The 115,343-nt window shown below is 45.5% G+C and carries 107 protein-coding genes, 2 tRNA genes and 19 pseudogenes (2 of these 128 only partly in view); 66 read left to right on the forward strand and 62 right to left on the reverse strand.

Features of this window, described 5'->3' with window-relative positions; translation table 11 throughout:
- The 4 genes from XZ46_RS05280 to XZ46_RS37480 form a co-directional block, all read left to right on the forward strand.
- Window positions 1–274, forward strand: partial view of a hypothetical protein gene (locus XZ46_RS05280; RefSeq protein WP_006621164.1) — the 3' portion only. Its footprint begins 53 nt before the window's first position; the window shows 274 of its 327 coding nt (coding positions 54–327); its start codon lies off the left edge, out of view; it ends in the stop codon at window positions 272–274.
- Between the two features lie 112 nt (window positions 275–386).
- The gene (locus tag XZ46_RS05285) at window positions 387–602 is read left to right on the forward strand and encodes a hypothetical protein (protein ID WP_006621163.1); all 216 of its coding nucleotides are present in this window, start codon (window positions 387–389) and stop codon (window positions 600–602) included.
- Complete coding sequence (locus tag XZ46_RS05290; protein ID WP_006621162.1) at window positions 590–802, forward strand: DUF2283 domain-containing protein; 213 nt, start codon at window positions 590–592, stop codon at window positions 800–802. The genes XZ46_RS05285 and XZ46_RS05290 overlap by 13 nt, the downstream gene beginning before the upstream one ends.
- A gap of 192 nt (window positions 803–994) precedes the next feature.
- Entirely contained in the window at window positions 995–1,120 is a 126-nt protein-coding gene (locus tag XZ46_RS37480) for a hypothetical protein (RefSeq protein WP_257720189.1), read from the forward strand.
- Between the two features lie 124 nt (window positions 1,121–1,244).
- Here the strand turns inward: XZ46_RS37480 and XZ46_RS05295 are convergent, their stop codons facing one another.
- Together XZ46_RS05295 and XZ46_RS05300 are read right to left on the reverse strand one after the other, a co-directional pair.
- Window positions 1,245–1,448 (reverse strand): AbrB/MazE/SpoVT family DNA-binding domain-containing protein, encoded by a 204-nt coding sequence (locus XZ46_RS05295; protein ID WP_008048960.1) that lies wholly within the window; start codon window positions 1,446–1,448, stop codon window positions 1,245–1,247.
- 59 nt (window positions 1,449–1,507) lie between these two features.
- Entirely contained in the window at window positions 1,508–1,777 is a 270-nt protein-coding gene (locus XZ46_RS05300) for a WD40 repeat domain-containing protein (protein WP_006621159.1), read from the reverse strand.
- Between the two features lie 89 nt (window positions 1,778–1,866).
- Between XZ46_RS05300 and XZ46_RS05305 the strand changes: the two genes are divergently transcribed.
- Window positions 1,867–2,214, forward strand: a complete 348-nt coding sequence (locus tag XZ46_RS05305; protein WP_006621157.1) for a hypothetical protein — start codon at window positions 1,867–1,869, stop codon at window positions 2,212–2,214.
- On the opposite strand, the gene XZ46_RS05310 is transcribed toward XZ46_RS05305, so the two are convergent.
- The 7 genes from XZ46_RS05310 to XZ46_RS05340 form a co-directional block, all read right to left on the reverse strand.
- Complete coding sequence (locus tag XZ46_RS05310; protein ID WP_006621156.1) at window positions 2,184–2,474, reverse strand: type II toxin-antitoxin system RelE/ParE family toxin; 291 nt, start codon at window positions 2,472–2,474, stop codon at window positions 2,184–2,186. The genes XZ46_RS05305 and XZ46_RS05310 overlap by 31 nt on opposite strands.
- The gene (locus XZ46_RS05315; RefSeq protein ID WP_006621155.1) at window positions 2,474–2,725 is read right to left on the reverse strand and encodes a ribbon-helix-helix domain-containing protein; all 252 of its coding nucleotides are present in this window, start codon (window positions 2,723–2,725) and stop codon (window positions 2,474–2,476) included. Before XZ46_RS05315 ends, XZ46_RS05310 begins: the two co-directional genes overlap by 1 nt.
- 254 nt (window positions 2,726–2,979) lie before the next feature.
- Window positions 2,980–3,246, reverse strand: a complete 267-nt coding sequence (locus XZ46_RS05320) for a WD40 repeat domain-containing protein (protein ID WP_006621153.1) — start codon at window positions 3,244–3,246, stop codon at window positions 2,980–2,982.
- Between the two features lie 96 nt (window positions 3,247–3,342).
- Entirely contained in the window at window positions 3,343–3,543 is a 201-nt protein-coding gene (locus XZ46_RS05325; RefSeq protein WP_006621152.1) for a type II toxin-antitoxin system HicB family antitoxin, read from the reverse strand.
- Window positions 3,544–3,633: 90 nt separating this feature from the next.
- A complete protein-coding gene (locus tag XZ46_RS05330) occupies window positions 3,634–3,816 on the reverse strand; it encodes a hypothetical protein (RefSeq protein ID WP_006621151.1) in 183 nt (60 codons plus the stop codon).
- 198 nt (window positions 3,817–4,014) lie between these two features.
- Complete coding sequence (locus XZ46_RS05335) at window positions 4,015–4,269, reverse strand: pepsin/retropepsin-like aspartic protease family protein (protein WP_006621149.1); 255 nt, start codon at window positions 4,267–4,269, stop codon at window positions 4,015–4,017.
- 5 nt (window positions 4,270–4,274) lie between these two features.
- Entirely contained in the window at window positions 4,275–4,487 is a 213-nt protein-coding gene (locus XZ46_RS05340; RefSeq protein WP_006621148.1) for a hypothetical protein, read from the reverse strand.
- Between the two features lie 150 nt (window positions 4,488–4,637).
- Between XZ46_RS05340 and XZ46_RS05345 the strand changes: the two genes are divergently transcribed.
- Both XZ46_RS05345 and XZ46_RS05350 read left to right on the forward strand, forming a co-directional pair.
- Entirely contained in the window at window positions 4,638–4,925 is a 288-nt protein-coding gene (locus XZ46_RS05345; RefSeq protein ID WP_006621147.1) for a type II toxin-antitoxin system Phd/YefM family antitoxin, read from the forward strand.
- Entirely contained in the window at window positions 4,915–5,238 is a 324-nt protein-coding gene (locus XZ46_RS05350) for a Txe/YoeB family addiction module toxin (protein ID WP_006621146.1), read from the forward strand. Before XZ46_RS05345 ends, XZ46_RS05350 begins: the two co-directional genes overlap by 11 nt.
- A 506-nt stretch (window positions 5,239–5,744) precedes the next feature.
- Here the strand turns inward: XZ46_RS05350 and XZ46_RS31705 are convergent.
- The 13 genes and pseudogenes from XZ46_RS31705 to XZ46_RS05415 form a co-directional block, all read right to left on the reverse strand.
- Window positions 5,745–5,966 carry an AbrB/MazE/SpoVT family DNA-binding domain-containing protein gene (locus tag XZ46_RS31705; protein ID WP_338085925.1) on the reverse strand — a complete coding sequence of 74 codons (222 nt, stop codon included), beginning with the start codon at window positions 5,964–5,966 and terminating at the stop codon, window positions 5,745–5,747.
- A 41-nt stretch (window positions 5,967–6,007) separates the two neighbouring features.
- Window positions 6,008–6,652: a WD40 repeat domain-containing protein gene (locus XZ46_RS05355; RefSeq protein WP_008048950.1), complete on the reverse strand. Its 645-nt coding sequence runs from the start codon at window positions 6,650–6,652 to the stop codon at window positions 6,008–6,010.
- A 96-nt stretch (window positions 6,653–6,748) separates the two neighbouring features.
- Window positions 6,749–6,947, reverse strand: a pseudogene (locus XZ46_RS05360) (type II toxin-antitoxin system HicB family antitoxin).
- Window positions 6,948–7,037: 90 nt separating this feature from the next.
- Window positions 7,038–7,220 (reverse strand): hypothetical protein, encoded by a 183-nt coding sequence (locus tag XZ46_RS05365; protein ID WP_006621141.1) that lies wholly within the window; start codon window positions 7,218–7,220, stop codon window positions 7,038–7,040.
- Window positions 7,221–7,408: 188 nt separating this feature from the next.
- Window positions 7,409–7,828, reverse strand: a complete 420-nt coding sequence (locus tag XZ46_RS05370; RefSeq protein WP_006621139.1) for a pepsin/retropepsin-like aspartic protease family protein — start codon at window positions 7,826–7,828, stop codon at window positions 7,409–7,411.
- 193 nt (window positions 7,829–8,021) lie between these two features.
- Entirely contained in the window at window positions 8,022–8,366 is a 345-nt protein-coding gene (locus XZ46_RS05380) for a PIN domain-containing protein (protein ID WP_006621137.1), read from the reverse strand.
- On the reverse strand, window positions 8,354–8,635 hold the full coding sequence (locus XZ46_RS05385) for a hypothetical protein (RefSeq protein WP_006621136.1): 282 nt from the start codon (window positions 8,633–8,635) through the stop codon (window positions 8,354–8,356). The genes XZ46_RS05380 and XZ46_RS05385 overlap by 13 nt, the downstream gene beginning before the upstream one ends.
- A 57-nt stretch (window positions 8,636–8,692) precedes the next feature.
- The gene (locus tag XZ46_RS05390; RefSeq protein ID WP_006621135.1) at window positions 8,693–8,956 is read right to left on the reverse strand and encodes an AbrB/MazE/SpoVT family DNA-binding domain-containing protein; all 264 of its coding nucleotides are present in this window, start codon (window positions 8,954–8,956) and stop codon (window positions 8,693–8,695) included.
- 59 nt (window positions 8,957–9,015) lie between these two features.
- The gene (locus XZ46_RS05395; protein ID WP_008048943.1) at window positions 9,016–9,591 is read right to left on the reverse strand and encodes a WD40 repeat domain-containing protein; all 576 of its coding nucleotides are present in this window, start codon (window positions 9,589–9,591) and stop codon (window positions 9,016–9,018) included.
- A gap of 19 nt (window positions 9,592–9,610) precedes the next feature.
- Window positions 9,611–10,426, reverse strand: coding sequence for a DNA-methyltransferase (locus XZ46_RS05400; RefSeq protein WP_006621133.1), 816 nt, complete (start codon window positions 10,424–10,426; stop codon window positions 9,611–9,613).
- A gap of 12 nt (window positions 10,427–10,438) precedes the next feature.
- Window positions 10,439–11,353, reverse strand: a complete 915-nt coding sequence (locus tag XZ46_RS05405; protein ID WP_006621132.1) for a HindIII family type II restriction endonuclease — start codon at window positions 11,351–11,353, stop codon at window positions 10,439–10,441.
- 55 nt (window positions 11,354–11,408) lie between these two features.
- Window positions 11,409–13,562 carry an NB-ARC domain-containing protein gene (locus XZ46_RS05410; protein ID WP_008048940.1) on the reverse strand — a complete coding sequence of 718 codons (2,154 nt, stop codon included), beginning with the start codon at window positions 13,560–13,562 and terminating at the stop codon, window positions 11,409–11,411.
- Window positions 13,563–13,661: 99 nt separating this feature from the next.
- On the reverse strand, window positions 13,662–14,063 hold the full coding sequence (locus tag XZ46_RS05415) for a fasciclin domain-containing protein (RefSeq protein WP_006621124.1): 402 nt from the start codon (window positions 14,061–14,063) through the stop codon (window positions 13,662–13,664).
- A 198-nt stretch (window positions 14,064–14,261) separates the two neighbouring features.
- Here XZ46_RS05415 and XZ46_RS05420 point away from each other — a divergent pair, with 198 nt between their 5' ends.
- The 7 genes from XZ46_RS05420 to XZ46_RS05445 all read left to right on the forward strand — a co-directional run bounded on the left by XZ46_RS05420 (window position 14,262) and on the right by XZ46_RS05445 (window position 21,362).
- Window positions 14,262–15,047 carry an MlaE family lipid ABC transporter permease subunit gene (locus XZ46_RS05420; protein WP_008048931.1) on the forward strand — a complete coding sequence of 262 codons (786 nt, stop codon included), beginning with the start codon at window positions 14,262–14,264 and terminating at the stop codon, window positions 15,045–15,047.
- Window positions 15,048–15,246: 199 nt separating this feature from the next.
- Entirely contained in the window at window positions 15,247–15,390 is a 144-nt protein-coding gene (locus tag XZ46_RS37945; protein ID WP_081587645.1) for a helix-turn-helix domain-containing protein, read from the forward strand.
- A gap of 2,519 nt (window positions 15,391–17,909) precedes the next feature.
- Window positions 17,910–18,608, forward strand: a complete 699-nt coding sequence (locus XZ46_RS05425) for a V4R domain-containing protein (protein WP_006669884.1) — start codon at window positions 17,910–17,912, stop codon at window positions 18,606–18,608.
- On the forward strand, window positions 18,608–18,889 hold the full coding sequence (locus XZ46_RS05430; protein ID WP_006621120.1) for a hypothetical protein: 282 nt from the start codon (window positions 18,608–18,610) through the stop codon (window positions 18,887–18,889). Before XZ46_RS05425 ends, XZ46_RS05430 begins: the two co-directional genes overlap by 1 nt.
- Window positions 18,890–18,964: 75 nt before the next feature.
- Window positions 18,965–19,432 carry a bilin-binding protein gene (locus tag XZ46_RS05435; protein ID WP_006669883.1) on the forward strand — a complete coding sequence of 156 codons (468 nt, stop codon included), beginning with the start codon at window positions 18,965–18,967 and terminating at the stop codon, window positions 19,430–19,432.
- 48 nt (window positions 19,433–19,480) lie between these two features.
- A complete protein-coding gene (locus XZ46_RS05440) occupies window positions 19,481–20,149 on the forward strand; it encodes a V4R domain-containing protein (protein ID WP_006621118.1) in 669 nt (222 codons plus the stop codon).
- 40 nt (window positions 20,150–20,189) lie between these two features.
- Window positions 20,190–21,362, forward strand: a complete 1,173-nt coding sequence (locus tag XZ46_RS05445) for a pentapeptide repeat-containing protein (RefSeq protein ID WP_006621117.1) — start codon at window positions 20,190–20,192, stop codon at window positions 21,360–21,362.
- 86 nt (window positions 21,363–21,448) lie between these two features.
- Here the strand turns inward: XZ46_RS05445 and XZ46_RS05450 are convergent, their stop codons facing one another.
- Window positions 21,449–21,934: a 2Fe-2S iron-sulfur cluster-binding protein gene (locus tag XZ46_RS05450; RefSeq protein WP_006621116.1), complete on the reverse strand. Its 486-nt coding sequence runs from the start codon at window positions 21,932–21,934 to the stop codon at window positions 21,449–21,451.
- A gap of 148 nt (window positions 21,935–22,082) precedes the next feature.
- Window positions 22,083–22,388, reverse strand: a complete 306-nt coding sequence (locus XZ46_RS05455) for a hypothetical protein (protein WP_006621115.1) — start codon at window positions 22,386–22,388, stop codon at window positions 22,083–22,085.
- A gap of 109 nt (window positions 22,389–22,497) precedes the next feature.
- On the opposite strand from XZ46_RS05455, the gene XZ46_RS05460 reads away from it, so the two are divergent.
- The 12 genes and pseudogenes from XZ46_RS05460 (at window position 22,498) to XZ46_RS05510 (ending at window position 37,069) form a co-directional block, all read left to right on the forward strand.
- Window positions 22,498–24,441, forward strand: a complete 1,944-nt coding sequence (locus tag XZ46_RS05460; RefSeq protein ID WP_008048920.1) for a serine/threonine protein kinase — start codon at window positions 22,498–22,500, stop codon at window positions 24,439–24,441.
- Window positions 24,434–26,206 carry a hypothetical protein gene (locus XZ46_RS05465; protein WP_048894942.1) on the forward strand — a complete coding sequence of 591 codons (1,773 nt, stop codon included), beginning with the start codon at window positions 24,434–24,436 and terminating at the stop codon, window positions 26,204–26,206. Before XZ46_RS05460 ends, XZ46_RS05465 begins: the two co-directional genes overlap by 8 nt.
- A 146-nt stretch (window positions 26,207–26,352) precedes the next feature.
- Window positions 26,353–27,036, forward strand: coding sequence for a GvpL/GvpF family gas vesicle protein (locus tag XZ46_RS05470; RefSeq protein WP_006617801.1), 684 nt, complete (start codon window positions 26,353–26,355; stop codon window positions 27,034–27,036).
- A gap of 676 nt (window positions 27,037–27,712) precedes the next feature.
- Window positions 27,713–28,783 carry an IS4-like element ISAtsp3 family transposase gene (locus XZ46_RS05475; protein ID WP_006670036.1) on the forward strand — a complete coding sequence of 357 codons (1,071 nt, stop codon included), beginning with the start codon at window positions 27,713–27,715 and terminating at the stop codon, window positions 28,781–28,783.
- Window positions 28,784–28,961: 178 nt separating this feature from the next.
- Window positions 28,962–30,611, forward strand: coding sequence for an IS1634-like element ISAtsp2 family transposase (locus XZ46_RS05480; RefSeq protein ID WP_006668501.1), 1,650 nt, complete (start codon window positions 28,962–28,964; stop codon window positions 30,609–30,611).
- Window positions 30,612–30,844: 233 nt separating this feature from the next.
- Window positions 30,845–31,069 carry a reverse transcriptase N-terminal domain-containing protein gene (locus XZ46_RS37950; RefSeq protein ID WP_008056133.1) on the forward strand — a complete coding sequence of 75 codons (225 nt, stop codon included), beginning with the start codon at window positions 30,845–30,847 and terminating at the stop codon, window positions 31,067–31,069.
- A 21-nt stretch (window positions 31,070–31,090) separates the two neighbouring features.
- On the forward strand, window positions 31,091–31,312 hold the full coding sequence (locus tag XZ46_RS37955) for a reverse transcriptase N-terminal domain-containing protein (RefSeq protein WP_008056131.1): 222 nt from the start codon (window positions 31,091–31,093) through the stop codon (window positions 31,310–31,312).
- A complete protein-coding gene (locus tag XZ46_RS35795; RefSeq protein WP_228116492.1) occupies window positions 31,287–31,523 on the forward strand; it encodes a hypothetical protein in 237 nt (78 codons plus the stop codon). Before XZ46_RS37955 ends, XZ46_RS35795 begins: the two co-directional genes overlap by 26 nt.
- Window positions 31,524–33,753: 2,230 nt before the next feature.
- On the forward strand, window positions 33,754–34,629 hold the full coding sequence (locus XZ46_RS05495) for an IS630 family transposase (RefSeq protein ID WP_006669881.1): 876 nt from the start codon (window positions 33,754–33,756) through the stop codon (window positions 34,627–34,629).
- Between the two features lie 17 nt (window positions 34,630–34,646).
- Window positions 34,647–35,705, forward strand: a pseudogene (locus tag XZ46_RS36305) (group II intron reverse transcriptase); the annotation flags it as partial.
- A gap of 102 nt (window positions 35,706–35,807) precedes the next feature.
- A pseudogene (locus XZ46_RS05505) lies at window positions 35,808–36,315 on the forward strand (DNA recombination-mediator protein A).
- A 262-nt stretch (window positions 36,316–36,577) separates the two neighbouring features.
- Complete coding sequence (locus XZ46_RS05510; protein WP_006615946.1) at window positions 36,578–37,069, forward strand: YajQ family cyclic di-GMP-binding protein; 492 nt, start codon at window positions 36,578–36,580, stop codon at window positions 37,067–37,069.
- A 278-nt stretch (window positions 37,070–37,347) separates the two neighbouring features.
- Here XZ46_RS05510 and XZ46_RS31720 read toward each other — a convergent pair.
- The 6 pseudogenes from XZ46_RS31720 to XZ46_RS31735 all read right to left on the reverse strand — a co-directional run bounded on the left by XZ46_RS31720 (window position 37,348) and on the right by XZ46_RS31735 (window position 42,815).
- Window positions 37,348–38,178 (reverse strand): annotated as a pseudogene (locus tag XZ46_RS31720) (IS630 family transposase).
- A gap of 60 nt (window positions 38,179–38,238) precedes the next feature.
- Window positions 38,239–39,426: pseudogene (locus XZ46_RS31725) on the reverse strand (ISNCY-like element ISAtsp9 family transposase).
- Window positions 39,427–39,596: 170 nt separating this feature from the next.
- Window positions 39,597–40,481, reverse strand: a pseudogene (locus tag XZ46_RS05525) (IS630 family transposase).
- 81 nt (window positions 40,482–40,562) lie between these two features.
- A pseudogene (locus tag XZ46_RS31730) lies at window positions 40,563–41,444 on the reverse strand (IS630-like element ISAtsp1 family transposase).
- Window positions 41,445–41,507: 63 nt separating this feature from the next.
- A pseudogene (locus tag XZ46_RS33900) lies at window positions 41,508–41,769 on the reverse strand (hypothetical protein); the annotation flags it as partial.
- A gap of 165 nt (window positions 41,770–41,934) precedes the next feature.
- Window positions 41,935–42,815, reverse strand: a pseudogene (locus XZ46_RS31735) (IS630 family transposase).
- A gap of 572 nt (window positions 42,816–43,387) precedes the next feature.
- On the opposite strand from XZ46_RS31735, the pseudogene XZ46_RS38220 reads away from it, so the two are divergent.
- A pseudogene (locus XZ46_RS38220) lies at window positions 43,388–43,542 on the forward strand (reverse transcriptase N-terminal domain-containing protein); the annotation flags it as partial.
- Window positions 43,543–44,499: 957 nt separating this feature from the next.
- Window positions 44,500–46,033 (forward strand): annotated as a pseudogene (gene ltrA, locus XZ46_RS05560) (group II intron reverse transcriptase/maturase); the annotation flags it as partial.
- 67 nt (window positions 46,034–46,100) lie between these two features.
- Here ltrA and XZ46_RS37960 read toward each other — a convergent pair.
- The 8 genes and pseudogenes from XZ46_RS37960 to XZ46_RS05610 form a co-directional block, all read right to left on the reverse strand.
- Window positions 46,101–46,432 (reverse strand): annotated as a pseudogene (locus XZ46_RS37960) (HNH endonuclease); the annotation flags it as partial.
- 7 nt (window positions 46,433–46,439) lie between these two features.
- Window positions 46,440–47,342 (reverse strand): annotated as a pseudogene (locus XZ46_RS05565) (IS4-like element ISAtsp3 family transposase); the annotation flags it as partial.
- A gap of 18 nt (window positions 47,343–47,360) precedes the next feature.
- Window positions 47,361–48,237 (reverse strand): IS630-like element ISAtsp1 family transposase gene (locus tag XZ46_RS31750; protein WP_157883425.1). Its coding sequence is split into 2 segments (ribosomal slippage): window positions 47,361–47,906 and window positions 47,908–48,237, totalling 876 coding nucleotides; the frame shifts between segments, so codons are not numbered across the junction.
- A gap of 83 nt (window positions 48,238–48,320) precedes the next feature.
- Window positions 48,321–49,220 (reverse strand): IS630 family transposase, encoded by a 900-nt coding sequence (locus XZ46_RS05580; RefSeq protein ID WP_048895373.1) that lies wholly within the window; start codon window positions 49,218–49,220, stop codon window positions 48,321–48,323.
- Between the two features lie 203 nt (window positions 49,221–49,423).
- Window positions 49,424–50,300, reverse strand: a protein-coding gene (locus XZ46_RS31755) for an IS630-like element ISAtsp1 family transposase (protein ID WP_108614679.1) whose coding sequence is annotated in 2 segments (ribosomal slippage) — window positions 49,424–49,969 and window positions 49,971–50,300 — 876 coding nt in all. Because the reading frame shifts where the segments join, the coding sequence is not laid out codon by codon here.
- Between the two features lie 827 nt (window positions 50,301–51,127).
- Complete coding sequence (locus XZ46_RS05595) at window positions 51,128–52,204, reverse strand: site-specific integrase (RefSeq protein WP_006621107.1); 1,077 nt, start codon at window positions 52,202–52,204, stop codon at window positions 51,128–51,130.
- A gap of 570 nt (window positions 52,205–52,774) precedes the next feature.
- Window positions 52,775–52,864: transfer RNA gene (locus XZ46_RS05605), tRNA-Ser, on the reverse strand.
- Between the two features lie 84 nt (window positions 52,865–52,948).
- Window positions 52,949–53,575, reverse strand: coding sequence for a TetR/AcrR family transcriptional regulator (locus XZ46_RS05610; RefSeq protein ID WP_006669869.1), 627 nt, complete (start codon window positions 53,573–53,575; stop codon window positions 52,949–52,951).
- Between the two features lie 1,082 nt (window positions 53,576–54,657).
- Between XZ46_RS05610 and XZ46_RS05620 the strand changes: the two genes are divergently transcribed.
- Complete coding sequence (locus XZ46_RS05620; protein WP_006669868.1) at window positions 54,658–56,241, forward strand: M16 family metallopeptidase; 1,584 nt, start codon at window positions 54,658–54,660, stop codon at window positions 56,239–56,241.
- A gap of 19 nt (window positions 56,242–56,260) precedes the next feature.
- On the forward strand, window positions 56,261–57,745 hold the full coding sequence (locus XZ46_RS05625; RefSeq protein ID WP_006669867.1) for a M16 family metallopeptidase: 1,485 nt from the start codon (window positions 56,261–56,263) through the stop codon (window positions 57,743–57,745).
- Window positions 57,746–57,873: 128 nt separating this feature from the next.
- Here the strand turns inward: XZ46_RS05625 and XZ46_RS05630 are convergent, their stop codons facing one another.
- The 3 genes from XZ46_RS05630 to XZ46_RS05640 form a co-directional block, all read right to left on the reverse strand.
- A complete protein-coding gene (locus XZ46_RS05630) occupies window positions 57,874–58,638 on the reverse strand; it encodes a sulfite exporter TauE/SafE family protein (RefSeq protein ID WP_006621103.1) in 765 nt (254 codons plus the stop codon).
- 567 nt (window positions 58,639–59,205) lie between these two features.
- Window positions 59,206–59,904 carry an MBL fold metallo-hydrolase gene (locus tag XZ46_RS05635; RefSeq protein ID WP_006621102.1) on the reverse strand — a complete coding sequence of 233 codons (699 nt, stop codon included), beginning with the start codon at window positions 59,902–59,904 and terminating at the stop codon, window positions 59,206–59,208.
- An 89-nt stretch (window positions 59,905–59,993) separates the two neighbouring features.
- A complete protein-coding gene (locus XZ46_RS05640) occupies window positions 59,994–60,407 on the reverse strand; it encodes a hypothetical protein (RefSeq protein WP_008048977.1) in 414 nt (137 codons plus the stop codon).
- 1,901 nt (window positions 60,408–62,308) lie between these two features.
- On the opposite strand from XZ46_RS05640, the pseudogene XZ46_RS31780 reads away from it, so the two are divergent.
- From XZ46_RS31780 to XZ46_RS05670, 5 genes and pseudogenes are all read left to right on the forward strand, one after another.
- Window positions 62,309–62,947, forward strand: a pseudogene (locus XZ46_RS31780) (IS607 family transposase).
- The gene (locus tag XZ46_RS31785) at window positions 62,880–63,989 is read left to right on the forward strand and encodes an RNA-guided endonuclease InsQ/TnpB family protein (RefSeq protein WP_230428090.1); all 1,110 of its coding nucleotides are present in this window, start codon (window positions 62,880–62,882) and stop codon (window positions 63,987–63,989) included. Before XZ46_RS31780 ends, XZ46_RS31785 begins: the two are co-directional and overlap by 68 nt.
- Window positions 63,990–64,220 carry a hypothetical protein gene (locus XZ46_RS05660; RefSeq protein ID WP_008048992.1) on the forward strand — a complete coding sequence of 77 codons (231 nt, stop codon included), beginning with the start codon at window positions 63,990–63,992 and terminating at the stop codon, window positions 64,218–64,220.
- Window positions 64,221–64,385: 165 nt separating this feature from the next.
- Entirely contained in the window at window positions 64,386–65,327 is a 942-nt protein-coding gene (gene speE / locus XZ46_RS05665; RefSeq protein WP_006621099.1) for a polyamine aminopropyltransferase, read from the forward strand.
- Between the two features lie 164 nt (window positions 65,328–65,491).
- Window positions 65,492–66,559 (forward strand): branched-chain amino acid aminotransferase, encoded by a 1,068-nt coding sequence (locus XZ46_RS05670; protein WP_006621098.1) that lies wholly within the window; start codon window positions 65,492–65,494, stop codon window positions 66,557–66,559.
- Between the two features lie 88 nt (window positions 66,560–66,647).
- Here the strand turns inward: XZ46_RS05670 and XZ46_RS05675 are convergent, their stop codons facing one another.
- Entirely contained in the window at window positions 66,648–67,793 is a 1,146-nt protein-coding gene (locus tag XZ46_RS05675) for a hypothetical protein (RefSeq protein WP_006621097.1), read from the reverse strand.
- A gap of 23 nt (window positions 67,794–67,816) precedes the next feature.
- Window positions 67,817–68,680 carry a diaminopimelate epimerase gene (dapF, locus tag XZ46_RS05680; RefSeq protein WP_006669864.1) on the reverse strand — a complete coding sequence of 288 codons (864 nt, stop codon included), beginning with the start codon at window positions 68,678–68,680 and terminating at the stop codon, window positions 67,817–67,819.
- Between the two features lie 43 nt (window positions 68,681–68,723).
- Between dapF and XZ46_RS05685 the strand changes: the two genes are divergently transcribed.
- Window positions 68,724–68,936, forward strand: a complete 213-nt coding sequence (locus XZ46_RS05685; RefSeq protein ID WP_006621095.1) for an Hfq-related RNA-binding protein — start codon at window positions 68,724–68,726, stop codon at window positions 68,934–68,936.
- A gap of 412 nt (window positions 68,937–69,348) precedes the next feature.
- Here the strand turns inward: XZ46_RS05685 and XZ46_RS05690 are convergent, their stop codons facing one another.
- A complete protein-coding gene (locus XZ46_RS05690; protein ID WP_006621094.1) occupies window positions 69,349–69,969 on the reverse strand; it encodes a PAS domain-containing protein in 621 nt (206 codons plus the stop codon).
- 62 nt (window positions 69,970–70,031) lie between these two features.
- Window positions 70,032–71,126, reverse strand: a complete 1,095-nt coding sequence (locus XZ46_RS05695) for a cache domain-containing protein (protein WP_006621093.1) — start codon at window positions 71,124–71,126, stop codon at window positions 70,032–70,034.
- A 141-nt stretch (window positions 71,127–71,267) separates the two neighbouring features.
- On the opposite strand from XZ46_RS05695, the gene XZ46_RS05700 reads away from it, so the two are divergent.
- Window positions 71,268–72,144 (forward strand): IS630 family transposase gene (locus tag XZ46_RS05700; RefSeq protein ID WP_249432975.1). Its coding sequence is split into 2 segments (ribosomal slippage): window positions 71,268–72,080 and window positions 72,082–72,144, totalling 876 coding nucleotides; the frame shifts between segments, so codons are not numbered across the junction.
- On the opposite strand, the gene XZ46_RS05705 is transcribed toward XZ46_RS05700, so the two are convergent.
- From XZ46_RS05705 to XZ46_RS05740, 7 genes and pseudogenes are all read right to left on the reverse strand, one after another.
- Window positions 72,141–72,398 carry a hypothetical protein gene (locus XZ46_RS05705; protein ID WP_006670900.1) on the reverse strand — a complete coding sequence of 86 codons (258 nt, stop codon included), beginning with the start codon at window positions 72,396–72,398 and terminating at the stop codon, window positions 72,141–72,143. The genes XZ46_RS05700 and XZ46_RS05705 overlap by 4 nt on opposite strands.
- A gap of 201 nt (window positions 72,399–72,599) precedes the next feature.
- A pseudogene (locus XZ46_RS05710) lies at window positions 72,600–73,475 on the reverse strand (IS630-like element ISAtsp1 family transposase).
- A 152-nt stretch (window positions 73,476–73,627) separates the two neighbouring features.
- A complete protein-coding gene (locus XZ46_RS05715; protein ID WP_228116494.1) occupies window positions 73,628–73,948 on the reverse strand; it encodes a glutaminase in 321 nt (106 codons plus the stop codon).
- Window positions 73,949–73,981: 33 nt separating this feature from the next.
- A pseudogene (locus XZ46_RS37765) lies at window positions 73,982–74,395 on the reverse strand (HNH endonuclease); the annotation flags it as partial.
- Window positions 74,396–74,405: 10 nt separating this feature from the next.
- A pseudogene (locus tag XZ46_RS05725) lies at window positions 74,406–75,005 on the reverse strand (IS4-like element ISAtsp3 family transposase); the annotation flags it as partial.
- Between the two features lie 75 nt (window positions 75,006–75,080).
- A pseudogene (locus XZ46_RS31790) lies at window positions 75,081–76,147 on the reverse strand (IS630-like element ISAtsp4 family transposase).
- Window positions 76,148–76,185: 38 nt separating this feature from the next.
- A complete protein-coding gene (locus tag XZ46_RS05740) occupies window positions 76,186–77,238 on the reverse strand; it encodes an IS630-like element ISAtsp4 family transposase (protein ID WP_048894950.1) in 1,053 nt (350 codons plus the stop codon).
- 211 nt (window positions 77,239–77,449) lie between these two features.
- Here XZ46_RS05740 and XZ46_RS05745 point away from each other — a divergent pair, with 211 nt between their 5' ends.
- The 6 genes from XZ46_RS05745 to XZ46_RS33915 all read left to right on the forward strand — a co-directional run bounded on the left by XZ46_RS05745 (window position 77,450) and on the right by XZ46_RS33915 (window position 80,550).
- Window positions 77,450–78,616 (forward strand): Na/Pi symporter, encoded by a 1,167-nt coding sequence (locus tag XZ46_RS05745; protein WP_006621087.1) that lies wholly within the window; start codon window positions 77,450–77,452, stop codon window positions 78,614–78,616.
- A gap of 95 nt (window positions 78,617–78,711) precedes the next feature.
- Entirely contained in the window at window positions 78,712–79,197 is a 486-nt protein-coding gene (locus tag XZ46_RS05750) for a PDDEXK nuclease domain-containing protein (RefSeq protein ID WP_081587643.1), read from the forward strand.
- Window positions 79,194–79,772, forward strand: a complete 579-nt coding sequence (locus XZ46_RS05755) for a restriction endonuclease subunit S (RefSeq protein ID WP_006621085.1) — start codon at window positions 79,194–79,196, stop codon at window positions 79,770–79,772. Before XZ46_RS05750 ends, XZ46_RS05755 begins: the two co-directional genes overlap by 4 nt.
- Before the next feature lie 128 nt (window positions 79,773–79,900).
- Window positions 79,901–80,014 carry a type II toxin-antitoxin system RelE/ParE family toxin gene (locus XZ46_RS28415; protein ID WP_081587642.1) on the forward strand — a complete coding sequence of 38 codons (114 nt, stop codon included), beginning with the start codon at window positions 79,901–79,903 and terminating at the stop codon, window positions 80,012–80,014.
- Between the two features lie 9 nt (window positions 80,015–80,023).
- Window positions 80,024–80,332 carry a HigA family addiction module antitoxin gene (locus tag XZ46_RS05760; protein ID WP_006621083.1) on the forward strand — a complete coding sequence of 103 codons (309 nt, stop codon included), beginning with the start codon at window positions 80,024–80,026 and terminating at the stop codon, window positions 80,330–80,332.
- 62 nt (window positions 80,333–80,394) lie between these two features.
- Complete coding sequence (locus XZ46_RS33915) at window positions 80,395–80,550, forward strand: hypothetical protein (RefSeq protein ID WP_155839082.1); 156 nt, start codon at window positions 80,395–80,397, stop codon at window positions 80,548–80,550.
- Window positions 80,551–80,868: 318 nt separating this feature from the next.
- Here XZ46_RS33915 and XZ46_RS05765 read toward each other — a convergent pair.
- Window positions 80,869–80,941, reverse strand: a tRNA-Arg gene (locus XZ46_RS05765).
- A gap of 221 nt (window positions 80,942–81,162) precedes the next feature.
- Here XZ46_RS05765 and folB point away from each other — a divergent pair.
- Together folB and XZ46_RS05775 are read left to right on the forward strand one after the other, a co-directional pair.
- Window positions 81,163–81,516, forward strand: a complete 354-nt coding sequence (folB, locus tag XZ46_RS05770) for a dihydroneopterin aldolase (protein WP_008049009.1) — start codon at window positions 81,163–81,165, stop codon at window positions 81,514–81,516.
- Between the two features lie 286 nt (window positions 81,517–81,802).
- Window positions 81,803–82,642, forward strand: a complete 840-nt coding sequence (locus XZ46_RS05775; RefSeq protein WP_008049013.1) for an exosortase-dependent surface protein XDP2 — start codon at window positions 81,803–81,805, stop codon at window positions 82,640–82,642.
- 117 nt (window positions 82,643–82,759) lie between these two features.
- Here the strand turns inward: XZ46_RS05775 and XZ46_RS05780 are convergent, their stop codons facing one another.
- Complete coding sequence (locus tag XZ46_RS05780) at window positions 82,760–84,673, reverse strand: thiamine pyrophosphate-binding protein (RefSeq protein ID WP_008049015.1); 1,914 nt, start codon at window positions 84,671–84,673, stop codon at window positions 82,760–82,762.
- An 18-nt stretch (window positions 84,674–84,691) separates the two neighbouring features.
- On the opposite strand from XZ46_RS05780, the gene XZ46_RS35245 reads away from it, so the two are divergent.
- Window positions 84,692–84,859 (forward strand): hypothetical protein, encoded by a 168-nt coding sequence (locus tag XZ46_RS35245; protein WP_006621079.1) that lies wholly within the window; start codon window positions 84,692–84,694, stop codon window positions 84,857–84,859.
- 96 nt (window positions 84,860–84,955) lie between these two features.
- Window positions 84,956–86,143, forward strand: coding sequence for an RNA-guided endonuclease InsQ/TnpB family protein (locus tag XZ46_RS05785; RefSeq protein WP_008049017.1), 1,188 nt, complete (start codon window positions 84,956–84,958; stop codon window positions 86,141–86,143).
- Between the two features lie 117 nt (window positions 86,144–86,260).
- On the opposite strand, the gene XZ46_RS27670 is transcribed toward XZ46_RS05785, so the two are convergent.
- From XZ46_RS27670 to XZ46_RS05805, 3 genes are all read right to left on the reverse strand, one after another.
- Window positions 86,261–87,625 (reverse strand): SGNH/GDSL hydrolase family protein, encoded by a 1,365-nt coding sequence (locus tag XZ46_RS27670; RefSeq protein ID WP_008049018.1) that lies wholly within the window; start codon window positions 87,623–87,625, stop codon window positions 86,261–86,263.
- Window positions 87,626–87,750: 125 nt separating this feature from the next.
- Entirely contained in the window at window positions 87,751–88,464 is a 714-nt protein-coding gene (locus XZ46_RS05800) for an MAE_28990/MAE_18760 family HEPN-like nuclease (protein ID WP_008049020.1), read from the reverse strand.
- A 3-nt stretch (window positions 88,465–88,467) separates the two neighbouring features.
- Window positions 88,468–89,622, reverse strand: coding sequence for a DUF262 domain-containing protein (locus tag XZ46_RS05805; protein ID WP_082113516.1), 1,155 nt, complete (start codon window positions 89,620–89,622; stop codon window positions 88,468–88,470).
- A 248-nt stretch (window positions 89,623–89,870) separates the two neighbouring features.
- Between XZ46_RS05805 and XZ46_RS05810 the strand changes: the two genes are divergently transcribed.
- From XZ46_RS05810 to coaBC, 4 genes and pseudogenes are all read left to right on the forward strand, one after another.
- On the forward strand, window positions 89,871–90,494 hold the full coding sequence (locus XZ46_RS05810) for an alpha/beta hydrolase (RefSeq protein WP_008053655.1): 624 nt from the start codon (window positions 89,871–89,873) through the stop codon (window positions 90,492–90,494).
- Between the two features lie 186 nt (window positions 90,495–90,680).
- Window positions 90,681–91,077 (forward strand): annotated as a pseudogene (locus XZ46_RS36110) (zinc ribbon domain-containing protein); the annotation flags it as partial.
- 19 nt (window positions 91,078–91,096) lie between these two features.
- Window positions 91,097–91,309 (forward strand): protein IsiD, encoded by a 213-nt coding sequence (gene isiD / locus XZ46_RS05815; RefSeq protein ID WP_006617626.1) that lies wholly within the window; start codon window positions 91,097–91,099, stop codon window positions 91,307–91,309.
- A 136-nt stretch (window positions 91,310–91,445) separates the two neighbouring features.
- On the forward strand, window positions 91,446–92,702 hold the full coding sequence (coaBC, locus tag XZ46_RS05820; RefSeq protein WP_048894952.1) for a bifunctional phosphopantothenoylcysteine decarboxylase/phosphopantothenate--cysteine ligase CoaBC: 1,257 nt from the start codon (window positions 91,446–91,448) through the stop codon (window positions 92,700–92,702).
- 151 nt (window positions 92,703–92,853) lie between these two features.
- Here coaBC and chlP read toward each other — a convergent pair whose 3' ends face one another.
- On the reverse strand, window positions 92,854–94,074 hold the full coding sequence (chlP, locus tag XZ46_RS05825; protein ID WP_006621071.1) for a geranylgeranyl reductase: 1,221 nt from the start codon (window positions 94,072–94,074) through the stop codon (window positions 92,854–92,856).
- A gap of 316 nt (window positions 94,075–94,390) precedes the next feature.
- On the opposite strand from chlP, the gene XZ46_RS05830 reads away from it, so the two are divergent.
- The 4 genes from XZ46_RS05830 to cysE all read left to right on the forward strand — a co-directional run bounded on the left by XZ46_RS05830 (window position 94,391) and on the right by cysE (window position 96,456).
- Window positions 94,391–94,597, forward strand: a complete 207-nt coding sequence (locus tag XZ46_RS05830; protein ID WP_006621070.1) for a hypothetical protein — start codon at window positions 94,391–94,393, stop codon at window positions 94,595–94,597.
- Between the two features lie 14 nt (window positions 94,598–94,611).
- On the forward strand, window positions 94,612–95,247 hold the full coding sequence (locus tag XZ46_RS05835) for a hypothetical protein (RefSeq protein ID WP_008049033.1): 636 nt from the start codon (window positions 94,612–94,614) through the stop codon (window positions 95,245–95,247).
- 19 nt (window positions 95,248–95,266) lie between these two features.
- Complete coding sequence (locus XZ46_RS05840) at window positions 95,267–95,566, forward strand: hypothetical protein (protein WP_006621068.1); 300 nt, start codon at window positions 95,267–95,269, stop codon at window positions 95,564–95,566.
- Between the two features lie 104 nt (window positions 95,567–95,670).
- Window positions 95,671–96,456 carry a serine O-acetyltransferase gene (gene cysE, locus XZ46_RS05845; RefSeq protein WP_006670809.1) on the forward strand — a complete coding sequence of 262 codons (786 nt, stop codon included), beginning with the start codon at window positions 95,671–95,673 and terminating at the stop codon, window positions 96,454–96,456.
- On the opposite strand, the gene XZ46_RS05850 is transcribed toward cysE, so the two are convergent.
- Window positions 96,453–97,031, reverse strand: coding sequence for an Npun_F5749 family FMN-dependent PPOX-type flavoprotein (locus XZ46_RS05850; protein ID WP_008049036.1), 579 nt, complete (start codon window positions 97,029–97,031; stop codon window positions 96,453–96,455). The two genes, cysE and XZ46_RS05850, sit on opposite strands and share 4 nt — an antisense overlap.
- Between XZ46_RS05850 and XZ46_RS05855 the strand changes: the two genes are divergently transcribed.
- Window positions 97,021–98,088: a tocopherol cyclase family protein gene (locus tag XZ46_RS05855; protein WP_006621065.1), complete on the forward strand. Its 1,068-nt coding sequence runs from the start codon at window positions 97,021–97,023 to the stop codon at window positions 98,086–98,088. The genes XZ46_RS05850 and XZ46_RS05855 overlap by 11 nt on opposite strands.
- 481 nt (window positions 98,089–98,569) lie before the next feature.
- Here XZ46_RS05855 and XZ46_RS33920 read toward each other — a convergent pair whose 3' ends face one another.
- On the reverse strand, window positions 98,570–98,815 hold the full coding sequence (locus tag XZ46_RS33920) for a hypothetical protein (RefSeq protein WP_157234368.1): 246 nt from the start codon (window positions 98,813–98,815) through the stop codon (window positions 98,570–98,572).
- Window positions 98,816–98,947: 132 nt separating this feature from the next.
- Here XZ46_RS33920 and XZ46_RS05865 point away from each other — a divergent pair, with 132 nt between their 5' ends.
- Entirely contained in the window at window positions 98,948–100,075 is a 1,128-nt protein-coding gene (locus XZ46_RS05865; protein WP_008049044.1) for an RNA-guided endonuclease InsQ/TnpB family protein, read from the forward strand.
- A 55-nt stretch (window positions 100,076–100,130) separates the two neighbouring features.
- The gene (locus tag XZ46_RS05870; RefSeq protein ID WP_006621063.1) at window positions 100,131–101,483 is read left to right on the forward strand and encodes an ATP-binding protein; all 1,353 of its coding nucleotides are present in this window, start codon (window positions 100,131–100,133) and stop codon (window positions 101,481–101,483) included.
- A 70-nt stretch (window positions 101,484–101,553) separates the two neighbouring features.
- Here the strand turns inward: XZ46_RS05870 and XZ46_RS36315 are convergent, their stop codons facing one another.
- Both XZ46_RS36315 and XZ46_RS05885 read right to left on the reverse strand, forming a co-directional pair.
- Complete coding sequence (locus XZ46_RS36315) at window positions 101,554–108,219, reverse strand: tetratricopeptide repeat protein (protein WP_071829314.1); 6,666 nt, start codon at window positions 108,217–108,219, stop codon at window positions 101,554–101,556.
- A gap of 188 nt (window positions 108,220–108,407) precedes the next feature.
- Window positions 108,408–109,604, reverse strand: coding sequence for a caspase family protein (locus XZ46_RS05885; RefSeq protein ID WP_048894954.1), 1,197 nt, complete (start codon window positions 109,602–109,604; stop codon window positions 108,408–108,410).
- Window positions 109,605–110,170: 566 nt separating this feature from the next.
- On the opposite strand from XZ46_RS05885, the gene XZ46_RS05890 reads away from it, so the two are divergent.
- The 8 genes from XZ46_RS05890 to XZ46_RS05925 form a co-directional block, all read left to right on the forward strand.
- A complete protein-coding gene (locus XZ46_RS05890) occupies window positions 110,171–110,398 on the forward strand; it encodes a DUF3285 domain-containing protein (RefSeq protein ID WP_006621058.1) in 228 nt (75 codons plus the stop codon).
- A gap of 7 nt (window positions 110,399–110,405) precedes the next feature.
- Window positions 110,406–110,987: an rRNA maturation RNase YbeY gene (ybeY, locus tag XZ46_RS05895; protein WP_008054319.1), complete on the forward strand. Its 582-nt coding sequence runs from the start codon at window positions 110,406–110,408 to the stop codon at window positions 110,985–110,987.
- Between the two features lie 82 nt (window positions 110,988–111,069).
- On the forward strand, window positions 111,070–111,582 hold the full coding sequence (locus tag XZ46_RS05900; RefSeq protein WP_008054318.1) for a diacylglycerol kinase family protein: 513 nt from the start codon (window positions 111,070–111,072) through the stop codon (window positions 111,580–111,582).
- A 3-nt stretch (window positions 111,583–111,585) separates the two neighbouring features.
- The gene (locus tag XZ46_RS05905; RefSeq protein WP_006621055.1) at window positions 111,586–112,194 is read left to right on the forward strand and encodes an anthranilate synthase component II; all 609 of its coding nucleotides are present in this window, start codon (window positions 111,586–111,588) and stop codon (window positions 112,192–112,194) included.
- A gap of 46 nt (window positions 112,195–112,240) precedes the next feature.
- On the forward strand, window positions 112,241–113,029 hold the full coding sequence (locus tag XZ46_RS05910) for an MBL fold metallo-hydrolase (protein ID WP_008049065.1): 789 nt from the start codon (window positions 112,241–112,243) through the stop codon (window positions 113,027–113,029).
- 222 nt (window positions 113,030–113,251) lie between these two features.
- Complete coding sequence (locus tag XZ46_RS05915) at window positions 113,252–113,806, forward strand: DUF29 domain-containing protein (RefSeq protein WP_006621053.1); 555 nt, start codon at window positions 113,252–113,254, stop codon at window positions 113,804–113,806.
- A gap of 125 nt (window positions 113,807–113,931) precedes the next feature.
- Complete coding sequence (locus XZ46_RS05920) at window positions 113,932–114,486, forward strand: DUF29 domain-containing protein (protein WP_008049073.1); 555 nt, start codon at window positions 113,932–113,934, stop codon at window positions 114,484–114,486.
- Window positions 114,487–114,936: 450 nt separating this feature from the next.
- Window positions 114,937–115,343: the 5' portion of a fasciclin domain-containing protein gene (locus tag XZ46_RS05925; protein WP_008049083.1), read on the forward strand. The gene runs 199 nt beyond the window's last position; 407 of the gene's 606 nt are visible here — the first part of the coding sequence; it begins with the start codon at window positions 114,937–114,939; its stop codon lies beyond the right edge, outside the window.

Below are 115,343 nucleotides of genomic sequence, written 5' to 3' on the forward strand. Positions count from 1 at the left end.
TTCCGATGCTTTAGCTGGATGTCAGGTTCGGGTTGGGGAAGGGGCTATAATGGGCTGTGCGGTCTCTGGTGTTTTTATGAGTCAGCAACCCACCGACGACCCCCATAACCTGCATCTGCTTTCTACGCCCCGGACGGAGTGGGTGTGGGAGGAGATTGAGGGGATTGATGAGCCGAGGCGGACGAAGGTGGATCTGATTGGTATTGACCCCACCTTTGATGTGGGGGCGAATTTTTCGATGAATGTGGCGATCGCCGAATCGGTTTATGAATGATGATTCCTGATCGAATCCTGAAATCCTCTTTGAAATCGTCCCCCCTCTTGGCTTCTGTGTTCGCACAACTGCCGAGTATTGGCAGTTTATTGTCACCGTTAAGCATCCAATCATGATCAACCGCTTGACCGAGGTACAAAATACATTAAGCGACCCAGACGAAGTTCGTCTTAGTAACACTGATGCTCAGGTTTACCTATTCTACCGTAATGATGGTACAAAACGTTGGGTTTGTGCGGTGACTAGACGCTTAAATGGAGAAGGATTTTTAATTACAGCCTATCGAACCAGTGCTATTAAGGAAGGAGAGCAATTATGGCAGAAGTAAAAGTATTCTATGACCGCACCGGCAATACACTTGTTGTCTGGTTTGGTAATCCTCAAGATGAGGTGGAAGCGGAAGAAACGGGGGATGAGGTGATTTTAATGAAGGACCAACAGGGGCAAGTGATTGGGTTTGAAAAGCTCAACTTTTTACCGCATTCTGATAATCCCCTACGCATTGCCTTTGAAACAGTAGCACTCTAAGTTTGTGGTCATGGCTCGGGCTGGTATCTACTATTTTGCCTTCTGGAAACATCAGGGGACAATTTCCCAACATTAGGTTAAAGCTTTGATAAAATCGTCCCAGCAACCTAGACCCCAGAAATCCGGTGGCTGCCCTAACCTTTGCCTTCTCACCCAAACCTGATTAACAAAGCGATCGCATCTGGGGTTAGAATGGCTGCAGCTATTTTCATCCTTCCTCGCCATCAATCGCTCAACCATTCTTCTCGGTCTTGTCTGCCATGTAAAACTCGCCATATTTCGACAATTTCTCCTCTGACCGGAGCCAAAATCCTGTAGCCATCTCAAGGGAAACCCCGCCAGTCTACCCATACATAATGGTAACTTTTTCCCAGATTGGGTATCAACTGCAATCATGCCATGGCTCCAGAATGCCTGGGCTAATAGCCGCTTCCATATCCTCTCAGTTTTTGGGTGAACCGTTATACTTCCAACACCGGGCTACTTCATTTAAAGTAGTAGGAGGAAAAGGCGGTTTGGGCTGAATTAAAATTCCTTTGCCTGTATCAGTCAAGATGATTTCTGTCCCCACGTCCAATCTATAGATTTTCCGCATTTCTGGTGGAATGATAATCTGTCCTGTTTCCGAGACTTTGGCAATTTCCATGAGTGAATCAGTTGATATATTTCGGTAATTCTAACAAAATTAGATAGTCCACAGTGATATTAACCCCTCAACCCCTCCAACCGCAGCAAATACACCCGCCCCGACCCATCCCCCGCCACCACCGTCACCCCATCCGGTGCGATCGCACAGGACTTCATCGCACCACTTTCCCCGATAAAGGTGGCTAACACTTCCCCCGTCTCCAAATCCAAGAGTTTCAGGGTGTTATCCCAGGATGCCGAGACCGCTAGGAACCCGTCGGGGGCGATCGCTACTGCTTCTACCCCGTTACTATGTCCTCCCATGACTTCCCGTGGTGCGATCGCCATTTCACCCGGTGCGATCGCCCTTGATGCAGAGTTGCTAGAATTGAGTAGCTACCATCAACCATCAAATCTCTCAATTATCGCTAACCCTAATGACCTTCCAACAATTGCCAAAACAAGTCTTAGATTTACCTCCAGGCGATCGCTGGGTATTGCTCAAACTCTTGGTAGAATCTTTACAGCCAACTCCGCCGCCTTTTCCACAAGCAACACCCACAGTAGAAAGCACCTCTGGAAACGAGGATAATTCCCTGGCGCAATACTATGGCTGTATTGACGATGAAACCTTTATCCGCCATCCCCAACCCCAACAGGGCGATCGCCAACCGACCACCACAGCCCAGAACCCGGGTGGCTGGGAGTTGCCGGTTTTTCTCCAAGCTAATCGGAGAAACCCGGTTGTAGATTTTCAGATATTCAATGATTCTAGGTCTCGATAACCATTAATGATGCGAACAATATCGATACCGTCAGGTCGAGGGAAGTAAAATATGATGTGATTTTCCACAATCAAACCTCGGAGATTTGTCTTGATGTGACTGTAGTTTTTGCCCATATTGGGAAATTGAGCAAACTGACGGCATTTATCCCGGACTTTTTCAAAAAATCTAATAGCTAAGTCTGGGTTTATTTCCGATAGGGATACAGAAATGGTCTCCAAGTCAGCTAGAGCAGCATCAGAGAATGAATAAGTCCCCATTAGGAATCCTCTATCTGTTGCTGTAAACCGTTGAGCAGACGACTAAACACCAGTTCTCCATCGGTAACTTTTCCTTGTTGAATTTGGCTTGACCCGATTTCGATTTGCTGGCGGAGTTCGGCTAAATATTGTTCTCGTTTCTCTAGGAGTTCTAAGGCGGCTAATATCACTTCATCAGCGGAACGGTATTGTCCCTGATTGAGGGTATGGGCAATGCGTTGTTCAGTTTCTGGCGTAAGGGATAAACTCATGGTGGCTCACTTCAATACAGATTAATTGAGAAATCAGGTTATGGAATTGATGGGTTTGGGGGCGAAAAATTTTTCGCCCCTACTGGGTGATAATTTTTCTTGTCCTTTGTTTAAGGTGATTGGCATCCTGTTTTCCAGAGGTTTCTTTTTGCCATTATAGCGGTCGGGTTGGTGATTCGGATGCAGGGAAAGAAACCCGGTGGCTGCCCTAACCTTTGCCGCCTCACCCCAATCGGGTTAAGCAACCCCATTTCTCAACCCCTCAACCCCTCCAACCGCAGAAAATACACGCGCCCCCCTTCATCCCCCGCCACCACCGTCACCCCATCCGGTGCAATGGCGCAGGAACTCATCTCCGCTTCTCCAAGAAACATAGCTACTTCTGTACCTGTCTCTAAGTTCCATACTTTTAAAGTGTTATCCCATGAACTGGAAATAGCAAATTTACCGTCCAGGGCGATCGCTACTGCTTCTACCCCGTTATTCTGTCCTCCCATCGCTTCCCGTAGTGCGATCGCCATTTCACCCGGTGCGATCGCCCTTGATGCAGATTTGCTAGAATTGAGGAGCTACCATCAACCCTCAAATCTCTCAATTATCCCTAACCCTAATGGACTTCATAAAGACAATTCAATCAGTTTTTTTTCTGGGGTGATTTCTGGTTCTTCGCTGGCAACTTCGAGCCCACCCTGAACAGCATCTGCGAGCATAACTAACAATTCTTCCTCACTGGATGCCCAGGTGTGGCAACCGGGAAGGGCGGGGACTGAACCGCACCAAACATCTTTTTCGTGCCAAATGATTGCTTTAATTTTCATGGTTTGTCTCTAATGGCTATTTGAAACTCGCTTTCTCAACCTTCAGCGATTAAAATGCTCAGGGCGCGTTCTCTGGCTTCCTCTTCTGTACTACAAATTCCCCCGGCTAGGATGCGATGAGCGTAAATTACGGATATCGGGTCGGGATAAAATCTGATAGGCTTGGCGTTCAGCATGGCGCTGTTCTAATGCCGTTGTTAGGGTCATCACATCTTGATGAACATCATCGGCGGATAGTAACTCGGCATTGGGTTCGGGAACTTGTTTAGTCATAGTTTACCTTCCGGTTTCAGATAGGAATTATGCACGCCCTACCGTTTATAGAAACTTAGGTTTAACCTCAAATTCCATCCGGGAACGGTAAAAACACACCTCAAATTCCATAAAAAAGTTTGTTTGTCCTAAAATCAGAGATGTATCGAGGTTTTTTGTCCAAGCAAACACCAACTGAATCGGTGGAATATCGCCAATTTAAACCATTGCCAACAAAGGTATCGCGGGTTGCTTTCCTAAATTACCAGTCAGTTGAATGATTGCCTTGTTGTCTTCCCAGACAGCCCCTAATTGTTGTCCCATATCTAATTGCATAACGTTTACCGTTGCACCACTATCAACTAATCCAATGGCTTCAACCGTATGACCCTCTCGCCGAATAATCATGGGGATTTGCGGCAGGCTATCAAATTCATTTTGAGATGAATCAGTGGTAGAGTAAAAAAATCGCATTGTCATTAAGCCTCATCACTGGATTCTATGACCTGCATCAGAATCGCCCCCGCACCAAAACTATTGTAAGGAGTTGGTAAATTATAGGCTTTACCGGGTTCTAAAGGGGCAATTTTTTCTCGTGATTCCATTTCTTCAGCCAACAAACGAATCAGTTTAATTTTGTCAAGGGGTGAAAGTTGTTTAATGGCTGGGAGTAGTTCTGTAAGGGTCATCATAAATTGAAAAAGGAGTGATTTTGACAGGGGGTTAGATGGGACAGTTGTGATTTTATGGCCGGGCTGAATCAGTATCGAAGTTTACCAGAATTAGTGGATCAAGAACCCCTTAGTATTGTACAATAATGTTGTAGAAGTTATCTAGCAAAAATGATGTTAAGCAAAGAAACCACTTATTCTCAAGCGAGAATGAATTTAGCCACTATTTTGGATGAAGTGTGTGATCAGCGTCAGATTGTGGTCATTAAGCGCCCCAATGAGAAAAATGTGGCGTTAATTGCCGAAGATGAGCTAGAGAGTTTATTAGAATGTGTCTATTTACTGCGATCGCCCGAAAATGCAAAACGTTTATTTCGTGCTTTAGAATGGTCAGAAAATAGCACCGCAACTCCTCAAACGGTAGATGAATTAAAAGAGGAGTTAGGAATTGAGTCCTAAAAAGAAAAAACAAGCCAATGAAACCCCTAACGATCATATTTCAGGTTATTTTCCTGTATTTAGTCCTGATTTTAAAGCAGATTTAGCTTGGTGGTATCGCACTGAACCCAAAAAAGGAGATAAAATCCTAGATTTAGTCGCAGATATCCTTGATGGTGAACCGTTTACCGGGTTAGGAAAACCTGAACCGCTAAAATATATTGCCGCAGATACTTGGTCAAGACGCATTGATTTAGAGCATCGTTTAGTTTACAAAGTAACAGGAAATAAGGTTTATTTTTTACAAGCACGTTATCATTATCAATCAGATTAAACTGAAAATAATGGCTCTTGAGACAAAATGGGGTAAAATGTAATTGTCATTACATTAGCTAAAAATCACTCTTCGTAGGGTGGGTGCGGGTTTTTGACGAGATGTTAGAGCAAAACTAGAGCGGACGCACCCACCGCTATTGTCAAGGAAAACAGAGGGTGGTGGGTTACGGCGCGATTTGAGATTCACTGTTTTAGCTGAAAATTATCTCGCGCCTAACCCACCCTACCCAATATCTTACGGTTGAGCTAAAAATCACTCTTCGTAGGGTGGGTGCGGGTTTTTGACGAGATGTTAGAGCAAAACTAGAGCGGACGCACCCACCGCTATTTTAGGGGAAAACAGAGGGTGCCGGTGGGTTACGGCGCGATTTGAGATCACTATTTTGGCTGAAAATAGTCTCGCGCCTAACCCACCCCACCCAATATCTTACTACAATATTGGTATCAACTGCAATCATGCCATGGCTCCTGAATGCCTTGGCTAATAGCCGCTTCCATATCCTCTCAGGTTTTGGGTGAACCGTTATACTTCCAACAGCGGGCTACTTCATTTAAAGTAGTAGGAGGAAAAGGCGGTTTGGGCTGAATTAAAATCCCCTTGCCTGTATCAGTCAAGATGATTTCTGTCCCCACCTCCAAGCTAGAGATTTTCGGCATTTCTGGTGGAATGATAATCTGTCCTGTTTCGGAGACTTTGGCAATTTCCCTGAGTGAATCAGTTGAGATATTTCGGTAATTTTCACAAAATTAGAGAGTCCACAGTGATATTAACCCCTCAACCCCTCCAACCGCAGAAAATGCACCCGACCCGACTTATCCCCCGCCACCACCGTCACCCCATCCGGTGCAATGGCACAGGACTCCATCGCACCTTCCCCGGTGAAGGTGGCTAACACTTCCCCCGTCTCCAAATCCCACAGTTTCAGGGTTTTATCATCCGATGCAGAGACGGCTCGTTTCCCGTCGGGGGCGATCGCTACTGCATTTACCGACCAACTATGCCCTCTGAGGGTGGCCAGTTCCGTCGCCCTCTCCAAATCCCACAGTTTCAGGGTTTTATCCATGGATGCCGAGACCGCTCGTTTCCCGTCGGGGGCGATCGCTACTGCATTTACCCCGCGACTATGCCCGGTGAGGGTAGCCAGTTCCGTCCCCGTCGCCAAATACCATAGTTTCAGGGTTTTATCCATGGATGCCGAGACCGCTCGGAACCCGTCGGGGGCGATCGCTACTGCATTTACCGACCAACTATGCCCAGTAAGGGTGGCCAGTTCCGTCCCGGTCTCCAAATCCCACAGTTTCAGGGTTTTATCCGACGATGCCGAGACCGCTCGTTTCCCGTCGGGGGCGATCGCTACTGCTTCTACCCGGTTACTATGTCCTCCCATGGCTTCCCGTGGTGCGATCGCCATTTCACCCGGTGCGATCGCCGTTGATGCAGATTGGCTAGAATTGAGGAGCTACCATCAACCCTCAAATCTCTCAATTATCCCTAACCCTAATGGACTTCATAAAGACAATTCAATCAGTTTTTTCTGGGGTGATTTCTGGTTCTTTGCTGGCAACTTCGAGCCAACCCTGAACAGCATCTGCGAGCATAACTAACAATTCTTCCTCACTGGATGCCCAGGTGTGGCAACCGGGAAGGGCGGGGACTGAACCGCACCAAACATCTTTTTCGTGCCAAATGATTGCTTTAATTTTAATGGTTTGTCTCTAATGGCTATTTGAAACTCGCTTTCTCAACCTTCAGCGATTAAAATGCTCAGGGCGCGTTCTCTGGCTTCCTCTTCTGTACTACAAATTCCCTTGGATAGGATGCGATGAGCGTAAATTACGGATATCGGGTCGGGATAAAATCTGATAGGCTTGGCGTTCAGCATGGCGCTGTTCTAATGCCGTTGTTAGGGTCATCACATCTTGATGAACATCATCGGCGGATAGTAACTCGGCATTGGGTTCGGGAACTTGTTGAGTCATAGTTTACCTTCCGTAAGTTTCTGCAAGGGTCTCAATTAATTGATTGCTGTAACAGGTACTTTGTTGCTGGCATATTTTGAGTTTTTGCCTATCAAGCAATCTATTTTGCCACAAATTTTGCTTGTTGTTTTTCGGAATAGGTTAAGTCGGCAACTACCACAAATCCCTCACGAATAAGTTGATTGATTTCATCTATCCTTCGGGCAAACTTCAAAAGCCGACTCGTGTCGATAAAAACATACGTTGAACTCGGCAAAGAAGTTCATTTGTCCAAGAATAACGGGTATATCTCTCGATTCAGTCCAAGCAAATGCAAGTAGCACGGGAGGAAACTGAGCGATCGCACCAGATACAACCAAACCTCGTGAATCGCTCCGACCCAAATTACCGCTTAAGGGGATTGAAACCGTCTGATTTTCCCAGATTGCTCCTAGTTGTAAACCGATTTCGTAGGGCAAAACATTGACACTTGCGCCTGTATCTAGCAACGCAGTCACGTCCACAGAGCGATCGCCTAACGTGAGCGTCAAGGGTAAATAGGGCATGATGGCAGATCGCCCAAAACTATCAATGCGTTCAGTGAATGAATATCGTTGTCCATCAAGCATTAGATGCTACCTTCCTTTGCAGCCACCAGAAGATCCGACAAAGCCTGAACAGATGCGCTATCTGTTTGCGGCGACCATACCACTGCCTCAGTCGATGCAAGCTGCTGGAGCAACTCATTCGCTGAGTCAACTTCTCCGGTTAGTTCTAGGCTACACCCTTCCTCCTTAGCGACTGCCAAGAGGAGAAAGTGGATCAGTCGAAGTTTATCTTGATGAGATAACTGATTAACGGTAGGTAACAGTTCGCTGAGTAACATAGAGTGGGCTCCGGGAAATGTGCTTCTCCATTATAGGGTTGACTCTCTTTCCCTGAAATGACTTTAAATCGGCTGTTGTCGAGGGAACGCAAAAATTGAACTACGGTAGGAATTCCCGCATCTCGCCCCAATAAATAAGCAATTTCGGTTAGTGCAGGTTGGGGAAGGGCAATGGTTGGGTGCTGTTGATAAATTGTGGCAACAGCAACGTGCTGGCGATCTTTGCGATTGAGCAAGGCAACTACAAATCCAGTATCAGCGATCGCCCCTATTTTTTCCATGATAAACCCGAAGCGGATTGAATTTCTGCGGTGAGGATGGCTTCTGCTTCGGTAGAAAGTTCGGCACTACCGTCATAGAGACCTGTGAGAAAGGGGTCGGGGGGAGTGGGGGATGGGGAAAGGGGGTTAGGGGTTAAATTTGCTTGTAGATACTGAGCGATCGCCTCATCGAGGAGAGTTTCTAAACTTTTCTGTTCTTGGATGGCGACCTGTACCAGTTGGGTCAAGGTTTGGGGGTCTGGTTTCCAGTTTAGGGTTATGTCTAGCATAGTTTGATGTTTTGAATAGCATTTTACAAGGCTAGAAGCCGAACTACAATATTGGTATCAACTGCAATCATGCCATTGCTCCTGAATGCCTTGGCTAATAGCAGATTCCATATCCTCTAAGGTTTTGGGTGAACCTTGATACTTCAAACATCCCGCTACTTCATTTAAAGTAGTAGGAGAAAAAGGCGGTTTGGGCTGAATTAAAATCCCTTTGCCTGTATCCGTCAAGATGATTTCTGTCCCCACGTCCAAGCTATAGATTTTCCGCATTTCTGGTGGAATGATAATCTGTCCGGTTTCGGAGACTTTGGCAATTTCCATGAGTGAATCAGTTGATATATTTCGGTAATTCTAACAAAATTAGAGAGTCCACAGTGATATTAACCCCTCAACCCCTCCAACCGCAGAAAATGCACCCGACCCGACTTATCCCCCGCCACCACCGTCACCCCATCCGGTGCAACGGCACAGGACTCCATCGCACCTTCCCCGGTGAAGGTGGCTAACACTTCCCCCGTCTCCAAATCCCACAGTTTCAGGGTTTTATCATCCGATGCAGAGACGGCTCGTTTCCCGTCGGGGGCGATCGCTACTGCATTTACCGACCAACTATGCCCTCTGAGGGTGGCCAGTTCCGTCGCCCTCTCCAAATCCCACAGTTTCAGGGTTTTATCCATGGATGCCGAGACCGCTCGGAACCCGTCGGGGGCGATCGCTACTGCATTTACCACGCTACTATGCCCTCTGAGGGTAGCCAGTTCCCTCCCCCTCTCCAAATCCCACAGTTTCAGGGTGTTATCCGACGATGCCGAGACCGCTCGGAACCCGTCGGGGGCGATCGCTACTGCATTTACCCCGCGACTATGCCCGGTGAGGGTAGCCAGTTCCGTCCCCGTCGCCAAATACCATAGTTTCAGGGTGGTATTCTTGGATAACGAAAAAACCGAACAATTCAATATATTTTCATGTGCTTTATTATTCTAAATCCAATATGGGTAATCTGGGCTGCGCTTCAATTTTTTGAATCCGTTTTCTTGCCAATTCACAATATTCATGACTAATTTCAATCCCGATATATTGCCTTCCAAGTTGAAATGCAGATCTACAAGTAGTCCCGCTTCCACACATTGGATCAAGCACTATTTCTCCTGGATTTGTCCAGGATTTAATATGGTCACAAGCCAGGGCACAAGGGAAGGGAGCCGGATGATCTTTTGCTTCTTGATCTTCTGATTTTTTGCCAACAACATATTCCCAAATATTACCTTTTATCTTTTGATTTTTGACCGGGTGGGCCATTTTCCCCCGCTTTTGCTTGCCTCTAGAATAATTTTTATAAGTAGTTCCATGGAGTTCAAGTCCTGCGTGTAAGCAATCAATTTTTATGGGATTATGGGTTTTGACATTTCCCTTGCTGAAAACAAACATATACTCAAAAATGTTATTATATCTTTTCCTATAAATCTGTGGTATGGGATTAGATTTTTGAAAAATCATTGTGTCATGAAGATTAAAGCCAATTTCTTCTTTAAAATAAAGAGCTTGCTTAAAACTTGTACCAGTTTCACTTCCTTTGATAGTGGCATCGCCAACTATCCAAACAACAATACCACCTGGCTTGGTCACACGATACAATTGCCGTGCTATTTCTTCAAAAGGAAAAGTATATCCTTTGTATTTTCTTAAATTATCGTAAGGAGGGGAGGTGATAGTTAAGTCAATTGAATTTTCATCAAAGGACTTCATCACTTCGATACAATTTCCTTTAATAATCTGATTAACATCAACCATGATTAATTCACCTTATTTGATTGCAAATAAATTACTATCACTAATAGACTGAATTTTGTTAATTTTACTATCTATTTTGCTAACTTTAATCAGTTCCATCACAGCTTCTTCACGGTTCATTCTCATGATTTTTTCCCGCTCAGAAGCCAAAAATCTGATTCCTTCATTTTTGGCAATCCTTGTCGATTCAGTAGCTGCTTCTTTCTCCAATTTCCAAAGCTCATCAATGATACTTGAAAAACTCAAAATTGTCTTGTTTACAGCCAACCAATAATCAACCGCACTTGTAGAAGGATTTAATGCAGGAATTGTAGTAAAAATTTGGTTGAGTAACTCCTCTGCTTTAGATTTACCTTCTCTTCTTGCATAGTTAACAAATAGGGACAAATGTGAATAAGTTACAATACAAACATTTCTACTTGATGCTTGCTCATAAATTTGACTTTTTCGAGTTGGCAATTGATAAATTGGGGCAACTACCATTGCATAGGGTTTACCTCTTTTCCAATTATCCAGTGCTTGAATTTTGAAGTCCTTTTGATTTTTAGCTGTTCTACTGAGTCTAAAGACTTTAGCGTCCGCAACGAAGCTATAGTTTTTCGCAACTGCTTCAACGTCTGCTGAATTGGACTTTTCCGTTAAAACAATACTGGTCAGCCCCATTTCGTTATATGTAAAAGATAAAAGGCTGTCCGTGTACTTTGAGTATAATTTCTCTTCACTGGAGTCATGCTTATATTCTTCGGGAATATTGCCACAAAGTCGCAAATGATCAATCAATACATCTGAGCCAAATTGTTTTATTTCTCTTTTCAATTCGTTTTCTACGCTTTCCACATTGACCCCAAATCTTCCGCTCAGATTTTTGATTTTTTGAATCCACTGTTCTCGCCTTTTTATAGCATCTTCTGAAATTACTTGAGTCATTTAAAATCACCTTAATTCTGTTGTTTGCATGATTATCTTAACATCAGTGAGAAAATCACAACAACCGCCCCAATAACTGCCCCGCCAACTGACTGCTATCCTTCTCCAACACATGAGCCGATAACCGCAACGCCCCTTCCAGCCGCTTCAGCCCACTGTCCCGACTCTCCCCAACCGTCACCGCCTCAAAATCTGCCAACAACGCCCGACTATCCGTTGCCTCTAACTTCCCTTGTAACCAATCAAAATCCCATAACAACCGCCGAAACGCTGCTATTTCCCCCGCTTCTCGGAAATGATAAAGCCCCTGCCGATACAGATAAACCTCTGCCGCCACCTCCGCCCCCGTCCAGGGAAACTGGCCGCCGCCATAACTCCGCAACCAGTCTCGATGCAACGTCGCCGGATTCTGCACCTGTTCCCGTAAATACTTCTGCGGCACGTCATGCAACGACATCCACCGCGAGGGCGACTCCCCCGACACAATCACTAAGGCCCGTTGCGCCAACTCCGTCAACCACTGCCGCAACCGATAGTCCGGCATATCCCCCCGCCGTCCCCACAACTTGACTAACGCCGCCTCCGACACTTGCACATCCGCTGCCACAATCCCTAAGTCTAAATACGCCTGTCGCAAGGGTGCGGCTAACTGCTCCACACTGGTTTTGAGGACTTTATAAATACTGCCCTCGGAAGGGTCGAGATAGTGCAAATCCGCCGCATCCAACGCCGTCAGCAAATCCGCCCAATTGTTGCCCATGCCAATTTGCGCCCCAGCCAAGGTCAAGGCTAAGGGCAAATTTCCGCAATGTTTCCGCACCGCCTCCGCTTCTGGGGGTAACATTTCGACAGGGACTCTCGCCCAATTGGCTAATAATTGTCGCGATTGGGTCTCATCCAGCATCCCCAACTCATAGCCATTCGCCCCCAACCCGGCAATTAACCGGGCATCCCGCGTCGTCAGCAACAGGCGACAGTCACGCCCCAACACCTCCACAAATCGCTCGGCTTCCCGTTGTGACCACACATCATCGAGAACCAATAAACAGCGTTTCTCCCGCAACAGATTGGAGAGATAGGCATTCCACTGGGGTTCTCCTTCCTGATAGGCACTGGTTTCCCCCAAGGCTTCGGCAATGCGTTGATATAAGGCGATACAGTCCGGGTTAATCCCCACCGTCAGCCAGATAATCCCATCGGGAAACTGTCGCCGCACCTCGTTATCCCGGGCTAAGGCTGCCGCTAACACCGTTTTCCCTAGTCCTCCCATCCCCTGCACCCCCACTTTCTGCGCCTGTCCGGTCATCACTAGGGTTTGATGGTTGGGGGTCAAAAGTCGTTCTTTTAAAGCGGCAATATCTTCTGGACGGGGGAGAAAATGAGGGGGAGGTTGGGGAACCGTATCCACAGCCCCTAAACCGTGCCAAGGGGTCGCGGGTGCGGGTTGGCTGGGGCGTTGTAATTGGGCAATGGCAGCCAATACCCGGCGCATATCCTCACAGGTCGCCAGTTGCGGTAAATAGTCCCGAATCTCCTCAACTTTCGCCAAAGTCGCCCCATGCAGGTCAAATAACATCCCCACAAAGGCTTTCCCGCCGTTGTTGGCATCGTCTTTCAGGACTTGGCGCAAGTGTTTATTGAAGTTAGTGGCTAATTCCGCCGCCAAGTCGGTGATGACATCTTGATAACTCTCCGGGGTATCCCCCAAAACCCCCTTCTCGCATCCCTGTTGGAATAACCAGGTGACGACCTCCCGCCATTCCGGTTCCGGTAGAACCTGATACTCGGTAAACTGCTCCGGTGGTTGGCAGAAAATCTGATATAATTGCTGTTCTTGGAGGGTTTCAAACAGGTTCAGGGTTTGGGCTTGTTCGGCCCATTCCACCCAATAACCCTCGATATTGTCGCCCAATTTATCTAAGGACTTCCGAATATCGGGATACTTGGGGCTGATTTTTTCCGTCAAGGCTTTGGCTACGGTGCGTCCGGCGGCTTTGGCGATATCTTCATTCCGCAGCACATCGCTACTCTGGCTGCGTAATCGGTCTATTAATGTGCCTAGGTTGTTAGCAATTAAGCCATAGGTAACATTAGTCCCCAGGGCTAAAACAGGTCCGCTTAATGCTCCGGTGACAATAGCACCCAACCCCAACAAAGCGGTTCCCCCCAATAGCGGACTATTCAAAAGAATCAACCTATTTAAATCCATGGTTATCCTGCCACGAATGCACTGACTACAACTGCCTTGATTGTCTACTTAAACCTGGGGGGTGGGCGGGGATTTTTCCGGTCTTGGTAACTGGGAATATCACCCCATTAAAATGACTGTATCAATGACATGAATCACGCCATTGTCTGCTTCAATATCCGGGTTGATAACTGTGGCATTTTTCACCTCAAATCCCTCGGTAAAATTCAGAGAAATAGGCGCACCTTCCACCGAAGTTAAATAATCCAGTTTTTCTAGGTCTGCCTTCAGGAACTTGCCAGCAGCGACATGATATGTTAAAATCCGCGCTAACTGGGGTGGGTTCTGCACTAAGGTCTGAACAGTTCCGGGGGGGAGTTTCGCAAAAGCATCATCATGGGGCGCAAAAACGGTAAAAGGACCGGGAGTTTTCAGGGTTTCCACTAATCCCGCTGCCTGTACGGCTGCCACCAAGGTGGTGAAACACCCGGCACTCACTGCTATATCTACAATATCCGCCATTTATCCTAATTTCCCCAACTCGAAAATAACAATTTCCACTTAATCCTAGACTAAATTGGAGCTAAAATTCAGCTTGGCAACCACCAACGGGGGACGGGCGGATGCGGAAATGATAGGAAGTTTGATATAATGATATCATCGGACTACGGCTACTAGCCACCAGGTATACAATTTGCTACTGCAACCATAGTCAGTTCCTTGAATCCTACTAAAACCCGTTCTAGCCTTGGTATTTGGACTCAACGCTTTATCGCCTCGCTGTTTTTGGGGGGACAGGTTCTGCTGCACATCCTACAGGGGAAAATTCACCGCCGCAATACCCTAGAACAAATGGCGATCGTTGGTCCAGAATCGTTATTTATCGCCCTGCTGACGGCTAGTTTCGTGGGTATGGTGTTCACTATTCAAGTGGCACAGGAATTTATTACCCTGGGCGCAGGTCACTTGGTGGGAGGAATTCTGGCTTTGTCTCTCAGCCGTGAACTTACCCCGGTTCTCACTTCTGTGATTATTGCGGGAAGGGTCTGTTCGGCTTTTGCTGCTGAATTGGGAACTATGCGAGTTACAGAACAAATTGATGCGCTTTATATGATGAAAACTGACCCGGTGGACTATCTGGTGATTCCCCGTGTCCTGGCTTGTTCTCTCATGCTTCCCCTACTGACCATCATTTGTCTGATTACGGGGTTAGCAGGTGGGTTACTCATAGCTACCAGTTTTTACAATATACCATCGGTGCTGTTCCTCGATTCGATTCGAGATTTAATGGGATTGTGGGATTTGATTAGCGCGGAAATTAAGTCGGTGGTCTTTGGGTGGGCGATCGCTGTGATTGGAACCAGTTGGGGTCTGACCACGACGGGAGGCGCTAAAGGAGTCGGACAATCAACTACAACTGCTGTAGTCACGTCCCTGCTGGCTATCTTTATTCTGGATTTCTTTTTGTCCTGGTTACTATTCAAAGTCGCATTTTCCCCGGTCTGAATATCGATCGCTTTAGCCAGACTCCATCAACTAGATCAGAAACTTATGGAAAATGTCGGGGAGAATGCGTTATGGTTACGAGAATTAATGCCAGACCAATATATTAACGTCAGTTCGGACGACAAAACTTAACTTAACTTTTTGAATCCAAATAGATAGGCTATGCTATGATGGGTTGGAGGAGGTACAGGTATCAGACATGGGTAATAAGGCATACCGTTTTCGGCTCTATCCGAATCCACCACAAAAAGCATTTTTCGCCCAATGTTTTGGTGATTCTCGGTTGGTCTATAACCATGTTTTGCGCTTAACTACCGATGTCAAAACCAAGGAGGCAATATGAATGGTTCCCAGAAGTTAATTTCCCACCGTTCGCGCCAACTTTAAAAGATGTATAAACGGCTGAGGTTAGATGTTTGGAAAGTATGAGTAAATTTCCCCCATTAAGGCTGACATCAACAGTCTTTTAGGGTTCCTCAAGATTTCTCAATCACTGAAAACGGCGAGCTGAATTGCGGAAAATGACCCGGATTCAAATGGTCACTCATGGAGAAATTGAAGGGTAAATCCAAAGCGTTACAGTCACTCAAACACCATCGGGTCAATAGGCGGTATGGTTACGGAATTATAAATCCCATTACAGCTTGTTCACCAGTCGCTTAATACATTACCCTCACCCTAAATCTGGCTCCCAGAGAGGAAGAGGGACTTTGACAGGTGATCAGATGATTTCTGAACAGGCTGTAGCTCCTTTAAATGGGGGGAAAATCGGCGCGGACTTTGGGTGAAAAATTTTTGCCATTACCTCCAAGCCGGAAACAGTTGATTAAGACGCTTGAGAATTAGACAAAGGAGGCTAAGTCGAAAATTCCCAGGCTGTAATAATCGCCGAAAAGGCAGGATTATGGTAGCTAAAATCAAGGAAAAAGTCGCGAATAAACGATGAGATTCCCAGCCTAAAATTAGTCGATAACTAAGGTGCAAAAACCAAGCTATTAGTGGCGAATACTTGCCAATCAAATTCCTGGTAAACAATCGCCAATTTGCCCAACAGATTAGGGTAGATGGGAACTGTTAACGCTACTGCTGTTAATTGGCTGGAGGGGTGGATGATTTCCGAATTATAAAATATGTTATAATTGTGGATATATCAAAGATGATTTAACTGCCTGAAAGAGAGAATGGACTTTTCCTGAATGCGAGACATTCCATGACGGCACTGTTAATGCTTGTCTAAACCTTTTGCCGTCGGCGGAGTTTCAAATAGGGCGGGAAGTGTCGGAATTTACGCCTAACCAGACAGTTGAAACACGCTGGTATCAAAAGCGTTAGTTCTTGGGGGTTGTTACCCCACGCTACTAGGTTGAGGGTGGGGTACTTGGCAGCCATCATCAGGCGCGTTCAGTTAAATTAGTAAAAAGGGTGTATATACTATCTATTCTGGGTGGGGTTTAGCCTAAAAACTGCCGGGCAGGAATTTCAACCCCTTGGTTGGATACAGCTTGTTCACCAGTCGCTTAATACATTGCCCTCACCCTAAATCCCTCTCCCAGAAAGGGAGAGGGACTTTGAGAGGTGATCAGATGATTTCTGAACAGGCTGTAACAGGATTCCTTCTAAATCTGGCTCCCAGAAAGGGAGAGGGACTTTGAGAGGTGATCAGATGATTTCTGAACAGGCTGTAACAGGATTCCTTCTAAATCTGGCTCCCAGAAAGGGAGAGGGACTTTGAGAGGTGATCAGATGATTTCTGAACAGGCTGTAACAGGATTCCTTCTAAATCTGGCTCCCAGAAAGGGAGAGGGACTTTGAGAGGTGATCAGATGATTTCTGAACAGGCTGTAACAGGATTCCTTCTAAATCTGGTTCCCAGAAAGGGAGAGGGACTTTGAGAGGTGATCAGATGATTTCTGAACAGGCTGTAACAGGATTCCTTCTAAATCTGGCTCCCAGAAAGGGAGAGGGACTTTGAGAGGTGATCAGATGATTTCTGAACAGGCTGTAACAGGATTCCTTCTAAATCTGGCTCCCAGAAAGGGAGAGGGACTTTGAGAGGTGATCAGATGATTTCTGAACAGGCTGTAACAGGATTCCTTCTAAATCTGGCTACCACAGAGGGAGAGGGACTTTGAGAGGTGATCAGATGATTTCTGAACAGGCTGTAACAGGATTCCTTCTAAATCTGGCTACCACAGAGGGAGAGGGACTTTGAGAGGTGATCAGATGATTTCTGAACAGGCTGTAACAGGATTCCTTCTAAATCTGGTTCCTAGAGAGGGAGAGGGACTTTGAGAGGTGATCAAATGATTTCTGAACAGGCTGTAACAGGATTCCTTCTAAATCTGGCTACCACAGAGGGAGAGGGACTTTGAGAGGTGATCAGATGATTTCTGAACAGGCTGTAACAGGATTCCTTCTAAATCTGGCTCCCAGAGAGGGAGAGGGACTTTGAGAGGTGATCAGATGATTTCTGAACAGGCTGTAACAGGATTCCTTCTAAATCTGGCTCCCAGAGAGGGAGAGGGACTTTGAGAGGTGATCAGATGATTTCTGAACAGGCTGTAACAGGATTCCTTGGGGTCAAGGGATGAATTGACCTATTATGGGGGCTCTTTGGGGTGCAAAGCATGACTCTAGGGGTCGCAGCCAGGAATATCAGCCAGAATAGATGGCAGTAACAATAGGCGGGTATCTACTTCCGGTCAGCCTAGGGACTGATAGGGTATCAGCTGATTGATATCTGTTGGCCAGCTATGGGTATTCGGTTCCTTCAACCCTACTGGATCTAAAAATCCCCTAAAATTAAGAAACTTATTTGAGTCTACTTTGGATCCACCCCTGTTAAAAAGGAGTATTATACAAATGACCTCAACTTCCCCGGCTACCAACGAAATTCAGACAGAATCTCTGCTGAAACGCTATAATCCCAAGGCTCATAACCATTATAGATTTCAAGATTTTTTTAGCCTGGAATCGTCCACGGGTTCGATCACGGATTGGAATAACTCCCGCAATATCCTCACCAGCGAAGATTTTATTATTGGTCTGGTAGAAGGATTGGAAGAAGAAGTTGGTCCAGCTTCATCAGTGATTATGTACACGATTGGACATCAGTGGGGACTAGAAGATGCGGAATTTTTCCAAAAATGGTTTGAGGAAGAATTTGGCCGTAGTATCCGCAAGTCTAACCTCATGTTCCTGTTAGAAACCTGGTGGTGGCCCTTTACGGCCCAAGGTTGGGGACGATGGGAGGTAGATATGAGCGATCGCCAACATGGCTGCATTTTTATTAACCTATTCGACTCGGCTGTGGCTCGTAGTCTCGGAGATGTGGGAAAACCTGTCTGTCACATCTACGCTGGGCTATTTTCGGGATTTTTTAGCACGCTGGTTAAAAAACCCCTCAGTTGCATTGAACTGCAATGCTACTCGATGGGGGAAACTTACTGTAAATTTCTACTGGGCAACCCCGATCGCATTGATGCAGCAGCATTCTGGCTTAACGAAGGAGCAACAGCCCGCGACATTCAACGGAAATTACAAGATGGAAAGCGAAGATAATGACTGACCAACCCAAGGACTGGCTATCTATTTCTGTTCAGGAATTCTTCAATAATCTTAACTGGCAAGGAACTAGCCAAAGTTCCAGCAGCCCCAATAATACGGGGGGTGAAGACTTAGAAACGTTGAGCATTTCTGTGGCGGAATTTTTTAATCGGTTTGTCTGGGAAGGCACACCAGAAGTGGGAGTCTTCCCCAGCAAATCATCGGTTTCTTTCGCGGAAAATTCGCCAGAAACAGAAAATGATGTCACCATCGACGATCTGGTAAATTTGTTCTAAAACTATAAGTTAATTATCAGGGAAAATCTGACCACATAATCCAACTTCCACATCCATAATTCCTAGGTAAAACTTATGTCCTCAGATGTTAATAGCTTGTTGACTCAAGCTGAAAATCGCTATCTGAAACCTGAAGAACTTCAGGAATTTAAACGCCATACGTCAACTTTGGCTCAAAGACTCAAGATCTACGAATTTTTGCGCGATCGCGAAGCGACGATTTTTGAACCTATTGCGGAAAAATTACAGACGGCTTTTTCTGATGCACAACAGCCTATTGTAGAAAAATCTCTACAACATTGGATTCTGATTATGCGTCATTGTGCCATGGCTATGTTGCTAGATGATACGGAGTACCTAAAAAATAATGTATTGGACTGGCTGAGAGGTTTTGTGAAGACTCGCCAAAGTCAAGCGATTGAAACCAAAATTTATGAACTTTTACAAGGTAAGCTGGAAGAAATGCTCTCTCCTAAAGCTATGATTTACCTGGAAGATTACCTAAATCTAGCGAAAGAAACATTACTGAATCACTCAGATTAGCCTCTACAGACGGGCGATGGCTTATTACTTAGAATAAGGAGAACTACGATGATCGAAATTGATGAACTGCTTAGACAAACTCAACTCCCCGGTAACTACTTCGCATTCAATAGTTACGTTAGGGGTGATTTAGAACTGGGTTTATTAGAAAATCGGCGCGGCGATCGCATTTTAGCCCTACCGGATACCCTAGTCAGAGCGATTTATAAGGGCTTAGAACAAGAAACAGGTCAAGCCGCCCGTCTGGTACTATTTAACTGTGGTCGCTGGTGGGGGAAACACTTTTACGTTAGATTTTGCGAAGAAATCGCCGAATATTACCATCAGCCCCTGGGCAGTATGGAAATGATACAATTTACTCAATGCTTACAACAATGTTGGAAAACTCACGGTTGGGGAACTTTAGAAATAGATGGATCTTATAATCAACAAGGATTTCTGTTGATTAAGACAACTCACTCCCCCTTTAGCCTGGGGGCTCCTGAATGGAAACGGCCGGTTTGCTACCTAGAGGCGGGGTTATTGAGCATATTTTTTAGCCAGTTAACTGGCCGTGATTTGCATTGTGTGCAAACGACTTGTCAATCCCTAGGGGCAGATTATAACTGCTTTATTGTGGGATTGAGCGATCGTCTCAAGGGTGCAGAAGCAATGGTTGATGAAAATCAAGACCATGACACTATTCTCCGGCAACTCTGCCAACAAAAGTCTGGATAACAGAGGGGAGGTTAAACCAGATTGATTTTTGCCCTAACTTATGGATGCCACAGAACTTATCAGTCGATATGCAGAAGGAGAGAGAAACTTTAAAGGAATTAGCCTGCGTGGCATTATCCTCACCACCAGGAACCATCCCGAAAGTAGTAGTATCTCTACCATCGGCGTAGGAGCCTCACAGATCAATAACAGAGCACAACTGATTGGGGCTGATTTTAGTGAAGCCGATCTCAGCGGCGCTCATCTCAGTTTAGCAAATCTAAGTAAAGTCAACCTCAGTGGAGCTAACTTAACTGGGGCTAACCTCAGCGGGTCTAGTCTCAATGGAGCCAATCTACAAGGTGCAACTTTAAGTGGTGTCAACCTAGAATCGGCTCATCTAAATTGGGCTGATTTAACTGAGGCTATTTTTATCAAAACCAATTTGCACAAAGCTGATCTCAGTTCCGCGAATTTAACCAAAAGCAATTTACAATCAGCTAACTTTGTTCGTGCCTATTTAATTAAAGCTAATTTATCTGAGGCGGACTTATTTCAAGCTGATCTAAGTTCTGCTAACCTCAAGGATGTCAACCTTAGCGCCGCCAATCTGAGTGAGTGCAAAATGACTCGCGCTAATCTCATGGGTGCTAACTTGACGGAAGCTGATTTAACTAAAGCTAATCTTGGTCGTGCTAATTTGCGTGGTGCTAACCTGACAGATGCCTATCTCAACTCAGCATCCCTGGTAGAAGCTGATTTGTATCAAGCTAACCTAACTAGAGCCAACCTCAGTAGAGCTAATCTCAGCAAAACCTATTTGCGAGATATCTGTCTTAATGGCGCTCACCTCACTAAGGTTAACCTCAGTGGTGCTGATTTGGGGGGGGTGGACCTGAGCCAAAAATTATTAACTGGGATTAATCTAGCCGGAGCCTATTTGAGTGAAGCTACTTTAGTGGGTGCATTGTTAATGGAAGCTAATCTTAGTGCTGCTAACCTCAGTGGCGCTAATTTGCAAAGTGCTTGCTTGATTCATGCTGACCTAGGCGGCGCTTATCTCGATCGCGTTGATTTAACTGATGCGAACCTTACCGGAGCTAATTTAACTAAGGCTGACCTCCGAGAAGCTAATCTTCGCGCCGCTATTTTGGCGGGGGTTGAACTCAAAGGCGCTCAACTGGCTGGGGCTACCCTCCCCAATGGCAAAGTTTACAAACCATCGACAAAATGATGTTTTTTTGCGAGTAATATACCCTCTCCCTGGTTTCCAGGTTGGGGGAGAGGGGTGGCAATCCTCAAACCCTGTGAAGTGTAAACTTATTTAGCATCTGTAGTACGAGACATATATTCACCAACCTGGAACTGAGTTTCTTTGAGTTGATTAATAATCGAGCGGGTAATCAGTTTACCAGTTTCCACAACTACATCCCCGGTAATAGGATGCAGGAGTTCCTGTTCGGCGCGTCTTCCGATTAAAGACTCCACATCCTCAATAGCATTAATATACATCCCGGAAGGTAGTTCAATGACAATACCCTCTCCGAGAACGTGGGCTTGACAAGCGAGGCGGGATGTTTTTTGGGCGGTAGTAATTACTTCTAGGGTTCTTTGTTCTCGTCGGTTAACTGGCGACAGACTCTCCATGCCATCTTTAATATAAACATGACAGGTGGCGCACATTCCACGACCGCCACATTCTTTCAAGACATGAAGTTCTTTAGAAAGCAAAGCAGATAAAATGTTAGAATTAGTTTTAACCTCCATCTCCTCAGCGATAGGTTCGAGGCGAATAACTTTAGCCATAATGATGTGGTTCAGTCTTGATTGTAATTTAGTTAAAGTATAGCGTTGGGCGCTAGTGTATTGACACTGGACTAAGGGTTTAATTGACAGGGTATCGGGTGTCAGATTTAATTAAATGACCCCTTCCCTGTTGTCTTTCCCCTGGTGGTTACCTTTGACATAGGGACGCTTGGGGTTCAAGGACCCAAATCACATAGGCTGTGGGTACTCTAGTAATAACTGTATTTTCCCCCATGTTGCTCAATTTGGCTATAATCTCAAAGGTTTTGTCAGCGTTGGGGACGGCCCGAAAAAAACTATAATATTCCTGACCGACAGAAATAGCAGGAACAGGTCGTTCCAGATCAGGGACATTAATATGGCAAGATTGATATTGGCTCCTAGATTGTATGATTCTAGTAGGAGCAGGATAATTTGATTGGGAATTGGGTTGAGACTCAATTTTAGATGACATAGTAATCCTGTGAGCTTCGGTTGTATATGAACAAATTCAAAAAGTGGGAGCAGCTTACTGTAAATTCATTTCTATTTTAATTGGATTTGGGGGGACACTAGCTAAAGCTATGCAGCGTTCTAAATATAGAATTTTGGGATTGGTAGGACAAGGACAGTACGGGAAGGTTTATTGCGCGAGCGATCGCCAAAAAGGTAAATTGGTGGCACTCAAGGAATTGAGCCATGAGCGATCGCCAACCAATCAGTTCCTACAAGAACTTTGGTATATCATTAGTTTACAGCATCCTAACATTGCTGCCTGTCTGGGTTTGGAACATATCCAAAACGGGCGCTATCTAGTGATGGACTACTGTGAGGCTGGAACTTTGCGGGGTTTAATTGAGGGTGATCAAACTCTAGGACTCCTCGAAGGTCTACAGATTATAGTAGAGATACTCGAAGGCTTAGACTATGCTCATCAGCGGGGCATAATTCACTGTGATCTTAAACCAGAGAATATACTCCTGACGATAGTTGCTGGTAAATGGCAGCCGAAACTATCTGATTTTGGCATTGCTCGTCGTCTACCCAGTCACCATGATATAGGTTCTTCCAGTCAATCGCCAGGGGGTTCTCCGGCTTATATGGCCCCGGAAAGGTTTTATGGTATGTACTCGGCTCAATCTGATGTATATGCTATGGGGGTGGTATTGTATGAATTATTAGTAGGCGATCGCCCCTTTCATGGTTTATTTAGTGAACTTATGTGGGCGCACATGAACCATCGAGTTGAACGGCCTACTTTTTTGCCGGAGTGCCTACAAAATATATTACAAAAATCCCTGGAAAAACTGCCAGCCCGCCGTTTTCCGAGCGCCGGCGCTATGGCGGAAAGTTTAAAGGCGGCTATGGCTGATCCATCTGTGCAAGAAATAGGCGATCGCTTAATTCCCTGGTATTTGCCATCACAGATGACCAGAACCGGGGAGGCGGCGGACTCCCTAGACCCGGACAGCAATGCGATCGACTCCCTGGAATTTTATGATCTCCCCCATAAATTCAACAACCCTCCCCCCTCTGACAGCCAACCCCTTCTAGCATCAAATCCGACCCATCTCTACAGTGCCACAGGTAGCAATGTGATCGCCTGGTCCTACACAGAACAACAGTCTCAATCCTTCACCGTATCAGAATCTGTAGTTAGTTTATATCCCATGTCTCATGGGTGTTATATTTTGACCAATAATTATCTCCATTGGTGGCATAACTCCAGTCCTCAGCCAGACTCCCAATCTCTAGGGTTTCTGCCCCAAATCTTTAAAGACACTGGCACAAATATTAAAAAAACTACCCTGAGTATATCCCAGGATGTAGTTCAATCTCATTTGAACTCTTCCCGACAGGCACATCTACTGCCAGAATGGCAACGGGACTATTTAACGATCGCTGTACCTGGTCAACTGCGATTTTACTCTCTCACCAAAGGATTAACTAACCCCCACCATAGCACCGACGATAAGGGTCACTCATCGGTAAAACTCCTAAAAGTGATTTCCGTTTCCACACAAATACTACCTCAATTAACCTTTATTGATGGGCGGCATTTATTGGCTACTTGGTCAAACACTAAACCCTCATCACCGAAAACTATTTTTCAGATGTACAGTCGCCGAGGTGCGCCCATGGGAACCATAAAATTACCCATCAATGTTAACCAAGTATTCGCCACCCCTCATCCTTATACGATCCTGGCTTTATGTCAGCATCAACCCTTAACCCTACTGCAAATCAATCTTAAACCTCTCAGTGTCATTCGTGTGGCTGTAGCATCCCCCCCGACAGCTTTATTTATGGCAGACTGGGGTTATGGTTGGACGATCGAACCTGGAAAAATGCAAATTTTTAATTGGTCAGGTCATCGTTTAGTTGAGTATAACTGTCCTGTCGCTACAGCCTTAGCACCTTGGAAACAAACTGGTTTAGCCTTAGTTCCCTCAACAGGGTACTCTATCAAGGTAGTGGATAGTCTAGGTTTACCTTTACAAGAATTATCGGAGGACATTGATGTCTGATCTAATTATCTATGGCGACGATAGTACCACGGCTAAAAATATGTCGATCGCCCAACAGTTAACTTTAGTGAAAGTTGATGTTTCCCGTCTCAGAGATTTGGGTAAAGGTGTGGGAACAGGCGCTTTAATTAACAGTCTGGAAAAGTTGGTAGAACTGATATTTAGTCTGCGATCGCTAGTTAATGATTCATCATCTGATGCTCTCCTACAGACTAATGCTGAGATTAACTCTGATTCCCTCTCTGTCGCCAGTGAGCCACCTTTGGCCGCCGAAGAACGTCTGATTCCCTACGTTGCCGAGGAACTGGTGGATATTTGGCATCATTTTTTAGAAGGGCAAAAAACCACAGAAAAAAGTTACCCTAAGTCCGGGAATTTATCGGATAAGAGTCCATCGGAAATTGTAACTCTCGGTGATTTGCAAACCCTATTATTGTGGCGCTTAGGCTGTAGTGCTGAAAATATTATGGCGCTGCTAACTGGAATTGAGGTGATGGTAACTTCCCCTCGAGGTACAAGAAAACCAGGGGTTTTGCGACTGGTAGCTAGTTTAATCCTGAAAACTCCCCAGGGTCAATATGATTTAGACCTGGCTACGGGTGAGAGTCCTAAATTTAATTTACATCATAATGCGATCGTGCAGTCTTTTGACTGTGAGTTATGTACTGTTCCTCGTTCAGCCAAGTCTCTGCTTGAGCAGCTTAAAAATATTATTAATCAAGAATTTGAGGCGCTGGATTTATGGAAATCACAATCAATTGCAGTTCTCGAACCTGGATATAATTGGGAACCCGGTCAACTATTATTAGATTTCGGATTTCAATTTTTAGTTAATTATCCTTCGATGCAGTGGAGTAACCATCAGGTTAATGAGGTTAATTATGATCCCATGGAAGGTAGTTACGATTCCGAGGAAATGACCCCATACCTTTTATTGGTAAGTCAACTGAAACTCACTGATATGAGGATTTTTAGTCGTTCTTTTCAAGAAAGAATTATTCAGAAAATAGCGGTTCCCCTGGAAAAATTCTGTTTAAGTTATGAGAATTTTGCGGCGGCGGATGAACCGGCTCAATCATCGGTTTCTCATAGTAAAAATCGCCGGGTTTCCTCCCCAGAACCTAAACTATCCCCAGATATATTTAATCGTTTTCTGATTCGCAAAGCCTGGGATTTGGTGGAAGCGATCGCCTCAGAATCTCAAGATAATCGCCAATCATCTCCTTATGGCTATGTGATGATTCCTCAAGTTAGCCTCAGTCAGTTGATCCAATCTCTGATGTGGCATACTGTTAGAGGTTCGGCGGCGATCGCTAGACTTATTGGTGGCATTACTGTCCGCGTTCTCGAACCGGGTAAACTATGGTATAAAGGAACCCTTAGATTAGTGGCGATTTTAAGTGCTGATTTCCCAGGCTATCATTGGGAAATTGATATCGCTACCCGTGAACCTCCCCGGTTGATAGGTACTATATTAGATGAAAGTGCTGTGATTGATTGGCAGCCTGACCAGACTGGAGTTGATAATGGCGGTCTAGCATCGGCGATCGATACTCCCAGTCCCGTACAATGCTTAGGTGGTCAAAGGTTTCAGCAAGTAGGTATCTGTAGCGACGCAATTATTACTCAACTGCGAGATGTGTCGCCGGAATTGGGGATATGGATCGATGGGGTAGAAATTGATTGGGAAGAACCCATGATAACTGAATCAATTTTGCGATCGGGACTCGCACAATTGGTATTAGTTTGGGAGTGGGTTAAGTAGGCGCGGGTTCACGCCCGGTATATCATAGTTACCCCGCCCACCACCATACACCAAAAAATGCCTCCTAGGGGCTTTCTTAGAGCCTATATCCTAGGATAAATCTGATTTTTGATAAAAAAGCTGTCGATGGGTAGGAGTGTCTCTAAATGTATGTATATGCCTTTATTAAGAGTCAATCAATTAGTTGGAAATCCGTTCAGGGAATCTATGAACCAGTAGTGTTACTGGAGGCTGGGGCTTTAGCCGCCGTGGTGGAACCAAACCTACAGGCGGAAAATCTCTCGGCTGACAATGAGGAAGAGTTAATGCGGGCGGTTTTGACCCATGATCGGATTGTGTGTCAGATATTTGAGGAAACTACCGTTTTACCTGTGCGGTTTGGGACTTGTTTTGATTCCGAGGCGAGATTGTGCGAACATCTGACCACAGAGGGCGATCGCTATTTTCGGCAATTAGAAAAATTAACAGGTCGGGCTGAGTACCTACTGGAGGCTATCCCCCAACCATTCAACCAGGAGAAGCCATCTTCTGATACCACCGCGCCGCCAACTAAGGGACGGGACTATTTTTTGCAGAAAAAACGTCTACACCAGCAGCGCCTCAATTTTGAACAGCAACAGGAACAACAGTGGCAGGATTTTATAAATGCGATCGCCAGCAAATATCCCATAGTTCAGGGTAAAGCTACCGAAGACGCAGAACGCATTTATTTACTCATTCCCCGCAGTCAAGAAGTCGCCCTAGTCGAGTGGGTCGCCCAACAGCAACAAAACATCGACCTATGGGAGTTCAGTCTGGGAAATGCCGTTCCCGCCTACCATTTTCTTTAAAAATGTACCCTCTACCCAGACCTCATTGGAGCGCGATAAATTATGAAAGTGCCGAAAACTGCCCCTGATTTGCTACAATCTTCAAGGTTGGTGCGAGACGTTCAGGCATGAAATAGAGCTGCAATGCTCGAAATAACCGCCTGATGGGGATTTCAACTCCCTGGTTGAATATAAGAGGCTCGTCTCTGAACATCCCCATAACTGTTTATATGTCCCGACGCTTGGAGAAATCTGAGCAAGGCAGGGAACTCAAGGTCATAGACAAACTGAGAAATCAGGAAGTAGAGAGTGACGGCGATAGCCACCCCCAGTTTAGGGAATCACAACCCCAGGACTGAAGCGGGGAACGGAAGGCTCCGAGGTGTAACCCAACACCAGAATCGAGACCACTGCTAACCATCCAAGATTAGGGAAACCGAATGTCTGGCTTGAACCACCGTAAAGATTGGGCAGCGAAACAGGTTGAAACGCTGCGCTCAAAAGAGTAAGGGGAAAAGTAGGAGGCTCGGTCCTCAGTACAGGACAAAAAAGCTGAAAGTCTTAGCCAAAAGGGAATCTAGACGAAAATTCTGAAGGGGGCGCTCCGGGCTGAGGTGAAAGTCGAGGGGTGGGGGGGTAGCGCCAAGTTGGGGTGAGAGGGTTACATCGGAATTACCACAAACCAAACTTCCCTCTCATGAACGAGCTTAACCGATTACGAGACACTTTGCGCCCTCACTTGCCCTGGCACGGGGCGAGATTAAACTTTGTCTGCCTGTTCCTGATGGCGCTATTCCAAACAAAGACGGTTAATCTGATGGAAATAGCGACTGTATTCGCAAATCCTGTGCAAATTTCCTCAAATTACCAGCGATTACAACGTTTTTTTCGGCAATTCAAATTTGACCGGGCAGAGATTGCCCGTTTCGTCGTTAGCCTCATTGACATTCCCCAACCTTGGACTCTTAGTCTCGACCGCACCTGTTGGTCTTTCGGTCAAACCCATTTCAACATCTTGATGTTGGCAGTCGTCCACGAGGGGATTGCCTTTCCCCTGCTGTGGACGATGCTTGACAAAAAGGGCAATAGCAACAGTGGCGAACGCATGGACTTATTCGACCGCTTCGAGGCACTATTTCCTGACGTGGAGGTGGCTTGTCTGACCGCTGACCGGGAATTTGTGGGGCGAGATTGGCTCTCGTATCTTCTCATCGACCCCGAGGTTCCTTTCCGCCTACGCATCCGCCACAGCGAGCTGATTAGTCCTAAGTTAGGAGGAACTCGGCGTAGCGGCGAACGAATGTTTGATTCTCTGCGACCCGGAGAATTTCGCCAGCTTTCGGGTCGCCGTTGGGTTTGGGGACGGCAGGTTTACGTCATTGGCTCTCGTCTGGCTGATTCGGGGGAGTTGTTGATTCTCATCACTAACGCTTGCCCCGAAACGGCCCTCCCCGACTATGCTCGGCGTTGGGGTATTGAAAACCTCTTCGGAGCCTTGAAGACTCGGGGCTTCTGTCTCGAATCGACTCACTTTAAGGACCCTGAGCGCTTGAGCCGTTTATTGGCTTTGCTTAGCCTGGCTTTTACTTGGGCTATGAAGGTGGGTTTGTGGATTCACCAAGGTTCACCCATTCCTTTGAAGGCTCACGGACGACGCTCCCAGAGTCTTTTCCGCACTGGCTTGGATTTTCTACGCCGCACTTTCTCTAATCTGCCTTTGTTTTCAGGGCGGTTTCACCAGGCTCTACAACTTTTGTCCTGTACTTAGGGCTCGGTCTACTACCTACACAGACCTTTAAAAGTACCCCTGTGGAAAGGACAAATCTAAAGATGGAATGCCCATATAAACGGAACGTTTTAACCTACATTCCGCAGGTTGACAGGGAATAAAAGATATGGTGCTAGTCTAGGCTAGAAAGGGTTCCTTCGAGCGGTAGGCTCTGGCGATGCAGATTAAAAATTTAGACCATCTGGGTTTAGTGGCTGGAGTGATTGACGAACTTGGCCTGGTCGAGTTGACGGATAAGCGGATTGAACCTCATAGCTTGGAGCATGTGAGTGCCGGACAAGTGGTTAAAGCCATGATTTTGAACGCCCTAGGCTTTCTCAGTGCACCGTTGTATTTATTCAGCGAGTTTTTTGAGAGTAAAGCGGTGTCTCATCTGCTCGGGGAAGGGGTAGAGGCTCGTCACTTGAATGACGACCGCTTAGGTCGAGTGTTGGATGAACTCTACGCAGAAGGGACGACATCATTTTTTCTCCAGGTGGCGCTCCAGGCTGTGGAACGATTTGGAATTGATATTCAACAGCGTCATCTCGATGCCACCTCGATCTCAGTAGAAGGGAAGTATCAGCGGTGCTCGAAGGGGAAATCCGAGGTAGGACTTGAGTCAGCTCCCCCCGGTGAGACATCAGCAGAACCCAGCCCAATTCGGCTGTGTCGAGGCTATTCCCGAGACCATCGTCCAGATTTGAAACAGTTTTTGATGACTCTAGTCTGTGCCGCCGACGGTGGCGTGCCGCTATGGTTGCAGTTGGCCAGTGGCAATGAACAGGACACTCAGCAGTTTGCAGAGGTGCTCAAGGCGTTTGGTGACCAATGGACTAGCGACGGTATCGTTGTGATGGATGCCGCCTTTTACACAGCAGCCAATCTGCAGCAGATGGAGACCACGGGGTGGCTATCACGGGTGCCGCTGACCCTAAAAGCGGCTCAAGAGCTGGTGCACAGCGATGTCACCCGACTGACTGAAGTCCCCTGCAACTCCAAGGATTACCGGATGTGGGAGATTGAGCAGACCTATGCCGGAGTGCGCCAGCGCTGGCGCCTCGTCGAAAGCCAAACCCGCAAAGCCAATGCCGACCTCTGGCAACCCGAATTAGAGAAGCTCGAACACCGCCTCAACCGCCAATTGAAAAAGCTGACCCAGCGGGTCTTTGCTTGCAAACCCGATGCCCTCGAGGCCTTGATGCAGTTTCAAGATGGACTCGAGGTGCATCAGCTCACTCAGGTCTCCCTGGAGACGGTGCGGGCCAAGCGACCCCCCGGTCGTCCCGCCAAATCCGCCGAACCCACCCCAGTTCAGGGCTATCGGCTCCAGGCCACGTTACAGCAGACCGCCACGGCGGAAGACCGCTTTAGCCGTCAGCGTAGTCGCTTTATTCTAGCCACCAATCAACTGGAGCAATCCCTCTGGCCGGCTCAGACCTGCTTGAGCGAATATAAAGGGCAACAGACCGTCGAGAGAGGCTTTCGCTTCCTCAAAGACCCCCTCTTCTTTGCCAGTAGCGTCTTTGTCAAAAAGCCGCAGCGGGTCGAGGCCTTAGCTCTCATCATGGCCCTAACCCTTATGGTGTATACCCTCGCCGAACGCCAACTGCGACAGGCGCTAGATGCTCAGAAGCAAACGGTGCGCGACCAACGCCAACAACCCACCGCTAAACCGACCTTTCGCTGGATTATGCAGAAGTTTCAAGGAATCCACTGGGTTAATCTCGATGGGCAAAGGCAGATTAGCAATCTCAATGATGAACGGCGATTGATTATTCACCTCTTCGGTCCACCCGTTGAGCGCTATTACTACGCATCCGGTTAATTACCTATCAACCTGCGGAATGTAGGATCTAAAGATGGAATGCCCATATAAACGGAACGTTTTAACCCCTTTTAGGCTCTGATTATCTGGTCGAGAGAATCAGTAGTGAAAGTGTAAGCGTAAGCCTATTAGGGGGTGAGATGTGACCAGAAGCCAAAGCCCAACTGTAATGGTAGGGATATGCTAACGGGTCACGGTTTGATTGTAAGGAATAAAGTCAAGTAGGTGTACAGATGGCGATAGCGAGTTTAAAGAAAGGGCTTGGGAAACCAAAACCAATCAAGACTACGAACAACGCATGGAAGACAATCCCATGGACTAAGGTTCAGCGGAAAGTATTCAAGCTCCAAAAGAGTATATTTCAAGCAGCTAAATCGGGACAGGATGCAAAGGTAAGAAGGTTGCAACGTCTATTGGTGAAATCATATTATGCCCGACTCTTAGCAGTGCGGCTGTAGGGGCGGGTTCCACGGTCAGCCATGCTTCCCAACAGTCAGCTTAATAAACCCGCCCCCCAAGATAATCAAGGCAAGAAAACTGCCGGAGTTGATGGAATGAGAGCAATCTCACCAAGGCAAAGGTTTGAACTTGTCAAGAATATTAAGGGAAACCTCAAAGCAAAACCACTACGACGGGTGTGGATTCCAAAACCCGGCAGGGATGAAAAAAGCGGGAATGGGAATACCCACAATCCAAGATAGAGCAAAGCAAGCCTTGGTTAAATCGGCTCTCGAACCTGAATGGGAATCGAGATTTGAAGGCACAAGCTATGGGTTCCGTCCTGGACGTTCAGCCCAAGATGCAATAGCACGAATTTATCTATGTATCAATCATAGTGATTACTATGTGTTGGACGCTGATATAGCGTGCGAGACGTTTAGGAGTGAAATAGGGCTGCAATGCCTGAAATAACCTCCTAGTGGTACTTCCACCCCTTGGTGGAATATAAGGGATTCGCACCCCTGACCATCCCATAACTATCTATGTGTCTCAACATCTGGCTTCGACAACCAGATAAGGCAGAGAGACTCAAGGTCAAGACTGAGCGAAAAAAAAGAGGGAAGTTGTGAACCCCTTGAGTATAACGTAAGGTTGATAGTAACGGCGGTAGCCACCCCCAATTTGAGGATTCACACTCCTAGGGTTGAAGCGGGGAACGGAAGGCGTAATAGAGGAACCTACCTCTCACTCGACCACTGCCAACCATCCATGATTAGGGAAACCGAATGTCCGGCTTGAACCATTGTAATGCGTCAGTAGCGAAATAGGTTGATACGCTGCGCTCAAAAGGGCGAGGGAAAAAAAGTAGGAGGCTGCTATAACTACCTACACAGACCTTTAAAAGTAAAAGTACCCCGGTGGATAGGACAAATCTAAAGATGGAATGCCCGCATAGATGGAACGTTTAAACCCCTCATTGGCTCTCAAGTGGCGGGATGTACCCGTGGAGTAGTGAAAAGTGTAAGCGTATGGTGCGAGACGTTCGGGTATGAAATAGGGCTGAAATGCCCGAAATAACTACCCGGTGAGGATTCCAGCTCCGAATCTGGATATAAGGAGACCTCTCCTGACCATCCTCATAACTGGTTATATGTCCCGACGCTTAGGGAACTAAGCAAGGCAGGGAACTCAAGGTCATAAACGAACTGAGAAATCAGGGAGTAGAGAGTAACGGCGATAGCCACCCCCAGTTTTGGAAATCATAACTCCAGGATTGAAGCGGGGAACGGAAGGCGTGAGGTAGAACCTACTACCAAGACGCGACCACTGCCAACCATCTATGATTAGGAAGACCGAATGTCCGACTTGAACCATCGTAATACACTAGCAGCGAAATAGGTTGACACGCTGCGCTCAAAAGGGCAAGGGGAAAAGTAGGGGGTTCGTGCGACTACCTACACAGACCTTTAAAAGTACCCCGGCGGAGAGGACAAATCTAACGATGGAATGCCCATATAATCGGAACGTTGTAACCCCTCTAATGCTCTGCCTATAAACCAGTGAGTAATGCTATTCACAAGGCAGTAGTGAAAAATGTAAGCGCATGCTTAGAGGGTGAAGGATGTGACCAGAAGCTAAAGCCCAATTGTCATGGTTGGGATATGCCCACAGGTCACGGTGGGGATATAGATACTGCGGTCAGTAAGAGTATAATGGCGAGGACGAGTTTAAAGACTACGTGGTGCATATAGCTCTGAACATCGAAGTAGAAAGCAGGTCTCTTGATTCTGCTCCTTTGACAAATAGGGTATCCACACCAGGAGCCGTGTGATGGGAAACTATCAAGCACGGTTCTGAATGGGAGAGGGTGAAGGTGACTTCACTCTCGACCCCTAACCTTAGAGGGTGAAGGATGTGACCAGAAGCTAAAGCCCAATTGTCATGGTTGGGATATGCCCACAGGTCACGGTGAGGATATAGATACTGCGGTCAGTAAGAGTATAATGGCGAGGACGAGTTTAAAGACTACGTGGTGCATATAGCTCTGAACATCGAAGTAGAAAGCAGGTCTCTTGATTCTGCTCCTTTGACAAATAGGGTATCCACACCAGGAGCCGTGTGATGGGAAACTATCAAGCACGGTTCTGAATGGGAGAGGGTGAAGGTGACTTCACTCTCGACCCCTAACCCTTTAAGGGGAAAGGATGTGATTGAAAGCTAATGCCTAACTGTAATAGTTAGGATATGCCCACTAATCACGGTGTGGATATAGAGACCGCGATAAGTAAGAGTTTAATGGCGAAAGCGAGTTTAAAGACTAACGCAAGCATATAGCTTTGAAAGTTGAGGTCATAAAGCAGGGGGTTGTAACCCTGTTCCCAGTGACAAAAGGGGTATCTACATCAGGAGCCGTGTGCTGGGAAACTCGCGAGCACGGTTTTGAATGGGAGGGGTAGGCTGTGAAGTTTATCTCGACCCCTAACAAAATGCTCTTACCGTGAACCATGATTACCTACTGTCCAAAACTCAATGTCCAAGCTGCCTGAAAAGAGACCTGAGACAATGGCTCAAAGCGGGTGTATTGGATAACGGTGTATTTGAGGATACAGAAACAGGGACACCCCAGGGAGGGGTAATATAGCACCAGACAGGAAAGTTAGGACGTATAATGGAGAGGACGAGATGACTAAGAAGACCAAAAATGCCAGCCCCCTATAGTTACGACCTCAGACAAAAAGTTATTGATGCCATTGAACTAGACGGTATGCCCAAAACAGAAGCCAGTCAAGTTTTCCATGTCAGCCGGAACACCATTAATCTCTGGCTGCAAAGAAAAGCACAGACCGGAGACTTCCTCCCTAAACCTAATCACCCACCTGGCAATAACCACAAAATTACCGACTGGCAGAAATTCAAGGCTTTTGCCCAAGAGCATGGCCACAAAACCTCCGCTCAAATGGCTGAACTTTGGGATGACGACATCTCTCCTCGCACCATATCCAGAGCCTTGAAGAAAATTGGCTTCACCAGAAAAAAAACTTACGGCTACCAAGAACGTTGGAAGCAACAGCGAGAGGAGTTTATTGCTCAGATTGAACATATGGAGCCACAAGAAGTGGTCTACCTCGATGAAGCCGGCATGAATAGTCAGGACTCGGATTACCCTTATGGTTACTGCGAGGAAGGAAAACGCTTCCATGCCCTCAAATCAGGGAAGAGGCAGGACAGGGTGAGCTATATAGCCGCATGGTGTCATCAACAACTCTTAGCCCCCTTTAGCTTTGAGGGTTGTTGTAATCGGACAGTGTTTGAGTTGTGGTTGGAGTTCATCTTAATTACAACACTGAAGCCAGGTCAGACTCTAGTGCTAGACAATGCAACGTTTCATAAAGGGGGACGGATTCCTGAGCTAGTGGAGGCGGCTCAATGCCGTTTGCTCTATCTACCACCTTATTCGCCAGACCTCAACAAGATAGAGAAATGTTGGTCGTGGTTGAAAGCCCGCATTCGCCATTGTATTGAGCAGTTTGATTCTCTCCATGATGCCATGGATTCCGTTCTCCAAGCTGCGTCCTAACCACCTTGACTAATGCTATAAATCCAATACTCGCCAACATCGCACTGTTGGGAATGGAAAGGTTAGTTAAAGAAATGTATCCCAATAAAGGAACAACCACCCAGGTGAACTTTATAAGATATGCCGATGATTTTGTGGTCATCTCAAAAGACTTAAAAATCATCGAACAGTGCCAAACTGCAATTTCTGAATGGTTAGAACCTGTAGGACTAGAAATTAAACCCGAAAAAACTCGAATTTGTAACACACTCAATCCTATTGAGTATAACGGCAAGATTGAGGAACCGGGGTTTAATTTTCGAGGATTCAATATCAGGCAATATCCGGTAGGAAAATATAAATCTGGGAAAACAGGGGGAAGAGGAAGCAGATTAATCGGTCACAAAACCCATATTAAACCCAGTAACAAAGCAGTTAAAGCCCAAATTGAAGTGATAAAGGGTGTAATAAAACAACATAAAACGGCACCCCAACCAGCTCTGATAAGTAGACTAAACCCAATTATAAGGGGATGGTCAAACTACTATTCAGGAGTAGTCTCAACAGAGACCTTCAACAAACTAGACCATATAGTCTGGAAGATGCTAAGGGCATGGACAGTATCAAGATGCGGAAAGGCGAATCATGAAAAGTGAAGGAACTACTTCCAGCAGGAAACGGTTAAACTTAGCAACGGAAAAGAAAGGCATGAAACTTGGTTGTTTAAAACTAAAGAGGGACTCCAATTGTGGAAACATAATTGGACCCCAATTGCCAGACATACCCTAGTACGCCCAGAAGCGACACCATACGACGGAAATTGGACTTATTGGGCAACCAGAAAAGGACAAGCAATCGATACGCCAACAAGGGTAGCGAAACTACTCAAAAAGCAAAAAGGCAGGTGTTCCTGGTGTGGACAGTATTTTGCACCATCAGATTGAGTTGAAGTAGACCACATTGTACCTCGAAACTTAGGTGGAAAGGATGAATACAAGAATCTTCAATTATTGCACCGTCACTGTCACGATAATAAAACGGCGCTTGACAAAAACAACGCCAAAGCTGTATCCTTAACAATGGAACAATCAGACTAAGAGCCGGATGAGGTGAAAGTCTCACGTCCGGTTCTGAATGGGAGGGGTAGACCGTGAGGTCTATCTCGACCCCTAATTCTTGGTAAATATATAAGAGTATCCTTGAGTCAGTCCATCAATTTGCCCAGAGTAGATGAATTTTTAGAAGAACTTGCAGCCATTCAGCAAACCGGCTCCAAGCGCATTGCCTTACTCGGTTCCCGCCATATTCCCTTAACCCATCAGAATTTGATTGAGATGATGAGTTATGCCCTAGTTTTGGGGGGAAACCATCTGATTACCTCCGGTGCAACCGGGACTAACTCAGCCGCCATTAGAGGGGCAATGCGGGCTGATCCTAATCTTTTAACAGTCATTCTACCTCAAAGTCTCGAACGTCAGCCTCGCGAGTCACGGTCACAGCTAGAACGAACAGGTCATCCATTTGGTCGAAAATCCCTCTGGAGATACCTTATCTTTGGCCGAAGCTAGTTCCTCCTGCAATCAGGAAATTATTTCCCGGTGTCAGCAGTTGATATGTTTTGCTTTTCATGACAGTGATACTTTGCTGAGGACCTGTGAAGAAGCCGAAAATCAGCGGAAGGTGGTAACTTTGTTCTATTTGGATTGAAGCCAGAGGTTGCCAGTGGCACTTAGTTGGTATAGATCTATTGGGGCAAGTTCTCAGAGATATAAGCTATCTCACCCCATAAGGCCTGATTTGCTGTTCAATGCCAAAATCAGACTGCTGTTACCGAAAAATTGGATACAAAGACCCGTCCTTTAGCCTAGCTGGGGACGGCTTTTTATCAAAATTGTTGCATATTTGGATGTTTGGGGTTAGAATCCTTGTCCTAAGAAATCAGTAGAACATTACATAGCAACGAAGGCTTATGGCTTCAACATCTTCTTTCGATATTGTCAGCGATTTCGACCGTCAAGAATTGGTCAATGCACTAGACCAAGCCAAACGAGAAATTATTAGTCGCTACGATTTGAAAGATACTAACACTACCCTAGAACTTGGTGATGAGGTAATTGTTGTCAATACCGACAGCGAGTTTACTCTTGATGCGGTCCATACGATTATGCAAACTAAGGCTGCTAAACGTAATCTATCCCTCAAAATTTTTGATTATGGAAAGGTTGAGTCAGCTAGTGGAAACCGAGTCCGCCAAGAAATTACCCTGAAAAAAGGGATTAGCAAGGATGTGGCTAAACAGATTACCAAGATTATTAAAGATAATTTCAAAAAATCTCAGGCTTCTATCCAAGGTGATGCGGTGCGGGTTTCTAGTAAGTCTAAAGATGATTTACAGGAGATAATTAGATATCTCAAGCAGGAAGATTTCCCCGTAGCACTACAATTTACCAATTACAGATAGTTAATATCCTACCAGGCGATCGGGTGCGATCGCCTGGTAGGGTGCGTCAGAACAGCAATTCTCATTTGGGAAATTCAACTGCTATCGGGTGGGATGTCTAACTCGAGACCCTCAAGCATAAAGGTCAGAAGGTGGTCCCAACTGTCTCAGCGTACAGTCTGGGTAAGCGCGCGCAAATCATTAAAGAAGGTTTGGCGGGTAGGTATAGCATTAGTCAAGGTGGTTAGGACGTAGCTTTGAGAACGGAATCCATGGCATCATGGAGAGAATCAAACTGCTCACGTGCAGTGGCGAATACGGGCTTTCAGCCACGACCAACATTTCTCTATCTTGTTGAGGTCTGGCGAATAAGGCGGAAGATAGAGTAAACGGCATTGAGCTGCCTCCACCAGTTCAGCAATCCGTCCCCCTTTATGAAACGTTGCATTGTCCAATACTAGAGTCTGACCGACCTGGCTTCAATGTTGGAATTAAGATGAACTCCAACCACACCACAACTCAAACACTGTCCGATGACAACAACCCTCAAAGCTAAAGGGAGCTAAGAGTTGTTGATGACACCATGCGGCTATCATACTTACCCTGCCCTGCCTCTTCCCTGATTTGAGTGCATGGAAGCGTTTTCCTTCCTCGCAGTAACCATAAGGGTAATCCGAGTCCTGACTATTCATGCCGGCTTCATCGAGGTAGACCACTTCTTCCGGCTCCATCTGTTCAATCTGAGCCATAAACTCCTCTCGCTGTTGCTCATCACGTTCTTGGTAGCCGTAAGTTTTTTTTCTGGTGAAGCCAATTTTCTTCAAGGCTCTGGATATGGTGCGAGGAGAGATGTCGTCATCCCAAAGTTCAGCCATTTGAGCTGCTGTTTTGTCGCCATGCTCTTGGGCAAAAGCCTTGAATTTTTGCCAGTCGGTAATTTTGTGGTTATTGCCAGGTCGGTGATGAGGTTTAGGGAGGAAGTCTCCGGTCTGTGCTTTTCTTTGCAGCCAGAGATTAATGGTGTTCCTGCTGACATGGAAAACTTGACTGGCTTCTGTTTTGGGCATACCGTCTAGTTCAATGGCATCAATAACTTTTTGTCTGAGGTCGTAACTATAGGGGGCTGGCATTTTTGGTCTTCTTAGTCATCTCGTCCTCTCCATTATACGTCCTAAGTATTCTGTCTTGTGCTATAAGTGCGCTCGTAGCAACTGGTACTTGTTATCGAGCAACTCCAGCAGGGTGTGGAAGAGCAGCGAGAGGATGTTGAGGGTCGCCAGCAAGGAAGAAAGATGCTGCTTGCCATGGCCAAAATTGTGTTCGAGATGGTAGCCCTTGGTCTTGAGAGTGTTGTTGTTCTCATTCTCAACTTTCCAACGAGTCAGCCCGGCCCGAACCACCTCGGCTACATTCTCATCGCTGAGAGGATAATTCGTGGCAAAGGAGTTGTGATAGGTTACCTGGCCATCAGCGGTGGTGACAGTAAGTTCGCACCAGTTAACCAACAGGGCCTCATCGCTATCTTTGAGGGGGACTCCGTTGAGATAGCGGTAGGTATAGGTTTTCTCGACTTGACCAGTCCAGTCCACTTCTTGGTCGTGAGGGTCGGGAGTTCGATGCCCTCTAGGTGTTCATAGAGGGTAGTATGAGACTCGGGGCGACAGACGACGATGAAGTTAAGTTGCTGCTCTAAAAACTGCTGACACAACGGTTGGTGGCAATAGAGGTCATCCCCTAAAACCTTGACATTCAAAGCCCTCAAGCATTGTTCTTGCCTCGATAGCCAGCGTTTGGCGGCGGCATTCTCACAGTCTTGCTTATCATGACCATCTTGGGGCACGATAAATTCGGGGACTAAGGGAATCACATGATTCTGTCCCGGACAGACGATGACTGGAGTGACAACACTATGGAAGTAATGGGTTTTTCCTGACTTCTGGGTGCGCGTTGAACAGTGGGGACAGTGAATTTTGTCGGAACTGAAGTATTCCGTGCCATCCAACGCGACTAATAGACTGTCCCCTAGGCAACGGAAGTCTTCTAACTGCCCCTGGGCTTCCAAGACTTGTAGGATCTCCTCAAACACTGGAAACAGGTGCTCTGGGGACACGGCATCTAATAAGTCCCGAATCTGGTGATCACAGGGAATTCGATGAACTCCAAACAGACTTTGGGCATTGCTCTTGCCTTTACTCCCCTCCATCAGACGTTGATAAGCCAGAAACGACGGAGTTTGAGTAAAAAACACACGCTCACGCACTTAAAGCGGCATCCTCCATTCCATAGCGGCGATTTTTACCCCGGCGCTTGTCCGGTAGCGATGACAAGCACTGGCGGAAAGAACCGACTAGAGTCTCAAAGCAACCTGGCTTTTTCAACGGCTCTGGCCCTCCTGGGTTTCTTAGATGTCATTACGATACAATACAGGGATGCTGGGGACTTGAACAGGTTTTCGCCAAAATGAGAATTGCTGCCCAATTTTGGGAATCATAACCCCAGGATTGAAGCGGGGAACGGAAGGCGTGAAGTATAGCATTAGTCAAGGTGGTTAGGACGCAGCTTTGAGAACGGAATCCATGGCATCATGGAGAGAATCAAACTGCTCAATGCAGTGGCGAATACGGGCTTTCAGCCACGACCAACATTTCTCTATCTTGTTGAGGTCTGGCGAATAAGGTGGTAGATAGAGTAAACGGCATTGAGCTGCCTCCACCAGTTCAGCAATCCGCCCCCCTTTATGAAACGTTGCATTGTCCAATACTAGAGTCTGACCTGGCTTCAATGTTGGAATTAAGATGAACTCCAACCACAACTCAAACACTGTCCGATTACAACAACCCTCAAAGCTAGCTAAAGGGAGCTAAGCTAAGAGTTGTTGATGACACCATGCGGCTATCATACTTACCCTGCCCTGCCTCTTCCCTGATTTGAGTGCATGGAAGCGTTTTCCTTCCTCGCAGTAACCATAAGGGTAATCCGAGTCCTGACTATTCATGGCGGCTTCATCGAGGTAGACCACTTCTTCCGGCTCCATCTGTTCAATCTGAGCCATAAACTCCTCTCGCTGTTGCTTCCAACGTTCTTGGTAGCCGTAAGTTTTTTTTCTGGTGAAGCCAATTTTCTTCAAGGCTCTGGATATGGTGCGAGGAGAGATGTCGTCATCCCAAAGTTCAGCCATTTGAGCGGAGGTTTTGTGGCCATGCTCTTGGGCAAAAGCCTTGAATTTATGCCAGTCGGTAATTTTGTGGTTATTGCCAGGTCGGTGATGAGGTTTAGGGAGGAAGTCTCCGGTCTGTGCTTTTCTTTGCAGCCAGAGATTAATGGTGTTCCTGCTGACATGGAAAACTTGACTGGCTTCTGTTTTGGGCATACCGTCTAGTTCAATGGCATCAATAACTTTTTGTCTGAGGTCGTAACTATAGGGGGCTGGCATTTTTGGTCTTCTTAGTCATCTCGTCCTCTCCATTATACGTCCTAAGTGTTCTGTCTTGTGCTATAGCATTAGTCAAGGTGGTTAGGACGCAGCTTTGAGAACGGAATCCATGGCATCATGGAGAGAATCAAACTGCTCAATGCAGTGGCGAATACGGGCTTTCAGCCACGACCAACATTTCTCTATCTTGTTGAGGTCTGGCGAATAAGGTGGTAGATAGAGTAAACGGCATTGAGCTGCCTCCACCAGTTCAGCAATCCGTCCCCCTTTATGAAACGTTGCATTGTCCAATACTAGAGTCTGACCTGGCTTCAATGTTGGAATTAAGATGAACTCCAACCACAACTCAAACACTGTCCGATTACAACAACCCTCAAAGCTAAAGGGAGCTAAGAGTTGTTGATGACACCATGCGGCTATCATACTTACCCTGCCCTGCCCTGCCTCTTCCCTGATTTGAGTGCATGGAAGCGTTTTCCTTCCTCGCAGTAACCATAAGGGTAATCCGAGTCCTGACTATTCATGCCGGCTTCATCGAGGTAGACCACTTCTTCCGGCTCCATCTGTTCAATCTGAGCCATAAACTCCTCTCGCTGTTGCTCATCACGTTCTTGGTAGCCGTAAGTTTTTTTTTCTGGTGAAGCCAATTTTCTTCAAGGCTCTGGATATGGTGCGAGGAGAGATGTCGTCATCCCAAAGTTCAGCCATTTGAGCTGCTGTTTTGTCGCCATGCTCTTGGGCAAAAGCCTTGAATTTTTGCCAGTCGGTAATTTTGTGGTTATTGCCAGGTCGGTGATGAGGTTTAGGGAGGAAGTCTCCGGTCTGTGCTTTTCTTTGCAGCCAGAGATTAATGGTGTTCCTGCTGACATGGAAAACTTGACTGGCTTCTGTTTTGGGCATACCGTCTAGTTCAATGGCATCAATAACTTTTTGTCTGAGGTCGTAACTATAGGGGGCTGGCATTTTTGGTCTTCTTAGTCATCTCGTCCTCTCCATTATACGTCCTAAGTGTTCTGTCTTGTGCTATAATAAGTCCCGAATCTGGTGATCACAGGGAATTCGATGAACTCCAAACAGACTTTGGGCATTGCTCTTGCCTTTACTCCCCTCCATCAGACGTTGATAAGCCAGAAACGACGGAGTTTGAGTAAAAAACACACGCTCACGCACTTAAAGCGGCATCCTCCATTCCATAGCGGCGATTTTTACCCCGGCGCTTGTCCGGTAGCGATGACAAGCACTGGCGGAAAGAACCGACTAGAGTCTCAAAGCAACCTGGCTTTTTCAACGGCTCTGGCCCTCCTGGGTTTCTTAGATGTCATTACGATACAGGGATGCTGGGGACTTGAACAGGTTTTCGCCAAAATGAGAATTGCTGCCCAATTTTGGGAATCATAACCCCAGGATTGAAGCGGGGAACGGAAGGCGTGAAGTATAGCATTAGTCAAGGTGGTTAGGACGCAGCTTTGAGAACGGAATCCATGGCATCATGGAGAGAATCAAACTGCTCAATACCGTGGCGAATACGGGCTTTCAGCCACGACCAACATTTCTCTATCTTCTTGAGGTCTGGCGAATAAGGTGGTAGATAGAGTAAACGGCATTGAGCTGCCTCCACCAGTTCAGCAATCCGCCCCCCTTTATGAAACGTTGCATTGTCCAATACTAGAGTCTGACCTGGCTTCAATGTTGGAATTAAGATGAACTCCAACCACAACTCAAACACTGTCCGATTACAACAACCCTCAAAGCTAAAGGGAGCTAAGAGTTGTTGATGACACCATGCGGCTATCATACTTACCCTGCCCTGCCTCTTCCCTGATTTGAGTGTATGGAAGCGTTTTCCTTCCTCGCAGTAACCATAAGGGTAATCCGAGTCCTGACTATTCATGCCGGCTTCATCGAGGTAGACCACTTCTTGTGGCTCCATCTGTTCAATCTGAGCCATAAACTCCTCTCGCTGTTGCTTCCAACGTTCTTGGTAGCCGTAAGTTTTTTTTCTGGTGAAGCCAATTTTCTTCAAGGCTCTGGATATGGTGCGAGGAGAGATGTCGTCATCCCAAAGTTCAGCCATTTGAGCGGAGGTTTTGTGGCCATGCTCTTGGGCAAAAGCCTTGAATTTCTGCCAGTCGGTAATTTTGTGGTTATTGCCAGGTCGGTGATGAGGTTTAGGGAGGAAGTCTCCGGTCTGTGCTTTTCTTTGCAGCCAGAGATTAATGGTGTTCCTGCTGACATGGAAAACTTGACTGGCTTCTGTTTTGGGCATACCGTCTCGTCTAGTTCAATGGCATCAATAACTTTTTGTCTGAGGTCGTAACTATAGGGGGCTGGCATTTTTGGTCTTCTTAGTCATCTCGTCCTCTCCATTATACGTCCTAAGTGTTCTGTCTTGTGCTATACCTACACAGACCTTTAAAATTACCCCGGTGGACAGGACAAGTCTAAAGATGGAATGCCCGTATAAACGGAACGTTTAAACCCCTTTTAGGCTAGGCTCTCGGCAGGATGTACCTGTGGAGTAGTGAAAAGTGTAAGCGTATACCTTTAAGGGGAAAGGATGTGGCTGAAAGCTAATGCCTAACTGTAATGGTTAGGATATGCCCACTAGCCACGGTGTGGATATAGAGACCGCGACAATTAAGAGTTTGATGACGAGTGCGAGTTTAAAGACTACGACGTTGTATATAGCTCCTAAAGTTGAGGTTACAAAGCGGGGGGTCGTAGCCCTGTTCCTACTGACAAATAGGGTATCTACATCAGGAGCCGTGTGCTGGGAAACTCGCAAGCACGGTTTGGAATTGGAGTTGGGGAAGGTGACTTCTCTTTCGACCATAACCAGTCAAATTAGGAGCCGTATGAGGTGAAAGTCTCATGTACGGTTCTGAGTTGAGTGGGAGGGATAGACCGTGAGGTCTATCTCGACCCCTAATATCCCTTGGGCGAAAGTCCAGAGGAAAGTTTTCAAGCTCCAAAAGAGGATATTCTATTCCAAGCAGCTAAATCGGGACAGGACGCGAAGGCAAGAAGGTTGCAACGTCTATTGGTAAAGTCATATTATGCGTGCGAGACGTTTAGGAGTGAAATAGGGATGCAATGCCCGAAATAGCCTCCTAGTGGGACTTCCACCCCTTGGTGGAATATAAGGGACTCGTATCCTGACCATCCCATAACTGTTTATATGTCCCGACGCTTGGAGAAATCTGAGCAAGGCAGGGGACTCAAGGTCATAAACAAACTGAGAAATCAGGGAGTAGAGAGTAGAGTAAAGGCGATAGCCACCCCCAATTTCAGGATACACGATTCTGGGATTGAAGCGGGGAACGGAAGGCGTGAGGTAGAACCTACTACCAAATGCGACCACTGCCAACCATCCATGACTAGGGAAACCGAATGTCTGGCTTGAACCATCGTAATGATTTAGCAGCGTAATAGGTTGCCACGCTGCGCTCAAAAGAGCAAGGGGAAAAGTAGGGTTTTGCATAAAACACCTACACAGACCTTTTTAAGTACCCCGGTGGAGAGGACAAGTCTAAAGATGGAATGCCCATATAAACGGAACGTTTAAACTCCTCATTGGTTCTCCTTATCAAAAAAGTGAGCAATATTACTCACAAGGAGTAGTGAAAAGTGTAAGCGTATACCATTGAGGGGAAAGGATGTGACTGAAAGCCAATGCCTAATTGTAATGATTAGGATATGCCCACTAGTCACGGTGTAGATATAGAGACTGCGACAAGTAGGAGTAATATGACGAGAGCGAGTTTAAAGACTACGAGTTGTATGCCAAGCTCCCAAAGTTGGAATCATAAAGCGGGGGTTCGTAACCCTGTTCCTAGTGACAAAAAGGGTATCTACATTAGGAGCCGTATGAGGTGAAAGTCTCAAGTACGGTTTTGAAGTGGAGTTGGGGAAGGTGACTTCCCTTTCGACCATAACCCGACTCTTAGCAGTGCGGCTGTAGGGGCGGGTTCCACGGTCAGCCATGCTTCCCAACAGTCAGCTTAATAAACCCGCCCCCCAAGCGGGTCAAGGCAAGAAAACGGCTGGAGTTGATGGAATGAGAGCAATCTCTCCAAGACAAAGGTTTGAACTTGTGGAGAGCATTAAGGGAAACCTCAAAGCAAAACCACTGCGACGGGTGTGGATTCCAAAACCCGGCAGGGATGAAAAACGCCCTCTAGGAATACCCACAATCCAAGACAGAGCAAGGCAAGCCTTGGTTAAATCGGCTCTCGAACCTGAATGGGAATCGAGATTTGAAGGCACAAGCTATGGGTTCCGTCCCGGACGGTCAGCCCAAGATGCAATTGGTATAATTTACAGTGCCATAAATCAAGGACAATACTATGTTCTCGATGCAGATATAGCAAAATGCTCTTACCGTGAACCATGATTACCTACTGTCCAAAATTCATTGTCCAAGCAGCCTAAAGAGAGACCTAAAACAATGGCTCAAAGCGGGCGTGCTAGATAACGGCGTTTTCGATGATACAGAAACAGGGACACCCCAAGGAGGGGTAATAAGTCCAATACTCGCCAACATCGCACTGTTGGGAATGGTTAGGTTCATAGAGACAATGTATCCTAAGAAAGCAAACAGAGCGCAGGCTACTGTTATAAGATACGCCGATGATTTTGTAGTGATATCCCCATCACTCGAAATCATTGAACAGTGCAAAACTGCTATTTCCGAATGGTTAAAACCTGTGGGACTAGAAATAAAACCTGAAAAGACCCGAATCTGTCACACGCTCAAACCCATTGAGTACAATGGCAAAACAGAGGAGCCAGGATTTGATTTTCTAGGATTCACCATTAGGCAATATCCTGTTGGGAAATATAAATCTGGGAAAATAGGGGGAAGGACAAGCCGATTAATCGGTCACAAAACCTGCATTAAACCCAGCAATAAAGCAGTTAAAGCCCACACAGAAGAGATTAAAGGTGCAATAAAACAACTTAAAACCGCACCCCAGTCAGCCCTGATTAGCAGACTAAACCCGATTATTCGAGGATGGTCAAACTATTATTCAGCGGTAGTCTCAACAGAGACCTTCAATAAACTGGACAACAAAGTTGGGTTAATGTTACGGGCATGGACAGTATCAAGATGCGGAAAGGCAAGCCACGATAAGCTAGGAAACTATTTCAGAAATGGAACGGTTAAACTTAGCAATGGGAAAGAAAGACATGAATCTTGGTTGTTCCAGACTAAGGATGGACTCACATTATGGCAACATAATTGGACTCCGATTGTCAGACATACCCTAGTGCGCCCTGACGCAACACCATACGACGGAAACTGGACTTACTGGGCAACCAGACGAGGACAGGCAATTGAAACGCCTAATAGGGTAGCAAAACTACTCAAAAAGCAAAAAGGTAGGTGTACTTGGTGTGGACAGTATTTCGCGCCATCGGATTTAGTTGAAGTAGACCACATTGTACCTCGAAACCTCGGTAGAAAGGGTGAATACAAAAATCTTCAACTATTACATCGCCACACCCGCGATAATAAGACGGCACTAGACAACGCCAACGCATTAGGGGTCGAGAATGGAGTCGCCTCCATTCCCTCCCATTCAAAACCGTGCTTGAGACTTTCACCTCACACAGCTCCTAGTCTGACTGTTCCATTGTTATGGATACAGCTTTAGCCTTGTCTAGTCTAGGGCTGTCTTGTCATCGCGGGTGTGGTGGTGTAGTAATTGAAGATTATTGTATACATCCTTTCCGCCTAGGCATCGAGGTACAATATGGTGAACCTCAATTACGTCTGATGGTGTAAAGTATTGTCCACACCATTTACACTTACCTTTCTGTTTCTTGAGTAGTTTTGCTATCCTTGTTGGTGTTCCAATTGCTTGTCCTTTTCTGGTTGCCCAGTATGTCCAGTTTCCGTCGTATGGTGTTGCGTTCGGTCTCACTAGGGTATGTCTGACTATTGGTGTCCGTGCGTTAAGTACAGGACAAAAGTTGTAGAGCCTGGTGAAACCGCCCTGAAAACAAAGGCAGATTAGAGAAAGTGCGGCGTAGAAAATCGAAGCCAGTGCGGAAAAGACTCTGGGAGCGTCGTCCGTGAGCCTTCAAAGGAATGGGTGAACCTTGGTGAATCCACAAACCCACCTTCATAGCCCAAGTAAAAGCCAGGCTAAGCAAAGCCAATAAACGGCTCAAGCGCTCAGGGTCCTTAAAGTGAGTCGATTCGAGACAGAAGCCCCGAGTCTTCAAGGCTCCGAAGAGGTTTTCAATACCCCAACGCCGAGCATAGTCGGGGAGGGCCGTTTCGGGGCAAGCGTTAGTGATGAGAATCAACAACTCCCCCGAATCAGCCAGACGAGAGCCAATGACGTAAACCTGCCGTCCCCAAACCCAACGGCGACCCGAAAGCTGGCGAAATTCTCCGGGTCGCAGAGAATCAAACATTCGTTCGCCGCTACGCCGAGTTCCTCCTAACTTAGGACTAATCAGCTCGCTGTGGCGGATGCGTAGGCGGAAAGGAACCTCGGGGTCGATGAGAAGATACGAGAGCCAATCTCGCCCCACAAATTCCCGGTCAGCGGTCAGACAAGCCACCTCCACGTCAGGAAATAGTGCCTCGAAGCGGTCGAATAAGTCCATGCGTTCGCCACTGTTGCTATTGCCCTTTTTGTCAAGCATCGTCCACAGCAGGGGAAAGGCAATCCCCTCGTGGACGACTGCCAACATCAAGATGTTGAAATGGGTTTGACCGAAAAACCAACAGGTGCGGTCGAGACTAAGAGTCCAAGGTTGGGGAATGTCAATGAGGCTAACGACGAAACGGGCAATCTCTGCCCGGTCAAATTTGAATTGCCGAAAAAAACGTTGTAATCGCTTGTATAGCATTAGTCAAGGTGGTTAGGACGCAGCTTTGAGAACGGAATCCATGGCATCATGGAGAGAATCAAACTGCTCAATGCAGTGGCGAATACGGGCTTTCAGCCACGACCAACATTTCTCTATCTTGTTGAGGTCTGGCGAATAAGGTGGTAGATAGAGTAAACGGCATTGAGCTGCCTCCACCAGTTCAGCAATCCGTCCCCCTTTATGAAACGTTGCATTGTCCAATACTAGAGTCTGACCTGGCTTCAATGTTGGAATTAAGATGAACTCCAACCACAACTCAAACACTGTCCGATGACAACAACCCTCAAAGCTAAAGGGAGCTAAGAGTTGTTGATGACACCATGCGGCTATCATACTTACCCTGCCCTGCCTCTTCCCTGATTTGAGTGCATGGAAGCGTTTTCCTTCCTCGCAGTAACCATAAGGGTAATCCGAGTCCTGACTATTCATGCCGGCTTCATCGAGGTAGACCACTTCTTCCGGCTCCATCTGTTCAATCTGAGCCATAAACTCCTCTCGCTGTTGCTCATCACGTTCTTGGTAGCCGTAAGTTTTTTTTTCTGGTGAAGCCAATTTTCTTCAAGGCTCTGGATATGGTGCGAGGAGAGATGTCGTCATCCCAAAGTTCAGCCATTTGAGCTGCTGTTTTGTCGCCATGCTCTTGGGCAAAAGCCTTGAATTTTTCCCAGTCGGTAATTTTGTGGTTATTGCCAGGTCGGTGATGAGGTTTAGGGAGGAAGTCTCCGGTCTGTGCTTTTCTTTGCAGCCAGAGATTAATGGTGTTCCTGCTGACATGGAAAACTTGACTGGCTTCTGTTTTGGGCATACCGTCTAGTTCAATGGCATCAATAACTTTTTGTCTGAGGTCGTAACTATAGGGGGCTGGCATTTTTGGTCTTCTTAGTCATCTCGTCCTCTCCATTATACGTCCTAAGTGTTCTGTCTTGTGCTATATAGCATTAGTCAAGGTGGTTAGGACGCAGCTTTGAGAACGGAATCCATGGCATCATGGAGAGAATCAAACTGCTCAATGCAGTGGCGAATACGGGCTTTCAGCCACGACCAACATTTCTCTATCTTCTTGAGGTCTGGCGAATAAGGTGGTAGATAGAGTAAACGGCATTGAGCTGCCTCCACCAGTTCAGCAATCCGTCCCCCTTTATGAAACGTTGCATTGTCCAATACTAGAGTCTGACCTGGCTTCAATGTTGGAATTAAGATGAACTCCAACCACAACTCAAACACTGTCCGATGACAACAACCCTCAAAGCTAAAGGGAGCTAAGAGTTGTTGATGACACCATGCGGCTATATAGCTTACCCTGCCCTGCCTCTTCCCTGATTTGAGTGCATGGAAGCGTTTTCCTTCCTCGCAGTAACCATAAGGGTAATCCGAGTCCTGACTATTCATGCCGGCTTCATCGAGGTAGACCACTTCTTCCGGCTCCATCTGTTCAATCTGAGCCATAAACTCCTCTCGCTGTTGCTTCCAACGTTCTTGGTAGCCGTAAGTTTTTTTTCTGGTGAAGCCAATTTTCTTCAAGGCTCTGGATATGGTGCGAGGAGAGATGTCGTCATCCCAAAGTTCAGCCATTTGAGCGGAGGTTTTGTGGCCATGCTCTTGGGCAAAAGCCTTGAATTTCTGCCAGTCGGTAATTTTGTGGTTATTGCCAGGTCGGTGATGAGCTTTAGGGAGGAAGTCTCCGGTCTGTGCTTTTCTTTGCAGCCAGAGATTAATGGTGTTCCGGCTGACATGGAAAACTTGACTGGCTTCTGTTTTGGGCATACCGTCTAGTTCAATGGCATCAATAACTTTTTGTCTGAGGTCGTAACTATAGGGGAGGGGGCTGGCATTTTTGGTCTTCTTAGTCATCTCGTCCTCTCCATTATACGTCCTAAGTGTTCTGTCTTGTGCTATATTACCCATAACTACTTGACCCCTAACAGATAGCTTTACCTACAACCTACGACTAAGATTTTGGGGGTGAACTGATTATGTTGGTATCGGTTTCCGCACGGGATGATTACCATCAAAGATTGGAGACTTGCTGAGGATTATAGCATTGGTCAAGGTGGTTAGGACGCAGCTTTGAGAACGGAATCCATGGCATCATGGAGAGAATCAAACTGCTCAATGCAGTGGCGAATACGGGCTTTCAGCCACGACCAACATTTCTCTATCTTGTTGAGGTCTGGCGAATAAGGTGGTAGATAGAGTAAACGGCATTGAGCTGCCTCCACCAGTTCAGCAATCCGTCCCCCTTTATGAAACGTTGCATTGTCCAATACTAGAGTCTGACCTGGCTTCAATGTTGGAATTAAGATGAACTCCAACCACAACTCAAACACTGTCCGATTACAACAACCCTCAAAGCTAAAGGGAGCTAAGAGTTGTTGATGACACCATGCGGCTATCATACTTACCCTGCCCTGCCTCTTCCCTGATTTGAGTGCATGGAAGCGTTTTCCTTCCTCGCAGTAACCATAAGGGTAATCCGAGTCCTGACTATTCATGCCGGCTTCATCGAGGTAGACCACTTCTTCCGGCTCCATCTGTTCAATCTGAGCCATAAACTCCTCTCGCTGTTGCTCATCACGTTCTTGGTAGCCGTAAGTTTTTTTTTCTGGTGAAGCCAATTTTCTTCAAGGCTCTGGATATGGTGCGAGGAGAGATGTCGTCATCCCAAAGTTCAGCCATTTGAGCTGCTGTTTTGTCGCCATGCTCTTGGGCAAAAGCCTTGAATTTTTGCCAGTCGGTAATTTTGTGGTTATTGCCAGGTCGGTGATGAGGTTTAGGGAGGAAGTCTCCGGTCTGTGCTTTTCTTTGCAGCCAGAGATTAATGGTGTTCCTGCTGACATGGAAAACTTGACTGGCTTCTGTTTTGGGCATACCGTCTAGTTCAATGGCATCAATAACTTTTTGTCTGAGGTCGTAACTATAGGGGGCTGGCATTTTTGGTCTTCTTAGTCATCTCGTCCTCTCCATTATACGTCCTAAGTGTGTTCTGTCTTGTGCTATATGTGGGTATCGATTCCCATCTCGGTAATTGTCACCAGTTGAAAAGTTGTTTAGGGGTATCGGGTTGGAGTCGGTAGATGATAGCCCATAGTTTCCCCTCACCGGAGATTATGAATCAGACCCATAGATAACCGGATAGGCGATCGCTCATCTCATAGGTTTACCTATAGGTATAGTCCACGGAAAGGCGGTCTGATATCTTTGTACATTGATTACTTAGAAGGTTCCCCTCTACGGCTACCTACGGCTATCGTGTTGACTTTGAATCATACCCTCCCCCCATAACCGGAACAAGTACTATTGGGGAAGTGACCGATGTGATAGCAGTCAATGGTGACGAACGAACCGATAGGCTTGCCATTGACGGGTATCACAAGGGAGCTACCCTATCACTTGTCGGGTTTAGGGGGTGATATGGGTATTTGACAGATTGATTAAGTTGTGCTTATTGATTAACCCGTCAATAATTAAGATTTGTTGCTAAGGGATATGCACTAATTGTCCCGTGTGCTAAGACTGAATGGAGTGCATTTTGAGTGTGACGGTACGACTATCGGGTTAAGTGAATTCCCGCTATCGCCGTCAGGGTAACGCCATAGAAAAAACGAGCCTGGAGGGATTTGAACCCTTCATAAAGGCTATAACCCCTATTCTACCGTTACTCTAGTGCACTCAAGGGCGATCGCACATTTAGGAGTTAGTGCAAAAAAAACCCCTAGGTATTTAGCCTAGAGGGTATTGTGTTGTGGGTTTATTGGGGATTAATCATCGAGTTGATATATTGCCCTAAGAATTGCCTTAACTTCTGGTAAATCTGGATTGATACCGATATTAATTAAGGCTTGTTTCCCCATATCTAGTGGCAATGGTTGCCTTTGATGTCGTGTCAGGATACCTAACTCTGTAGCCAGGTGGCGGCGTTTTTTGTACTTGCTGTCATTAACTGCAACACTATGACCAAATGAACGCGCTCTGATTTCTTGTGGTATCCCGTTCATTTCTCCTAGTTGGTTACCAAGGTGTTGGAAAGCATAAGTTTGAGTGAATCCCCAATCGTGACGTTCTAACCATTTGCGGTGATTATCGTTAAACTTGCTAGGGTCTTTGGATTCTGTGATAGGTAAGCAGACGTTATGAATTCCTAGGCGGTTAATCAGAGTCTTGTCTTTTGACATTGGGATAGCTAACCGCCAACCTGTCTTGGTGCTACCACCAAAGTAAGTAAACTCACCAATAACCAGCACTAACTCAAGGTTGTTAGGGTCAGATACAGCCGGGAAAGTGATACCGTCAACCGTAATGGCTTTGGTTAAGTTTTGACCTGCCGCAACTTCTGACGGTCTCAACCCGTATAAAGCACACATTGCCGACACCCAGCACCAACCATCACGTGCCTGGTTTTCTGTTGACCGCCCATAATCAGTGTTGCGTTCCTTGTCTAGCAAACTTAACAAGGTATCCAAGTCTATACTTTGGGATTCAGCAAATACTGTTTGAGTAGGGTCAATCTTTTCTAATTTCTCCAGTGCTTTCTTGCGTCCAGCGCGTTCTGCTACCTGTTTTAACCGGTAGTATCTGTCTTTAAAGTCTTTATGTCCTACTGGGTTGTTACCGTCTGGTAGTGGACTATACAGTGCTTCTTTGATACCTTCCCAACTAACGTAAGTATCCCAATCTGTGACTTGATCGAATACCTGGGTGAAGCAACGTCGGAAAGATTTCCGGTCACTAGCCATATCGCGGGAACGTTTTCGCTTGGTGTTACGATGTACCCCATTAAAGTAATCATCCTCCATGTCTTTGAATACTTGACGATAAGTGATTAAGTCGTTTTCCATGGGAACTTTGGACTCATCAAGGATAGTAGCCTTGTACCAGTCCAACCATTCAGATACTGACTGGAATTGTCCATCAAGGGATTTATGGACTAGCCAAGCCTTGTCAACAGCCTTGCGGATACCCTCAGAAGTGAACTGACAATTACATCCCCGTTGTTTACGCCCCCCGTTTCCGGGTCAGTGGTGATGTCTAGTTGGATTGTCCCCCGGTTACGTTTAATCCTGACACCCTTGGGACATTGTTTGCGGGATAGATTAAAAAACTCAAGAATGTCTTGAAAGCCTTGATATGTACCACTGTGTGTACTGTTTATACTTGCACTCATTTGGCACTAACTCCTAAATGTGCGATCGCCATTGAGCGCATTAGAATGGCGGTAGAATAAGGGTTATAGCTTTTATGGAGGGTTCAAATCCCTCCATGCTCGTTTTTTCTATGGCCTTATTGAGAAGGAGCCACAGACAACGGATTAACCCAAATACTTGTCGGTGTGAATGGGTAACTGTTTGCAAACATTAGGTAAGAGACTCATCGCCTTGTTGGTTTTTCCCCACCAGGTTAATTGTGAACGGAGAGGGAGGGATTCGAACCCTCGGAGAGGCTGAACACCCCTCAACAGATTAGCAATCTGCCGCTTTCGACCACTCAGCCACCTCTCCCAGTGACATCATTCTACTATAACTGATTCTCAAAAATAAGTCTAGTCTTGTCGCCAAAAAATTTGCTCGACCTTCCCAGAGATTTTAATGGCCCGTTGATTCTCGGTTAATAATCCCATTGAGAAAAATATCAGTGAGTCCTTCAGCCATTTCCTGCATATCGTTGGGGGAGGCGGCTGGGTCAATAATAGTGCGATAACTGAAGCCAGCTACAGCAAACATCCCCAAAAATACCTGGGCGACGATACGGGGATTCATGGGACGATAAACCCCCTTCTCGATGGCGGTTTGAAAGAAAGCCTCAGCCACGTCTGTCATTTTAGCAATAATTTCTGACTGAATGCGATCGCTCAATTCCGGGTGAAACTGCGCTTCTAGGAAACAAACCCGCAGTAAATCGGCGTTACTATGCAGACCCATCATCCGATGTCGCATAATTTGTGAAATCCCTTGATAATTAGCGACTTCACTCAATTCTGTGAGTAAATCCGTCAAAATCTCCACCCATCCCTGAGTCACGACCTCGACCAAAATCGCCTTTTTATTAGGAAAGTAGCGAAATATAGTCCCCTCCGCCACTCCCACCTTAGCAGCCAAGTCCTTGATAGTAGTTGCTTCATAGCCACGTCGCGCAAAAAGTTTAGTCGCCGCTTTCAGGATACGAGTAGGTATGTCAACTTCTCGGGGTGGAGATTGATTAAAGATGTTCATAAATAAATTGGTGCGAGACGTTTAGGAGTGAAATAAGGCTGCAATGCCTGAAATAACCTCCTAGAGGGAGATAAACTAACTCGACCAGTTTACCCCTTAACTGTATATATGTCCCAACGCTTAGAAGTCGTGACTCTAAGCAAGGCAGGGAACTCAAGGTCAATCTCATTTTAAGAAATCGCAATGTACCATCCAAGTATTACCTAGGAGGAGTATTATAACTCACTTGGGGCGATTATGGGAAAGAGTAAAGGCGATAGCCACCCCAAGTTTCAGAAATCACAAATCTGGGATTTAAGCGGGGAACGGAAGGCGTGAAGGAAAACCCATTCCCAAAATCCGACCACTGCCAACCATCCATGATTAGGGAAACCGAATGTCTGGCTTGAACCATCGTAATTATGAAGCAGCGAAATAGGTTGACACGCTGCGTCCAAAAGGACAAGGGGAAAAGTAGGAGGCTCAATTTACTACCTACACAGACCTTTAAAGATACCCCGGTGGATAGGACAAATCTAAAGATGGAATGCCCATATATACGGAACGTTTAAACCCCTATTGGGCTCTCTACGAGTACATCTCGTAGAGTAGTAAAAAGTGTAAGCGTATGCCCATAAGGGGAAGGGATGTGACTGAAAGCTAATGCCTAACTGTAATGGTTGGGATATGCCCACTAGTCACGGTGTGGATATAGAGACTGCGACAAGTAGGAGTGCTTATGACCAGAGCGAGTTTAAAGACTACGTAGTGTATATAGCTCCCAAAGTTGAAGTTATAAAGCAGGGGGTAGTAACCCTGTTCCTACTGACAATAGGGTATCCACATCAGGAGCCGTGTGATGCGAAAGTATCAAGCACGGTTTTGAATGGGAGTTGGGGAAGGCGACTTCCCTTTCGACCCCTACCAAGCTGTGGGGGAGATAATTATCAAAACCCTGAGTTGATGGTATGATAGGCAATTCGCCAGAGTCAAGAGTGGATGAGACATTGTAGTTCACGAATAGTATTTTTCATGGATAGCAGTTGACGGGGGAGTATGTCAATATAGAAACTATGATCTAAACCAGAAACTCAAAAATCTTTATGAATCTAAGTTGGTTCGTGACTTCACATAACCACCATCAAAAACGATTACCCCCTTGGCTAAAACAATTTCTGCTGTTGCTGTTAGCAATTGTCCTGGGGGTGACTACTTTTGGACAGCCAACCCAAGCTGATGAACTTCCCAGCAATTCGCCATCTATCCAACCTTACTTAGATCGAGTTATCGATAAAGTGAGTGAATTTCGCCTGGATAATGGGATGAAATTTATAGTCTTACAAAGAAATCAAGCGCCAGTGGTTTCTTTTTTAATTCATGCAGATGTTGGGGGTGTTGATGAACCGGAAGGACAAACGGGGGTAGCCCATTATTTAGAACATCTAGCTTTTAAGGGGACTAAACGGATTGGGACGAGTAATTATGCGGCGGAAAAACCGCTTTTAGATAAACTAGATCAACTATTTGACCGTATCCTGGTCGCCCAAAATCAGGGTAATACAGAGGAAGTAGCTAAACTGACGGCGGAATTTGTGAAGGTGGAAAAACAAGCGTCTGAGTATGTTAACCAAAATGAATTTGGGCGGATTGTTGAACAGTCGGGGGGAGTGGGAATGAATGCTACGACTTCTGCTGATGAAACGAGATATTTCTACAGTCTACCATCGAATAAGTTAGAATTGTGGATGTCTCTGGAATCGGAGAGATTTTTAGAACCTGTATTCCGAGAATTCTTTAAGGAAAAAGAGGTAATTCTTGAAGAAAGAAGACTGCGGACTGATAATTCTCCGGTGGGTCAAATGGTGGAGGCTTTCGCTGAAACGGCGTTTCAAGTACACCCCTATCGTCGTCCGGTGATTGGTTATTTAGAGGATTTGCAAAGGATGACCCGCCCAAATGTTCAGGATTTCTTTGATACCTATTATGTACCGAGTAATTTGACTGTAGCGGTGGTGGGAGATGTAGAGCCATTACAGGTTAAAAAACTGGCGGAAATCTACTTTGGTCGCTATCCATCTCGACCTCATCCCCCACAACTTGATGTGAAGGAACCGCCACAACTTGAAACTCGCGAAATCACTAAATATCTACGTTCTCAACCTTGGTATTTAGAAGGGTATCATCGCCCGGCTATCAGTGACCCAGACCATGTGGTTATAGATGCGATCGCCAGTATTCTTAGCAGTGGTCGCACTTCCCGGTTATATCAATCTTTGGTAGAACAAAAACAGGTAGCCCTCGCCGCCCAAGGAATTAGCAGTTATCCGGGAAATAAACATGAGAATTTGATGTTGTTTTATGCGTTAACTTCCCCTAATCATACGGTGGATGATGTGGCGGCGGCTTTACAAGTGGAAATAGACCGCCTCAAAAATGAACTGGTTTCTCCCCGGGAATTAGAAAGGGTAAAAACTCAGGCGCGGGCGAGTTTATTGCGATCGCTTGATTCTAATATGGGGATGGCTTTTGCTTTAGTTAACTATGAGGTGAAAACAGGATCTTGGCGGAACCTATTTGAAACTTTGGATGCTATTTCTGCTATCACTCCCCAAGATATTCAAAGGGTCGCCCAGGCTACTTTCCGCCCGGAAAATCGCACGGTGGGTCGTCTTTTATCGCAAAATTAATGTACCACTTCCTAATAATATGCAATTGACAACCTCTATGAAATTGAAAAAATCCAGGTTATTACTAATGGCGATCGCCTGTCTAACCCTGGTCATGACAGTGGTTTGGCATTCCCCCGCAGTCGCCGGAGTTCCCAAACATTATCGGGAACTAGAATTCCCTCCCCTCCGCACTTTGGCACTTCCCGAATACAGTCGCTATGAACTTGACAATGGCATTGTTATTTATTTAATGGAAGACCGGGAACTTCCTTTAGTTAGGGGAAGTGCTATCTTTAAAACTGGCAGCCGTTTTGAACCTAATAATAAGGTGGGATTAGCTAGTTTAACGGGGAGTTTAATGCGCGCTGGGGGAACCAAAAAACATCCCCCCCAAGTGTTAAATGAAATCCTGGAACACAAAGCCGCATCGGTAGAAACGGGAATTAGTGACACTATGGGAAATGCGGGTTTTAGTGCATTAAGTGAAGACCTGGATGCGGTATTTAGTTTATTTGCAGAAGTGATTAGGGAACCAGCTTTTGATTCTCAACAATTAGCGTTAGCGAAAAATCAAATGCGAGGGGCGATCGCTCGTCGAAATGATGACCCTCAACGCATAGCTAGTCGGGAATTTCAAAAGCTAATTTATGGCGAGACAAGTCCCTACGCTCGCAGTGTCGAATATGAACATTTAGCACAGATTTCTAGGTCAGATTTAGTCAAGTTTCATCAACAGTATTTTCACCCCAAAAATATGATATTGGGGATTGTAGGAGATTTTGATTCAGCGGAAATGCGATCGCTAATTGCTGAAAAGTTCGGAGATTGGAAATCTGGCGATCAAGCTATAAATCCTCCCCTTCCTGATGTGAATCAGGTTAATATGGGTGGGGTATTTATGATTGACCAACCCCAACTCACTCAAAGTTATGTGCAGATGGGACATTTAGGCGGTAAGGCTAATAATCCTGATTACCCGGCGCTAATGGTTCTTAATGGTGTGATGAATGGCTTTGGTGGTAGGCTATTTAATGAAGTGCGATCGCGTCAAGGTTTAGCCTATTCTGTGTATGGGGTATGGAGTCCTAATTTTGATTATCCCGGCTTATTTATTTCTGGGGGTCAAACTCGTTCAGATACGACTGTTCCATTAATTCAGGCGATGAAATCGGAAATTAAGCGCATACGCACGGAACCCATTACCGCCGACGAATTAAACTACGCCAAGGAATCAACCCTTAATTCTTTTGTGTTTAATTTCGCTTCCGGCGACCAAACCCTTTCCCGTTTGATGCGTTATGAATACTTCGGTTATCCCGCCGATTTTATCTTCAACTACCGTCGTCAAGTTGAGGAGACCACCATTGAGGATGTTCAGAGGGTGGCGGCTGAGTATCTCCAACCCGAAAAGCTGGTGATTTTAGTGGTGGGTAATCAAAAGAGTATTAATCCCCCCCTTAATAGCTTGAATGAGGATGTCAAAGTTACCTCGATTGATATTACTATCCCCAATCAAACCTAGATATTTTGAAGGCATGATAATTCCTCATTGACAAAAATCTCCCTCTCTCTCAGGGAGAGGGTCATCACCCCCCCTACCAAATGCTGAACTATGGATGGCATAATTTAACTGGGTGGGGTTCAATGCTATTAATGTTGCAGTAAAACGACGGTGGCAATTCCTAACACAAAGAAACCAAAGAATTTTTGTAATCGTTTACCGTCAATAAACTGATTCAAATAAGCGCCGCCGAGAGTCCCTAAACTAGCAGCTATGGTCATGGAAAAGGTGAGAGACCAATTGATAGGAACCTGTCCTAAATAGCCGATAATGCCAGCAATAGAGTTAAATGTGATAATTAATAAGGAAGTGCCGATCGCCTCTTTAATCGGAATTCCCCCCAGCAATACCAATACTGGTACGATCGCAAATCCACCCCCAACCCCGACAAATCCGGTAATTACACCTACGCCTAATCCCCCCAGGGGAATCAACCACCAGCGAGAATTGTCTTTACCCACAGACGGACTGACCGCCTTGGGGACATGATTACTGCGGGAAATCATCAATATACTAGCCAGTAAGGCGATCGCCCCAAAAGTGACCATTTGAATGGTATCGGTAATCCCAGGAAAAGATGCTAAACGAGCGCCAAAATAAGCCCCTACCATGGCTGTTGGGGTAAAAACTGCAAAAGTCTTAAAATTCACGTTTCCACGCCGCCAATGGGGTAACATCCCCAGCAAACTGACTGAACCGACAATGGCTAGACTCATGGCGATCGCTTCTCTAGTCCCTATTCCCATAATATAAACGAGAACCGGAACGGCTAGAATTGACCCTCCGCCCCCAATTAAACCCAGACTCAAACCAATACAAATAGCGAGGAGATGTCCGACAATCAAAATAATCATTAATTTATGAGGAAATAGGGAATATCAAAAAAACATTTGGGGTGGGTTACGCAATTAATAATTAATAATGAATAATTAATAATTAATTATTATCGGCGCGGGTTCTGTAGGGGCGGGTTCTACAGTCAGCTTTGATGTATCACCAGAAAGATAGATAAACCCGCCCTTTCTGACCAGTCAGCTTTGGTGTGTCACCAGAAACATGGATAAACCCGCCCTTTCTTTCTGACCAGTCGGCTTTAATGTATCACCAGAAAGATAGATAAACCCGCCCTTTCTTTCTGACCAGTCAGCTTTGGTGTATTACCAGAAAAATAGATAAACCCGCCCTTTCTGACCAGTCGGCTTTGGTGTATTACCAGAAAGATAGATAAACCCGCCCTTTCTGACCAGTCAGCTTTGGTGTATCACCAGAAAGATAGATAAACCCGCCCTTTCTTTCTGACCAGTCGGCTTTGGTCTATCACTAGAAACCCAGAAAGATAGATAAACCCGCCCTTTCTGACCAGTCGGCTTTGGTGTGTTACTAGAAAGATAGATAAACCCGTCCAGATTTTGCTTAAAGACTTAGGAAAGACTGGGAACTTTTCCGCAGCGTTCATTAGCAGGAACCGCAGCCATAATTTTTTTGGGGTCGGGAAGATTGAGACTATTCATTAATTCAATAAAACTCTGGCGGCTTTTTCCGGCTAAACGGGGGTTGTAAAGTTTTTCTTCTTGAATAGTGGAAACTGTATGACCTCGATAGTCATGACCAGGATAAACTAAAGTATTTTCGGGAAGTGTAAAGAGTTTTTGAACAATGCAATCATAAAGTTGTCCGGGGTCGCCACTTTGGAAATCAGTACGTCCACAACCTCGGATTAATAGGGAATCTCCGGTTAAAATACGATCGCCATTTACCAAATAAGTGATATGGCTGTCAGTGTGTCCGGGAGTAGCGATCGCCTCAATTTTAATCTCCCCTAATTCTAAGACTTCTCCATCACCAATGTAGCGATCGGCACAGGCTGCATTAGCCTTTTGGGGTACAATTCCCAGACATTCGGTAAGCTGGCGTAGTTTCCCCGTCCCGGTAATATGGTCAGCGTGAATATGGGTTTCTAAACAATAGCGTAACTTTAATTCCAATTCTTCCAGCAATTTCAGATCGCGATCGACTTGTTCAAGAACCGGATCGACTAAGGCTGCTTCCTTGGTGACAGTATCAGCAATTAGATAGGTATAAGTGCTGGTTTCCGGGTCGAATAGCTGACGAAATAGCATTGATTCTCCTTTAGCCGTTGCATTTAGATATTATGTGAATACTTAACTAGATAGTAAAATATTAAATGCTAAACGTCAATGGGTGGGGGTTAACGAAAGTAAGGTCTTCCTTTCCAGAAAACGCCGACGAGAACGCCAATAAAGGAAAATCGTGATAAAGTGATCACGATGTCAGGTATGGGAAGTAAGGATTTAATCCATAAACCCAGAAGTAGACAGGCAAGCAAAGCCCAGAGACTGCCGGAATTAAGGATCATATCTTGGTCCCAAAGTTCCAAGAGATAAACAGCCAAAGCGCCGATACCGATCGCCGACAGGATAAACATAATTATGCCCAAGGGTGGGGAATACAAGAAGGCGATCGCCTGAGAGAGACTAGCCGAATAGGTTAAACCCAGAGTCAACAGCAACTCAACCGCCGCCACTATAGCCACTGTGACCCCGGCGCTTTGAAGTAGCCACCGCCAGGGTAAAGATTTCAATTGGTATATTAAACGATTCATGGTCTGATGTCCTATATGAGTAGCCGACAATTTGACTGCTATACTACAATTTTTGGCAGGTTGTCGAATTTGAGAGAGAGCATGATTTAATCTCAAATTAGGTGAATATTTTAGGGCAATACGGTATAATAAGATAAGAAGTGCGAAACGTTTAGGAGTGAAATAGGGCTGCAATGCCTGAAATAACCTTCCAGTGGGACTTCCACCCCTTGGTGGAATATAAGGGATTCACCTCCCTGACCATCCCATAACTGTTTATATGTCCCGACGCTTGGAGAAATCTAAGCAAGGCAGGGAACTCAAGGTCATAGACAAACTGAGAAATCAGGGAGTAGAGAGTAACGGCGGTAGCCACCCCCAGTTTTGGGAATCACAACCCCAGGATTGAAGCGGGGAACGGAAGGCGTGAAGTAGAACCCACTACCAGATGCGACCACTGCCAACCATCCATGACTAAGGAAATCTGAATGATCCGGCTTGAACCATCGTCATTAATAAGTAGCGAAACAGGTTGACACGCTGCGCTCAAAAGAGCAGGGGAAAAGTAGGGGTGTTTCTTGGCTACCTACACAGACCTTTAAAAGTACCCCGGTGGACAGGACAAGTCTAAAGATGGAATGCCCGTATAAACGGAACGTTTAAACCCCTCATTGGCTCTCTCATAAATAAGTGAGCAATATTACTTACAAGAGTAGTGAAAAGTGTAAGCGTATGGTGCGAGACGTTCGGGTATGAAATAGGGCTGAAATGCCCGAAATAACTACCCGGTGAGGATTCCAGCTCCGAATCTGGATATAAGGAGACCTCTCCTGACCATCCTCATAACTGGTTATATGTCCCGACGCTTAGGGAACTAAGCAAGGCAGGGAACTCAAGGTCATAAACGAACTGAGAAATCAGGGAGTAGAGAGTAACGGCGATAGCCACCCCCAGTTTTGGAAATCATAACTCCAGGATTGAAGCGGGGAACGGAAGGCGTGAGGTAGAACCTACTACCAAGACGCGACCACTGCCAACCATCTATGATTAGCAAGACCGAATGTCCGACTTGAACCATCGTAATACACTAGCAGCGAAATAGGTTGACACGCTGCGCTCAAAAGGGCAAGGGGAAAAGTAGGGGGTTCGTGCGACTACCTACACAGACCTTTAAAAGTACCCCGGCGGAGAGGACAAATCTAACGATGGCATGCCCATATAATCGGAACGTTGTAACCCCTCTAATGCTCTGCCTATAAACAAGTGAGTAATGCTATTCACAAGGCAGTAGTGAAAAATGTAAGCGCATGCTTAGAGGGTGAAGGATGTGACCAGAAGCTAAAGTCCAATTGTCATGGTTGGGATATGCCCACAGGTCACGGTGGGGATATAGATACTGCGGTCAGTAAGAGTATAATGGCGAGGACAAGTTTAAAGACTACGTGGTGCATATAGCTCTGAACATCGAAGTAGAAAGCAGGTCTCTTGATTCTGCTCCTTTGACAAATAGGGTATCCACACCAGGAGCCGTGTGATGGGAAACTATCAAGCACGGTTCTGAATGGGAGAGGGTGAAGGTGACTTCACTCTCGACCCCTCACCCTTTAAGGGGAAAGGATGTGACTGAAAGCCAAAGCCTAATTGTAATGATTAGGATATGCCCACTAGTCACGGTGTAGATATAGAGACTGCGACAAATAGGAGTAATATGACGAGAGCGAGTTTAAAGACTACGTGTTGTATTAGTAGCTCCCAAAGTTGGAATCATAAAGCGGGGTTTCGTAACCCTGTTCCTAGTGACAATGAAGGGTATCTACATCAGGAGCCGTATGAGGTGAAAGTCTCAAGTACGGTTTGGAATGGGAGTTGGGGAAGGCGACTTCCCTTTCGACCATAACGCGAGAAGAGTTGAGGATAAACCTATTGCCAGATATGTCAAACCCAAGGAAGCCGCCCAAATCCTTGGAGTCCATGAAAGAACACTCCGCAGATGGGACTCCAATGGCTCAATCGAGACCATCAGAACCCCCGCTGGGCAACGACGATACAACGTTGAGTGATATACTGCTGCCAAATCAGGCAGTGACAAACGCAAAGTCGTTATCTATGCCAGAGTTAGTAGCCGCGCCCAGCAGTCAGACCTCAACCGACAGGTGGCCGCACTGTCCAACCTCTACCCCGAAGCAGAAGTCGTCTCAGAAATCGGAGGCGGGCTCAACTTCAAGGGAAAGAAAATGCTGGCCTTACTGGGACATCATTTGTCAGGAGATGTCCGCATGGTTGTCGTTGCCCACAAAGACTGATTGGCAATATGGGGATTTGACTTGTTTCGATGGCTCTGTGAGCAAAACAGGTGCTCACTCATGGTTCTCAACGAGACAAGTCTCAGTCCAGAACCAGAAATGGTTGAGGACATCCTCGCCATCCTCCACTGCTTCAGTTCCCGATTATACGGACTGCGTAAATATAAAACTCAGGTCAAAGAAGATCCGGATTTACCCCAGCCCCGAGCTAAATCAAGTCTGGCGCAAATGGTTGGCCGCTTGTCGGTATTGCTATAACCAAGCAATTGCATTATCCCGGAGTGGTAAACGACTAAGCAAGTTAAAGTTACGCAATAAAGTGATGCAGAGCGACTTGCCTGCATGGGTCAAAGAAACACCCGGCCATATTCGGCAGAATGCTATCTTTGATGCCTATCTCGCCTTTTCAGCCAGTCCAGGCGCAAGGTTTAGAAGTTGTCGTGACAGCTCTCAAGGGATTAAGTTCAATAATACTAATTTCTCTTCAGGGAGTTGGTATCCAAGACTAACGAAAGGATTAACTTTCATGGTTTCCGAAGCTGTCCCTAAAACTTGCGGGCAAGGGACTCAGTTGGTGTTTACCAAAGGTCGATGGTTGGCGATTTTCCCTGAACCAGTTGCCGTTACCCCAACTGACGCTACTGGCGTAATTGCATTAGACCCGGGCGTCCGAACTTTCATAACTGGGTTTGATGGTTCACGATTTCTGGAATTGGGCTCCGGGGATATTGGAGGCATTACTAGGCTATGTCAACATTTGGATGATTTGATGAGCCGAATCGCCAAGGAACCCTGTCGTTCAAGAAGGCGACGGATGAGGCAAGCGGCTCAACGAATGAGAACCAAAATCCGCAATCTAGTTGATGAAGCCCACAAACAAATTGCTCACTACTTGACTCACAACTACAGTATAATTTTTCTGCCCACCTTCGAGACTTCCAACATGGTTGCCAAAGCCAAGCGGAAAATCAAATCCAAGACTGCCCGCGCCATGCTGACATGGGCGCATTATAGATTCAAACTAACCCTGAGACATCAAGGGGAAATAACTGGAACCACAGTTGTAGATGTGACGGAAGAATACACCAGCAAAACCTGTACTCACTGTGGTCATGTGCATTCCCAGCTAGGTGGCTCAAAAGTGTTCCGATGTCCTGAGTGTGGGTTCACTCTACCCAGGGACTGGAACGGTGCTTTTGGAATCTTTCTAAAAGCTTTGCGGGATACCGCCTCTGTTACCTTAACGGGTAATAGTGCTATCGTCGCATTGTCAGGCAATAGCCGGATAAATGTCGCGTAAATGTATCAGGGAACTATTGTGGAAACTACCATCAATTGTGCAGAAGCCTGTAAAAATGGTTGTATTCTGGGTGATAAATGCCCCCACCGGGAATATGTGAGTTCTGCATCGAGTTTTATTGAAAATACATCTTTAGATCAAATGCTAGATATCGCAGAAGAAGCCGTCCGCAAAAAACGCACAGCACCACCTCAATGGGTAATCCCAGACTTTCCTGATAGTCAATCATAAGTTAACTCAGGCTAGAGTCGAGCAGGAATATTGCCACGGAAAACATAAATATATATCTGTCTTGTGTTTTCTTAGTGGTTGATTAGGGGGATGACATCAAAGCGATCACTATGCGGATTTGGGATATAATCCCTTTTGGTCAAATCACACCCGGGAGGATATTTTATGGCTGGCAGTGAAGTTCAGGCTGATTTTTGGATGACAGAGTACATCACACCTTGGGATATTTATGCTCACGGGGTGATCGATGTTCTGGCCCATAAAAAAACCCCCTATCAGGAAATGTACATAGTTGAAACTGGGGCTTATGGCAAAGCCCTAGTCCTGGACGGTAAATGGCAGTCTTGCACCGGGGATGAGTTTCTGTATCATGAACCCCTAGTCCATCCGGGGATGGTCATTCAAGGTAAACCAGAGAAGGTTTTAGTCTTAGGTGGCGGCGAGGGAGCGACTATCCGGGAAGTGTTGCGCTGGAAAACTGTTGATCGGGTGGTAATGGTTGATATTGATGGGGATGTAGTGGAGGCGTGCCGCGAATATCTGCCAGAAATGCACCAGAATGCTTTTGAAGACCCCCGGACGGAATTAGTGGTTGGGGATGCGTTGGAGTTTCTCGATACCACCGACCAAAAATGGGATGTGATTATTTCTGATCTATCAGACCCCATTGAGGAAGGACCCTCATTTAAACTGTTTACGAAGGAGTATTTTGAGAATATCCAGCGCGTCCTAGCTGATGATGGGATATTTGTAATTCAAGCTGGCCCGGTGGCTCCCGGAAATTTAAATCTTCACGTTCGCATTGTCAATACAGTTAACGCTGTGTTTCCCCATGTTCAATCCTATACTAGCTTTATCCCCACCTATGGGGCTCCTTGGGGATTTGCGATCGCCTCGCAACACCCCATTGATCCCTATCCTCAACCGGAGAAAACAGATGAAATCCTCCAACAGCATACTGTAGGCGGTATGCGGATGTTTGACGGTACTACCCTGTTAGGACTATTTCAACTTCCCCGACATCTACGAGAGGCGATCGCCGCCGAAACTGAAGTCTACACACTTTCGGAACCTCCTAAATTCTTTGGCAAAGGCAAGTTAAGTTAGCCTAAAGAATTTTTAATTGAGGCGATAAATTCCCAGATTTTCTAGTCAAGGGAACAGTTAAGCAGCCTAGTTAATCAGATAATTACTAACTAGCGGCTATCTACTGTTCCCCCCCCCTCAAAAAATCCATCATTTCAATCTTTTGCCACCTACGAAAAATTATCATGAACAATCCGCATCTGCACTTACGAATTGAGACTACCAAAAAATCCCGTATTAAAGAACTAGATACCGAACCGATACCCTTCGGCAAAATCTTCAGTGATCATATGTTGGTGGCTAACTATAGCCAGGGGAATTGGCAGGATGTTCAAATTATCCCTTATGGTCCGATAGACCTATCACCCGCTACGTCTGCTCTCCACTACGGACAGGCGATTTTTGAAGGTATGAAAGCCTATAAAAACTCCAATGGTGAGCCACTATTATTCCGACCGGATGCCAACCATCAACGGATTAATCAATCCGCCGAAAGGTTATGTATGCCAGCTATTCCCGAATCCATTTTTATTGATGGATTGAAAGAGTTAATTAAGTTAGATGATGATTGGATTCCTAATAAAAATGGCAGCGTTTTATATATTAGACCCATTTACTTTGCTGTTGATGAATCGGTCGGATTAAAACCCTCAGATTCCTATAAATTTATCATTATCTCCTGTCCGGTAGGCGCTTATTATTCTCATCCAGTTAAATTGATTGTCACGGAAAAATATGTGAGAGCATTTGAAGGGGGAACCGGTGCGGCTAAGGTAGCCGGAAACTACGCCGCCAGCCTTATAGCAGACCGAGAAGCTAAAGAGAAAGGCTATGATAATGTAATTTGGCTCGATGGTATTCATCGCCGATATATCGAAGAATGTGGCACGATGAACCTAGCATTTGTGATTGATGGAGTAGTTGTCACCCCGAAATTAACCGGAACTATTTTAGCTGGAATTACCCGCGATAGTGTGTTAACCTTATGTCGTGATTGGGGCATTCCGGTAGAAGAAAGGGCGATCGCCATTGATGAAATAGTCCAAGCCTACCATCAAGGAACTCTCACGGAAGCCTTTGGTATGGGAACAGCAGCAACTATCGCCCATATTTCCACCATTGGATATCAGGGAGAAGACATGATTTTACCTCCGGTAAGCGATCGCAAAGTAGCCAATCAAGTTTTCCAGAAACTCGAAGAAATAAAAACCGGGAGAACAGAAGATATCCACAATTGGATATGTAGACCATAGTAGTGGGTGCTTTTTCCCCGTAATTGCCGGCTAATTGCCCGTTGGTTGTTACCTAACGGGCTTCTTTAGTGATTATCCGAAAAAGATATCAGGCTTTCTTAATTTCCTTAATGACCCAATCAAAAGTTTCCATAACCTGTTGTAGCGCCGTTTCATCCTGGAGAGTAGACAGACGCAAAGTTAGCGATCGATACTCAGTCGGTTCTACCGGGAGAGATAAACCAATAGAACTAAACTTATTGCGAAGTTCCCCCCATTTTTCCTGACAATCAAAAGGAGGTTGAGAGGCATATTTATTAGAGGAAATTTCCAAACGACCCGAAATATCCACACTAAATAACTTATGGGGTTTTTGACCCTTTTGGTGAAACCAAGCCGTAAACCCGCCATAGATATCCCCGGTTCCCCATTGAATATCAATTTTCGGCTGTTGTTGTTTCGCCCAAGCGTGAATTTTCTGGGCTAGTTGTGCTTCATCATTTCCCCGGCGGATATTTAATTCCTCAAAAAAAGACACCTCATCCCAGCGTCTGCGTTCCCCAGTAGCGCTAGATTTTTTCTGTTGTGCTTCCGCCGTTTGACCAATTACGCGAGGTACTAAAGTCCTTAAACCGTCCTGACTGACATATTGCTTAATTTCCACCGCCCAGACTTCCCCCGGATCAGTTTGCTTATTGAGAAACTCCACCACCCGACGCAAAGAGGGGGAGATTTCATCAGCCACAAAAACCAGGCGAATTTTACCAGCCTGTACATTAGTTTTCACTTTTTGCCAAAAACGCTCTTCTTTAGCATCAGGTCCAAGAAACTCCTCAAAAACCTGTTCTGGATCGCGACCCTGTTCGCGACAGTTAGCCTCAAATTGAGCAATAGTCGATTCAATGGGCCAGTAAAAACTAACATGGGCCGCATAATCCAACATAAGTCCGATCGCCTTTTGGCGCATTTCCGTATTACGGATACGGCGAATATCGACCAAAGTAGGGATAGCATCTTGATCGATAAACAAATGATCCAAAGACCAGCGACCGCCGCTTTCTTCTTCCGGGGGAACCATAGCATCCCTGGAAATCAATAGCCACCGTCTAGGGGTGGCGCGATCGATCTCATCCCCAGCCAGTAAATTCGGATAAGATTCGAGGAGATCCTGAAGTTGGTCTTCAGAATCATAGTCTTGTTCCATCATTTCCACAAGCTGATCATCATCCTGAATGAGATAAATGCCTCCACCCATAGCAATGTCCTTGGTTTACCTAATTATTGATTATTGTTGATTGGAAAGGTTAACTGACCTTGGAAAACTGCTTGCGCTGGTCCAGTCATGTATAACCGTTGGTCTGTAGCTGACCATTCAATTTGTAGACAACCCCCTGGAAGTTCTACAGTTACTTGGCGATCGCATCTTTGGGTCAACACTCCCGCCACCACAGAAGCACAAGCCCCGGTTCCACAGGCTAAAGTTATACCAGCGCCCCTTTCCCAAACCCGCATTTTGACATAATCTGGTCGCACTACTTCAATAAATTCCGTATTGGTTCGTTCAGGAAAAGCGGGATGATGTTCAAACAACGGTCCAATCTCCGTTAATGGAACACTAGCTACATCATCTACAAAGGTGATGCAGTGGGGGTTTCCCATACTGACGCAGGTAACAGACAGAACCTGTCCTGCTACCTCTAGGGGAACATCGATCACCTTGAGGTTATTTTCAGATAGGGTAGTGGGAATTTCCGCAGCCAGTAGCCGTGGTAATCCCATATCTACTTTAACCTGACCATCGGTTAAAAGTTCGGGACAGATGACCCCGGCGGCGGTATTAATTTTATAAGCGATCGCCGTCCCAGTTTTTCCTTCCAACTCAGTGATAAACTTAGCCAGACAGCGAATTCCATTCCCGCACATTTCCGGTTCTGACCCATCAGAGTTAAATATTCTCATGGTGTAGTCACTAGCCCCGTCACCGGGAAGCGCAAAGATTACCCCATCAGCACCAATACCAAAATGGCGATCGCACATTTGCACAGCTTGTCTCTGTGTACAAATCGGCTCCGACTGATGACGGTTATCAATCAGAATAAAATCATTGCCCAAACCGTGATACTTTGTAAACTCAATTGCCATCACTGATATCTCAATCTCCTGCTTTAGTAATAACTAATCGATTATGCCTGAGTTTAATACCGATTTACCAAGCATCCGCAAGTTACAAACCTACATCAAGGATAAACCCACTGTTGAGATTCAATTACTCACCAAAGATCTGCTAGAGGGCAAAATCATCTGGCAAGATCCTAACTGTATCTGTTTACAGCCCCCACAGGGGGAACCGATTTTGATCTGGCGAGAGGCGATCGCTTACATACAAGCCAAATCTTGACCCCTCTCCCCAGAGGGCGGGTTTATTAATGGCGAGGTACTAGCAGAACCCGCTCCGACAATTAATAATTAATAATTAATAATTAATAATTAATGACCGGGTGGGGCGGGGCGGGTTGATTAATATCGTCCTGGGTAGGCGAGATACTCGCAGAACCCGCTCCGACAATTAATAATTAATAATTAATAATTAATAATTAATGACCGGGTGGGGCGGGGCGGGTTGATTAATATCGTCCTGGGTAGGTGAGGTAATAGCAGAACCCGCTCCGACAATTAATAATTAATAATTAATAATTAATAATTAATAATTAATGACCGGGTGGGGCGGGGCGGGTTGATTAATATCGTCCTGGGGAATTGAGAATTGACAGCATAACTCGCCCCTACAGTTAATAATTATCAATTTTTTGTCAACTCCAGAATTCATCCAGGTTAACGTTAGATATTTCCTGCTGAACTTCCTGGAAATAACTACTCTCAGTTAAACTAGCCACTTCTTTCTGACGTTTTTTGTGATCAATTTCAATTTGCAACTCTTGCAATTGTCGCTTGAGTTCCTCCTCCTTGCGCTTCCGTTCAGTAATATCTTGAACAATGCCTTCGTAATACAACACATTGCCATTGTTATCATTCACAACACGCGCATCAATTTGAATCCAGATAATACTACCATCCTTGCAGTAACAACGATATTCAAAATCTTTGACTGAATTTTGTTTAGATAACAAATATCTAAACTCGGTTCTTTTTTCCTGGTCTACATAAAGCTGCTCACTAATGTTGGTAATACTTGCCATCATTTCTTCAGGAGAATCATAGCCATAAATTTTGGCTAAAGCAGGATTAGCATTAATAAATTTTCCTTGAGGGGACGATTGAAAAATCCCTTCTAAAGCATTTTCAAAAATGCTGCGGTAGTTTTCCTCAGCAATACGCAAGGCTTCTTCTGCTTGTTTACGATCGGTAATATCTCGCACGATAATCAAAACTTCATCTTCTGACAAAACCATAATTTGCACCTCTTTATTCACAGACTTATTATCCTGGATAATTTGATTCTTGTAAATTAGTAATTATTCGTTTTTAATACTTGTTAAATATTCTTAATTAATTGTTTATTATTATCGAGTAAATACTCCTGAATAGTGATTGCCTTTGGCAATCGATTAGAGGTTAAAAATTGGTCGCCACTACTATCTACTCCCTCCAGCCGATCACTACCCACCACATCAAGATAACTACCATCCCCCTTAGCGCGAATCATTAAATCTGGAATAGTATTAACAATGGCGCGATTAGTCGCTTCACTTTGGCGGAGGGCAGAAAATGATTGTTTCAGTTGTTGTGCCATACTATTAAAAGACTTCGCCAAGCGATCGATTTCAATAATTGGGCTAGGTTTTACCTGTTGATCTAGTTCACCTTGCGCTAATTCATCAGCCGCATGGGAAACGCGCAAAATCGGTCGAGTCACCCAGCGAGAGGTGAAAATTCCGACAGCGATCGCTATTATTAACGCCCCGAAACTTAACCCAATAGACTTTTGACGACTGGCATTAATTTCGCTCATAAAATCCGATTCCGGAATGGTTACAACTACTAACCAATCCAAATTTCCATCTCGAAATGGCACAACTTGAACATATTGTCGCTCACCCTGCCACTGAAAATCTAATTTTTCAACAGTTTGAATATTGCTGAGATCATTAAAGCGATCGCTCAGGTAATTAGCCGTAGAGCGCACTGCGTCATTTTCACTGGCGATCGCCAACAATCGTTCACGATCATCTCCAACAATTTTAAAAGTAGGTTCTCCCGTAGAAGTAGCCACCAATTTACCGGAACGCTCCATAATAAAAGCCGTCCCAGTTTTACCAATCTCCAAATTTCGCAAAAACCAACTCACTTCTTGGGGTAAAAAAAAGTCAGTTGCACAAACCCCGATCAGAGAACTATCGGTTAAACTATAAACTGGGAGACTTGCTGTTATGGTAGGTAATAGGGTGGAGAAAGAAAGATAAATCTCACTCCACACAGCCTTACCTTCAGCCTGAGCGGCTTTATACCAAGGTCTTTGGCGTGGATCATAAGGTTGTTCAAGAGTGCCAATTTGTTCAGTCCGATTTCCTTGTTCATCAAAAGCAAAATCCTGGCGCATAAAGTCAGTCCAGAAATTGCTATACACCATAATTACATGGGAACGGTCTTCTTAGTCAAGTCTACCTACCCCAAAAAAACTACCATCTTCGTCACCACAATAGACATATAGCACAAGACAGAACACTTAGGACGTATAATGGAGAGGACGAGATGACTAAGAAGACCAAAAATGCCAGCCCCCTATAGTTACGACCTCAGACAAAAAGTTATTGATGCCATTGAACTAAACGGTATGCCCAAAACAGAAGCCAGTCAAGTTTTCCATGTCAGCAGGAACACCATTAATCTCTGGCTGCAAAGAAAAGCACAGACCGGAGACTTCCTCCCTAAAGCTCATCACCGACCTGGCAATAACCACAAAATTACCGACTGGCAGAAATTCAAGGCTTTTGCCCAAGAGCATGGCGACAAAACAGCAGCTCAAATGGCTGAACTTTGGGATGACGACATCTCTCCTCGCACCATATCCAGAGCCTTGAAGAAAATTGGCTTCACCAGAAAAAAAACTTACGGCTACCAAGAACGTTGGAAGCAACAGCGAGAGGAGCTTATGGCTCAGATTGAACAGATGGAGCCGGAAGAAGTGGTCTACCTCGATGAAGCCGCCATGAATAGTCAGGACTCGGATTACCCTTATGGTTACTGCGAGGAAGGAAAACGCTTCCATGCACTCAAATCAGGGAAGAGGCAGGGCAGGGTAAGTATGATAGCCGCATGGTGTCATCAACAACTCTTAGCTCCCTTTAGCTTTGAGGGTTGTTGTCATCGGACAGTGTTTGAGTTGTGGTTGGAGTTCATCTTAATTCCAACATTGAAGCCAGGTCAGACTCTAGTATTGGACAATGCAACGTTTCATAAAGGGGGACGGATTGCTGAACTGGTGGAGGCAGCTCAATGCCGTTTACTCTATCTTCCGCCTTATTCGCCAGACCTCAACAAGATAGAGAAATGTTGGTCGTGGCTGAAAGCCCGTATTCGCCACTGCACGTGAGCAGTTTGATTCTCTCCATGATGCCATGGATTCCGTTCTCAAAGTTACGTCCTAACCACCTTGACTAATGCTATAACTAAAACTAGGATAAATCTGCATCTTCTGCCAGAATTTGTGTTCCCCAAAGGTGTTACTGACATTTAGATAACCATGGGCAAAATCATTAGTATTGAAACGATTAATAGTTTTGGGAATCTCCGTATAGGAGGATAACTTTTCGGTAATCCGATTGGTCAGTTCACTGCGTAATTGGGTAGCTACATTATTCACAGCTTGTTGTCCACTGCTATAACCAATCCATCCTACCAAACCAACCCCTCCCACAATTGGCAAAAGAAAGGGAATCAGTAGGGTTTTTCTGAGACGAAATCGACGAAAAGGTGAGTTTTGATCGAGGTTAATAGCCAGTTTAAATCAAATAGTTTCTGGGGATCAAAAAATTGTTTTCCCCTACAGTATTAAAGCCCCGACTAAAGTGCGGGCGGGGATATATAGCATTAGTCAAGGTGGTTAGGACGCAGCTTTGAGAACGGAATCCATGGCATCATGGAGAGAATCAAACTGCTCAATGCAGTGGCGAATACGGGCTTTCAGCCACGACCAACATTTCTCTATCTTGTTGAGGTCTGGCGAATAAGGTGGTAGATAGAGTAAACGGCATTGAGCTGCCTCCACCAGTTCAGCAATCCGCCCCCCTTTATGAAACGTTGCATTGTCCAATACTAGAGTCTGACCTGGCTTCAATGTTGGAATTAAGATGAACTCCAACCACAACTCAAACACTGTCCGATTACAACAACCCTCAAAGCTAAAGGGAGCTAAGAGTTGTTGATGACACCATGCGGCTATCATACTTACCCTGCCCTGCCTCTTCCCTGATTTGAGTGCATGGAAGCGTTTTCCTTCCTCGCAGTAACCATAAGGGTAATCCGAGTCCTGACTATTCATGCCGGCTTCATCGAGGTAGACCACTTCTTCCGGCTCCATCTGTTCAATCTGAGCCATAAGCTCCTCTCGCTGTTGCTTCCAACGTTCTTGGTAGCCGTAAGTTTTTTTTCTGGTGAAGCCAATTTTCTTCAAGGCTCTGGATATGGTGCGAGGAGAGATGTCGTCATCCCAAAGTTCAGCCATTTGAGCTGCTGTTTTGTCGCCATGCTCTTGGGCAAAAGCCTTGAATTTCTGCCAGTCGGTAATTTTGTGGTTATTGCCAGGTCGGTGATGAGGTTTAGGGAGGAAGTCTCCGGTCTGTGCTTTTCTTTGCAGCCAGAGATTAATGGTGTTCCTGCTGACATGGAAAACTTGACTGGCTTATGTTTTGGGCATACCGTCTAGTTCAATGGCATCAATAACTTTTTGTCTGAGGTCGTAACTATAGGGGGCTGGCATTTTTGGTCTTCTTAGTCATCTCGTCCTCTCCATTATACGTCCTAAGTGTTCTGTCTTGTGCTATAGCTGCTGGTGCCAGAAATTTTAGACAAAAGACTTAGGTTAACCTGGATGTTAGGCTAACATCTGCCACTGTGGATAGTGGAGACTTGTTAGAAGTCATGTAGACCATCACCACCAGCAATCCACTCTTCTAAATTGCGATCGCTTTTAGCTACATTAAACAGGTGTAAACCAAAATCCTGTGATAGGTCTTCACACACCTTAACGCCTCGAATGCTATTACCTTTAGGATCCAAAGGCGGCGAAAATATACCAATCCCCAACTTTCCTGGTACCACGGCTAAAATACCGCCGCCTACGCCACTTTTCGCAGGCATTCCCACCCGATAAGCCCATTCTCCTGATGCGTCATACATCCCACAGGTGAGTAGGGGTCGAGAGAGATGTCGCCATCTCTCCCTCCCTTTCAAAACCGTACTTGATAGTTTCCCATCATACGGCTCCTAGTCTGACTGCTCCATTGTTAAGGATACAGCTCTGGCATTGTCAAGTGCCGTTTTATCATCGCGGGTGTGGCGGTGTAGTAGTTGAAGGTTTTTGTATTCATCCTTTCCGCCTTGGCTTCGAGGTACAATGTGGTCTACTTCAACTATATCTGTTGGTGCGACATACAATCCACACCATTTACACTTGCCTTTTTGCTTTTTGAGTAGTTTTGCTACCCTGTTAGGCGTGTCGATTGCTTGTCCTTTTCTGGTTGCCCAGTAAGTCCAGTTTCCGTCGTAGGGTGTTGCATCGGGGCGTATTGGGGTGTGTCTAACAATTGGAGTCCAGTTATGTTTCCATAGTTGGAATCCATCTTTAGTTTGGAATAACCAAGATTCATGCCTTTCTTTCCCATTACTAAGTCTAACCGTTCTATGTCTGCTAAGTACAGGACAAAAGTTGTAGAGCCTGGTGAAACCGCCCTGAAAACAAAGGCAGATTAGAGAAAGTGCGGCGTAGAAAATCGAAGCCAGTGCGGAAAAGACTCTGGGAGCGTCGTCCGTGAGCCTTCAAAGGAATGGGTGAACCTTGGTGAATCCACAAACCCACCTTCATAGCCCAAGTAAAAGCCAGGCTAAGCAAAGCCAATAAACGGCTCAAGCGCTCAGGGTCCTTAAAGTGAGTCGATTCGAGACAGAAGCCCCGAGTCTTCAAGGCTCCGAAGAGGTTTTCAATACCCCAACGCCGAGCATAGTCGGGGAGGGCCGTTTCGGGGCAAGCGTTAGTGATGAGAATCAACAACTCCCCCGAATCAGCCAGACGAGAGCCAATGACGTAAACCTGCCGTCCCCAAACCCAACGGCGACCCGAAAGCTGGCGAAATTCTCCGGGTCGCAGAGAATCAAACATTCGTTCGCCGCTACGCCGAGTTCCTCCTAACTTAGGACTAATCAGCTCGCTGTGGCGGATGCGTAGGCGGAAAGGAACCTCGGGGTCGATGAGAAGATACGAGAGCCAATCTCGCCCCACAAATTCCCGGTCATATCAAGTCCGGATAATCAATTATAGTAAAGTCTCGGTTTGAGGCCACCAATGATATCAAGTCCGGATAATCAATTATAGTAAAGTCTCGGTTTGATGCCACCAATGAAAACTGGTCAAGCCTCGAATTAATTCGCGCTGTTTCCACAAACTTCGGCAGCGAGCACACAAGAGTTCCTCTAGCTGATCAAGATTCTCAAATGAACGATTGGCAATGGGTTCATCTACCAGAGGCCACAGTCTTTCTGCTGGTTGTAGTTCCGGGGAATGGGACGGTAGAAACATTAAATGCAGTCCTTCGGGTACTTTCAGATTCTTACTGATATGCCATCCGGCTTGATCAACCACTAACATAATGTGTTGATTTGGACCTAATTTAAATTCGGCAGCAAACTCCTGTAACACTCGACTAAATAGAGTTGTATTGACGTAAGGTATAATCCACCAATAAGTCTCTCCCGTTTCCGGTCTCACAAAACCATATAGCCATAACCACTCGAATTTCCAATTAATATGGGCGAGTGGTTGACAATCTTCCGCTACATAAATACGTCGCATCACCGGTTTGAGTCCCAGACGGTGTTCATCTTCGCTCCACAATTGCACCTGTGCATCAGGGTATCTCCGGCGAAGTCCCTCTAACTCCGTTACCAGTTTTTTTTCCAGGCTTGCTGCTCGTCTTCGTCACTTTCGGTGTGAGCCGGTCTCGGTACACGAAGCCGAAATGTCATTTGTCGCAGAATCTCCCATCCCCTTTGTCGGCTAATTTTTCGTCCAGTTACTCCTGTCAACCAGTCTGCCACCTGGCGACCGTTCCACAGTCCCCCATCCGGCGCTGTTCCTTGCAGGGCTTGCCATAACTGAGCTTGAGTCACATCATCAATTAACGGTGGATGTCCGGGATTTCCTTTTCGGCGCGCACCCAGCCCTTTTAATCCCAATTGGTTGTATCTCTTTACCAATTCATAAATCCAGATGCGACTGTAGCCCGTAATTTCTTGGACTTCCTCCGTGGTCTTCCCCTTAGCCAACAACCAAATAATTTGATATTGGCGACTTTCCAAGCCCTCTTGGGCTTGGTGATCAGCCCGGCCAAGTTCTTCGGTACTTAAGTGGGGAGCTATACTAATTCGTCTGGGCATAACGCAAGTTTGGCATTGGTCACTGATATTATAACCGATTAAGCGAACTTGATATGAAAACTGGTCAAGCCTCGAATTAATTCGCGCTGTTTCCACAAACTTCGGCAGCGAGCACACAAGAGTTCCTCTAGCTGATCAAGATTCTCAAATGAACGATTGGCAATGGGTTCATCTACCAGAGGCCACAGTCTTTCTGCTGGTTGTAGTTCCGGGGAATGGGACGGTAGAAACATTAAATGCAGTCCTTCGGGTACTTTCAGATTCTTACTGATATGCCATCCGGCTTGATCAACCACTAACATAATGTGTTGATTTGGACCTAATTTAAATTCGGCAGCAAACTCCTGTAACACTCGACTAAATAGAGTTGTATTGACGTAAGGTATAATCCACCAATAAGTCTCTCCCGTTTCCGGTCTCACAAAACCATATAGCCATAACCACTCGAATTTCCAATTAATATGGGCGAGTGGTTGACAATCTTCCGCTACATAAATACGTCGCATCACCGGTTTGAGTCCCAGACGGTGTTCATCTTCGCTCCACAATTGCACCTGTGCATCAGGGTATCTCCGGCGAAGTCCCTCTAACTCCGTTACCAGTTTTTTTTTCCAGGCTTGCTGCTCGTCTTCGTCACTTTCGGTGTGAGCCGGTCTCGGTACACGAAGCCGAAATGTCATTTGTCGCAGAATCTCCCATCCCCTTTGTCGGCTAATTTTTCGTCCAGTTACTCCTGTCAACCAGTCTGCCACCTGGCGACCGTTCCACAGTCCCCCATCCGGCGCTGTTCCTTGCAGGGCTTGCCATAACTGAGCTTGAGTCACATCATCAATTAACGGTGGATGTCCGGGATTTCCTTTTCGGCGCGCACCCAGCCCTTTTAATCCCAATTGGTTGTATCTCTTTACCAATTCATAAATCCAGATGCGACTGTAGCCCGTAATTTCTTGGACTTCCTCCGTGGTCTTCCCCTTAGCCAACAACCAAATAATTTGATATTGGCGACTTTCCAAGCCCTCTTGGGCTTGGTGATCAGCCCGGCCAAGTTCTTCGGTACTTAAGTGGGGAGCTATACTAATTCGTCTGGGCATAACGCAAGTTTGGCATTGGTCACTGATATTATAACCGATTAAGCGAACTTGATATCATCCGTTTGACTAATGAACTACGGCAAATAAAAGAAATAACCAGAATTTAATCAAAAATTAAGTTTTTATTAACCAGTGATCAGAATTTTTATGGCAGCATTCAAGGTAAAGACTAATTTCTTCATGAGAGATAAAATCTATTCACATATTAGCTATGAGTAATATTCAAGAGCAAGTTCCAGAAAAAAATCGACGGACAACTCAAGGCAACAAACTGCCCCAATGGATTGCCGTGTTAGTGCTGGTTTATATCATTATTGTGGCAGTTGAACTGGTGAGCCGAGGCTTTAGGACAGCTACCGCCGACCAAGCCGAAGAAATCTTTGCCTTTGCCACCAATCCTTTCCTAGGACTGATCGTTGGGACGCTTGCCTCAGCGCTAACTCAGTCTTCCAGTGCTGTTACCTCAATTACGGTTGGTTTGGTAGGGGGAGGCTTACCCGTGGCAACTGCCGTACCGATCATCATGGGAGCCAATGTCGGAACCAGTCTCACTAGCACCCTCGTGAGTCTAGCCAGTATGGGGGATAAAGAGGCTTTTAAGCGAGCGCTGGGGGCCGCCACTATCCTTGATATGTTCAACATCTTCTGTGTGATTATTTTTCTCCCCCTTGAAATTCTCTTTCATCCCCTCCAAACTGCGGCGGGCTATCTTGCACGGTTTTTTATTGGCGATTATTCCCTAAGCATCGGAGATTACAACTTTGTCAGGGCGGCAACAAGCCCGGTGGTCGGTTTTTTCAGAGGCATAGCCAGCAATTTCCCTGAACCTTTTGATGGACTTTTCCTGATCTTTGTAGGGGTTATTGTCATTATATCAGCGATCTATTTTATTAGTAAGCTCCTCAAAGTTGTACTGGTGGGTCGTGCCAAAGATATTTTCGAAATAGCAGTGGGGAGAGGTCCCATTGCTGGCATTGCTGCCGGGATGTTCATGACGATTTTGGTTCAGTCTTCCACAACAACAACCTGTTTAATTGTTCCTTTAGCCGCCGCTGGTGTGATGACCTTACAGCAAGTTTATCCCTTTACCCTGGGGGCTAATATTGGCACGACTGTGACTGCTATACTTGCTGCGACCGCAATTTCGGGAGATACCGAAGTCTATGCTTTACAAATTGCCATGGTTCATTTTCTTTTTAACTTCTTTGGTGTTCTGATTATTTTTTGTATTTCCTTCATGTACAGGATACCGATTTTTCTGGCAGTAACATTTGCTTCTATGGCAAGTGAGAGAAAATATTTAGCCTTTGTTTACATTATCGGGGTATTTTTTGTGATTCCTGGATTTTTCTTGGGGGTTACTAAGCTTTTTGGTTAGATTAGTCCCGTCACTTACTTGAATATGTAAGTACTCAGGCAAAATTAATTGTATATTTTGAGCCAAAGTTTATTAGGATATTTCCCCTTGAATCAATATCTTGTAAAACCGTGGAGGCTCAGGAGCGTGAAATAGAAAGGGCATTAGTTAAGCACGTTACACAATTTTTGTTGGAGTTGGGTGCAGGATTTGCTTTTGTGGGTCGTCAGGTGTTGCTGCAAGTGGGTGAGGAGGAGTTTTTTATTGATCTGTTGTTTTATCATCTGAAATTGCACTGCTATGTTGTGATTGAACTGAAAGCGGACAAGTTTAAGCCTGAGCATTTGGGGCAGTTGGGGTTTTATATGACGGCGGTGGATAGGCAAATGAAGGCTAAAGAGGATGGGGTTACGATCGGTTTGTTGTTGTGCAAAAGCAAAGACAAGGTGGTGGCTGAGTATGCTTTGGGAGATAAAAGCCAGCCTATGGGTATTGCGGAATATAAGTTATTGGAATCTTTGCCTGTTCCGTTACAAACTCAATTGCCGAGTATTGAAGAGATTGAGCGGGAATTGATGGGGTTTGATGGAGGTGTGGGATGAGCGGTAGGAATTTCCTGGGGAGGCTGTTAGATGGGGCGGCGGTGGAGTGGAATACCTTGGGGGAGATTGCTGAGATCAATACTGGACAGAAGCCAACTGAAATTTTTGATAACGCGACAGATTATGATTACATTAACGCAGGAACAACTAGATCTGGATATACCGCAAGCAGCAATTGCGAAGGCGACACAGTTACAACGCCATATCGAGGTCAAGGGGGAATTTGCTATGTTGGATATCAAAAGACCCCGTTTTGGTTGGGGCCGTTATGCTACAAGCTACGATCAACAGATGAAGCTCTACTCATCAACAAATATCTTTTCTATTTTCTTCAGTCAGAAAGCGATCTGCTTTTAGGTCTAAAAAAAGAAGGGGGAGTGCCCGCAGTCAATAAGTCCGATTTGGCTAAATTAGAAATCCCGATCCCACCCCTTGCCATTCAAGCCGAAATCGTGCGGATTTTGGACACTTTTACAGCGTTGACCGCCGAACTGACCGCCGAACTGAGCGATCGCCAAAAACAATATAACTACTACAGCGATTTACTGCTCACCTTTCCTAAAACGGAGGCATAGATGACTAACTACAAGGCGATCGCCCAATCCAATAACGCGATCATGCTGGCTCAACTTCCATCTCTCGGAAAAGAAAGAATTTTTTCTGAGAAATTTGCGCTTGACGTTTAACGTGACTCGTTGAACGCTTGGTAGGCAGTAGAATCGGTCAGTATAGTATCCGAATTAATGACCAATGGAGAATTTGCTTTGGGTGGAAAGATGGGGATGCAACAGATGTAGAAATTGTTGACTATCACTGAGGTGGAATCATGACAAAAAATAAATTAGATAAATTGACCCCTGTACATCCTGGCGAAGTCCTGTTAGAAGAATTTCTCAAGCCCATGAATCTGAGTCAAAATCAGGTTGCTCTAGCCTTGCGTGTACCTGCACGTCGAATTAATGAAATTATTCACGGTAAACGTAGAATTACGGCAGATACAGCCCTACGTTTAGCCTATTATTTCAATATGTCCGCCCGGTTTTGGATGGGTTTGCAAATGGATTATGATCTGGATGTAGCTGAAGATGCACTCGGAGAAAAATTAAAAATGGAAGTTTGTTCCCGGCAAGACTAACAGTAAAGCCATACGAATATTACCGCGATTTACTGCTCACCTTTCCCAAAACGGAGGCATAGATGACCGACTACAACGCGATCGCTCATAGGTTTACCTATAGGTATAGTCCACGGAAAGGCGGTCTGATATCTTTGTACATTGATTACTTAGAAGGTTCCCCTCTACGGCTACCTACGGCTATCGTGTTGACTTTGAATCATACCCTCCCCCCATAACCGGAACAAGTACTATTGGGGAAGTGACCGATGTGATAGCAGTCAATGGTGACGAACGAACCGATAGGCTTGCCATTGACGGGTATCACAAGGGAACTACCCTATCGGTGTTTGGTTGAGGGGAGGTATGGATATTTGACATATTGATTAAGTTGTGCTTATTGATTAACCCGCCAATAATTAAGATTTGTTGCTAAGGGATATGCACCAATTGTCCCGTGTGCTAAGACTGAATGGAGTGCATTTTGAGTGTGACGGTACGACTATCGGGTTAAGTAAATTCCCGCTATCGCCGTCAGGATAAGGCAATAGAAAAAACGAGCATGGAGGGATTTGAACCCCCGACCCTCAGAACCGGAATCTGATGCTCTATCCACTGAGCTACATGCCCTAAGACCAAATTCACTATAACATATATTCGGCAAATATTGATCAACCCAACGACAATTTCATCTCTTAGCAATCAATCCCCTATAGCAGGGAGGGGGTCGGTTCGCCAAATACCAGGAACCTCAACGCTAAAATTTCCTGGGTCATGGGCCTATATTTCTACCATAGGTGGCGCTTTGGGTGAAAATTAAGATCACAATGACAAAAAGGTTAGCTAAAAATATGGACTCAATTGAAATTAAAGGTATCCGCAGTTATGGTTATACGGGATATCTCCAGGAGGAAAGGGTATTAGGTCAGTGGTTTGAAGTTAATGTGCGCTTGTGGTTTGACTTGCGCGTTGCCGGACATAGTGATACGATCGCAGATACGGTGGACTATCGGGGAACCATTGCTACAGTTGAGCATATTGTAAAAACGGCTAAATTTGCTCTGGTGGAAAGACTAGCAGAGGCGATCGCTCAAGCTATCCTGGAACAGTCCCAGGTTGAGCGGGTTCAGATCCAGTTAATTAAACTCGCTCCCCCCATTCCTGACTTTAGCGGACAAATTCAAGTTGAAATCACTAGACCTTAACATTCACCACCGCAATTAGGAGTCGGTTAGCTCCATTTTCAGGTTATACCTTTCCCTAGTTGTCTGATCACAACAGGCTGTGATTTGTGACAAATACATTCAAGACCATAGTCACAAAACTAAAAAGCTACCTTTACAAAAGCCATACATTTATAAATCTTTGGTAAAAAAGGTGTTTTACATTAGACACACCAGGGAAATGATGCTACAACATTAATAGTACGAAAGTACGAAGTCCAGCCCAGTTATCTAAGTTAGTCAAATTATCACACCAGAGGTAAAAATTATGAACACTAAACTAAGTCTATCAGTATTTTTAGGTTTACTAGCCGGTGGTCTAGGATTCGCAGGTTCTGCTCAAGCATTTTCCTTCCAGACAAACTTTGAGTACGCCTTAACAGGGAATAATGCTCCGAGAGGGGATGTCTGGCTGAATTCTGTTGAGGTCAATGACAATATTTTCAGTAATTTTGCCTTTGTCAACCGTGCTGAGATCGTTTATAACGACCCCTTTACAGGTGGTAACACAGGTGCTGCTAGTTCTGATATGGGACCACTAGCAACCGTAGGAACATCCAGGGAAAACCCCACCAATGAAGACATTGTGACATCTTTGGGAAATAATAACCTTAACAGCATTATCGATGGAGAGGACCGCGGAAGTTTCGCCATCAATGTTTGGTTTGATCGTCGGGTTGATAACCTGTTTTTGTGGGAACGTGGCATGAACAGTGCTGTAACAGTTCAAGCGATCGACCGACTAGGCAACAGTTTGGGTAATACCTTTACTATTGGACGGAACAACTGGGATGATGCCGGGTTTGAAATTACTACACTAGAAATTGCCAATACCAGAAATTCTGTTCAACAAGTCGGTTCTCGGGGAGTCTCCTTGGCTGATTTAGGACTTGACCCCTCAGTAAGGTCTATTGGTGGTATTCGTGTAAGTGCTGCATGGTCTGAGTTGGATGGTCCTGGCAATAATCGTATGCGAAGAGATTATAATGGACCAGACTGGCAAGTGGTTGGTGCTGCTGTACCAGAACCAGGTATGATTTTCGGTCTAGGCGCTATTGGTGCTGGTTTGCTTGCTTCCAACCTTCGCAAGAAAGGAAATAAAGCGTAGAATTGCAGTAACGGTTAGCTTCAGATTCTCTACTGCATAGACTCTACAGGAAGGCGGGTTGATCAACTTGATCAACCCGCCCTATATTTTTTAACCAGAAAAAAGGTTGTTTGGTGACTAACGGACTAATTCCTTAACCTTGGTCATAATACCGTTGGGGTCAATACCCTGATGAGGGAACTGTTCCCAGAGACCGCCACAACCTTCCTTGTGAGTAGCAAGATAGGCGTATTTAGGAGTATAGCCACGTTCTAGCAACCAGGAACCAAAACGGCTACCGAGTCCAGTGCGACGGTTAAAGGCTTCGACGACCATGACAAAGGGAGCGTTTCCGATTTTGGCTAACATATCTTCATCAACGACATTGAGGGTAGATTTATTAATTAACCCGACATCAATACCTTCTTGTTTGAGGCGATCGACAGCATCTAAGGAACGGTACAAACTATCGCCAAAGCTGACAATATAACCAGCAGTACCCTCGCGAATGACCTCATCTTTACCAGGGATGAACTTGTAGCCGTGGCCAAAGAAATGATTTCCGTCACTGTTGAGAATATAGGGAACTTTGGAACGGGTAGAGAAGATAAAGCGGAGTCCGGGGTCAAAAAATACGGCTTCGACACAGGCTTTCATCTGGTTAGCGTCGGCGGGGAAATACAAACGAGTTTCGTAACCGTCATCTAAGCCATTGTCGGCGAACATATTATTAATTCCGAAATGGCAGGTATTATCAGCCATGTCGTCAATGCCGCTATGGGAGAAGTGACAGAGGACGTTGGAGTAATTCAGGCGCGCCATAGTGATTTCGGAAATGCACATTTCTAAGAAGGCGCTAAAGGTGCCGAAAATCCCCTGTTTGCCTTTTTCCATACCAAACCCGGCGGCGGCGGAGAAGTTACCGCGCTCCATAATACCGCCTTTGATAAAGATTTCTGGGTAGGCGGTGCGGATTTTTTGTAGACCACAGGAGCCTTCTAAATCGCTATCGACACAAAGGACTTTTTCTTGACGATCGCTATCTGTCATGGTAGCGAGAACGGAAACGACGGCATCCCCAAAGACGTTACGGTTGGAACCGAGATCGTCACTAGAACCGATGAAGGTGTAGTTTTGTTTAGGTGCTTGGATACCTTGGAGATATTTAACCGCTTCGGTGCGACCTTTGGCTTCCAAATAAGCGATCGCCGCCTTGACTGAAATGACATCATGACCGTGGGGGGAACCTTCGAGACCTTCAATTCCGACACACATTTTCCGACGGTTAATCACGGCGACGGGACCATCTGTATTAATAGCTTGGCAGATCAGACCATAGAGGCTATCAATATCTTCTCCATCTCCCTCTAGGACTTTCAGACCGTGACCGATAAGGGTTTGGGCGACTGTGTAGCCAGGAATATAATCAGAAGGGTGTCCGGCGATGGTGACATCGTTATCATCAATAATCAGTTTAACGTTAAGCTGTTGGGAGACAGCCAGACGAGCGGCTTCAGCATCATTTCCTTCCTGTTGAGAACCATCGGAACCCAGACAGAAAAGGGTTTTATTGGGGTTAGCCATGGCTACGCCGTTGACGTAAGGCCACATATGACCGAGACGACCGGAGCTAAATTTTACGCCGGGGGTGAGTCCTAATTCGGGGTGTCCGGGTAGTTTGGAATGTGCGGCGCGATAGCTCAGGAGCTGTTCGGCGGGCATAGAGCCTTCGAGTACGGACATTAAATATTGGGTAGCCACCCGGTGTCCGGCTTCGTCAAAGAAGATAGGGACGAATTTATCGGGGGAACCGCGAAATAAGGCATCAAGGATCATTACTTCTGGGGCGGTGTCGTAGGGTCCCCCTGTGTGTCCGCCAACTCCGCGCGCTGCGCCAGTGGCGGTGAAGAAAACGATCGCATCTCTGACCAGTTCAATATTAGCTTTCAGGGCCTTTCGTTGTTCGTCGGTTAGGGTGCTATTGGCTGGGTCAAGTTTCAGGTATTGGTAGGCTCCCAAGTCAATGGGGAAGACGGCTTGAGCAACAGTCATGAGTATTCCAGTTTAGATATGTCAACTTCATGGGCGATCGTGGTTGCTAAGGACTGCGATCGCCTTGATTTGATTGTTTCACATTTCGGCCCCACTTCAGCACTTACTCTCCACATTTCCCAAAAAAGTCCCAAATTATCCCGCCTATGTTTGACGGGGTGTCTGTTATCAAGAAACTGGGTCTAAAACCCCGTCCTTCTAGGACGGCTTTAATTGTAAATTTTTGTGGCAATATCGAATATTTTGTGCTGATGGCGTTAGTATAAGATAGGAAGTAAACCCATGCTAGTTTTTGAGTTCAAAACCTACGGAAAACCAAGTCAGTTCATTGCAGTAGCTGAGGCAATTCGTACAGCACAGTTTTTTCGCAATAGCTGTTGGCGCTATTGGATGGATAATCCTCAAAAGAATAAGTACGATTTGAACAAATACTGTGCGGTGCTGGCAGCAACTTTTCCATTTGCCGACGAACTCAATTCTCAAGGGAGACAAGCCAGTGCGGAAAGAGCTTGGTCAGCTATCTCTCGATTCTATGAAAACTGCAAGAAGAAGATTCCCGGTAAAAAGGAGTATCCGAAGTTTCAGAAAGATTGTCGCTCAGTTGAATATAAATCAACCGGGTGGAAACTTGCAGACGACAGAAAATCAATAACTTTCACAGATCAAAAAGGAATTGGTAAACTCAAAATCAAAGGTACACGCGATTTACACTTTGACCAAGTCAGCCAGAGCCAACGGGTAAGACTGGTGAAACGTGCTGATGGTGTGTACGTTCAATTCTGTATTAACGTTGACAGGAAAGAAAACACAGCGCCGACAGGCAATACCATTGGCTTAGACGTTGGACTGAAAGAGTATTACACCGATTCAAACGGAGTCACCGTTGAAAATCCTAAATTCCTGAGAAAAGGCGAACGTCTCTTAAAACGTAGTCACCGTCGCGTATCGAAGAAGGTTAAAGGTTCAAAAAACAGAGGCAAAGCTAGACAGATTCTAGGTAAACACTATCTCCAAATAAGTAGGCAACGTAAAGACCATGCTGTGAAGTTGGCAAGGTGCGTAGTTCAGTCAAACGACTTGATAGCCTACGAAGATTTGAGAATTAAAAATATGGTGCAGAATCATTGTTTAGCTAAGTCTATCAACGACGCTTCTTGGTATCAGTTCCGTGTCTGGCTTGAATACTTTGCTAAAGTTTTTGAAAGAGTAACGGTTGCGGTAAATCCGCAATACACTAGCCAAGAATGCTCTAACTGCGGTGCAATTGTGACGAAAACGCTATCCACAAGAACGCACGTTTGTAAGTGTGGTTGCTCAATGGATAGGGATGAAAACGCAGCTAGAAATATTCGGAGTCGAGGATTGAGTACGGTAGGGCATACCGGAACTTTCGGTGTGCCGAGCAACGCTTTGGGAGACAAGTCCTCTACTGTTGTTGGAGAAATCCTGCATCAGCAAGTCGTGTCGTAGAACAAAGAATCCCCGTGCGTTCACGCCGGGGAGTGTCAAGCAATTGAACAAGATATAGGGGGTAGGGATACTGGCGCTAAATCACCAAGAGGTTAGGGTGAGGCGGAAATCGGAAAGTTACTGATAATCTATCAGCAGTTGCTCATAGACATCACTGGCGATAATTTGATGAGTGGTGGTGGTGGGGTGTAGGATATCCCAGAATAAATACTGCTCTGGATTATCAGCAATGGTTCCTAATATAAATGATATACTACTGTCGGTAACGTTGGTTAATCCAAATTGTTCAGGATTGGCGATCGCATCCTCAAATAAACCACCCACATCAAATAAACTCACATTAGCACCAGGTAGGTTTTGATTTAATTGGTCTACAGCTTCCCGTAAACCTTGATTATGTTCTGCACTGAGGCGGTTCAGTTCCTCCGCATCAAAAGAATTAACTGGATCGACGGGATCTAGGGGGTTAAATCTCGCTACTGGTAATTCTCCTAATGGTGGTAAGTTTAACATCAGGAAATCCCGCGCCCCAAACTGATAGAGAGAAGTTACAGCTTCAGTTAAATTATTAACCGGAATAGTACCATCAGTCTGTCGTCCCGCTAAGTAATCATTAGCGCCAACCCAGAGGGTATATAAGGCATTAGGATTAGCTGTTTGACCCGATGCTAACAAAGGAGCAATAAAAGCCTGTAATTGATTTTCCAAACCCGGGAATAATCCCGGTTCTGTGGTATTTAAACCGCTAGTATTAGCCCCACAAAAGGCAAAATTAATCCCCTCATTTGAGGGAGATTTTTCGCTAAAATTGACGGGATTTAAACTCAGTTTATCCCCCAAATAATCTACCCATAATAACCCATTAGAGGCGCGACCTTGAAAGTAGGGTAATCCTGCTAAAACTTGTCCTTCCGAGGCGATAAAAGCGTTTCCGGTATCGGATAAACTATCACCAAATATATAGATTTCCTCGAAGTGCAGAGCCTCGATAAAGTCATCAATGGTTAACGAATTAGCCGAGACATTATTGAGGGTGACTAAGGTTTCACCATTGAACTCAATTACAGTGGATGAATCCGATTGTTGAATGTCTAAATCTGAAAAGGTGGCTCCCCTAAACAAGCGCAATTTATCAATACCTGGTTTAAAGTCGGTAATTAGATCCTGATCCGCACTTGACTGGGATAGTATAAATTCATTAATTCCATCTCCACCAGTGAGGGTGTCTAAACCGCGATCGCCTGATAAAATGTTATTCCCAGAACCACCAATAATCAAATCATTACCCTGACCGCCATAGATGGTATCATTACCCGAATGACCGATGAGAGTATCATTACCCTGGTTTCCTAACAAAATGCGCCCTTCTGGGTCATCATTGATGATATAATCATCACCCTCCAAAAGAGCGATCGCCTCCGTCAGGGGAGAAGCGCTAAAACGAGTAAGCTGTTCCGGTGGTAACTCCGAGATAATGATCACATCGTCACCAAAAGTACCGAGACCCAGATCTAAGCGATTTTAGGTAATAATATCAGAAAGCATATTCCCTTCCTCTGATGTCAAATCTTACACAGTATAGCAGGATATTTTACCCTGGGGTTAATTTACGGGGTTTTTAAATATTCTTGATTTGCTAAATAATTTTCGATATTGATGATAATTTGTCGTAGATAAATTATCACTCTATTCTTAATGATAAAAAGTTCTCTAGCCGTGGTATCTCTGCCTATATCATTAAAGGATTTTAAACCATGTGCTAAATCATTTCTATGATTCTTTATAGACAATAAATCCTCACTATTTTGGGTTCTTCGAGGGGATACTTTACTCGAAAAACCATAAGTTTGGGCTACATCTTTGATTTTTTTAGCGTCTATATTTCCCGAAAAAACATCATCATTATTCCAAGTTTCAATGATAATATCCAGAGAGATTTTATCAATTTTATCTATAATTTTTGCAGGCGATCGCTTTTGGATATTCTTTAATATCACTATCTTCAGCTCTCGTCTCAAAACATCAAAATTCACTTGATGAGTATCGAGGTAATCAAATATATATTCAATGGCTCTCCTCATAGTTCCCTCCACCAAATTATATAGCAATAAAAAACCATTGGCTTTGAGAGTTTTTTCGATATCAGTATTAAAATAAATTTGTTCATATTTATGAATCATTGTGCTGGCATTGATATCACCAATACAAAGTTTATAATTGTCTATCATCGTGGTTTTTTGCTCCAGTCGTTTAAGAAACATAAAGTATTGACTAACTTCTACAGACTGTTTATTAAAATATGCCCATAATGTACTATCCATAGATTAACCCAAAACCTGGTCACGAACATACTCAATTCGACGGCTAACTTTATTACCAGAACTACTAGCATCACTTTTAGTATACTCATTAAAATCTTGTGATTTCAAGAAGTCTGTAGACTTGGGAACTAAATCTTTTTGCTCACGCAAAGCCAAAGCCACACCTACACATAGAGACTCAAATTTGATGCGAGTTATAGGTCTAATTTTATGTTTACCTGTTCGCAAACTCTCAGGAAAGTATGTTTCTATTACCGATAGCATTGACATAAATTCATAGCGCATACGCTCTAATTCTGCTGTGGGATTTTGAGATTGCTTTAATTGTTCATTTTTCTCCTTTAAGTAGTCGTCTAAAAAATCATGAATCTTTCCCGAAAAAGATTTATATTTTTCTAAAAAAGCAAAGAATCTCAAAACATACTCTTGAGGATCACGTTTCTTGATAGATGCTTCCGAAAAAGCACATAAGCTGATAAATTTTGGCTCCGTTGATAACTCTTCTATCAAGTTTAAAAATAATCCTGGCTGACTCCCTCTTCGTTTTTCCATTTGGTTAAGTTCAATGCTTCCTGAGTTAATCCGTTCAAACAAATCTCGGCGGACTTCTTCATCAGCATCTTCAGTTAATTTAATTAATCGAATAGTATTTCTAAGAAATCGTCGCTGACGAGATGGAGACAAATATCGAAAATGAAACCCGTTTAATGCGGTTAACTTTTGGAGTTCACAAAGTTTAAGTTGATTATGGATAAATCTAGCTAAGGTTCGTATTCTCTGGGTTCCATCTATAATTTCTAACCGTGAGTAATCTTGATCATCTTCTTCTTTGGAAACATCAGCGACGAAAATATAGGGAATTGGAAGACCCAGAAAAATCGATTCAATAAATTTGGACTGATGCTGCTCATCCCAAGCCATTTCTCTTTGGTAGTCAGGTATAAATATTTCGTTGGTGTCCTCATCAATTCCAGTTAAATATTTATCCACTAATACCTCAATGGGATATTCAAGGGTATTGTAGTCAATCCGCTTTTGGTTTTCCCTAATCTGATTTTCGGCTGACTCGACTTTGGCGGTAGTAATAACTTCTGTATTCGACATATTGACAATTAAAATAGGTGTATCATCATGGTAGAGATAATCAATGATTAGCAACCAATGCCAGATTTTGGCACTGCGGGGTTAAACTGCCACTATGTTTATCAGTAATTTAGGACTGCCTGGAAATTTACCACATACTTTTTAAATTGTCAATGGATGTAGACTATATAGCTCGCCCGGCTATGCCTGGAAATATCTGGCTATATCAGATATTATTTAAGTGATAAATATCCCCATGGCTTGAGTGTTTTTTATAAGTCATGTAGGATAGCGATAAGTAAACCAACAGGTCAGAATTAAATATGTCGTTACACTCATATACAGTCAAATCAGAAAACCCGGAAAATCCCGAAGGTTTAATCATATTCCTGCATGGTTGGGGTGCGAATTGTGAGGATCTGACCTTTTTGGCTCCCATGTTGAGATTACCCAATTATTGGTTTGAGTTCCCAGAAGCTCCCTTTCCTCACCCACAAGTTCCGGGGGGTCGCGCTTGGTACGCCTTAGAAACTCAGGAATATGAGGGAATTGAGGAAAGCCGGGAAAAACTAATTGATTGGTTAAACGCGATCGCCCAAACTACTGGAATACCACCACAGCGCACGATTTTAGGCGGTTTTTCCCAGGGGGGAGCCATGACTTTTGATGTCGGACGGACAATGGGTTTCGCTGGTCTGATTGTACTCAGTGGCTACTTACACTTTAAACCAGAACCCCAACAGACCCCCCTACCGCCGATTTTAATGGCTCACGGTAAACAAGATATGGTCGTCCCCCTCGGAGCGGCTCACCAGGCGCGGGACAGTTTCCTGAAATTAGGGGCAACGGTGGAATATCATGAGTACAACATGGGTCACGAGATTTGTCCCGATATTTTGGGGTTAATACAAAGTTTTGTGATCAAAACCCTGCCTAACAACCATTAACCCTTTAATATAAAAGAGAGCATGATTTAATCTCAAATTAGGTTAACATTTTACGGCAATACGGTATAATACCAAGTATGGTGCGAGACCTTCGGGTATGAAATAGAGCTGAAATGGGCGAAATAACTACCCGGTGAGGACTTCAACCCCTTGGTTGATTGGATCGCATCCCTGGCCATCCCATAACACAGCCGGATTTTTTGGCCCACCTTCGAGACTTCCAATATGGTTGCCAAGGTGAAGCGTCTAATCAGGTCTAAGACTGCCCGCGCCATGCTGACATGGGCGCATTATCAATTCAAACTAACCCTGAGACATAAGCGCGGAAATAACTGGAACCACAGTTGTAGATGTGACCGAAGAATACACCAGCAAAACCTGTACTCACTGTGGTCATGTCCATTCCCAGCTAGATGGCTCAAAAGTGTTCCGATGTCCTGAGTGCGGGTTCACTCTACCACGGGACTGAAACGGTGCTTTTGGAATCTTTCTAAAAGCTTTGCGGGATACCGCCTCTGTTATCTTAACGGGTAATAGTGCTATCGTCGCATTGTCCGGGAACAACCGGAAAAATGTCGCGTAAATGTATCAGGTATTGCGAGATGGAAATGTTGACTCAATCTTCGCCCAAGATTTCCGCATTGACAGCAGATGATGTGGCTCAGTTAGCTTCCCGCTTGGAAGTGGATAATTACAGCAACGCATTTGAGGGATTGCAGGATTGGCATTTACTCAGAGCGATCGCTTTCCAGCGTCCAGAATTGGTTGAACCTTATATTCACTTATTGGATTTAGAAGCCTATGACGAAGCCTAAAGAATTCTAGGATACGCCAAAACCACAATTTCCCCAGGGTGGGACTATTATAGAAACCGGGTTTCTGGAAAAATCGGTTAGTGAGAAACCCGGTTTCTGCGCCTACCAAATATCACTAATACAGCTATTAGCTTTTATGTCCGACCGGCGACGTATTTTAATTGGGGTAACTGGTGGAATAGCCGCCTACAAAATTTGTGAGGTGGTTTCCACTTTGGCAAAAACGGGGGCGGAAGTTCGTACCATCGTCACCGACTCGGCTCAACAATTTATTACCCCCCTAACTTTAGCTACTTTATCGCGCGATCGCAGTTATAGCGATCGCGACTTTTGGCAGCCTACCCACGGTCGCCCCCTTCATATTCAGTTGGCACAATGGGCTGATATTTTCGTCATTGCACCCCTAACCGCCAATACCCTCAGTAAACTAGCCACCGGAATGGCGGATAACTTGCTCACTAATACGGTTTTGGCTTCCACCTGTCCGATTTTATTGGTTCCAGCTATGAACCGGGAAATGTGGAAACAGCCAGCGGTGGCGCGAAATTGGCAACTACTTTTAACAGATAGTCGCTTTCACAGCATTACTCCCATTCCTGGTATTCTCGCCTGCGATACCCCTAATAATACCGACAGCCAATCAGTTGAGGTGTCAGCAGCCGGACGTATGGCAGAACCTCAACAAATATTAGCCCATATTTATTCCCTACTCCATACCCAAGGAAATCGAGATCTCGCTAATAAACAAGTCCTGATTTCCGCCGGGGGAACTCGCGAACATTTAGACCCGGTGCGGTTTATTGGTAATCCCGCTACTGGTAAAATGGGAATAGCGATCGCTCAAGCCGCAGTCCACCGAGGCGCACGGGTGACAATGGTACATGGTCCCATGAATAATCTGGAGATGGTGGAGACTCTATCAGAGGTTACCTTAGTTAGTGTGACTACCGCCCAGCAAATGTCCGAGGCAATGTTATCATTATTTCCCGCAGCCAACCTGACTATTATGGCGGCGGCGGTCGCTGATGTCCGACCTACGGCTTATCACCCGGAAAAGTTACCTAAGCGATCGCTTCCTCAACAACTAGACTTGGAAACAGTACCCGATATTGTCGCTCAATTGGCACAAAAAAAACGCCCCGACCAGCAGTTAGTTGGCTTTGCGGCGCAAACTGGAGATATTTTAGCCCCCGCTTGGGAAAAATTGCAGCGCAAAAACTTAGATGCGATCGTTGCTAACCCCATTGACCAACCTGGGGCGGGTTTTGGTAGCGACACCAACCAAGCTATCTTACTCGCGCGCCATGGCAGAAAACAGAACATCAGCGGATGCACTAAGTTACAATTAGCTCATCACCTGTTAGATTTCATTGATTTTTCACCAATAACCTAATAGCCGCGGGTTCTGCGATCGCCTTTATATTACAGATTCTTTATAACCCCCCCTGACCCGCCCATAGCTGGTCAGATATTTAACTAAAAGATAGCCCCGTCTCTTGAGATGAGAGCGGGGCGGTAACTTTCGGTTAAACTAGGTTAGGGCGCTAGGGCGCTAGGGCGTGACCGCGTAGCAGACTACCCACAGTTTTGGCTGTGATCTTCATTTGTACTAACGGGTTAGCCGGAACAACTGTCTTATACAGATAGCTGTCAAACGTCATCCGTTGTACATCGAGATCAGAACACATTTCTACAAATGCTTCCCGACTTGCATCAGAACGGTAGAATACCCGTTGCAGGACATCCAGCACTAGGTAGGTCATGCCATACTGTTTATCCCAGCGTTTCAGATACAGTTTCAAATCATCTTCAGTGGGGATACGCTGACCGGCGTTGGAAGTTTCCACAATGGTTTCAGCACACATACGACCAGACTTAGCCGCAAAATAGATACCTTCACCAGAAGACTTAGTTACGGTTCCGGCTGCATCTCCCACCAGGGCTACCCTTCCCACAACCCGACGAGGACGGGGATGTTCTGGAATTGGGTGAGCTTCCACTTTAATGATTTTACCACCTTCAATCCGATGGGCTGCGCGGGCACGGATTCCAGCTTGCAGCTTTTTGATCATGGCTTGGTTAACCTTCATGGTTCCGGTTCCTACCGCCACGTGATCATATTTCGGGAACACCCAAGCGTAAAAGTCCGGGGAAACATCATTCCCTACATACATTTCCGCCCGATCTTCGTAATAAGCCATTTTATCAGCCGGGATGCGAATCCGCTCTTGGAAGGCGATCGCATAATTATAATCCCCAGCGTCAATAGCCTTGGCTACACGGGAGTTAGCTCCATCAGCACCAATGACGAGATCTACTTTCAGGGTTTTGGCAGTTCCTACCGCATCACCACTAGAATGATCATTGTAGTGGATCGTGTAAGGTTCGCCACTGCTGGCGGGGATTTCTAATTTGTGAACAGTACCGTTGATTAGGTTAGCACCCAACGAAGCAGCACGGTCACGCATGAAACCGTCGAGGACCTCCCGACGACACATTCCGATATATTCGTTTTCATTTTCTAAATTGATATCCACCTCACGGTTAGAGGGGGAAATCATTTTCATTTTTCTGACCCGCCGATCAATGATTTCGGGTGGCAGGTCGAATTCACTTACCATACACAGAGGAATAGCACCACCACAGGGTTTGGCGTTATCCAGTTTGCGCTCGAATAAATAGGTTTCAATTCCAGCTTTTACTAGCGTTTCGGCTGCGGATGAACCCGCAGGACCAGATCCGACAACAGCAACCCGTAGAGTCAAAGGTCTTCTCCCAAAAATTTATCTCGTCAGTTACTAAGCCAAAATCCTAACACGAACTTGCAGCCAAGGGGGAGGTTTCTGTTCAGACTTGTGACGTATTGCAACACACCTTAACATAACTTTACAAAACTCCAACTTCATTCTCACTTGCCGCTTTCATAGCCATGAGCAATAGTTAATTATACTTATTGGCTCTCCCCAACCTTACCCACAAGCATCGTGGGAATTGATGATTGACAGGAAAATCCGGTAGTATTGATAATGGCAGACTAAATTAATTATCCATCCCTAACTCAACCGTAAATAAGCCCAAACTATGCCTTGGAATAATCAGCAAAACTCAACCACAACGCCTACTCAACTAATTAATCAAATCTTAACTTCCGGGAAACTGACCTATCTCCAATATCTGGGATTAATCTCAATTATCTTGTCAGACACTCAGATTAATGATTTAGAACGCCATCAAATTAATCGCATTTTTGATTATGTGCAAAATGGTCGCCTGACTCTGATTCCCTAAAATTAATTTTGGTTATGAATACCCCCAGTCACGCAATTATTAATCTGGCTTTATTGGCAAATTCCAGCCAACCCGATGCTAATTTATTCATTGTTTTAGGAGGTATTTTACCAGATATTCCCATCTTTGTATTCTACGGTTGGGCAAAATTTATCGCCAAAATGCCAGAATCTCAAATCTGGTCAGATGCTTATAACTCCCAGCATATACAAAGGATTGTGGCTATTTTTCATTCTATCCCCTTGGCGATTTTAGCCTGGGCGATCGCCTTTAAGTTGGGATGGTTGATAGCTCAAGTTTTGTGTATAAGTATAATTTGGCATAACTTATTAGATTTGCCTGTTCATAACGATGATGCCCATCGCCATTTTTTCCCGCTCAGTAACTACCGTTTTATCAGCCCAATTTCCTACTGGGACCCCCGACATTATGGCTCCCTAGTGTCCCTAATGGAATTGCTGTTAGTATTATGGTCAAGCTATACAGTATTTTCCCAAGTGCGATCGCCCCTAGGTCAAACCCTAATCCTATTGGTTAACCTGCTCTATACAGGTGGCTACAGCTACCATATCCTTAAACGTACCAGAAAGCAGACTCACCACCCCATAAACCGAATCAAAACAGCTATACTAAAGAAGATAGCCCCATAATGAGAGCTTAAATTTTCCGATGAAAGCACAAGAGTTAATCCCCCTCAGCTTATTGATAATAACTGCGATCGCCCCCGTTTCCGCCCAAACCACCGAAACCACCGACAATAGCCGTGAGTCCCTCAGTTCAGTTAATCCTGTTGTAGTGGACCAACCAAAAGCGATCGCTCAAATTGACCAAGCCACATTGAGAAATGCTTGTGCTACCAAACGCTTTGACCTGCTACCAATTCCCTTTTCTGATGTATCCCCCGACCATTGGGCGTTTGAGGCGATAATGAACCTATACTACTGTATGTGTCCATCTACCAAATTCTAACTTTCTGGTAAAATTGATCACATCCTGACATTTAAACTTTTGTATTAGCCCCTCATCCGTTAACATAGATAAGTAATTTGTTTAACAGAAACTGGTTATTGATTGTGCTAAAGACCCTTCGAGCCGACTTTCGCATTATCTTCGATCGCGACCCTGCCGCTCGGAACTGGCTAGAAGTCATGTTCTGCTACCCCGGTCTGCAAGCGTTGCTATTTCACCGTCTCGCTCACTGGTTGTACTGTATCGGTTTACCCCTAATTCCCCGTCTGATATCTCACCTGTCCCGATTTATTACAGGCATTGAAATCCACCCAGGGGCTACCATAGGTCAAGGTGTCTTCATCGATCATGGTATGGGTGTAGTCATTGGAGAAACAGCCATTGTCGGAGACTTCTGCTTAATTTACCAAGGCGTAACCCTCGGCGGTACAGGTAAAGAAAGCGGTAAACGTCACCCCACCCTAGGGGAAAATGTAGTCGTCGGAGCCGGAGCCAAAGTTCTCGGTAATCTCCAAATTGGTAATAATGTTCGCATTGGTGCGGGTTCCGTAGTCTTGCGGGATGTTCCCTCTAACTGCACAGTAGTAGGGGTTCCTGGTCGCATTGTTTACCGCTCCGGTGTCAAAGTTAACCCCCTTGAACATGGCAGTTTACCTGACTCAGAAGCCGTAGTCATTCGGACTCTGCTAGATCGCATTGAAACCCTAGAGCAGCAAATGGAATCCCTACAGCAAGAACGGGTGGCGTTGGTGGAAAAAGTCCCTGTAGGAGCAGGTTTCCGCACCTATAACGGACAATATCAAACCTTAACTACCTCTGAAGGTACGCGCTCTAGCTGTCAGATTAAAAACAGAGCCATCCAAGAATTTTTAGACGGTTCTGGTATTTAAGGATTGACCGCCTTCCCTTTCCAAGTGCCATTACTTTGAGCATCATAAATTGTCCGATTCTGGGGCTCGCCGCGCAATTGTAAATGATCCACCCGCTCAGGTGTTAGCAGCAGGACCGAAAAATTGGGGGGTGGCTGTTGGGGAATGGGGTCGGGAGGGTCAAAATTAGCGTGGCCCGAGTCGCGCCGCTGTTGACCAGGATCCGGCCAGAAAAATTGACTTTTGGCTGCCTCTGATAACTCCTGCCAACTCTGATCACATAGATGCTCTGCGTACTCTACTATGGTTAACTGACCAGAGATGCGGAACTGTTCTCGGGTTTTCGGAAAATACCAGCAAGCCTCACCCCAAGGATTTTCGGCAATTTCTATCACCTTTTGGCTGCGGGTGTCCGTCACAAATTTAAGGCGATCGCCCTTAGTCATAAACCCCCTAAATACTACCGTCCGATTAGCCGGTCGTCCGTCCAGGCGAACCGTCGCTAACTGTAAATAACGGGAATAGGAAAGGCTACGGTTTCGGTGCATAGCCGCCACCAACGCTAATCTCCAGACAGGAGTTTTTATGATTGCCATGTTTGATTTGAAACCCATTACTGCTCTATCTACCCCCCACAATGGTTATCACTGGGAAGGCGGCGATCGCCGTTTTTTTGAAGGCTGGTATTATCGGGTCACTCTCCCCGAACCCCGTCAAACTTTCGCCTTCATGTACTCCATTGAAGACCCCAGCGGCGGACAACCCCACAGCGGCGGTGCTGCCCAAATTTTAGGACCAGATGACCAGTACCTCTGTCGGACTTTCCCTGATGTCAATAAATTCTGGGCATCTACCGACACCCTAGCTCTGGGTCATTGGGGAGACACTGACCTAAAATCTGCCCCCGGATATCTCGACTCTCAACTATTCGATCGCTTTATTCGTCAAGGATATCAGGGAACTGATACCCACCATCAAGGTCGCCTCAAAGATGGAACCCGTAACTGTAGTTGGGAATATACTATCACTCCCGTTTATGGGTGGGGACAACAACAGTCAACCGCTGGCTGGCTATCATTTCTGCCGATTTTTGAACCGGGATGGCAAATATTAATGGCTCACGGTTCGGCTACTGGCTGGATTGACTGGAATGGCACACTCTATCAGTTTACTAACGCCCCCGCTTACGGTGAGAAAAACTGGGGCGGCGCATTTCCTCGAAAGTGGTTTTGGGTTAACTGCAACTGTTTTGACCATATTCCTGATTTGGCTCTCACAGCAGGCGGCGGAAAGCGATCGGTATTGTGGTGGCTCGAATCCGTCGCTATGGTCGGTATTCACTATCGCGGTCAATTTTATGAGTTTGTCCCCTGGAATGCTCAAGTTCACTGGCAAATTGCACCCTGGGGAGATTGGCACATTCAAGCTGACAACGGACGGTTTCAAGTTTCCCTCCAGGCTACCACTACCTACCCCGGTACTCCTCTACGCGCCCCTACTCATCATGGCTTGCAATTCTGCTGTCGCGATACTATGAAAGGTGAAGTAACCCTACAACTCCGACAACAGGGACGCTTAATTCTGGAAGCCCATAGTTCCCTCTGTGGCCTGGAAACTGGAGGTGGTCCCTGGGATGAAACCTGGGTTCATTGATAGTTATGTTAAGTTTTGTAACAAAAAATTAAGCAATGTTAAAAAAAAATCATTTTTTGGGGGAGGGGGTAGCTTTTTGGGGAGACTCATGCTACTATTATAAAATAATGGGAATATTGACAGTTTTTTTATTTTGGCAAATATCCAATTATGTAAGAGTATGTCAATATAATACCAGAAATCCCCGGCTTTTGTCAACCCCTTGGGGCTAACTTGGCGGGCAAATTTTTTAAAATTGTCTAAAAAATCAACATATAAGCACAAGAATCTGTTACCATAGAGTAAATGACTGGGGCTGTGGCTCAGATGGATAGAGCAAGCGCCTCCTGAAGAATCGGGCACCATGTGGGGAAACCCCTTGTGTGAATGTGGTCAAACTCAAGGAAGCCTAAGTTTATGTGAACCATGAATAAGGTAATCTTGAGCCAAGCTCTAACCCCTACGGTTGGAGAAGGTGCAGAGACTGGTTTTGGGAGTTGGATTAAACGACTTCTTGAACATAACGGCCACCACCTAAGAGCATTCTATGAGTGCTTATGGTGAAGGGATAGTCCAGAGAGTGGGGAAACTCACACAAATCTGAAGCGCTAGGTCGCCGGTTCGAGTCCGGCCAGTCCCGTTGGAAATTAATCGCAGATGCTGATATGTAACTGCTGCGATCGCAGATAATAGTAGGTAGACCTAAAATTCTGGGGAGCCAGAATTTAATCCAAGATTTGCTTGACATCTTATGACAATAAGGTACAATACCCAAAAAGATTCGCAACTCAATAATGAGTATACGGTCAAACCCCAGACCATGCCAAATTTCCTTGACGACATACTCATCAAGTCGGATTCTTCATGGTAAAATCCAATCATGCCTTACAAAGCTTTCCGAACCAAACTAAAACTCAATGACCGTCAAGCTACCTTGATGGCCAAACACGCGGGTTATGCTCGGTTCGTGTTTAATTGGGGATTACACTTATGGAGGTCAGCTTATGAAGAGGGACTCAAGCCTAATATAAACTCCATTAAAAAGGTTTTTACGAATTATGTGAAACCTCAATATCCTTGGATGTCTGAATTGTCTTCTAAAGTTGATCAATATGCCTTCATTAATCTAGGGGATGCCTTTAAGCGCTTCTTCAAGGGAATAAGCAGTTATCCTAAATTTAAGAAGAAAGGCCACCATGATAGCTTTACCCTTGACAATTCCGGAAAGCCATTCAATCTGTCAGGAACTCGCCATAAGCTGCCTTTTGTGGGCTGGGTTTCTACATTTGAGGCTCTACCCGAAAGTTGGGTTAAGAAAGTCACTATAACGCGCCAAGCAGGTGACTGGTATATGAGCTTTTTTGTAGAAACCACACCAGAAATCACACCGAAATTCCGAGAGAGAATCGGGGTAGACCTAGGAATTAACAATTTGGCGACTTGCTCCGATGGGACAAAATTCTCTAATCCCAAGGCTTATAAAGCAGCGACCAAAAAACTAGCCAGATTACAACGCCATTTAAGTCGCAAAGTCAAAGGCTCAAAAAATCGGGCTAAATGTCTCTTAAAAGTTCAAAAGCTACATCAAAGAGTAGCTAATATTCGCCGTGACACGATTCATAAAATCACTACTTTTTTGGCTAAAAACCACAGCCAAGTCGTCATTGAGGATTTGAATGTGTCAGGTATGCTGAAAAATCATGGTTTGGCTGGTTCTATCGCTGATGCTTCATTTTATGAGTTCCGTCGTCAACTAGGTTACAAGGCAGAACGTTATGGTTCAAAGTTGATTATTGCCGATAGATTTTATCCATCCAGTCAACTGTGTTCTAACTGTGGCCATCGTCAAAAAATGCCCCTAGTCCGTCGGACTTTTGAATGTCCAAACTGTGGCTTGAAGATTGATAGAGATTTGAACGCCAGTATAAATTTAGAAAAATCGCCTGGTTCAGACGATTACACTTGTGGACGGGGTGCTGCCGACAGTCCCGGACGAAGCCAGAAATAAACATCAATATCCGGCTATGTCCGGTTTTGTTTAAGTTTTATAGAGCATAAATTAAATGTCCCTAAACCTTGGACGATTCTTTCGAGCCTGTAACCCGCGATACACTCTGAATATATCGAAACCTGAAGATCGACAATACTATATTGATTTTTCAACAGTTCGGGGTTCTAATGTAATTCGGGAACTGAAACGGACGATCACCTTTTCTGACCATCAACCTACCTGTCAATTATTTACCGGACATATAGGCTGTGGAAAATCCACCGAATTATCACGATTAAAAACTGAGTTAGAAGCGGATAAATTCCATGTAGTTTACTTCGAGTCTTCCCAGGACTTAGATATGGCAGATGTCGATATTAGTGACATCTTACTGGCGATCGCTCGCCAAGTTTCCCAAAGTTTAGAAAATAGTGGTGTCTGTCTGCAACCCAAACGCTTTCAAGGCATTCTGAAAAGCGCTGCCAACCTTCTGAATACAGAAATTACCAGTTTTCGGAGCAATATTCCCGTCGTCGGTGATATTGGTGTTAGCCAAGACTCCGAGGGTTTTTCCCTATCTTTTGGGATTGGTGAAATTACCGCCAAAGCCAAAGACTCAAGGGATGTGCGATCGCTATTAAGACAACACCTAGAACCCCGAGTTAATAACATTATTGAAGTCATTAACCAGGAATTAATCACCCCCGCTCAACACCAACTACAGCAACGGGGACAAGCCGGATTAGTCGTGATTATTGACAACCTAGATCGCATCGATAATAAAGCCAAATTCGGCATCCGTACCCAACCAGAATATTTATTTGTAGATAGGGGTGAACAACTCAATAAACTTCTGTGTCATGTCATCTATACAATTCCCCTAATTCTCACCTTTTCCAACGATAAAGAAGCCGTTAGCAACCGCTTTGGTTCCCCCGCCAAACTGCTACCAATGGTCAGAGTCAAAGAACGAGACGGTAGCGACTGCGAACCCGGAATTAATCTGCTCAGACAAATGGTATTAGCACGAGCATTTCCAGAATTAAACCAAACCGATCGCCTCCGTGAAATCCCTAAATTATTTGACTCTACCAGCACCCTCGATTATCTCTGTCAGATGAGTGGTGGTCATGTGCGAAACCTGCTAATTTTACTATTTAATTGTCTACAAAAAGACGATCCACCCTTCAGTCGCACCATGATTGAACGGGTAATTAGCGAGAGACGCAACGAATTAGGAAAAGCCATCACCCCCGACGAGTGGGAACTTCTCCGCCAAGTTTCGCAGCAGAAAACCGTCCGAGGAGAGGAAGAATATCAAACTCTCCTCCGCAGTCTATTTGTCTTTGAATATTGCGATCATGATGGTAGTTGGTTTGACCTTAATCCCGTCTTAGAAGGCGCTAAGGATTTTGACAAAGATTAATTACCGCCCCCTCAGAAACCGGGTTTCTTTCCTGAGTTAGAGACCGAGAAACCCGGTTTCTTTCCTGAATTTACCGCCAATCTCCTTGAATAGTAAACGCACCCCAATAATAGGGAGACTGCCATTGACCGGAATTCCACATCTCTAATTGTGCTTGTCTTAAAGCTATAATGGGCGGTTGATTCTCATTCAACATCTGCTGATAAAACCTCGTCATTAACTGGGAAGTCGCCAAATCATTCACATTCCATAAACTCACCACCACTCGCCGCGCTCCTGCATACATAAAACCGCGAGTTAAACCCACTAATCCCTCTCCCCTCACTTGCCGACCTAAACCAGTCTGACAGGCGCTTAATACCACTAATTCGGCGGGTAAATTCAGGTTAAATATATCATTTAACCGCAAAAAGCCATTATCAGATTCTCCCTGGGGATTAAATAATGATAACACTAATCCTGATAATTCCGGGTTGACTGGATCAATTAACCCATGAGTGGCGAAGTGGATGATTTGATATTGCGATAAATTGGGGTGAGTCGCTAGGTAGCGGGAAGCCTCAAAATCCAAGGCTTTCATTCTTTCATTTTCCGGGAATAATTCCGCGATATTTTGGGCTTCATACCGAGTAAATTCTAAGCGGTTTAACTGGGGGGCTGTATCTCCTAAACCTAAACTTCTGGTCGCCCTAGCTAAGGCTAAATTATCTAAGCTGGGGGGGTTATTTTCGGAGGATATTTGAGAATTTAAGCGCGGGTCGTCGGATTCAAAAATCGGGTCAGCAATCACCGCAACAGCTTGAGCAGCCGTCGGTCGATTGGCTAATTGTTCTCGTTGATTAGCAATGAGAGTAGCTGAGGAAGCGGTGACGATTTCATGTTCGACTAATAGGGGGGTATCCGGTTGAGAAGGTATGGGTAAAGCGGCAAAGGGAATGAATTGTAAAATCCCATCTCCGACTATCAATAACCGTTGATTATTCAGTTGATTAACTACGGGAGCAATCAAGATTTCACTCAGGGCTAATCCCTGTGCTACGGTGGTGGTATTATCAAGGTTAATCGCTTCTCGATAGGGGGTAGCTACGGCTTCGATTTCGGTGGAGTTGGGCAGAATATAGCTGGTGATACTATCCTTAGTCACCGCCCAGAGAAAACTGCGTTCTTCTCCTAGGTAATATTGTAACAGCAAGGTATCATCATCAAGTACCTGTTGCTGCACTTGTTCTAAGTTGAGAGGTTGGGGATATTGCAGGTTAGCATAGTTGGGACTGACTACCCTAATTTGGGTTTGTAGTTGATTGAGTTGATTAATGAGAGATTGGGATTGAGTTGTAAGTGCATCGATTTGTGCTGTGGTAAATTGACCCCGGGTGAGTTCATAGCGTTGATGTTCTATGGCGTTGAATTGTTGTATTAGGCTTTGCTCCTGCTGCAAAAGTTGGGGGTCTACGCCTTCACGAATATTCGCACCAGCCTCGGCGAGAAGTTCCAAAAGGCGGCGGGCGCGAGAACGTTCGCTGGCGTGAAAAGCGAGGGCATCATATCCTTTTTGGGGGTTTTGTTGATGCAGTTCCATTAACAATTCAATATATAATTGGTAACGGTCTTGAACGGTGGAGAAAAAGGTTTGGCGGAGTTCGCCGGGAGGGGCTAGGCTGCGGAGTTCTTCAGTTAAGTTAATCGCCTTTTCCATATTAACCAGGGCTTCGGTGAGTTCGCCTTGGGAACGTTGGAGAGAAGCCATATTGGTGAGGGTATTGGCTTCCCCCTCTCTATCCTCCACAGCCCTGAATAGGGGTAAAGCTTGGTTAAGGTAGTCTAGGGCTGTTTGTTTTTCTCCCAGGGAGGAGTACACAGCGCCAATATTGTTGAGAGTATTAGCTTCCCCCCCTCTATCCTCCACAGCCCTTCTTAGGGGTAAAGCTTGGTTGTAGTAGTCTAGGGCTGTTTGTTTTTCTCCCAGGGAGGAGTACACATGGCCAATATTGTTGAGAGTAGTAGCTTCCCCCCGTCTATCCTCCACAGCCCTTAATAGGGGTAAAGCTTGGTTAAGGTAGTCTAGGGCTGTTTGTTTTTCTCCCAGGGAGGAGTACACAGCGCCAATATTGTTGAGAGTAGTAGCTTCCCCCCCTCTATCCTCCACAGCCCTTCTTAGGGGTAAAGCTTGGTTGTAGTAGTCTAGGGCTGTTTGTTTTTCTCCCAGGGAGTCATACACAAGGCCAATATTGTTGAGAGTAGCAGCTTCCCCCCCTCTATCCCCCACAGCCCTTCTTAGGGGTAAAGCTTGGTTGTAGTAGTCTAGGGCTGTTTGTTTTTCTCCCAGGTCGGAGTACACACCGCCAATATTGTTGAGAGTAGTAGCTTCCCCCCCTCTATCCTCCACAGCCCTTGATAGGGGTAAAGCTTGGTTGTAGTAGTCTAGGGCTGTTTGTTTTTCTCCCAGGTCGGAGTACACACCGCCAATATTGTTGAGAGTAGTAGCTTCCCCCCCTCTATCCTCCACAGCCCTTAATAGGGGTAAAGCTTGGTTGTAGTAGTCTAGGGCTGTTTGTTTTTCTCCCAGGTCGGAGTACACACCGCCAATATTGTTGAGAGTAGTAGCTTCCCCCCCTCTATCCTCCACAGCCCTTCTTAGGGGTAAAGCTTGGTTGTAGTAGTCTAGGGCTGTTTGTTTTTCTCCCAGGTCGGAGTACACACCGCCAATATTGTTGAGAGTAGTAGCTTCCCCCCCTCTATCCTCCACAGCCCTTGATAGGGGTAAAGCTTGGTTGTAGTAGTCTAGGGCTGTTTGTTTTTCTCCCAGGTCGGAGTACACACCGCCAATATTGTTGAGAGTAGTAGCTTCCCCCCCTCTATCCTCCACAGCCCTTAATAGGGGTAAAGCTTGGTTGTAGTAGTCTAGGGCTGTTTGTTTTTCTCCCAGGTCGGAGTACACAGCGCCAATATTGTTGAGAGTAGCAGCTTCCCCCCGTCTATCCCCCACAGCCCTTACTAGGGGTAAAGCTTGGTTGTAGTAGTCTAGGGCTGTTTGTTTTTCTCCCAGGTCGGAGTACACAGCGCCAATATTGTTGAGAGTACCAGCTTCCCCCCCTCTATCCTCCACAGCCCTTCTTAGGGGTAAAGCTTGGTTGTAGTAGTCTAGGGCTGTTTGTTTTTCTCCCAGGGAGTGGTACACAAAGCCAATATTGTTGAGAGTAGCAGCTTCCCCCCGTCTATCCTCCACAGCCCTTAATAGGGGTAAAGCTTGGTTGTAGTAGTCTAGGGCTGTTTGTTTTTCTCCCAGGTCGGAGTACACAGCGCCAATATTGTTGAGAGTAGCAGCTTCCCCCCGTCTATCCTCCACAGCCCTTAATAGGGGTAAAGCTTGGTTGTAGTAGTCTAGGGCTGTTTGTTTTTCTCCCAGGTCGGAGTACACACCGCCAATATTGTTGAGAGTAGTAGCTTCCCCCCCTCTATCCTCCACAGCCCTTGATAGGGGTAAAGCTTGGTTGTAGTAGTCTAGGGCTGTTTGTTTTTCTCCCAGGTCGGAGTACACACCGCCAATATTGTTGAGAGTAGTAGCTTCCCCCCCTCTATCCTCCACAGCCCTTAATAGGGGTAAAGCTTGGTTGTAGTAGTCTAGGGCTGTTTGTTTTTCTCCCAGGTCGGAGTACACAGCGCCAATATTGTTGAGAGTAGCAGCTTCCCCCCGTCTATCCTCCACAGCCCTTGATAGGGGTAAAGCTTGGTTGTAGTAGTCTAGGGCTGTTTGTTTTTCTCCCAGGTCGGAGTACACAGCGCCAATATTGTTGAGAGTAGTAGCTTCCCCCCCTCTATCCTCCACAGCCCTTAATAGGGGTAAAGCTTGGTTGTAGTAGTCTAGGGCTGTTTGTTTTTCTCCCAGGGAGGAGTACACAGCGCCAATATTGTTGAGAGTAGTAGCTTCCCCCCCTCTATCCTCCACAGCCCTTCTTAGGGGTAAAGCTTGGTTGTAGTAGTCTAGGGCTGTTTGTTTTTCTCCCAGGGAGGAGTACACAGCGCCAATATTGTTGAGAGTAGTAGCTTCCCCCCGTCTATCCTCCACAGCCCTTAATAGGGGTAAAGCTTGGTTGTAGTAGTCTAGGGCTGTTTGTTTTTCTCCCAGGGAGTCATACACAAGGCCAATATTGTTGAGAGTAGTAGCTTCCCCCCCTCTATCCTCCACAGCCCTTCTTAGGGGTAAAGCTTGGTTGTAGTAGTCTAGGGCTGTTTGTTTTTCTCCCAGGGAGTCATACACAAGGCCAATATTGTTGAGAGTAGCAGCTTCCCCCCCTCTATCCCCCACAGCCCTTCTTAGGGGTAAAGCTTGGTTGTAGTAGTCTAGGGCTGTTTGTTTTTCTCCCAGGGAGTCATACACAAGGCCAATATTGTTGAGAGTAGTAGCTTCCCCCCCTCTATCCCCCACAGCCCTTCTTAGGGGTAAAGCTTGGTTGTAGTAGTCTAGGGCTGTTTGTTTTTCTCCCAGGTCGGAGTACACACCGCCAATATTGTTGAGAGTAGTAGCTTCCCCCCCTCTATCCTCCACAGCCCTTCTTAGGGGTAAAGCTTGGTTGTAGTAGTCTAGGGCTGTTTGTTTTTCTCCCAGGTCGGAGTACACACCGCCAATATTGTTGAGAGTAGTAGCTTCCCCCCCTCTATCCTCCACAGCCCTTGATAGGGGTAAAGCTTGGTTGTAGTAGTCTAGGGCTGTTTGTTTTTCTCCCAGGTCGGAGTACACACCGCCAATATTGTTGAGAGTAGTAGCTTCCCCCCCTCTATCCTCCACAGCCCTTGATAGGGGTAAAGCTTGGTTGTAGTAGTCTAGGGCTGTTTGTTTTTCTCCCAGGTCGGAGTACACAAGGCCAATATTGTTGAGAGTAGCAGCTTCCCCCCCTCTATCCTCCACAGCCCTTAATAGGGGTAAAGCTTGGTTGTAGTAGTCTAGGGCTGTTTGTTTTTCTCCCAGGTCGGAGTACACACCGCCAATATTGTTGAGAGTAGTAGCTTCCCCCCCTCTATCCTCCACAGCCCTTCTTAGGGGTAAAGCTTGGTTGTAGTAGTCTAGGGCTGTTTGTTTTTCTCCCAGGTCGGAGTACACACCGCCAATATTGTTGAGAGTAGCAGCTTCCCCCCCTCTATCCTCCACAGCCCTTCTTAGGGGTAAAGCTTGGTTGTAGTAGTCTAGGGCTGTTTGTTTTTCTCCCAGGTCGGAGTACACAGCGCCAATATTGTGGAGAGTAGCAGCTTCCCCCCCTCTATCCTCCACAGCCCTTGATAGGGGTAAAGCTTGGTTGTAGTAGTCTAGGGCTGTTTGTTTTTCTCCCAGGTCGGAGTACACAGCGCCAATATTGTTGAGAGTAGTAGCTTCCCCCCCTCTATCCTCCACAGCCCTTCTTAGGGGTAAAGCTTGGTTGTAGTAGTCTAGGGCTGTTTGTTTTTCTCCCAGGTCGGAGTACACACCGCCAATATTGTTGAGAGTAGTAGCTTCCCCCCCTCTATCCTCCACAGCCCTTAATAGGGGTAAAGCTTGGTTGTAGTAGTCTAGGGCTGTTTGTTTTTCTCCCAGGTCGGAGTACACACCGCCAATATTGTTGAGAGTAGTAGCTTCCCCCCCTCTATCCTCCACAGCCCTTAATAGGGGTAAAGCTTGGTTGTAGTAGTCTAGGGCTGTTTGTTTTTCTCCCAGGTCGGAGTACACACCGCCAATATTGTTGAGAGTAGTAGCTTCCCCCCCTCTATCCTCCACAGCCCTTGATAGGGGTAAAGCTTGGTTGTAGTAGTCTAGGGCTGTTTGTTTTTCTCCCAGGTCGGAGTACACACCGCCAATATTGTTGAGAGTAGTAGCTTCCCCCCCTCTATCCTCCACAGCCCTTGATAGGGGTAAAGCTTGGTTGTAGTAGTCTAGGGCTGTTTGTTTTTCTCCCAGGTCGGAGTACACACCGCCAATATTGTTGAGAGTAGTAGCTTCCCCCCCTCTATCCTCCACAGCCCTTAATAGGGGTAAAGCTTGGTTGTAGTAGTCTAGGGCTGTTTGTTTTTCTCCCAGGTCGGAGTACACACCGCCAATATTGTTGAGAGTAGTAGCTTCCCCCCCTCTATCCTCCACAGCCCTTAATAGGGGTAAAGCTTGGTTGTAGTAGTCTAGGGCTGTTTGTTTTTCTCCCAGGTCGGAGTACACACCGCCAATATTGTTGAGAGTAGTAGCTTCCCCCCGTCTATCCTCCACAGCCCTTGATAGGGGTAAAGCTTGGTTGTAGTAGTCTAGGGCTGTTTGTTTTTCTCCCAGGGAGTCGTACACAGCGCCAATATTGTTGAGAGTAGTAGCTTCCCCCCGTCTATCTCCCACAGCCCTTGATAGGGGTAAAGCTTGGTTGTAGTAGTCTAGGGCTGTTTGTTTTTCTCCCAGGTCGGAGTACACAGCGCCAATATTGTTGAGAGTAGTAGCTTCCCCCCCTCTATCCCCAGCAGCGCGATAGAGTTCGCGGGCGGCTTGCCACTTTTCTAGGGCTTCTCGTAATGATTCGGCGGTTCCTTGTTGAAATAGTATGAATCCCTCATTTAACAATCTATCCGCTTCAGAATTACTGCTATTTTGGGCGATAATTATAGGCGTTGGTTGAGGGGATGATGAATTGGTTTTTAGCTGTGATGAGGTCGCCAGGACTGACTCCCCTAGCATCACGGATAATGTCGCTGTTATCAATCCTATTTCGATGAGTTGCTGTGGTTTAATCATGGGTTTATTTCTTGATTTTTGCAGACAATTTATGGGTAAGCAAAAGCTAAAAAATCTGGGTTGATTTGAGTCAGTCAATCCCCGCAAATTGAGCCATAATGTGGGGTTTCGTTCCTCAACCCAACCTCCGAATAAAGCTGGGTGAGGGCGAGAGGGGGGATAATGGATAAATGAAAGTTATAAGTCTATTAACCTCCCTGATGCAATAGGGTTCCTACCGTTACTGGTTCCTCGATTTCGGCTTGGGCTAGTATGCCATTCCGGTCAATTATTCGGACTTTTCCTGTACTATTTACCCCGGTTAAGATTGTGCCACTGCTGACATTTCGTAAATTAATCCCCCCTAACCATAATTGGGCGTTACTGCCACTTACCTGGGTGACAACCGCTTGGGCGGGCGGGTTCGGATTATTGATAAAATAGGGAGTTTGGAGTTGATAACCACTACCTACTTTGACTTCATAACGGGGCTGTTGATAGAAGTTTTTGGGAATTTCGGGGATGATTTTGGTAAATAGCTGTTGTATATTACTATCCGAATTCCACATATAATGGGTTAATAAATAACTAAATAAGCCGCAGTCAAAACCATTAACATTCACTTCCCGCGCTAGTTGATGGGGGGCTGTGGCTGATAATACTACCCCTTTTGCAACTCCGGTGCGGTAGCCGTTCACAAATTCTTCTGGGGACATATTTAAGCGTGATAACCACTGCTGCTGATAGCTTCTTTCATAGTCGGAAACTAGGACGTTTTGACCACCATCACGAGACCGGACTCGCGCTTCTCTGGTGGCACCTCCGGCAAAACAACTATCTAATACAACGGTGACGTTTTCGGTCTGTAAGGCGGACATTAATAAAAATAAGGTATGCCCCATAATGTCTTTGACGCTTCCTGGTGCGTTAGGATATCCAGGGGGTAAGTCGCCATCAACGGGAACAAAGGTGCCGTTGAGTTGTTGGGTACTTCCCACTTCTCGGAGAATGGGTTGGGGGTCAAAAATGCGAGAACCATGCCCAGAATAGTGATAAACTACGACATCTCCGGGTTTGGCTTGTTTGATTAAGTATTCTTCAAAGGCGGTTAAAATGCCGTCTCTGGTGGCTTGTTTGTCTTCTAATATGTAGATGTCTTGGGGGTGGAAACCAAAGCGGTGAATCAGTAATTCTCGCTGTAAATAGATGTCGTTGACACAGCCGATTAAGGGCTGTGTGGAATAGCTGTTAATTCCTACGAGTAAGGCGAGTTTGCGGGAGGTACTCTGGGCTAAGACTTGGCGATGGCGTTGGGTTTTTCGGTGAAATAAAACGGGGTCAATTCCTAGGGTGGCTAGGGCTGCGCCTAAGAATTGCAGAAAGTGACGGCGAGTGGAATTACTCATATTTTTACCTCGGAGATTTCCAGAAATTGAGATGAATACAGCCGGAAAATAGCACTAAACGTTACCCTATATCCCCAAACCTCAATTAATTATTAATTATTAATTATTAATTATTAATAATTAATTTTAGGGGCGGGTTCCTTCCCCAAGACTTGATGAATAAACCCGCCCTACGGTCTCGGCTGAGAAACGGGGTTTCTTGGACGGGTTTCTTGACTGATGGGGGAGAAACCTGGCTATAATGAACATTGTAGCCGGATAATTCCTCTGTTAATTCTCAATTTACCACGATTAATAAACCCGCCCTAGGGTTTCGGCTGAGAAACGGGGTTTCTTGACTTCTGGGGGAGAAAGCGGGTTTCTTTACGGACGATATGGGGGTGGTGCTGAATTCCTCACGACTTTATGAATAAACCCGCCTTACCCCACCGGGGAATTAGTTTTGGTGGTGGGAACTCGATAATGAGGGTCTGGGGGGTAGGTGGGGGTATCGCCGGAGTTGTGAAATTCTGAATATGGCTTACAATTGATGGCAAGTTACTAATTGAATGTTTTAACCCTAGACCATGACTAACCCGACTACTACGAATGAAACTACTAACCCAGAAACTCCGGTTTCGCCTGAAACTACTAACCCAGAAACTCGGGTTTCGGCGACTGAAGGGCAACCGAGTTATGTGAAACTGGCAATGCGGAATATGGTTAGGAAAGGTTCAAAATCACTATTTCACTTTTTCTTGACTACTGTGGGTCTCATTGGCCTGCTGGTGGGTCTCGCCTATCTTACCCGTTAAAGATTAAATGCTGTTGGGGGGTGAGAAGGTGCAGTTAGAAGTTAATATTGAAGATAATTTCTGGTGGGGGAAAGAGGGAGAGTCTCTGCGCTTGGGGGAACTGGCGGAAAAGGCGATCGCACCAGAAACCTGGGAATCATGGTTTTGTCAGTGGTTACAACAACTTGATCCGTATTTACCCCCGGCTAAGGGATATGAACTTAGTCTGCGTTTGACGGACGATAGGGAAATACAGGAGTTTAACGCCCAATATAGGCAGTTAGACGAGGCTACAGATGTACTATCCTTCGCGGCGCTAGAAACCAGCCTGGTGATGCCAGCAGAACACCTCTCATTGCATCCCTGCTATCTTGGGGATATAATAATTTCAGTGGAAACAGCATTTAGACAGGCACAACAGGCAGGGCATAATCTTACAACCGAGTTAGCATGGTTGACCAGTCATGGCCTATTACACCTACTGGGGTGGGACCATCCCGACGATCGCAGTTTAACTCGAATGTTGGATCAGCAAAAAGCCCTATTACAGACGGTTAACCTGCAAATTGGTTCAGGTTACGCCTGGGAGTCGGAAGAAAATCTGAACTAAGCCGCGATTGTGCTACATTGCACCCAGAATTGATCAGAAATCCTGATATTCCTAGAGAATGCTGATTTAAGGATACCCAACCATGAAAGCTAAAAAAAACTCTGTTTCGGCACTTCCCACCCCATTAGGTCCTCGGTCTGTCAACTACGCCTATATTCCCACCACCCCAGAGACGAAAACCGCTAACCACCGAGTATCTCAGTCTTGGGCGATCGCCAATAACCTATTGGTTAGCTTTAAATACGCCTGGAATGGTGTGGCTTACGCATTCAGGACCCAGCGCAACTTTCGCATTCATACAGCCATAGGGACTTTAGCGGTCAGTCTGGGTTTCTGGTTGCATCTTAGCTTTGTAGAAATTGCTATTATTGGTTTAACTATCAGCGCGGTCATGGCTTTGGAATTGTTGAACACAGCCATTGAGTCGGTAGTTGATTTAACGGTAGGAAAGTCGTATCATGAATTGGCACGCATTGCTAAGGACTGCGCGGCGGGGGCTGTGTTAATCTCGTCTTTGGCAGCTTTATTAGTGGCGGGAGTGCTGATTTTACCAGCTTTGTTAACGGCAACTCAACTGTGGCTGCAAGGAGTATAGACATTGATAATCGTCATTGATAACTATGATAGTTTCACCTATAACCTGGTGCAATATTTAGGAGAATTAGGGGCAGAAAATCCGGTAGGCGATCGCATAGAAGTTTACCGAAACGATGGCATCACCGTTGAAGAAATTAGACATAAAAAACCCGATGGTTTAGTCATTTCTCCCGGTCCCGGTCGCCCAGAAGATGCCGGAATTTCCCTAGCCATTATCCGAGAATTAGGTAAAACCTTACCGATTTTAGGGGTATGTCTCGGACATCAAAGCATCGGTCAAGCCTTCGGTGCGAAGATTATCTCAGCCCCAGAGTTGATGCACGGGAAAACCTCCCCCATTCATCATAACGGCAAGGGGGTATTTCACGATTTAGAGAACCCCTTTACCGCGACGCGCTATCATAGTTTAGTCATAGACTCCCAAACCTGTCCACCGGTGCTAGAAGTTACCGCCTGGGTGGATGATGGTACAATTATGGGAGTTCAACACCGCCATTATTCCCATATTCAGGGTGTGCAATTTCACCCGGAAAGCATCTTGACAACGGCTGGGAAAACCTTAATTAAGAACTTCCTAAAGAGTTGTCGGTTAATGGCAGTAGAAAGCTAATTAATTAGCGGTAAATTTGCGGTAATATTTTGGTCATATAATTGCTATGAAACGGCGACAGTTTATCCACCTAGCTAAAACCAGTGCTATAGTTACCTTGGCTGCGGGATTTGGTGCGCGGTGGCAGGTTTCCCAAGCGCAGACACCCAGTGAATCTAACTTGACTATTCGCTGGCTTGGACATACGAGTTTTCTGTTTACTGGGGATGGTTTGCGGATACTGGTAAATCCGTTTCGACAAATTGGATGTACCGCCGGATTTGGTAGCCCGAAAATAGAGACTGACCTGGTGTTAATTAGCAGTCGGTTACTTGATGAAGGGTCGATTGATGGGTTTCCCAATAATCCGGCGCTATTACATGAACCGGGAGTTTATCAATTTCAAGGAACCCAAATTCAAGGTATTCGCACTATTAAAGACCGTGAAAGAGGTCGCAGGTTTGGTCAGAATGTCGCCTGGTTATGGACTCAGGGTGGTATCAGAATTCTGCACATGGGAGGGTTAGCCGGACCTATTAATATTGAAGAAAGGATTTTGATTGGTCGCCCCGACTTGTTGTTAATTCCTGTGGGTGGAGGTCCGAAGGCTTATACTCCCACGGAAGCGGCGGCGGTAATTGCTTCCCTCAACCCTAGATTAGTGATTCCCACCCACTATAAAACTCTGGCTGCAGACGTGAATAACTGCGATTTGGTTCCGGTTGATAATTTCCTTGATGTGATGACTAATGCAACTATTAGGAATGTTAATAGCGACACTTTAACGTTGACTCGCAGCCAGCTTAATGATGATGGTTTGACTATTGGGGTGATGAGCTATAATTTTAATAGTTAGGCATCAATTAATAATTAATAATTAATAATTAATAATTGTAGGGGCGGGTTCTGCTGCTAATTCTCATCCTCAATTAATAATTAATAATTAACAATTAATAATTAATAATTGTCGGGGCGGGTTCTGCTGCTAATTCTCATCCTCAATTAATAATTAATAATTAACAATTAATAATTAATAATTGTCGGGGCGGGTTCTGCTGGCAATTCTCGTCCTCACGACTTGATTAATAAACCCGCCCGCCCTCACCAGAAAGCGGCTTCGGAATGTGGTTTATGGTTTGATAAACTTCTAGGCGGGTTGAGCGATCGCCAAGGATATGGGTATTCTATGAAAACACCAAATAATTTATATGAGGAAGATTTTTACCTCTGGACACAAATCACGGCTGAACAGTTAAAAGAAAATCAATTTACTCAAGTTGATGTCGCCAATTTGATTGAAGAAATTGAAAGTATGGGAAGAAATGAAAAACGGGAATTAAAAAGCCGTTTAATTGTGTTGTTAATGCACTTATTAAAATGGCACTATCAACCCACAAAACGCAGTGAGAGTTGGCGCAGCACCATTACAGAACAACGGATTTGTATTGAAGGTTTGTTAGAAGACAGTCCCAGCTTGAAACCTCTACTTACAGAAGTATTTAAAGATTGTTATCAAAAAGCACGTATAAAAGCGTCGGATGAAACAGGGATTAAGTTAAATTTTTTGCCAAAGGAGTCACCCTTTAGTTTAGAGGAAACTTTGGAATCTAGCTATCTTGATGATGAAAGATAATACAGCCTATATTAATAATTTTCGGGACGGTTTCTGCTGGCAATTATCATCCTCAATTATTAATTATTAATTATTAATTATTAATTGTCGGGGCGGGTTCTGCTGGCAATTCTCATCCTCACGACTTGATTAATAAACCCGCCCGCCCTCACCAGAAAGCGACTTCGGAATGTGGTTTATGGTTTGATAAACTTCTAGGCGGGTTGAGCGATCGCCAAGGATATGGGTATTCTATGAAAACACCAAATAATTTATATGAGGAAGATTTTTACCTCTGGACACAAATCACGGCTGAACAGTTAAAAGAAAATCAATTTACTCAAGTTGATGTCGCCAATTTGATTGAAGAAATTGAAAGTCTGGGAAGAAGTGAAAAACGGGAATTAAAAAGCCGTTTAATTGTGTTGTTAATGCACTTATTAAAATGGCACTATCAACCAACCAAACGCAGTGAGAGTTGGCGCAGCACCATTACAGAACAACGCATTTGTATTGAAGGTTTGTTAGAAGACAGTCCCAGCTTGAAACCTCTACTTACAGAAGTATTTAAAGATTGTTATCAAAAAGCACGTATAAAAGCGTCGGATGAAACAGGGATTAAGTTAAATTTTTTGCCAAAGGAGTCACCCTTTAGTTTAGAGGAAACTTTGGAATCTAGCTATCTTGATGATGAAAGATAATACAGCCTATATTAATAATTTTCGGGACGGTTTCTGCTGGCAATTATCATCCTCAATTATTAATTATTAATTATTAATTATTAATTGTAGGGGCGGGTTCTGCTGGCAATTCTCATCCTCACGACTTGATTAATCAACTCGCCCTACCTGACAGACTCTGGGGACGGACGTTAATAACTGCGATTTTGTTCCGGTTGATAATTTCGTTGATGTGATGACTAATGCAACGATTAGGAATGTTAATAGCGACACCTTAACGTTGACTTGCAACCAGCTTAATGATGATGGGTTGACTATGGCGGGTAATGGGCTATAATTATGATATTTCCGCTAATGGCGGAGATTTTTAGGGGAGGGTGTAGACGATTATCCCTGACCGGGGAAATAATTGTGGTAATTATGACTAGCATGGATTAATCAACTATCAGCTTCATTGGGGAGTGAAAAAATATGGCTATCTGTAGTGGTACGAATTATCTGGGTAAAATTGCTATATCTCTGGGTATGGGAATGATTCTCAGTATGTCGGTGGGAACTGGGAGAGCGATCGCCGAAAGTTCCCCAGAATTGCAGTTGGGCTGGGAATCAGACCAGCGGGCGGAATTTGCCCAATTTCCAAGCGATCGCGTCAGACGGGCGGTTAATCAAAATGTGATGAATTTACTGCTAAATGATGGCCGTTTTAGTACCCTAGCCACGGTTTTAAGACTGACGGGATTAATGGATGTTCTCCGCCAAGAGGGTGTATTTACTATCTTAGCCCCCACAGATGAAGCCTTTTCTAGACTCCCCAGGACGGTTTTGGAAAACCTCCTCAAAGGTAATAATATCGAACAGTTAATTAGGATTATGAGGTA

Source organism: Limnospira indica PCC 8005, assembly GCF_000973065.1.
In the GTDB taxonomy this organism is placed as follows: domain Bacteria; phylum Cyanobacteriota; class Cyanobacteriia; order Cyanobacteriales; family Microcoleaceae; genus Limnospira; species Limnospira fusiformis.

Excerpts from the sequence above, each read along its gene's own strand:
- XZ46_RS05450 (WP_006621116.1), bottom strand. The coding sequence starts at position 21,934 with ATGGCTAAAGTTATTCGCCTCGAACCTATCGCTGAGGAGATGGAGGTT.
- XZ46_RS05830 (WP_006621070.1), top strand. The coding sequence starts at position 94,391 with ATGCCTTGGAATAATCAGCAAAACTCAACCACAACGCCTACTCAACTA.
- XZ46_RS05325 (WP_006621152.1), bottom strand. The coding sequence starts at position 3,543 with ATGAAAATTAAAGCAATCATTTGGCACGAAAAAGATGTTTGGTGCGGT.
- XZ46_RS05345 (WP_006621147.1), top strand. The coding sequence starts at position 4,638 with ATGATGTTAAGCAAAGAAACCACTTATTCTCAAGCGAGAATGAATTTA.
- XZ46_RS05305 (WP_006621157.1), top strand. The coding sequence starts at position 1,867 with ATGACCTTCCAACAATTGCCAAAACAAGTCTTAGATTTACCTCCAGGC.
- XZ46_RS05330 (WP_006621151.1), bottom strand. The coding sequence starts at position 3,816 with ATGACTAAACAAGTTCCCGAACCCAATGCCGAGTTACTATCCGCCGAT.
- XZ46_RS05835 (WP_008049033.1), top strand. The coding sequence starts at position 94,612 with ATGAATACCCCCAGTCACGCAATTATTAATCTGGCTTTATTGGCAAAT.
- XZ46_RS05320 (WP_006621153.1), bottom strand. The coding sequence starts at position 3,246 with ATGGCGATCGCACTACGGGAAGCGATGGGAGGACAGAATAACGGGGTA.
- XZ46_RS05865 (WP_008049044.1), top strand. The coding sequence starts at position 98,948 with ATGCCTTACAAAGCTTTCCGAACCAAACTAAAACTCAATGACCGTCAA.
- XZ46_RS05910 (WP_008049065.1), top strand. The coding sequence starts at position 112,241 with ATGAAACGGCGACAGTTTATCCACCTAGCTAAAACCAGTGCTATAGTT.
- XZ46_RS05310 (WP_006621156.1), bottom strand. The coding sequence starts at position 2,474 with ATGGGGACTTATTCATTCTCTGATGCTGCTCTAGCTGACTTGGAGACC.
- XZ46_RS05610 (WP_006669869.1), bottom strand. The coding sequence starts at position 53,575 with ATGAACATCTTTAATCAATCTCCACCCCGAGAAGTTGACATACCTACT.
- XZ46_RS05630 (WP_006621103.1), bottom strand. The coding sequence starts at position 58,638 with ATGATTATTTTGATTGTCGGACATCTCCTCGCTATTTGTATTGGTTTG.
- XZ46_RS05625 (WP_006669867.1), top strand. The coding sequence starts at position 56,261 with ATGCAATTGACAACCTCTATGAAATTGAAAAAATCCAGGTTATTACTA.
- XZ46_RS33915 (WP_155839082.1), top strand. The coding sequence starts at position 80,395 with ATGACCGACTACAACGCGATCGCTCATAGGTTTACCTATAGGTATAGT.
- folB (WP_008049009.1), top strand. The coding sequence starts at position 81,163 with ATGGACTCAATTGAAATTAAAGGTATCCGCAGTTATGGTTATACGGGA.
- XZ46_RS05440 (WP_006621118.1), top strand. The coding sequence starts at position 19,481 with ATGATCGAAATTGATGAACTGCTTAGACAAACTCAACTCCCCGGTAAC.
- XZ46_RS05445 (WP_006621117.1), top strand. The coding sequence starts at position 20,190 with ATGGATGCCACAGAACTTATCAGTCGATATGCAGAAGGAGAGAGAAAC.
- XZ46_RS05470 (WP_006617801.1), top strand. The coding sequence starts at position 26,353 with ATGTATGTATATGCCTTTATTAAGAGTCAATCAATTAGTTGGAAATCC.
- XZ46_RS05510 (WP_006615946.1), top strand. The coding sequence starts at position 36,578 with ATGGCTTCAACATCTTCTTTCGATATTGTCAGCGATTTCGACCGTCAA.
- XZ46_RS35245 (WP_006621079.1), top strand. The coding sequence starts at position 84,692 with ATGTCAACTTCATGGGCGATCGTGGTTGCTAAGGACTGCGATCGCCTT.
- XZ46_RS05620 (WP_006669868.1), top strand. The coding sequence starts at position 54,658 with ATGAATCTAAGTTGGTTCGTGACTTCACATAACCACCATCAAAAACGA.
- XZ46_RS35795 (WP_228116492.1), top strand. The coding sequence starts at position 31,287 with ATGGGAATACCCACAATCCAAGATAGAGCAAAGCAAGCCTTGGTTAAA.
- XZ46_RS05785 (WP_008049017.1), top strand. The coding sequence starts at position 84,956 with ATGCTAGTTTTTGAGTTCAAAACCTACGGAAAACCAAGTCAGTTCATT.
- XZ46_RS05640 (WP_008048977.1), bottom strand. The coding sequence starts at position 60,407 with ATGAATCGTTTAATATACCAATTGAAATCTTTACCCTGGCGGTGGCTA.
- XZ46_RS05900 (WP_008054318.1), top strand. The coding sequence starts at position 111,070 with ATGAAAGCTAAAAAAAACTCTGTTTCGGCACTTCCCACCCCATTAGGT.
- dapF (WP_006669864.1), bottom strand. The coding sequence starts at position 68,680 with ATGGCAATTGAGTTTACAAAGTATCACGGTTTGGGCAATGATTTTATT.
- XZ46_RS05800 (WP_008049020.1), bottom strand. The coding sequence starts at position 88,464 with ATGGATAGTACATTATGGGCATATTTTAATAAACAGTCTGTAGAAGTT.
- XZ46_RS05480 (WP_006668501.1), top strand. The coding sequence starts at position 28,962 with ATGCAGATTAAAAATTTAGACCATCTGGGTTTAGTGGCTGGAGTGATT.
- XZ46_RS05335 (WP_006621149.1), bottom strand. The coding sequence starts at position 4,269 with ATGCGATTTTTTTACTCTACCACTGATTCATCTCAAAATGAATTTGAT.
- XZ46_RS05740 (WP_048894950.1), bottom strand. The coding sequence starts at position 77,238 with ATGCCCAGACGAATTAGTATAGCTCCCCACTTAAGTACCGAAGAACTT.
- XZ46_RS05400 (WP_006621133.1), bottom strand. The coding sequence starts at position 10,426 with ATGGTTGATGTTAATCAGATTATTAAAGGAAATTGTATCGAAGTGATG.
- XZ46_RS05685 (WP_006621095.1), top strand. The coding sequence starts at position 68,724 with ATGCCTGAGTTTAATACCGATTTACCAAGCATCCGCAAGTTACAAACC.
- isiD (WP_006617626.1), top strand. The coding sequence starts at position 91,097 with ATGGAAATGTTGACTCAATCTTCGCCCAAGATTTCCGCATTGACAGCA.
- XZ46_RS05890 (WP_006621058.1), top strand. The coding sequence starts at position 110,171 with ATGACTAACCCGACTACTACGAATGAAACTACTAACCCAGAAACTCCG.
- XZ46_RS05415 (WP_006621124.1), bottom strand. The coding sequence starts at position 14,063 with ATGGCGGATATTGTAGATATAGCAGTGAGTGCCGGGTGTTTCACCACC.
- XZ46_RS05460 (WP_008048920.1), top strand. The coding sequence starts at position 22,498 with ATGCAGCGTTCTAAATATAGAATTTTGGGATTGGTAGGACAAGGACAG.
- XZ46_RS05295 (WP_008048960.1), bottom strand. The coding sequence starts at position 1,448 with ATGGAAATTGCCAAAGTCTCGGAAACAGGACAGATTATCATTCCACCA.
- XZ46_RS05775 (WP_008049013.1), top strand. The coding sequence starts at position 81,803 with ATGAACACTAAACTAAGTCTATCAGTATTTTTAGGTTTACTAGCCGGT.
- XZ46_RS33920 (WP_157234368.1), bottom strand. The coding sequence starts at position 98,815 with ATGTCAAGCAAATCTTGGATTAAATTCTGGCTCCCCAGAATTTTAGGT.
- XZ46_RS05365 (WP_006621141.1), bottom strand. The coding sequence starts at position 7,220 with ATGACTCAACAAGTTCCCGAACCCAATGCCGAGTTACTATCCGCCGAT.
- coaBC (WP_048894952.1), top strand. The coding sequence starts at position 91,446 with ATGTCCGACCGGCGACGTATTTTAATTGGGGTAACTGGTGGAATAGCC.
- XZ46_RS05300 (WP_006621159.1), bottom strand. The coding sequence starts at position 1,777 with ATGGCGATCGCACCACGGGAAGTCATGGGAGGACATAGTAACGGGGTA.
- XZ46_RS37945 (WP_081587645.1), top strand. The coding sequence starts at position 15,247 with ATGGGTAATAAGGCATACCGTTTTCGGCTCTATCCGAATCCACCACAA.
- XZ46_RS05405 (WP_006621132.1), bottom strand. The coding sequence starts at position 11,353 with ATGACTCAAGTAATTTCAGAAGATGCTATAAAAAGGCGAGAACAGTGG.
- speE (WP_006621099.1), top strand. The coding sequence starts at position 64,386 with ATGGCTGGCAGTGAAGTTCAGGCTGATTTTTGGATGACAGAGTACATC.
- XZ46_RS05885 (WP_048894954.1), bottom strand. The coding sequence starts at position 109,604 with ATGAGTAATTCCACTCGCCGTCACTTTCTGCAATTCTTAGGCGCAGCC.
- XZ46_RS05580 (WP_048895373.1), bottom strand. The coding sequence starts at position 49,220 with ATGACTAAGAAGACCAAAAATGCCAGCCCCCTCCCCTATAGTTACGAC.
- XZ46_RS05455 (WP_006621115.1), bottom strand. The coding sequence starts at position 22,388 with ATGTCATCTAAAATTGAGTCTCAACCCAATTCCCAATCAAATTATCCT.
- XZ46_RS05430 (WP_006621120.1), top strand. The coding sequence starts at position 18,608 with ATGACTGACCAACCCAAGGACTGGCTATCTATTTCTGTTCAGGAATTC.
- XZ46_RS05385 (WP_006621136.1), bottom strand. The coding sequence starts at position 8,635 with ATGCTAGACATAACCCTAAACTGGAAACCAGACCCCCAAACCTTGACC.
- XZ46_RS05595 (WP_006621107.1), bottom strand. The coding sequence starts at position 52,204 with ATGGAAAACGACTTAATCACTTATCGTCAAGTATTCAAAGACATGGAG.
- XZ46_RS05850 (WP_008049036.1), bottom strand. The coding sequence starts at position 97,031 with ATGGCAATCATAAAAACTCCTGTCTGGAGATTAGCGTTGGTGGCGGCT.
- XZ46_RS05370 (WP_006621139.1), bottom strand. The coding sequence starts at position 7,828 with ATGCTTGATGGACAACGATATTCATTCACTGAACGCATTGATAGTTTT.
- XZ46_RS05755 (WP_006621085.1), top strand. The coding sequence starts at position 79,194 with ATGAGCGGTAGGAATTTCCTGGGGAGGCTGTTAGATGGGGCGGCGGTG.
- XZ46_RS05675 (WP_006621097.1), bottom strand. The coding sequence starts at position 67,793 with ATGGGTGGAGGCATTTATCTCATTCAGGATGATGATCAGCTTGTGGAA.
- XZ46_RS05465 (WP_048894942.1), top strand. The coding sequence starts at position 24,434 with ATGTCTGATCTAATTATCTATGGCGACGATAGTACCACGGCTAAAAAT.
- XZ46_RS05495 (WP_006669881.1), top strand. The coding sequence starts at position 33,754 with ATGCCAGCCCCCTATAGTTACGACCTCAGACAAAAAGTTATTGATGCC.
- XZ46_RS05695 (WP_006621093.1), bottom strand. The coding sequence starts at position 71,126 with ATGGTGTATAGCAATTTCTGGACTGACTTTATGCGCCAGGATTTTGCT.
- XZ46_RS05390 (WP_006621135.1), bottom strand. The coding sequence starts at position 8,956 with ATGGAAATTGCCAAAGTCTCCGAAACCGGACAGATTATCATTCCACCA.
- XZ46_RS05340 (WP_006621148.1), bottom strand. The coding sequence starts at position 4,487 with ATGATGACCCTTACAGAACTACTCCCAGCCATTAAACAACTTTCACCC.
- XZ46_RS37955 (WP_008056131.1), top strand. The coding sequence starts at position 31,091 with ATGCTTCCCAACAGTCAGCTTAATAAACCCGCCCCCCAAGATAATCAA.
- XZ46_RS05410 (WP_008048940.1), bottom strand. The coding sequence starts at position 13,562 with ATGGATTTAAATAGGTTGATTCTTTTGAATAGTCCGCTATTGGGGGGA.
- XZ46_RS05810 (WP_008053655.1), top strand. The coding sequence starts at position 89,871 with ATGTCGTTACACTCATATACAGTCAAATCAGAAAACCCGGAAAATCCC.
- XZ46_RS05660 (WP_008048992.1), top strand. The coding sequence starts at position 63,990 with ATGTATCAGGGAACTATTGTGGAAACTACCATCAATTGTGCAGAAGCC.
- XZ46_RS05355 (WP_008048950.1), bottom strand. The coding sequence starts at position 6,652 with ATGGCGATCGCACCACGGGAAGCCATGGGAGGACATAGTAACCGGGTA.
- XZ46_RS05435 (WP_006669883.1), top strand. The coding sequence starts at position 18,965 with ATGTCCTCAGATGTTAATAGCTTGTTGACTCAAGCTGAAAATCGCTAT.
- XZ46_RS37950 (WP_008056133.1), top strand. The coding sequence starts at position 30,845 with ATGGCGATAGCGAGTTTAAAGAAAGGGCTTGGGAAACCAAAACCAATC.
- XZ46_RS05870 (WP_006621063.1), top strand. The coding sequence starts at position 100,131 with ATGTCCCTAAACCTTGGACGATTCTTTCGAGCCTGTAACCCGCGATAC.
- XZ46_RS05745 (WP_006621087.1), top strand. The coding sequence starts at position 77,450 with ATGAGTAATATTCAAGAGCAAGTTCCAGAAAAAAATCGACGGACAACT.
- XZ46_RS05285 (WP_006621163.1), top strand. The coding sequence starts at position 387 with ATGATCAACCGCTTGACCGAGGTACAAAATACATTAAGCGACCCAGAC.
- ybeY (WP_008054319.1), top strand. The coding sequence starts at position 110,406 with ATGCTGTTGGGGGGTGAGAAGGTGCAGTTAGAAGTTAATATTGAAGAT.
- XZ46_RS37480 (WP_257720189.1), top strand. The coding sequence starts at position 995 with ATGGCTGCAGCTATTTTCATCCTTCCTCGCCATCAATCGCTCAACCAT.
- XZ46_RS05670 (WP_006621098.1), top strand. The coding sequence starts at position 65,492 with ATGAACAATCCGCATCTGCACTTACGAATTGAGACTACCAAAAAATCC.
- XZ46_RS05840 (WP_006621068.1), top strand. The coding sequence starts at position 95,267 with ATGAAAGCACAAGAGTTAATCCCCCTCAGCTTATTGATAATAACTGCG.
- XZ46_RS05855 (WP_006621065.1), top strand. The coding sequence starts at position 97,021 with ATGATTGCCATGTTTGATTTGAAACCCATTACTGCTCTATCTACCCCC.
- XZ46_RS05780 (WP_008049015.1), bottom strand. The coding sequence starts at position 84,673 with ATGACTGTTGCTCAAGCCGTCTTCCCCATTGACTTGGGAGCCTACCAA.
- XZ46_RS05290 (WP_006621162.1), top strand. The coding sequence starts at position 590 with ATGGCAGAAGTAAAAGTATTCTATGACCGCACCGGCAATACACTTGTT.
- XZ46_RS05475 (WP_006670036.1), top strand. The coding sequence starts at position 27,713 with ATGAACGAGCTTAACCGATTACGAGACACTTTGCGCCCTCACTTGCCC.
- XZ46_RS05760 (WP_006621083.1), top strand. The coding sequence starts at position 80,024 with ATGACAAAAAATAAATTAGATAAATTGACCCCTGTACATCCTGGCGAA.
- XZ46_RS05315 (WP_006621155.1), bottom strand. The coding sequence starts at position 2,725 with ATGAGTTTATCCCTTACGCCAGAAACTGAACAACGCATTGCCCATACC.
- XZ46_RS05425 (WP_006669884.1), top strand. The coding sequence starts at position 17,910 with ATGACCTCAACTTCCCCGGCTACCAACGAAATTCAGACAGAATCTCTG.
- XZ46_RS05380 (WP_006621137.1), bottom strand. The coding sequence starts at position 8,366 with ATGGAAAAAATAGGGGCGATCGCTGATACTGGATTTGTAGTTGCCTTG.
- XZ46_RS05635 (WP_006621102.1), bottom strand. The coding sequence starts at position 59,904 with ATGCTATTTCGTCAGCTATTCGACCCGGAAACCAGCACTTATACCTAT.
- XZ46_RS36315 (WP_071829314.1), bottom strand. The coding sequence starts at position 108,219 with ATGATTAAACCACAGCAACTCATCGAAATAGGATTGATAACAGCGACA.